The sequence below is a fragment of the Paenibacillus antibioticophila genome, assembly GCF_000455265.1.
Lineage (GTDB): Bacteria > Bacillota > Bacilli > Paenibacillales > Paenibacillaceae > Fontibacillus > Fontibacillus antibioticophila.
Genome location: NZ_HG005141.1, coordinates 1 through 115,343, shown reverse-complemented (window position 1 = coordinate 115,343; position 115,343 = coordinate 1). Strand labels below are relative to the sequence as shown.

The following is a 115,343-nucleotide window of genomic DNA, read 5'->3' as shown; positions in this document are numbered from 1 at the left end:
AGAAGGAATTTTTGCTGAATGGCGCTGCCAAACAAGGAACAGTAACACCGTTAATCACAAATGGAAGGACTTTAGTCCCATTGCGCATGGTTTCCGAGCAGCTTGGTATTACCGTAAATTGGGAACAGAAAACCAAGTCTATCACACTGCAATCATGATATGATAGTTCTTAGTGCACGGACACTTAAGCATGGGAATGGAGAAGGATGAAGTGGCAGAGTACCAAGCTGATGCAATTGACCGCGTCATTAAAAATGCTGTTGGCGTCATGGAAAACAGCAAGCTGCAGATCCTTGAAATTCTGGAGGCAGCCAGAAGCGAGCTGAATACGCTCAATAATGAGCTGCAGCAGGTGATCAAGGAAACCGCTGAGACGGTTGAGAAGGTTGATCAACTTGAGATAAATTTTAGAAGGTCCCGGATCCGGCTGACAGAAGTCAGCCGGGATTTTGTGCGCTATAAGGAAGAGGACATCAAGCAAGCCTATGAGAGAGCAACCCAGCTTCAATTGGATCTGATGATCTATCGGGAGAAGGAAATGTATCTTAAAGCCAGACGGGATGAATTGCAGAAGCGGGCAAAAAATGTCGAGAAGTCCGTTGAACGTGCGGAAACGGTGAGCTCGCAAATGGCAGTAGTTCTGGAGTACTTATCTGGAGAGCTTGGTCAGGTCAGTCGGATTCTTGAGTCGGCTAAAAACCGCCAAATGATTGGATTGAAGATTATTCTGGCGCAAGAGGAAGAACGTAAACGGATCTCGAGAGAGATTCACGATGGTCCTGCCCAACTGCTGGCAAATCTAGTTCTTAGGACGGAAATTGTCGAAAGAATGATCTCCAAGCAGGATTTCAAGCTGGTGCAAGACGAAATAATAGACTTAAAGAGCCAAGTACGCTCAAGTCTGGAAGAAATGCGTAAGGTGATCTTTAATTTGCGTCCGATGGCGCTGGATGACCTCGGATTAATTCCGACACTCCGAAAGTATGTCCATGACTTTGAGGAAAAGACAAAAATTCGTACGACCTTTGAGACCCGAGGCAAAGAGCATCGCATGTCCTCTCCGATGGAGGCGGCAATTTTCAGGCTGGTTCAGGAGGCCCTAAACAATGCCGCAAAGCACGCATTTCCCACGTTTGTCGGTGTGGATATCAACTATCAGGGAGAGATGCTTCGCATTGTCATACAAGACAACGGTCTTGGCTTCAAAGTGGATCAACTGGAGGAGCGGAACAAGGGACACACGCACTTTGGGCTTATCGGAATGAGGGAACGGGTAGAGCTGCTTGAGGGTAGAATGGATATCGAATCAACAGCGAACGAAGGGACCAAGATCATTATTCACATTCCGACAAAGACAGAAAAAAGAAGGGAGTAACCGGAATGGACAACCTTATTACTGAAGGCAAGTACAAAATCAGGGTTCTTCTAGCGGATGACCATCAGCTGTTCAGAGAAGGTCTGAAACGGATTTTGAATATGGAGGAGGATATTGAGGTCGTAGGTGAATGTGGAGATGGAACCCAGGTGCTTGAGTTCTGTCAATTGCAGCCCCCTGAGATTGTATTAATGGATATCAACATGCCATTATTGAACGGGGTGGATGCTACCGCTGAGCTTCGCGAGCTGCATCCCGACATTAAGGTGATCATCTTATCGATTCATGATGACGAGAGCTATGTATTTGAGACCCTTAGAAAAGGTGCAACAGGTTATTTGCTCAAGGATATGGAGGCCGAATCATTAATTAATGCGATTCGCACGGTGGCAGAGGGCAACGCCTTTATTCATCCGAAGGTAACAGGTAAATTGATTCAGCAGCTTCGCCGTATGGAGTATTTAAGCGAAACGGGTGCGATTGCCGAGGATAATAGAATCCGTGAGGCTGGCGTCAAATTCGTACCGAGCGAAGACAATCCGCTTACTCGCCGGGAAGCCGAGGTATTACGATTGATGGCCGAGGGGCGCAGTAACAAAATGATTGGCGAGCATTTGTTTATCAGTGAGAAGACTGTGAAGAACCATGTTAGCAGTATTTTACAGAAGATGGATGTGGACGATCGTACGCAAGCGGTAATCAATGCCATTAAATTTGGCTGGGTAACCCTGTAGGATTGTATGGAATAGATTGAATTTATGTAAAAGTTGAGCTGATTGAATGCTCGATGGTATACATACAGATTCTGAAGCTCTTGACCATGAACCGACCTGCCGACTGCGGCATATATTGTCGCTATAGAGGATTTGTTTAGTGTGCTGCACTGCAGTAATCTCTGAACAGCCCTTTTAAAGGAGGGGTGTCCATGTTCACCTACATGAGCTGGATTGTGGTCGGTTATGGACTTGCCGCATTGTTGGTACATCTTTTGCATAGACGTTTTCTTCGGAGGACACAAAAGGATGTCTTGGAAACGCATTATATCCTGGTGACTCGTAATCACGAGCTTCAATTGGAATGGTATATCCGGGCACTATCCTGGTATGCGAGAATTCGTGGAGAATGTATCCGTGTTACGGTGTTGGATCAGGCCTCGGAGGATGACACACTTGCGATTCTTAGGCGGCTTTATCATGAGTCGGGAATTCGCTTAAATGTCATCGATATGTCTGATACGGCTGACAAAGTACTCAACAAGAGTCCAGAATCTGCGGACAGGGAGAACAGGGTGCACGTTGATCTGCGCGTGCCGCAGGAGGCGGCTAAAATCCCTTATGTCCATTCCCGAATATAACGAAATAATTAAAATAGCCACATGCAGGACGTGAAGCACACTCTTGAGCAGTTCAATGCTGAGAGTGTGCCTTTTTGTGTCTATTCTGAAACTTTCCTGTATAGCCCAATAAATTAAATTAAAAAATCCCATTTTAATATATATGCATGTAATATTGTGGTATATTATGGATTATAATGACTTAAGAACTAGAATATAGTTGAAAGGTGGTAGAAAGGAGAATAAGTGAAAGTAAGTGTTGGGAGGACAGGATTAGGACATAAGCTGGAGAAACATTAACTAGAATGCTTGAGAAACAGGAGTCAGGCAGAATAGAGCTTTCTTATTCTATATAAGTTGAGCTAAATAAGCTACGTAGAAAGGGCATAAGTGTGAAGTGTGCTGAAGAAGCGAAAGCGTTCGCCTTTGTGAGTGGATTTCAACCTTATAATATCTTAGTTCAATTAGAGAAATCTACGAACAACAGCGATCGTAAGCACACTTCACACGTTGCCCCGAAACGTAAAAGTCAATAGTTCAACTTATATAGTAGCTAGACTAGTAAACAAACTGAGGAGGGAATTTATGAGAGTCAGCTTGTATGTGGTCAGAATCAAGGCGGGATGGGAGATGGAAATTAGTCTGGACTTGGGAGTTGACGTCCTGTGGTGGACAGAGAATGGGCACATGCAGCAATACAGCTCAATAGGCAGGAGGAAGGCTTCGGGTAATAACAAAGGGTATAGGGGCGGGCTGACTAACCGGATTATTCTGTTGTCAGAGTCGATGCCCTTAGGATGGGCTGTGCGGCTTCGCGATCGCTTTAAGCCGTCCGTAATGTATGACAGATGGGCATTTAAACAGTGGAAGGAATACATAGTTAAGGAATTGCATGCCGAGCTTGCTATGGAGCAAAGGTTAGGTCATAGAGAAGCAAGTAGCACGTTGTTAGAAAAGGTGATACATATTCAAAAAATAGAGGCTAGCAAAGCGCGGAGGGAGGAAGACAAGAAGGAAAGGGGAGGGGCAGGCAGAAATCATTGGGCAGCACTGGAGGAGCAGGCGTCGCGCCTGGCAGACGCGCTGACCGGTCGGTCGCTGCTGGAAGGCGAGCTCCAGCAGCTTCTTGCGGAGCGCATGCCGGATCTGGCACCGGCATGGCGCTCCGCGCTGCAGCACGCATACCTGCAAGGGCGCGTGCTGCTCGGCCCGGGCGTCGCGCAAGCTGGCGACGCCCACGGCCGGCCCCGCCGCCTGCTCCGGCGGGGCAAGGGCCTCCGCTGCCGGCGTTGCGGCAGCGGGGTGAATCGCCGCACGCCCTGCGGGTCGTGCGGCCTTAGCGGCTGCGCCTACTGCGAGGCCTGCCTCGCAATGGGGCGCAGCCGCTCTTGTGCGCTGCTGCTGCGCGGCAGCAGCGCCTGGTCGCCGCGGGCGCCCGAAGGGCCCGCGGCGGCGGGAAGCCCCACCGAGTCCATGCTGGACCGGTGGGGGCTAAGCCCGGCGCAGCGCGTTGCGGCGTCCGCCGCGCTGCATTCCCTGGCACAGCACCAGCGGCGCTTTCTGCTGTGGGCCGTTACCGGAGCAGGCAAGACGGAGATGATTTTCCCTCTGCTTCAATATACATTGGCTCGCGGAGGAAAGGCTCTAGTAGCAACACCCCGGCGGGATGTAGTATTGGAATTGGCTCCGAGAATGGCCAAGGCTTTCCCGGAGACACAGCCAGTGGTGTTATACGGAGGAAGTCCGCACCGTTGGGAAGAAGGCAAGCTCTATCTGGCCACAACTCATCAGCTTATGCGGTTTCATCAGGCCTTTGATTTGGTTGTTATTGATGAGCTGGACGCTTATCCGTATCATAACGATCCTATGCTGGCTTATGCGGCAGAGGCAAGCTGCAAGCTGGAAGGGAGTTTTATTTATCTCTCGGCAACTCCCCCTGCCGGGCTACAGCGGGAAGCCCGATCCGGACATTTGCCTTACGCCAGAGTGCCTGTTCGTTATCATCGCTACCCGCTCCCGGTTCCAGGGCGCATCTCTATGCGGCCGGTTAATCATTGCCTGACTAAGCAGGCAATCCCTTCTGCTTTGGCAGGAAAAATGCGGAGCTCGCTGGAACGTGGAGCCCAGGTGTTTTGCTTTGTGTCCAGAATCCGGCATATTGCTCCTTTAGTGCTGCTGCTGCAGAGTTGTTTTCCGGACTATCCGATCGGCGGCACCTCCTCGCAAGATGCGGAGAGAGGCAGCAAGGTGGAGGAATTTCGTGCTTCCAGGATTCGTCTATTGGTAACAACTACGATACTGGAAAGAGGAGTCACCATACCTAAAAGTGACGTATACATATTAGATGCGCATAGTGAACTGTTTGATGAAGCCTCACTGGTCCAGATGGCCGGCCGGGCAGGCCGTTCCCAGGGGGATCCCGCGGGAAAGGTGCTCTTCGCTTCTCCGGAGTGGACTCAATCACAGCGCGGGGCGATTCGCCAGATTCGCACCATGAACAAAATTGCCCTTAAGCAAGGATATCTTATTCGGGAGGGGGCATAGTCATATGTCGAATGCTTCAAATAAGAACGTGCACCCATCGAATAACTATAGACAAGTCCTTTTTAAAAACGGCGGCCTCCATAAATTTTCCAATTTGTATACGTATCAGCACCCTTCCAGCTACGAGGCTTCAAAACAGAGCGAACCGCTTATGACTAAATCTGCCCCTGGACAGAAGGAGTCTGAGGAGCATCTGGATCAACAAGTCTCGATCCATGAATATTCACGAGTACCTTATACTTATATAGATTGGGGTTCGGCACTCGAATCTGCTCTAATCCCGTTACATAAATTATTGGCTCCGCCCGCATATCCTTGTCTTGCCTGCGGCAAGATCATTTCTGACAGTGCCAAGGGATACCCGGAGATTTGCTCTGCTTGTTATAGTTCAATTCCCTGGATCCGTCATATTAAATGCAGCATTTGCGGAAGAGCTGCAGGCTGCCCGGATTGCACGCGGGAGACGCTGGAGCCCAGACATTTTGTGCTCAATCGCAGTGTTGTCTCCTATACTCCGCTGATGCGGGACTGGTTAGCTCGTTTTAAATTCAGAGGAGATGAAGCGCTTGGAGGGATCCTTGCTCGAATGGTAGGTGACGGCATGAAACGGCTGGAGTGTGAATTAAGGTTGAGCTGCAGCCGAAAAAAAACGTCATTTTTTGATATAGTGACCTATGTGCCTATAAGCAGTGAACGGATGCTGGAACGGGGGTTTAATCAAGCAAGGCTTCTGGCGGTCGAAGCGGCCAGGGTTGGGCGAGTTCCTCTGCTTGAACTGCTTCAGCGTTCCCGGCATACGGACAAGCAGAGCAGTAAAAGCCGCAGACAGCGGATACAGGATCTGTACGGTATTTTCATTCCAGCAGATGACGCTGAGGAGCAAGTAAAGTCGTTAAGGGTGAATGTCCTTCGCAAAAAAGAGTTAAAGATACTGCTTATTGACGATGTATATACTACAGGGAGCACCGTGGATGCTTGCGCACACGCTTTGCAGGAGTTGTTCATGACAACAGATGTTAAGACTGAAATCTATAGTCTAACATGGGCCCGCTCCTGAGGGAGGTTTAAGTTAACGTATTAACAAATAAAAGGCATGGACGAAAATGTAAAAATCATGTAATCTATCAGCAATAGATGTAATTGAAAGGACGAGCATCGTATGGATATGAATTTGGGAAATTGTCCACGCTGTGGAAAGCTGTTTGCCAAAAACTTCAGAGATATTTGCCCTGCATGTTCAAAGGATATAGAGCGGGAATATGAGCTTTGCCTGGAATATTTGCGCGCGGAGAAGACGGCGACGATTCAGGAGGTTTCAGAAGCGACGGGGGTTTCGATCAAGCAGATTACCAAGTTTATCCGAGAGGGCCGTATTTCAATTGCCAACAATCCGAATATGATGTATCCTTGCGAGGTTTGCGGGGTTCTGATTCGGGAGGGCAATATGTGCGACTCCTGCCGGTCAAGATTAGCGCGTGATTTATCTGCAGTTGCAAAAGAAGAGGAGTCTTCCAGGGGCTCGAATGACAACCGGGGTGGAGGAGCATACGGAGTTGTCGACAAATTCCGTGGGCCGTCACGCTAAAAAACGGGCTATCTTGGCATAATATTCATGAACATCCAATGCTTCGCTATTAAATATGATTCATTACACGCCGATAAACTTAGTAAAGATTATCGGCGTTTTTATTTTGGAAGAAAGGGTGAACCCCATGAAAATTAATGAGACCGGACGGCTGGGAGCCATAAATAGTTATCAACGCCATATTGAGTCGCAGCGCAAAGATACGGAAAACAAGACTCGCCGAAAGGATGAGGTGTCTATTTCGAGCGAAGCGATGGAGCTGTTGAAGGCACAAGAAGGAGTTCAAGGAGCCGAACGAAGTTCGCGGATTGAGGAACTGAAGACATTGGTATCTACGGGTACTTATCAGGTGGAGACCAGCAAGCTCGTTGACAAGCTTCTGCCTTACTTCAAGTCATCTTCAGATAATTAGGAGGCTGCAATGGCGATCTGGCAATTAATTGACTCGCTTAATGAGCTTAACGAAGCTCATCAGAACATGTTGACATTAGGAGAAGCAAAACGTACCGCAATTGTGGCCAACGACATAGATACACTGATCGGAATCATGAATCAGGAATCCCGGTTAGTGAAGAAGATCTCTGCATTGGATGAGCAACGACTTGCAGCGTGCCAGGTTTTTCTTCAGGAAAAAGGCATTAAATCGCTGCTTAATCTGAACCTGACGGAACTGACAAGACTTGTGTTCGATCCAGAAGAGAAGGAAGCGCTGAAACAGGCTCAATCCGGGTTGTCATGGACGCTGGGAGAGTTAAAGCGCGTTAATGATTTGAACCAACAGTTAATAGAGCAATCATTGGCCTTCGTGGATTACTCATTAAATTTGCTAGGGAACAACGGGGAGCAGGAAGCAACATACCAGAATCCCGCATCAAAAAATGCAACGCAACAAAAAACGGGATTTTTCGATGCACGGGCTTAACCCAAAGGAGGGAAATTATGGCATCTACATTTCATTCGATTGAAACGGCAAAACGCAGTATACTTACCCAAACTGCGGCGTTAAATACAACAGGTCATAACGTGGCAAATGCCAATACAGAGGGCTACTCACGACAGGTTGTGAATATGAAGGCTTCTTTGTCGATGGAGGCCTACGGGGTGAATCGCTCGATTTCTCCTGGTCAGCTGGGGACAGGGGTTGAATTTGACTCGATTACACGGATTCGCAATGTTTTTTTGGACGGGCAGTTCCGTGGGGAAAACAGCAGCAACGGCAGATGGACTATTCAGGCGGAGAATCTGTCCAAGCTGGAAGGTATTATGAATGAGCCTTCTGATTCCGGACTCAGGGCCGTGCTGGACAAGTTCTGGCAGGCATGGTCTGATCTAAGCAAGGATCCGGAGAATTCGACGGCCCGCAAGATCGTGCTGGAGACCGGTGTGGCGATGACAGATGCTATTAATTATATGAATCGACAGTTGGATAATCTCTCAGCTGATTTGACAACAAGCATAGGCATGAAGGATCAGGAAGCGATCGGCTATTTAAGCTCTATTGCAGACCTGAACGCTTCCATTGCAAGGCTGGAGGGGCTTGGTGACGACGCTAACGATCTCCGGGATCAACGCGATCTGCTCACAGACAAGCTGTCCAAAATTGTGAATATTACAGTTACTGAAGAAGAGACAGGTTATAATATTATGATGGGCACTACCCCGCTTCTGCAGGGAAATGCGGTGCAGGTGCAACAAGCGCCGGCTGGGGATCCTTCCGCGTCCTTCCTGATGCAAGGCTATGCGGCAGGGACTTTGCAGGGCGGTGAAGCTTATGGCATTATCTATTCCCGTGACAGTTATGTTGTGGACAGCAAGGCTCAACTGAACAATCTGGTAAATACAATTATGAATGGCCGGATTGAGAATATACCTATTCCTGCAGGCTCAATGCTGCCAGAAGGCACTGTCGTAAAACAGGATACAACTGTAACCGTTAATGGTGCAGATCAGCTTGTCACGGCCGGAAGCCCTCTGCCGGCTAATAGCGTTTTGAAGAGCGCGACCACAATTGATGTGAATGGATTTAATGGCCTGCATCAGCTTGGTTTTACTTTGAATGGAACCACGGATCGCGGTTTGCCGTTCTTTGTGGGAACAGATGCAGGCAGTTTGAGGATTAACCCGGCTATTCTTAGCAATTCTAATCTGCTTGCGACCTCACTTCGTACGGAGGGAGCGGGGACTGGCGCGGTGGTTAAGGGAAATAACACCCTGGCATTGCTTATGTCTAGCTTGAATGAAGCCAAGTTCACAGCTGCTGATGGAACACAATCGACAGTAAATTCGCAGTATGCAGCGATGGTGGGAATACTCGGTGTCAAGGCGGAAGAAGCTCAGCGGCAGGCCGAGAACTCAGACATATTAGTGACACAGGTTGAGTCACACCGTCAGTCCATTAGCGGAGTCTCTCTGGATGAAGAACTCTCTAACATGATGAAATTCCAGCATGCCTATACATCTGCTGCGCGTTTCATGACCACCTTCGATCAGTTGCTGGATAAATTAATTAACTCTACTGGTATAGTAGGTAGATAAGGAGAGTGAACTAGATGATTCGTGTAACCTCCAATATGCTGAATAATCAAATGCTGCTTAACTTGAATCGCAATGGCGTGAATTTAAATAAATTACAGACCCAGCTAGCTACAGGCCGCAAAATTAACAAGCCTTCTGATGACCCTGTCGGCATTACGTACTCTATGCGCTATCGGGCGGAGCTGTCCTCGAATGAGCAGTATCAGAAGAACGTGGATAGCGCCCAATCCTGGCTTGAGGCTACGGACACAGCAATTGATCAAGTAGGGAGCATACTGCATCGCGTGAAGGAATTAACCGTTCAGGCATCTAACTCAACGAATCCAGACTCTGCACTGGATAGCATCAATACGGAGATCAAGCAGCTCAAGGAGCAATTGCTGGATATCGGAAACAGTAAAATAAACGGAAAATATATTTTTAATGGTCAGACCTATGACAAGAAGCCATACGACTTTCCTAAAGGAGCAGATAATTTATCCGATACCTCCGCTGCAGGAGATTTGGCAACAGATGCAAGCGAGATTAATTATTTTATTGGAGACAACATTCAATTAAGCGTGAATGTTACTGGTAATGATATCTTCGGTAGTCCCGCTGATGCGGATGGCGATCATATCTTTACGATGCTGGATAGACTCAGCGTGGCGCTTGAAGCAAGTGACTTTGATACTATTTCTGATCAGTTAGATCTCATCAATACGAGACTGGACAAGGTGTTAACTGCCGGATCGCAAGTGGGAGCAAAAACGAATCGAGTCGAGCTGATGCAAAGCAGGCTAACTGATCTTGAAGTTAACCTGAACGATATGCAGGCAAGTGTTGAGGATGTAGACTATGAGAAGGCTATTTTAAATGCAAAGATTCAAGAAAGCATCTATAATGCCTCCTTATCTACCGGAGCCAAAATAATCTCTAACTCATTAGCTGATTTCCTGAGGTAGGCGGTGAAGGTTCTATGATCCCTCAACTTCAAATTCGCCAGCAACCTGCGCTGTTGTCCATTGAATCTACGAACGCTTCGCTATCAATACACCAACAGCGACCTGACTTTAGTATTGAAACCCGAAGAGCCGACCTGCATATAGAACAGCCCAGACCTGCAATGGAGATCGATCAGCACGAAGCGTGGCGCGCCTATACAGGCGGTCATCCGTTGGAGATGAATCAGCAGATTTATTCCAACCTGCCCAGCCTGTTCCTGCAAGGTCTGGCAAAAAGGGTAGAGCAAGGCAATCAACTGGCACAGTTCCATCAGCCCGGCGGTTCTATTGCAGAGGTATATGGAGGAGATTGGAAGCGGGATCCCTTCGTTGAATATCGTGCGCCTGCCTCCTATGATAATGTGGATATACATGTACAGCGCAATAACCCCGTCATACAGGCTCAGGCGAATCCGCCACAGATTAGTGCGCAGGCTTATATACCGGATATTAATTACCATCCAGGGAAGCTTGATGTTCAAGTGAAGCAGTATGCCTCAGTAGAGATCATCCCTCCTGAACTGGATGTAGTGGTATAATAGATTATCACATGTGTGAAAGATAGCTATAGCGGTTTGCAGTCCGGCTATAGCTATTTCTATTTCAATACAAGTTCAAGCGATGGAGTTGATTACGATGGAAATTGAAACAGCGCAATTTGGAAGAATAGGTATAGCGGATTCGCAAATTTATAGTTTTCCAAAAGGAATTCCCGGATTCGAAGAACACGACCGGTTCGCGATTATTGACATAGAAGGCACCCCTTTTTCATACTTGCAGTCTTTAGTCCAGCGTGAGATATCACTTCTGATTACCGATCCTTTTGTGTTCTATAAAGATTATGAATTTGAATTGCCCGTCTCGGTGATTGAAGAACTAGAACTGGGTACAGAGATTCAGATTCGCAATATTGTCACCCTGCAGGGTGAGATGCAGCAATCCACCCTGAATTTGCTTGCGCCGCTGGTCTTCAATACAGCAAGCAACGTAGCCAGACAAGTCATTCTGCATGACAGTCCCTACACCTCGCGTCATTTGTTGTGGGGGAGTTCTGCGCCGGAGAAGGGGGCCGAATAATATGCTTGTACTATCTCGCAGAAAAGGTGAGTCTATCGTTATTCAGGATAACATCGAGATAACCATCCTGGGTATTGAGGGGGACAATGTTCGCATAGGCATTAAAGCCCCTAGACAAGTCGAAGTGTTCCGCAAAGAAATTTATTTGTCGATCCAGGAGTTGAACAGACAATCTATCGCACATGGACAGGCGGATATAGAGAAACTGATGGAGAGATTTAACCAGTCCTCTGAATCTTGAATATTTTTTAGGAAAAATAGTCCATTTGCTCTAAATTTCCGAATTATCCATGTCGATATATGTATAAGACGCTATTTCGGAGGGGCGGCCGACCTTAACGAAAGCAAGCGGACCACAAGGATGTGGAATAAATTTATTTCAGGGAGGAAATTTACAATGATTATCAACCACAACATTGCTGCACTGAATACTCACCGTCAACTGGGCGCTAACACTGGCGCATCTTCCAAGAATCTGGAGAAATTGTCTTCCGGTCTTCGCATCAACCGTGCTGGTGACGATGCTGCCGGCTTGGCTATTTCCGAGAAAATGCGTGGACAAATCCGCGGCTTGGACATGGCTCAAAAGAACGCTCAAGACGGTATTTCCTTGATTCAAACAGCTGAAGGCGCATTGACTGAAACACACAGCATTCTTCAACGTATGCGTGAGCTGGCAGTTCAAGCTTCTTCCGATACCAACGAAGGCGTTGACCGTCAAAAGCTTCAATCCGAGGTTAACGAATTGTCTAAGGAAATTAAACGTATTTCTACTGACACAGAGTTCAATAACCAAAAAGTACTGAATGGCGAATTTAACGATAAAGTGTTTCATATCGGTGCTAACTCTGGTCAAAGCATTAAATTGTCCATCGGTGACATGAGCAATACTGAGTTAGGCGTTAATGGTTATGTAGGTGTAGAATCTGAGGCTCTTAATGACAAAATTATTATTACAAACAAAGATAATGAAGCTTACAAGATTAAAGTAACTGCTGCACAAGATGAGACTGGAGCGGAAGTTAAGAAGACTACAGCTACTATGGATGAAAATGGTTTAATCACTATTACCATCAAGCAAGCTGCACCTGGTGTGGATGGAGCTGGTGATCCTGAGGCAGGAGCTGTTACTGGTACTTATGAAGACGTTGTAAATGCTCTGAAATCTCTTGGTTTTGAAGCTGAGGTTGCTAGTGGAACCGATGCTACTGATGCTGTTCTTGCTGCTGATATTACTGCTGCAGCTGCAGCAGACACTGATGTAGCGGAAGCAACTGTAGCAGATGATACGGTTGGTGTTAACATCTCTACCCAACGTTCTGCTGATAAAGCAATCACAACAATCAACAACGCCCTGAACGCAGTTTCCGAAGAACGCTCTAAGTTGGGTGCGAACCAAAACCGTTTGGAACACACAATTAACAACTTGGGTGCTACTTCCGAGAACTTGACAGCTGCTGAATCCCGTATCCGCGACGTAGATATGGCAAAAGAAATGATGTCCTTCACGAAGAATAACATTCTTACTCAAGCTGCTCAAGCGATGTTGGCACAAGCTAACCAACAGCCACAAGGCGTACTGCAATTGCTTCGTTAAGAATTGGTATCTAATCGTTAACGTGCCGTGACAAGAGTTACAGCAAGTTTGTCACGGCAAAACAACCACAAGGATGTGGAATGAATTTATTTCAAGGAGGAAATTTACAATGATTATCAACCACAACATTGCTGCACTGAATACTCACCGTCAACTGGGCGCTAACACTGGCGCATCTTCCAAGAATCTGGAGAAATTGTCTTCCGGTCTTCGCATCAACCGTGCTGGTGACGATGCTGCCGGCTTGGCTATTTCTGAGAAAATGCGTGGACAAATTCGCGGTTTGGATATGGCTCAGAAGAACGCTCAAGACGGTATTTCCTTGATTCAAACCGCTGAAGGCGCGTTGACTGAAACGCACAGCATTCTTCAACGTATGCGTGAGCTGGCAGTTCAAGCTTCTTCCGATACCAACGAAGGCGTTGACCGCCAAAAGCTTCAATCCGAAGTTGACGAATTGTCCAAAGAAATCAAGCGTATTTCTACAGACACGGAGTTCAATAACCAAAAGGTGCTGAATGGGGACTTTAACGATAAAGTATTCCATATCGGTGCTAACTCTGGTCAAAGCATTAAATTGTCCATTGGGGATATGAGCAATAAGGAATTGGGCGTTAACGGATACAAATCGGAAACTACTGCGGGTGACTTCGTAGTTACAAACAGATCAAGCGCTGGCTTTGCTGTTGTTATTGGGGCAGTTGATACAACTGCAGCTGTTGCAAAAACAACTGCAGCAATTGACGATGATGGAAATGTGACTGTAACTCTTGCAAATAAACCAACAGCAGCAGATCCAGCTGTGTTTGAAAATGCTGCTACTAAAGATGATGTTCTCAAAGCATTACAAGCTGCTGGTATTGACGTGAAATTTGCTGATGGTGTGGATGGTAAAGCTGCTGCAGCGGCTATGGATGCTACAGCGGGTGCTATTGATGCAGGTGTTGAAAGTGATGAGCTAGGGGTTAATATCTCTACTCAAAAATCAGCAGATGCTGCAATCACTACAATCAACAACGCTTTGAACGCAGTTTCCGAAGAACGCTCTAAGTTGGGTGCGAACCAAAACCGTTTGGAACACACCATCAACAACCTGGGTGCTACTTCCGAGAACTTGACAGCTGCTGAATCCCGTATCCGTGATGTGGATATGGCGAAAGAAATGATGTCCTTCACAAAGAACAACATTCTTACTCAAGCTGCTCAAGCAATGTTGGCACAAGCAAACCAACAACCACAAGGCGTACTGCAATTGCTTCGTTAAGATCCATTTGTATTTGCCTTACAGAGATTCCGAGTTTTCGGAATCTCTTTTTTTGTGTTTTGCTAAACCAATTCACCTCATCATCCGATATAACAAATAGTAGGATCATTTGAGAGAAGGTGTAATGATGAATCTGCAAATTTCATTTTCAGGAACTCAAGGTATGAGTTCAGGGAGTTATCCTCAACCACCTAAGACTGCTATACAAGATACAGTACCGCTTAGAAATGGACGGGAGCTGCAAAATGCGGAACTGCAAGGACGTTCTGTTTCTTTGGGAGAAGAGGAACTGATCCGTTCCATTGATAAGGCAGTAAAGGCGCTGCAAGGCCCGGAGACGACAGTAGAAATCAGTGTGCACGAGAAAACAAATGCAATTATGATTAAGGTTTTGAATAAGGACACCGGGGATCTGATCCGTGAAATTCCACCGGAAAAAACCTTGGAAATTGTAGCGAAGATGATGGAATTTGCAGGTCTCATCATTGATGAGCGTTTATAAGGAGGATTAAGGGATGAGAGTATCTGGTTTAGCAACAGGGATGGATATTGATAGTATTGTTAAGCAGTATATGTTAACACAACGTGCGCCTCTGGATAAATTGAGTCAAAATAAGCAAATCTTAGAGTGGCGCCGGGATAACTACAAGCAAGTTAATAGCAGCCTTGTTGATTTCCGTCAGAATAAGCTAGGTAATGAATATCGAAAAGCAGCTTCTATGAGCATGTATTCCTCAGAGGTTACAGGTGATAAAGAAGCAATTAGTGTTAGAGCAACGAGTACATCTAACTTGACACAAATGAATGTAAAGGTGAATCGTCTTGCTTCACCTGCTATGCTCAAATCAGCAAGCTTCGCAGAGGGGACAACTATTTCTTCCACATTAGGCGGGCTTTCGGTGAGTGCAACACAAGAAGATGGCACTACCGCGGATCAAACCACGGCTACTGGCAACTATACGCTTAATATTTCAGGGAAGTCCTATACGTTCTCTGGCTCAGATACGATTAAGAATGTTCTTGATAAGCTTAATGGTGATAAGGAGGCCAATGTCACAGCAACATTTGATGAAGTGTCAAGGCAGATTGTAATTAAATCGAAAACATTCGGTAGTGATGTTACAATGAGCGGCAGTCTGAACTATGGTTTGAAAAGTGTTGCCGAAGAAGAAGCTGATGTTACGATTAATGGTACGAAAGTTAAGTTTTTTGGGAATATGACGGTTATTAACGGCGTTGAAATCACTCTGCTGCAAAAGAGTGCAGAAAACGCTACTTCCAATATTACAACCAAGGCAGATGGTAAGAAAGCCATTGAGACGATTAAATCATTCATTGAGGAATATAATTCACTAATCAAAAGCCTGAATTCCAAAATTAGCGAAAAAAGATATTCAGATTATACTCCACTAACATCAGAGCAAAAGAAGGAAATGAATGAGGACGACATCAAGCTATGGACAGAAAAGGCGCAAAGCGGGCTATTGCGTGGAGATACAATTATTAGTGAAGGACTCATGGATATGCGCAACATCCTCATTAGTTCTTCTGTCAAGCTTGATAACCGATCCATTTCTTTACCCGATATCGGAATTACAACAGGGACTTACACTGAAAACGGCAAGCTTTACTTAGATGAGGAAAAACTCCAGAAAGCTATATCAGAAAATCCTGATAAGATCAGGGAACTCTTCATGGGTTCTGCTGATGGAAGCACTACAGGAATATTTGATAAACTTTATGATTCAACCTTAATTACATTGGGGAAAATCTCGGATAAATCAGGCACATCTAAATACAGCAGTGATATTACCCAAGCACTTAATGAAGAAAGTACAATGGGGAAGGAACTTAGAACTCTTAATACGCGCATCAGTGAATTAACCAAAAAGATGGTAACATTAGAGACAAATTACTACAATAAGTTTACGGCTATGGAAACGGCAATCAACAAGCTGAACTCTCAATCTGCCAGCATCACGAATCTTTTATCACAATGAGAATAGTAACAAGGAGTGAACAATCATGATCACATCCCCTTATGAGAAATACAAGCAGTCTTCTGTACAGACATCTACGCCGGCTCAGTTGCTAATTATGCTCTATGATGGTGCAATTCGGTTTATACGTGGAGCAGTAGAAGCGATTAATGCGGAAGATATTCAGAAGAAAAATGAGCTCATTGGCAAGGCGCAAGCGATTGTGAGTGAGTTGAGAGCAACCTTGAATCATAGCTATGAGATATCTGCACAACTAGATAAGCTATATGAATATATTAATTACTTGCTTATTGAAGCCAACATTCGGAAGGATGCAGCGAAAGCAACAGAAGCGGTAGATTATCTCGTTGATCTGAGAGAAAGCTGGATTCAAGCCTCGAAGGTCGTAATCTCAGGTCAGGAGCAAGTGAATTCAAATGGATGAACTGCTAACCCGGCTAGAGGAACTGGATAAGCAAATGATTCTAAAAAGTGATGAGGCTTCCTCAGAAGAGTGGCTGGATTTTATGGATCATAGGCAACAGCTCGTAGATATGTTGATTCAACGGACAGAAGCAAGTCCATTAGCGCCTGAACATAGAAACCGACTCTCTTCTATTCAGATGAATGAGGACAAACTGCGGTATAGTATGGAAGCTCAAAAGACAGAGGCGGCTAACTGGCTGCAGCAGCGCGGTCAGGCCAAGGCACAGCGTAATGCTTATGATGTGGTTTACGCTTCAGATAGTGTTCTTATGGATCGAAGAAGATAAGCACGAACCTCCCTGTTTCAACTTGAGTTAAGCTGGGTAAATAAATAAAGTATCCTGTAAAATACCTGCGCATAGAATGCTTATGTCATTCCAAACGACATGGTTCTACATTTTTTTCCAGTAAAACCTAATCCTTGGTAATTGACACTGGAGAAGCTTGAATGGTATAGTCAGAAATGTGAGGCTGGTTACAGGATCACACTCTTATTTGATAATGAAGGGAATGTTAGTGCATGCAAGGTAAAGTAAAATGGTTCAATGCTGAGAAGGGTTATGGCTTCATCGAAACTGAAGAAGGCGGCGACGTTTTCGTACACTTCTCCGCGATCCAGTCCGAAGGCTTCAAGACTTTGGAAGAAGGGCAATCCGTTGAGTTCGAAATCGTTGAAGGCGCTCGCGGACCGCAAGCAGCTAACGTAATCAAACTGTAATCATCCGGCACAGCCGACCTACATATAACGGGTTGATGGTTAACAATTGAAGATTCGCTAGCAGATCCCCGGGGAAACCCGGGGTTTTCTCGTTTTATGCTCCTTTTCCAAATGAGGTGATTTTTCTGCGCAATATGTATTCTTGGCTCCGCTGGCTGCCAGCGGTCATACTGATGTCGCTCCTTTTCCTTTCTTCTTCGCAGTCTTATCAAGAACAGACGCTGGTACCGAATATTGAAAAAAGCACCTCAGAGCGATCAATCGCTGACTTTTTCGGCGAGCTTAGCTTTAGTTACGGCGGGCATGAGATCAGTGTGGAGAGCGTGGGCGGAGCGAGCTTTATAGAATTTTTCATCCGCAAGGCTGCTCATTTTTTCTGCTATGCACTATTGGCTGCCCTGTTTATCTTTGCCTTGATGGGAAGCGCGCCTGCTGATAAAAAGAGGAGCTTCTCAGGAAAAAAGCTGCGCGCTCTCCTCTTTTACTCCGTTCTGTTGTCATTTCTATATGCTTGCTCAGATGAGTTGCATCAGAGTCTGACACCGGGGCGAACGGCTCTGGTGCAGGATGTTCTGCTCGATACGTTTGGAGCAATTTGTGGAGGGTTATTCACAATATTGTTGATTCGTTGGCGAAGCAGAAAGCGGCGAGGAAAGCCTGGCTATTATATAAGTTGAACTAAATAAGCTACGTAGAAAGGGCATAAGAGTGAGGTGTGCTGTAGAAGCGTAAGCGTTCGCCTTTGTGAGAGGATTTCCATCTTATGATGGCTTAGTTCAATCTGAGAAATCCGCGAACAACAGCGATCGTAAGAACACTTCACACGTTGCCAAGAACGTAAAATTTATTAGTTCAACTTATATAGGATAGATGGCGCTACTCCAGAGTCATTGCGGCTCGCTTTACATCCTGCTGATGATTTTTACTTTGCGTTAATAGTTGTGATATAATGAAGGTGCAAAGCAAAGGAGGAGTGCCCTATGAATTATAGTATTCGTGGACAGCAAATTGAAGTGACTGAGGCCTTGAGAGATTACGTGGACAAGAAGCTCAGCCGGCTTGACAAGTACTTTGATGCACCCCTTACCTCGGATGGTACAGTTACCTTGAGTGTCGTACGAGGCTTGCACGTGGTAGAGGTAACGATACCTCTGACCGGCGTTATGCTCAGGGCTGAAGACCGCAGTGATGACATGTATGCATCGATGGATGCCGTCGTGGACAAGCTGGAGCGTCAGATCCGCAAGCATAAGACGAAGGTGAACCGCAAATTCCGCCAGGAAGGCAGCTTGAAGTCGTTGTTCGTTGAGAGCACGGCAGGCAATGGTCATGTTGCCACGCTGGACGAGGGCGATGAGGAGCTTGAATTGGTCCGCACCAAACGGTTCAATCTGAAGCCTATGGATGTAGAAGAGGCAATCCTGCAGATGAATATGGTCGGTCACAACTTCTTTGTTTTTACCAACATCGACAACCAGGAAGTTAACGTAGTCTATAAGCGCAATGACGGTAAATACGGCTTGATCGAGAAAGCCTGAGAACCGCAGTGTGATCCGACGCAATCGTTAATCTCATGAATGTTGGATTATGAGTGGTAATTGTTACAATTGAAGCACAAGGAACGAGCCTTTATCCGCATGCGGATGGGGCTCTTTATTCGTATAGATGATGGAATATTTTGGCCGCGGCTGTAAGCGTCTGTGTTGCGGCATTCGTTACAAACTGTTACAATTTAGGCAAATCATCTGTTTCTGCGTGAAAGGGGTAAACCATGCTAGGATTAGTGAAGAAGATCTTTGGCGACGTTAACGAACGTGATGTCAAACGTCTGATGAAGACGGTAGACCATATTAATAAACTGGAACCCGAATTCGAGGCCCTGTCGGACGAGCAATTGCAGGCCAAGACTGTAGAGTTTCGGGAACGCATCGAAAAGGGAGAGACGCTGGAGGAGCTGCTTCCGGAAGCATTTGCAACCGTTAGGGAGGCTTCCAAGAGAACGCTCGGCATGCGTCACTTTGATGTGCAGTTGGTCGGCGGGATGGCATTGCATGAGGGCCGGATCGCAGAGATGAAAACCGGTGAAGGTAAAACCCTGGTTGGGACCCTGCCGGTTTATTTGAATGCGCTCCTTGGAAAAGGCGTGCACGTAGTTACAGTAAACGATTATTTAGCTCAACGGGATAGCGAGCAGATGGGCCAGATTTATAACTTCCTGGGCATGACCGTCGGTGTGAACCTGAACGGCATGGAACATGCTGAGAAACAGGAAGCATATGCTTGTGATATTACCTATGGAACGAATAACGAATTTGGATTCGATTACCTTCGGGACAACATGGTGCTGTACAAAGAACAAATGGTACAACGCCCGCTCTATTTCTGTATTATTGACGAAGTGGACTCCATTCTCATTGATGAAGCGCGGACACCGCTTATTATTTCCGGACAAGCTCAGAAATCGACCGAGCTGTATTATGCAGCGGACCGGTTTGTGAAGCGCCTGGAAGCGGAAGAGGATTATACTGTTGATATTAAGGTTAAGGCAGTTGCACTGACGGAAAATGGCGTAGCCAAAGCAGAGAAGGCTTTCGGTATCGACAACCTCTACGATCCTAAACATATTACACTGAACCATCACGTTGTACAGGCCCTCAAGGCAAACGTGATTATGCGTCGTGACGTCGACTATGTGGTGACTGAAGACGAAGTACTGATTGTTGACGAATTTACTGGTCGGATCATGCAGGGCCGGCGCTACAGCGATGGTCTTCACCAAGCAATTGAAGCGAAGGAAGGCATCGAGGTACAGAATGAGAGCATGACCCTGGCAACGATTACGTTCCAGAACTATTTCCGGATGTACCGCAAGCTCGCGGGAATGACCGGTACGGCCAAGACGGAAGAGGAAGAATTCAAGAAAATCTATGGTTTGGAAGTGCTGCAAGTACCGACGAACCGTCCGAACCAGCGCCAGGATATGCCGGATGTGGTCTACAAGAGTGAAGACGGCAAGTTCAAGGCCGTTGTCAACGAGATTGTGGAGCGTCATAAAAAGAACCAGCCTATACTGGTTGGTACGGTATCCATCGAGAATTCCGAGCGGGTATCTGAAATGCTGAAACGCAAAGGCGTGCAGCATAAAGTCCTGAATGCTAAATATCATGCCGAAGAGGCTGAGATTATTTCCCGTGCAGGTGAGCCTGGCGCCGTGACGATTGCCACGAACATGGCAGGCCGCGGTACGGACATTTTGCTCGGTGAAGGTGTCTCCGAAGTCGGAGGCTTGCATATTATTGGTACTGAGCGCCATGAATCCCGCCGGATCGATAACCAGCTCCGCGGCCGTGCTGGCCGTCAGGGTGACCCTGGATCGACTCAATTCTATCTGTCCCTTGGCGATGAGTTGATGAAGCGCTTTGGTGCGGACAATGTCTTGAATATGATGGATCGTCTTGGCTTTGAAGAGGATCAGCCTATTGAGAGCAAGATGATTACTCGTGCCGTTGAATCTGCCCAAAAGCGGGTGGAAGGGAATAACTTCGATATCCGTAAAGTCGTCCTGCAGTATGATGATGTAATGAATCAGCAACGGGAGATCATTTACAAGCAGCGCCGTGAGCTTCTTGAGTCCGAGAACATTAAGCAGATTGTTGTGGATATGCTCAAGGCTACGATTGAGCGTATTGTGGAAGCCCATACCAGCGAGGAGCTCCCGGAGGAGTGGGGGCTGGAGGATATCGCCGAGTATGTGAACAGCAAGATGCTCGATGCAGGAGCGATTACGAAGGAAGATCTGTGGAACAAAGAAGCGCCTGAAATTACGGAGTTCATCTTCGAAAAGGTGATGGCGAAGTATAATGCGCGTGAAGAGGCTCTTGGCTCCGAAATGGTTCGCGAGTTCGAGAAGGTTATTGCTCTTCGTTCTGTAGATAGCAAGTGGATGGACCACATTGATGCGATGGATCAATTGCGTCAAGGGATTCACCTTCGCTCTTATGGAGGTACGGATCCACTGCGCGAATATCAGTTCGAAGGCTACGAGATGTTCAACGAAATGGTTGCGAATATCCAGGAAGAGATCTCCATGTACATCATGAAGGCTCAAGTGGAGAGCAATCAGGAGCGTCAAGCGGTTGTTGACGAGGATAAAATCTCGACCAGTGGAGAACCAGCTGAGAAACGCCCGGTTCAACGCGGGGAGCAGATTGGCCGTAACGACCTGTGCCCTTGCGGCAGCGGTAAGAAGTACAAACACTGCCACGGTCAGAACGCATAAGCAAGAGCGGCGGGGACTCCTGTTCTCAAGCTCCGGAATAATAGCGGGGGCCGTCCGTTTGGATGGCACCCCGTTTTTCTGTGGAATGCAGCGGTTTGATGGTCGCTTGAAAAGTGCTGAAGCCTCCTGGAGTGCGAGTAAGGTTGCGACTGCAAGAGAATAATTGCAGAAACAGCACTTAACTTATGAAATAGATGGGCGCACATCTATTCTAGTTGCAAAGAGTACACTTATAATCACTAAATTAAGATTAACTGCTTGAATTTGTGTGATTGAAGTGCTGTTTTTACAACTAAACTTATAGTTGGCCCTGTAAGACCTCGTTTAGCTGTAAATAGTCCAACTATCTATAACCTGCAGAACTATATAATGTTGAACTAGAAAGTTACACAGAACAGGCATAAGTGTGGAGTGTGCTGAAGTGAAAGCTTTCTGCAAGAAAGCTGCTTCGGGAGCATATGCTCGGTTAGCATTCGCCTTTGAGAGCAGATTTCTACTCAATGATGGGCTTAGTTCAGTCAAAGAAATCCGCGAACAACAGGGATCGTAAGAACACTTCACACGTTGCCTCTAGTGAATAATCTTTAGTTCAACTTATATATCATAGAGCCGGGACGTAGGTGGTAAACGCACAAATGCTGCACAATAAACACGAATTGATTTCTCAAACTTGTAATGTAAACTGGAAAGGTGGAATACAGCATGCTGGATCCGAATGTTAAGCAAGACATGCGAGAGATTGCCAAGAAATTATCAAACCTTAGGGGGTCTCTTTGACTTAGATTACAAACAGGAACTGATTGCGAACTTTGAAGAGAAAATGGCTGCGCCGGACTTTTGGGATGATAATGACAAGGCGCAAGGGATCATTGCAGAGATGAATGCCGTCAAGTCATCAGTGGACCAATACGGCGCTCTGCAGCAGGAATATGATGATGCGGAAATGATGGCCGAGCTTGCGGAAGAGGAAGGCGACGAGGCTCTGGCTGCGGAAATCGGCGCTTCCGTATCCGCACTTGTAAAAAAGCTGGAGGACTTTGAGTTAACGCTTCTGCTGAATCAGCCCTATGATAAAATGAATGCGATTCTCGAGCTTCACCCTGGTGCAGGCGGCACCGAGTCTCAAGACTGGGGCCAGATGTTGCTTCGGATGTATACCCGCTGGGCAGAGAAGCGCGGGTTCAAGGTAGAGACGCTCGACTACTTGCCAGGGGATGAAGCGGGGATCAAGAGTGTAACCCTGTCGATCAAGGGATTTAATGCTTACGGCTATTTGAAGGCAGAAAAGGGCGTTCATCGTCTGGTCCGTATTTCTCCGTTTGATTCCTCTGGCCGGAGACATACCTCTTTCGTATCCTGTGACGTAGTTCCGGAGATTACCGATGATGTAGATATCGATGTGCGTACCGAGGATCTCAAGATTGATACGTATCGGGCGAGCGGCGCAGGCGGACAGCATATTAATACGACGGACTCTGCGGTGCGGATTACGCATATTCCAACCGGAATTGTCGTGACCTGCCAGAACGAACGCTCCCAGATCAAGAATAGAGAGCGTGCGATGACGATGCTTCGCTCCAAGCTGCATGAACGGAAGCTCGAAGAACAGCAGAAGGAACTGGACGAGATTCGCGGAGAGCAGTCGGACATTGCATGGGGCAGCCAGATCCGCTCCTATGTCTTCCACCCGTACAGCATGGTTAAGGATCATCGGACCTCTGTAGAGACGGGCAATGTCGGTGCTGTGATGGACGGCGATCTGGATGCCTTTATCGACGGCTATCTGCGAAGTCAGATCAAGAGCGATCCCCAATAATATTCCAAGACACAGTGCGCCAGGCGAGTTATCTTTGCCGGGCGCACCTTTCTGATTAGTAAGGAGGAACCGTGGTGTCTTCTACACCTCGCAAACGCAGATGGAGCCAGGCAATCCCCGTCACCGGCCCTGTCCGCCACACGATCGATACATTCATGATAGTCATCGGCTCCCTGATTACGGCGCTGGCATTCAATCTGTTTCTGGTTCCGAACGAAATCGCTTCAGGCGGCGTATCGGGGATTTCAGTTATTACACAGTCGCAGTTCGGGATTGAACCGGCTTATATCCAATGGGGGCTTAATATTCCTTTATTCTTTGCAGGGTTTCTGCTGCTAGGGCGGGATTATGCGATCCGCTCATTGCTGGGAACCATCGTGCTCCCGCTATTTGTCTTTCTGACCCGGAGCTTCCCGGTGCCGACCACAGACGCCTTGCTGGCCTCGCTTTATGGCGGGATCGGTGTAGGGATCGGTCTTGGCATCGTCTTTCGGGGACGCGGGTCAACGGGCGGCTTATCCACGCTTGCACAGATCATTCAGAAGTACAGCGGACTGAGCCTTTCGGTCTGCGTAGTGCTGATGGATGGCCTGGTCATTGGGCTGGCCGGCTTTATTCTATCTCCGGAAAAGGCGCTGTACGCCCTGATCGGCTTATATATCACCGGTAAATTGATCGATCTGATCGAGCTGGGCTTTGGCTATACGAAAGTGGCTTATATTATTGCGGATAATACCGAGGCCATCTCAAAGGCCGTGCTTAGCGAACTGGATCGGGGATTAACCAAGCTGAATGCGCAGGGCGGTTATACTGGCGATGACCGGACCGTCCTGATGGTGGTGGTCGGCCAGAGCGAAGTGACCCGGCTCAAGACGCTCGTACAGACGCTGGAGCCAACAGCCTTCGTGATCATTACGAATGCGCACGAGGTCCTGGGCGAAGGCTTCAAACGGAGTTAGGTTTTCGCTATGCTTTGCGGAAATAAGTACTTATGTGCATCATAATGAGCAAAACGAACTGCCACCACGCGAAATATGTGTGTTGGAGCTTGTGCAGCAAAATAAGTGCCGGAGGGCATTAAAATGGCTGACGGTTGAGCTTGTGGGGTTATTTTAATGGCAAAAGGCATTAAAATTGCTGGCATAAGTGCCCGCGTGACGATTTTAGTGCCAAAAGGCATTAAAATTTCTAGTGTGGGCTCTCTTGCGGTGATTATAGTGCAGTAAGTCATTAAAATTTCTGATGTAGGTGCTCATGCGACGATTTTAGTGACAAAAAGCATTAAAATTACTGGTGCAGGGAGCTCGTGCGGCGAGTGAGCAAAAAAACCAGCTAATGTTTGTCAACCCAGAGTAGTTAGATTATGACAACGATACTGTTGGACGGAAAAAAGGGACCGCCCCCTTTCTCACAATTGGGGGACGGTCCCTTTTCTCGTCCAATTTTTTAGAAGGCAATTGGATAGCCTATCTAGATGTTATAGACTAAAAAATCCGCCGAGCATATAACTGATACTTACAAGAACAATTCTATACAGAATATATCCGAAGAGCACGTTGACAATCAGGGAACTATAGAGCGGATCCAAGGCAGAAGTGCTTTGACTCATTTCTTGATGAATCAGCAAAGTGATGGCTACGAAGAATGAAAGAACCGTAATGAATAGGAACAGCCCGCTAAGTCCAATCCCAAGGCCGATGATTTGAAAAATAACACTGATCAACAGTGCGGCTGTCGAGGGTACCAGCAAGGTGCCGAGCTTGGCCGTGATATTACGAGGATCCGCTGAAACCTTTCCAAGCCGCATTATTCCATAGGTCGCAAAGACGGCAACCGCAAAGGCGAGCACAACCAGAATGAAGGGGCGGAGATAACCGGCACCGAACGCATCGGGAAAAGCAGAGCGCAGGCTTGGTATATATAGGACAAGCGGAAGGAGTATAGCGATGATTACCATAGTGATGATTCCATTCAAAAAATGCGCCCTATCAATTTTTTTGGAAGAAGCTAACGGATGAAGCAGCGCATTCAGGAAAAATCCGCCGTACTGCTTGCTGATTTCAGCGCCTTGTTGAAAGGCCTGACTCTCTTTGACCTGCTTCCATGTGAGATCGCCGGAAGCCTTTCCTCCTGGAGCAGGGGCACCTGAGTGGCCAGACTCGGTTCCGATCTCCGGTGAAGATTCTCCGGTTGCTGCAGATTCGGTTCGGGCGCTAGTATCCCCCGTCTTCTCATTCCAGGACGGAGCCAGAGCCGCACCGCATACCGGGCATTCCGTAATGGAGCCCTGTTCATTTTCAAAAACGTGACCACACTTCGAGCAAATCATTAAGTTTCATTCCTCCTCCATCATTTGTAAATCCAATCAGTCCAAGCATAATTGTAATCGGAAAGTCAGTCAATCCAAATTATGGCATCCATTTCTGAAATACATAACAAATGAAGTAAACATATTTCTGAAACAGCATTGTATATATATTAATATGAATGTATAATAATTCGTAATTACAATTCGGATAAACGATTTCGATTATAGATGTTATACAGCAAAGGAGAGTTAAATCGTGAGCGGAGAAAAAGTGAAGGTTGCCATTGTCGGTTCCACGGGGTACGGCGGCGTGGAACTGATTCGTTTTTTATTAGGCCATCCCCTGGTTGAGATCACCTCGGTCATTTCATCGTCCAGCAGCGGCGTTCCGATTAGTGAAGGCTTTCCGCACCTGACGGAGATTATCGTGCAAAACCTGGATGGCGTGGATCCCGAGCTGATTGCAGAGAAGGCGGATGTGGTATTCACAGCGACGCCGTCCGGAGTTAGCGGCAAGCTTGTTCCTGAGCTGCTGAATGCCGGTCTTAAGGTCATAGACCTTTCCGGAGATTTTCGGATCAAGGACGGGCAAATCTATGAAAATTGGTATAAGCATGAGGCGCCTCAGGCAGACTTGCTTGCACAAGCCGTGTACGGACTTGCCGAGATTACTGGAGAACAGGTGCAGGGAGCAGAGTTGATCTCCAATCCCGGCTGCTATCCTACGGCTACGTTACTAGGGTTAATTCCGGCAGTCGAGGCAGGCTGGATTGACCCGGCGTCTATCATCATCGATGCCAAGTCCGGGGTATCGGGCGCAGGCAGAGGAACAAGCCTGATGACCCATTATGCCGAGATTAATGAAAACCTGAAGGTCTATAAAATGAACCGTCATCAGCATATTCCTGAAATAGAACAGGTGCTGTCGGAAGCGGCAGGTGAGAATGTAACCGTAACTTTTACCACCCACCTGACCCCGATGACACGCGGGATTATGAGTACGATGTATGCGACATTAAAAGGGAACTACACTGAGGCAGATTTGATCGGCTTATACCGCAAGCGTTATGAAGGACGTCCTTTTGTCCGGATTCGTGAGGCGGGGAGCTGGCCGGCAACCAAAGAGGTGTTCGGTTCGAACTATTGCGATATCGGCTTTGCTGTTGATGAGAGGACGGGAAGAGTCACCATCATCTCGGTCATTGATAACATCGTCAAGGGCGCAGCAGGGCAAGCGATTCAGAATTTGAATCTTGCCATGGGCTGGGAGGAAGATTGCGGGCTCAAGCTGAGTCCGGTGTATCCATAAAGGAACGAATTTGCGAAGGGGGCACGGCTAGTCATGGGAGTTGGTGAAGCTGCTGTATTTCATATATTGCAAGAGGGAGGGATTACCGTCCCCAAAGGATTTCGGGCAGGCGGACTGCACTGCGGTCTGAAAAAATCAGGCCGGAATGACCTGGGCGTCATTCTGTGCGAAGTGCCGGCGGTGGCGGCGGGCGTGTACACGACCAATGTGTTCCAGGCTGCCCCGCTGAAAGTGACGCGAGAGAGTATCGCGTCAGACGGGCGGCTGCGGGCCGTGGTCGTGAACAGCGGCAACGCCAACGCCTGCACCGGCCAGCAGGGCGAGGTCGATGCCTACGCCATGCGCGCAGCCACTGCGGCCGCGTTCGGCCTGGCGGAGCAGGACGTGGCCGTTGCTTCTACCGGCGTCATCGGCGAGCTTTTGCCGATGGACCGCGTGCACAGCGGAATTGCCGCCCTGCCGGCGGCAATCTCCGCTGACGGCAACGGTGCGGAGCAGTTCAGCCAGGCGATCCTCACGACAGATCTCGTGAAGAAGGAGATCTGCGTCTCCCTCACGGTGGATGGGCGTGAGGTGGCGATTGCCGGCGCTGCGAAGGGCTCGGGGATGATCCATCCGAATATGGCGACGATGCTCGCCTTTATGACGACGGATGCCGAGGTCGAGCCGCAGGCGCTGCGCCAACTGCTCGGTGAAGTGACCGACGTGACCTTCAACATGATCACGGTCGATGGAGATACGAGCACCAACGATATGCTCGTCGCGATGGCCAGCGGCCTGGCGGGCAACCGCCCGCTTCAGCCCGGCCATCCCGATTGGGCGGCCTTCGCTGCCGCCTTCCGGCACGTGTGCCAGCACCTCGCGCAGGCGATCGCCCGCGACGGTGAAGGCGCCACGCGCCTGGTGGAGGTGACGGTGCAGGGCGCCGTCACCGACCTCTCGGCCCGCGCTATCGCGAAGACCGTGATCGGCTCCAGCCTGGTCAAGTCGGCCATGTTCGGGGCCGACGCCAACTGGGGCCGGATCATCGCGGCGGTGGGCCGCGCGGGCGAGCCCGTGAACCCGGATACGGTCGATATCCGCCTAGGCGATATCGTCGTGCTGGAGGGTTCACGCCCGGTGCCGTTCGACGAGGACGAAGCCCTCGTCTATCTGCAGGGCGACACGGTTCACATCCATGTCGACCTGCATCACGGCAGCGGCACAGCCACTGCGTGGGGCTGCGATCTTACTTATGACTACGTACGAATTAATGCGGCATACCGCACTTAAATGGGTCATTCTAATGCAGTATGCCCCTGATAATATTTGTTGGTGCGTGCTCAGGGACGACGAGCCAGTTTTATACGATGTTTCGTACAAAAAACGGGCATTTCAAGGCAATGACGGGTATTTTATATGAAAAACCGTATAACTATTCGATTGACGGGTGCTGGGGCTTGCTTTTTATATGGTTTTTCGTACAACATGCACAATTCGAATGGGTTCGGAGAATGATTTGTGCGGAAAATCGTACAAATCGCTCCCTACTTCATCTATATAAGTTGAACTAGAAAAATACACAGAAAGGGCATAAGTGTGAAGTGTGCTGAAGTAAAAGCTTTCTGAAAGGAAGCTACTTCGGGAGCATATGCTCGTAAGCGTTCGCCTTTGTGAGTGGATTTCTACCTTATAATAACTTCGTTCAATTAGAGAAATCCGCGAACAACAGCGATCGTAAGCACACTTCACACGTTGCCTCCAGTGTACAATCTTTAGTTCAACGATATAGGTATAGGTATTAGGGCAGCTTATCACCCCGACTTCCAAAGAGAGGAGCGTCAAATCAATGAGAATCGTACTGGAGGGCGGCCAATTATCGGCTGCCGGCCTGAGCCTGTCGGCAGGGCGTACATTTGTAATGAAATGCGGAGGAAGCACGCTTCAGGAGCTGCCGGAGTCTTTTTTCAAGGATTTGGCGGACCTTCAGGAGAGCGGCTCTCAGCCGGTAATCGTGCACGGCGGCGGACCGGCAATCTCGGAGACATTAGGCAAGCTGGGCATTGAGACACATTTTGTGAACGGCCTTCGCTATACGTCAGAGGAAGTGCTGGATGTTGTGGAAATGGTCCTGGCTGGCAGCATCAATAAATCGATTGTGCGCCGGATCACCGGGGCAGGGGGCAAGGCCGTGGGCTTGTCCGGGGCCGATGGACTTCTGATTCAGGCTAAGCCGGTTGCCAATGCGGCTGAGGTGGGTCTGGTCGGCGAAGTCACCGGTGTGAATCAGGAGCTGATCGAGGGCATTGTGAGGCTGGGCTTTTTACCGGTTATTGCACCGGTAGGTGTCAGCAAGGAAGGACAGCGTTACAATATTAATGCAGATACAGCCGCTGGAGCCGTGGCTTCCATGCTGGGCGTGCGGCAAATGATCGTAGTAACGGACGTGCCGGGCATCATGAAGATGGTCCATGGCGAGAAGAGAGTGCTTCCTTCCGTCACCGTACAGGAAATCGAGGATATGATTCAGACCGGAGAAATCTACGGCGGGATGATTCCGAAGGTGCGCGCGGCGATCGCTTGCATCAGCGGCAAGGTAAATGAAGTGATTATTGTGGACGGCAGCGTACCTGGCATTCTCGGCAAGGTGCTGAACGGGGATTCTGTAGGAACCCGTATTGTCCGGATGTAAAGTGAAGTAGCTTTCAAAAGATAATTTTTTGAACTATATAGGTTGAACTATAAAGCTACGTAAAAGGGCATAAGTGTGAAGTGTGCTGAAGAAGCGAAAGCGTTCGCCTTTGTGAGTGGATTTCTACCGTATAATATCTTAGTTCAATTAGAGAAATCCGCGAACAACAGCGATCGTAAGAACACTTCACACGTTGCCCCCAAAACGTAAAATTCAGTAGTTCAACTTATATACCCCTAAAAAAGGAGATGAGCAGGTTGGCACATAGCAGATTACAGGACAGCACAGCAAGCACGGACTCCATTGCAAACGGGACAGCGCCGGCAGGCAAGGTAAAGGATCAGGCGGCCTATGCGGCGGAGGCAGGAGGCAGCGCCCTGCTGCAGACCTATGCCCGCTATCCGGTGAATCTGGTAAGAGGACATGGAAGCTGGCTATGGGATGACCAAGGCAACAGGTATCTGGATTTTATGAGCGGTCTGGCCGTAACCAACCTGGGGCATGCTCCTGAAAAAGTCAAAGAAAAAGTAAAGGCACAGCTCGATACCCTCTGGCATGTATCCAATCTGTTCGGCATTCCTCAGCAGGAGCAGGCCGCTCGTCTGCTGACCCAAGTGACCGGCGCGGACGCGGTGTTCTTTTGCAACAGCGGTGCTGAAGCCAATGAGGCGGCGATCAAGCTGGCTCGCCGTTATCACCAGAAGGTCAAAGGTGAAGAGCGTTATGAAGTGATTACCTTTGAGCAGTCGTTCCATGGACGTACTTTGGCGACCCTGACGGCAACCGGACAACAGAAGGTCAAGGACGGCTTTCTCCCGCTTCCTGCCGGATTCGTTACTGTGCCCCTGCATGATCTGGAGGCGCTCAAAGCGGCCATCGGTCCGCATAGCGCTGCCGTCATGCTGGAAATGGTGCTGGCCGAAGGCGGCGTATATCCGGTGGACAAGGAATTTGTCCAGCAAGTTGCGGCCCTGTGCAAGCAGGAAGGCCTGCTGCTGATCATTGATGAAGTACAGACCGGCATGGGCCGGACTGGCAGCTGGTTTGCGCATCAGCAATACGGCATTGAGCCCGACATCTTCACCTCGGCCAAGGGAATCGCCAGCGGTCTTCCCGCCGGAGCCCTGCTTGCCAAGGGCTATCTCCGCGAAGCCTTCACGGCCGGAACGCATGCCTCTACCTTTGGCGGCAACCCGGTCTCGGCGGCAGCCATTGTGGCAACGATCGAGACGATGCTGGAGGAGCAAATTCCGGAACGGGTCAAGGAAATGGGAGAGTATTTGCAGCAGCGGCTGCGCGAGGCGTTTGCGGATCAACCGTTCGTGAAGGAAATCCGCGGGCTCGGCCTGCTGATCGGCATCGAATGCGCGGCGCCGGTGGTTGAACTGGTGACGGCGGGGCAGAAGAACAAGCTGTTGTTCGTTACCGCCGGTCCGAATGTGATTCGCTTGCTGCCGAACCTGAAGGTATCCAAGGAAGAGATCGATCAGGCGGTGGATACCCTTGCCGCGCTGATTAACACCCATACTGCCGCATCATCGGCGGAAAAGGAGGAGAACCAATGAGCCTGACCGAAAATAAACCATTGAAGAACAGCTTGAGCGGACGCGATCTGCTGGAGCTGGATGATTATACGTCAGAAGAAATTCGTTATTTGCTGGATTTGGCTATCGATATCAAGGCCAAGCACAAAGCCGGGGAAGTCTATCAGCCGCTAAAGGGCAAGACGATCGGATTAATATTTGAAAAATCCTCGACCCGTACCCGGGTGTCCTTCGAGGTCGGCATGTTCCAGCTTGGCGGCCATGCGCTCTTTCTGAGCAAGAATGATATCCAGCTCGGCCGCGGCGAGACGATTGCCGATACGGCTGGCGTGATGTCGCGCTACCTGGACGGAATTATGATCCGGACGTTCGGGCATGACAAGGTGGTGGATTTGGCCCGCTATGCGAGCATCCCCGTGATTAACGGCTTGAGCGATCTGGCGCATCCGTGCCAGGTACTGGCAGACTATCAGACCCTTCTGGAGCATAAAGGCAAACTGGCCGGTCTGAAGCTGGCTTATGTGGGAGACGGCAACAATATGGCGCATTCCCTTATGATCGGAGGAGCCAAGCTCGGCGTGCATGTCAGTATTGCCAGTCCGGAGGGCTATGAGCCGGATGCTCAGGTTGTTGCTGCAGCTCAGGCAATTGCCAGGGAGACGGGCGCGGTAATCGAAGTCGTGCGCGATCCGATGGCCGCAGTCCAGCATGCGGATGCGATCTACTCCGACGTTTGGGCCAGCATGGGCTTTGAAGAGGAGCAGAAGGCGCGGGAATTGGCATTTGCCTCGTATCAGGTGGATGAAGAACTGGCTTCGCATGCCAAGCCGGATTATGTGTTCATGCATTGTCTTCCGGCCCACCGCGGTGAGGAAGTCAGCGAAGGCGTCATTGACGGGCCGCATTCGATTATTTTTGACCAGGCCGAGAACCGGCTGCATGCGCAAAAGGCGCTGATGGTTGCATTGATGTCCTAGCATGATGCATGACACCCTGGCATTCATGTCCTGAAGGGACAAGAAGACGGTGCTTGTAGCAGGTAATCTTTTTACAGGAGGAATATATCGTTATGGCAAAAGAAAAAATTGTACTGGCCTATTCCGGCGGTCTGGATACTTCGGTCATTCTGAAATGGCTCAAGGAGACGTATGATGCCGAGATTATCGCCTTTACGGCGGATATCGGGCAGAAGGAGGAACTGGACGGCCTCGAGGAAAAGGCGCTTGCAACGGGGGCATCGAAGGTCTATATCGATGATCTGCGCGAGGAGTTCGCCAAGGATTTTATTTACCCGATGTTCCAATCCGGGGCTTTGTATGAAGGACAATATTTGCTCGGTACGAGTATTGCCCGTCCGTTGATCGCCAAGCGGATGGTAGAAATCGCACGCGCGGAAGGGGCAACAGCAATTGCCCACGGTGCGACAGGCAAAGGCAATGATCAGGTTCGCTTTGAGCTGAACGCTGCAGCGATTGCGCCGGATATCGAAGTGATTGCGCCATGGCGGCTTAGCGAGTTCCGTGACCGTTTCCCGGGACGTGCTGAGATGATCGCCTACGCCGAAGCGAATGGCATTCCGGTTACAGCATCGGCAGCGAAGCCTTATTCGATGGACCGCAACCTGCTGCATATCAGCTATGAGAGCGGCATGCTGGAGGATCCGTGGTTTGACGCCTCGGCACCGGAGAACAAAGAGATGTACCTGCTCAGCGTATCGCCTGAGGATGCGCCGGACCAGCCGGAGGTGATCGAGCTTGAATTTGAACAAGGCAACTGCGTCGCATTGAACGGTGAATCGCTGGATCCGCTGGGTGTGATGGAGAAGCTGAATGAGCTGGGCGGCAAGCATGGCATCGGACGTGTAGATATGGTGGAAAACCGCTTTGTCGGCATGAAGAGCCGGGGCGTATATGAGACGCCGGGGGGCACGATTCTGTTCACCGCTCACCGGAAAATGGAATCTCTGACCATGGACCGCGAGGTCATGAGTCTGCGTGACAGCCTGATCAGCCGTTACAGCAACCTGGTGTACAATGGCTTCTGGTTTGCTCCGGAGCGCCTTGCGCTGCAAGCACTGGTAACCGAAAGCCAGCGCAATGTATCCGGCACAGTACGTCTGAAGCTGTACAAGGGCAACGTTATTGCCGCAGGCGTGAAAAGCCCGGTCAGCCTATACAATCCGGAGATCGCTACGATGGAGGCTGATCCGACCCAGGCTTATGACCAAGGCGATGCTACAGGCTTTATCCGCCTGAATGCCTTGCGCTTGAAGGTTAGCGCAGGTGTGGAGCAGGAACAAGGCCGCAGGAATTGACAGTAGCTGTGCAGTGCTGTTCAGTCGCATAGCTGGTTTAGCCAATGACAAGGCTGCTGAACAGGGCGTGCGTTACGCTGTATCAACTTGATGCGCCTGCCGCGACGGCGGGCGTTTTAAGTTGATACAATATATGATAGGGGCCTGATTTAGTGAAATTATTTACCTTAGAAATCTCGCCCGAGCCTATATTGTAACTTTAGTGAAAAAAATGACCTTAGATAATCGAAAACCGGTTTAAGAGCCGATCCAGCGAACTTTAAGCGAAAAAAATTCACTATATCCGCATTTCCACCATGTTGCGCGTATTTAAGGTAACTTTTTTCACTGCAGGCCTAGCACCCGAGATTGGAGTAGCGATCGTGAATAGTGCAGCGCTTGTGAATAGTGTAAGGTGTGAATAGTGTAGCGCTTGCGAGCGGTCAAGCGCCCGAGTCGAGAGGGACGGCGTATACCATGGGAAATGAGGACTATTTAGGTTATGCGGATGGACGGCTGTTTGTTGTAGATCAACAGAATATTGACTAAGGAGTGAGTCAGGTGAGCAAGTTGTGGGGCGGACGTTTTACGAAGCAGACGAACCGGTTGGTGGAGCAGTATACGGCCTCGATCGGATTTGATAAAGCCTTGGCCGAGGAGGATGTGCAGGGGAGTATGGCACATGTGACCATGCTGGGCAAATGCGGGATTTTACCGGAAGAAGATGTGGAGAAGATCAAGGAAGGACTGCATGCGGTGCTCGGCAAAATCCGCCGGGGAGAGCTGGAGTATTCGGTTTCCGATGAAGACATTCACATGAATGTCGAGAAGAACCTGATTGATGAGGTAGGCTCGGTTGGCGGCAAGCTGCATACCGGACGCAGCCGCAACGACCAGGTGGCTACGGATATGCACCTGTACCTGCGCAAGCGGGTGGTGGAATTCGTCGGCCTGCTCCATGATTTGCAGGAATCCTTGATCGGACAAGCCAAAGACAATCTGGAGACCATCGTACCCGGATATACTCATTTGCAACGGGCCCAGCCGATCCTGTTCGCCCATCATCTGATGGCTTATGTCTCGATGTTCCAGCGGGATATCGAACGTCTGCAGGACAGCTATAAGCGGATCAATGTGCTGCCGCTCGGAGCAGGGGCGCTGGCAGGCACGACCTTCCCGATCGACCGCCATTTTGTGGCGGAGCAGCTGCATTTTGACGCCGTATATGAAAATAGTCTCGATGCCGTCAGCGACCGCGACTTCATCCTGGAGTTCCTGGCGGACGCTTCGATCCTGATGATGCACCTCTCCCGTCTGAGCGAGGAACTCGTGCTGTGGAGCAGCACGGAATTCCGGTTTGTGGAGCTGGATGATGCCTTCTGCACAGGCAGCTGCATTATGCCGCAGAAGAAGAATCGGGACGTGCCGGAGCTGGTGCGCGGGAAGACGGGGCGCGTATACGGCAACCTGATGGGGCTGTTGACCGTGCTGAAGTCGCTGCCGCTGGCATACAACAAGGATATGCAAGAGGACAAGGAAGGCATGTTCGATACGGTGGAGACGCTGCGCGGCGCGCTGCAGCTGTTTGCTCCGATGATTGCCACCATGAAGGTGAATAGCGGGCAGATGCGCGAGGCGGTCAACAAGGACTTCTCCAATGCGACCGACATCGCCGACTTCCTTGCCGGCAAAGGCCTTCCGTTCCGCCAGGCTCATGAGGTCATCGGCAAGACGGTGCTGTACTGCATTCAGCAGAATAAGTTCCTGCTGGATCTCACGCTGGAGGAATTCAAGCAATTCTCGCCGCTCTTTGACGAGAGCATCTATGAGGTGCTGCAGCCGGAGACCGTGGTGAATGCCCGTAATGTATACGGCGGCACAGCCACGGCGCAAGTAAGCGCCGCGATTGGACGGGCGGAGGAGCGCCTTGCCGCAACCGCCCAATGGGCGAAGGAATATGCCGAGAAGAGCAAGTAGAACAAGAAGAACAAGTAGCGCAAGTAGAACAAGAATCCCCGGTCCCTCTTTCACGAAGGGAGCCGGGGATTTTTGCATGGGGCGTCCAAAAAATCTATGTTGATTAATTCTTTAATTGCTTAGTTGTAGAAACTGCAATTAAAGCTCTAACAAAAGGCTGCAAATGTAGAGCTAGTTGTATGAAAGGCATTTATATTGATATGTTGATGTCATTCTCCACTAAATGAAGGGTAATAGTTGCAGGAAATACAGTTAATCTCCCAATCGGCTCACACTTTATCGTAATAGTTGCATTTTGAGCAATTAAAGCTCGGAAATCCGGCCTTTTTTGCCGGCGATAAAGCCCAGAAGAATCGTGATCACGGACATGGCTGTAATCGTAGCAAGCGGAATACTCCAGCCGCCGCTCTGGTCGTGAATGAATCCAAACAGGGTCGGACCGACAGCGGCCAGCAAGTAGCCCAGAGACTGAGCCATGGCTGATAATTGAGAGGCCTGCTTGGCTGAGTGAGTACGAAGGCTGAAGAAGAGAATAACCAGGCTGAAGGTTGCACCGCAGCCAAGTCCGATCAGAGAAATGAACAAGATCGACCATGCTTCGGAAGCCAGCCAGATTCCGCCGAACCCGAACAGGAAAAAGGCGCCGGACAAGGCGGCAAGAGAGCTTTGGCTTTCTGCTCGCGTTGCGATGAAAGGCATGAAAAACGAACCAACCATGCTCAGGATTTGCATCAGGGAGAGCATCCATCCCGCACTATCCATGCTCATTCCTTTTTCATGCAAGATTTCCGGAAGCCAGGATACGCCTACATAGAACATAATCGACTGAAATCCCATAAATAAAGTAATCGTCCATGCCTTTGGTGAACGCCATATTGCAGGACTAGGCGATGGAGTGAGCCCGGAGCCGTCCGTTTGAGCGGAGATGCTCGCAGTGAGCACGCCTCCAGCGGCTGCAGGCTGCTTCATACCCTTTGTTTGCAAGTCTTGCATAGGCACCCGGCGTGTGAGCGGGATCCAGACAAGCACGGTCGCAACGGCGAACAGCCCCCAGAAGGCCAACGAACCGCGCCATCCCAGTCCGCTTCGGGAGAGGGGGAGACTGATGCCCGAAGCGATTGCTGACCAGAGATTCATGGATGAGGTATACAAAGCAGTCATCAAGCCGATGCGCAGCGGAAAGCTTTGCTTGATCATGGCAGGAATCAGTACATTAGCCACAGCGATCCCCACGCCAATTAAGGCGGTTCCTGCGAACAGGAGCTGAATAGATGGCAGCGAGCGGACGATAAGGCCGGCCCCTAGCAGGACTGTGGAATAGAGCAGCGTTCTTTCAATGCCATAGCGGCTGGACAGGCCTGGCGCCACTAGTGCAAATACGGCGAAGGCAACGAGCGGCAGCGTCGTCAACAGGCCGGCCAGCGTATGGGATAAAGCCGTGTCGGCTTGAATTTCTGTAATCAGCGTCCCCACACCTGTTAATGGAGAACGAAGTACAGCGGCGGTTAATAGCACGGCTACTATCGTCAGTATACCGGCGTTTCTTTGTGATGATGGATCATGAGATGACATTTGGCATGAATTCCTCTCTATATTCCGCAGAGACGCTTGGCGGGGGCCTGTCATGTTCTTGACACGAGCTTGTCGGGATTGTCCTACCCAGTCGTTCTCTGTCGGAGAAATGCGATGAGACTACCTTATCATAAGAAAAGTTGACGTATCAATACAGGATTTAACGAAATAACTGCTGATGTGCGCTCCAAATATATTAAAATAGCAATTCTGGAAAACTACTGGTACTCAACTGGTAACATATTTGTTACAATATAAATCGGACTGGTGAAAGGAATCGTTTGCGGCAGAAAAGACTCGGCACTCGAGGAAAGCGCTCGTTTGCGGCAGAAAAGCCCCGCCTATCGAAGAAATAACTCGTCTTGAAAAGGAATTGACGCGAACATGTCGAATGTTAAAGCAGACAGCCAAGTGTAAGGAATCAAGGTTTAGGACGTGATCTAGTGATAGAAATGCAGGATATCTGGAAGACTTACCCGAACGGGACGCATGCCCTGAAGGGAGTCTCTGTCAAAATCGACCGCAATGAATTCGTATACCTTGTCGGTCCCTCGGGAGCGGGGAAGTCGACCTTTATGAAGCTGATTTACCGTGAAGAGGTGCCCACCAAAGGCCAAATTTCTGTTAACGGATTTAATATAGGGAAGCTGAAGGCCCGAAAAATTCCGTATGTCCGCCGAAATATCGGCGTTGTTTTTCAGGATTTCCGATTGTTGCCCAAGCTTAGCGCCTTTGAAAATGTCGCCTTTGCCCTTGAGGTGATCGAGGCGCCGAAAAAGGTCATCAAGAAGCGGACGATGGAGGTGCTAGAGCTCGTCGGGCTGAAAAACAAGGCGAACCGGGACCCGTCGCAGCTGTCCGGAGGAGAGCAGCAACGTGTTGCGATTGCCAGAGCGATCGTTAACAACCCTTCCGTCATTGTGGCGGATGAGCCTACAGGGAATCTTGACCCCGAGACATCCTGGGGAATTATGCAGCTGCTGGATGAGATCAATTTCCGGGGGACGACCATTGTGATGGCGACGCATAACCGGGATATTGTGAATACGATGCGCAAGCGCGTTATCGCCATTGAGCATGGCAACATCGTGCGAGACCAGCAGAGAGGGGAATACGGATATGAGTTTTAGCACCTTTTTCAGACACATCCGTGAAGGTGCGAAGAGCGTAATCCGTAACGGTTGGATGTCCCTGGCCTCTATTACGTCAATTGTAGTGTCTTTATTCATGCTGGGTGTATTCATTCTCCTGGTGCTGAATGTTAACTCCTTCGCGGATGAGGCGGACAGTCAGGTTCAGATCAAGGCTTTCCTGGCTGGGAATGTGGATGAAGCATTGCTTCAGAAGGTGAATAGCGATATTGCAGCGATGGCGGAAGTCAGCAAGGTGACACTGATTCCCAAGTCACAGGGTCTGAAGGATTTCAGGGAAAAGCTCGGGGAAGAAGGCAAGGATTTGCTGGAAGGGTATGACGAGACAACCAATCCGATTCCCGATACGTTTCAGGTGGAAGTCATTGAACCGACTACCGTGCCCTATGTGGCAGGTAAAATTGAAGCCCTGAATGAGAAATATGCGGACGAGCTGCCGATTTATAAGGTTCGTTACGGACAGGGAACGACAGAGAAGCTGTTCAAGATTACCAATATGGTGCGCAATATCGGATTTGCTTTTGTCGCAGGACTTACGCTGATGGCGATGTTCCTGATTTCCAATACGATTCGTGTAACGATTCTTGCCCGCCGCCGCGAAATTGGCATTATGAAGCTGGTTGGCGCAACGAATATGTTCATAAGGTGGCCGTTCTTCGTGGAAGGCGCGCTTATCGGGGTTGCCGGCTCCGTCGTCACGGTAGCGCTATTGTTTGTTGGATATGGTCAGTTGGTTACGACGATGCAGTCCGATATTACGCTGGCCTTCACGCTGGTTCCATTGCAGGAAGTGGATCTCAAGCTGGCCGGACTGTTGATTGGATTAGGGATTTTGATCGGAATATGGGGAAGCACCATGTCGATTCGAAAGTTCTTGAAGGTATAGCCGCTGGCTGCCGGGCAGGTCAGATTCAGGTCAGATTATAGAAGATGAACAAAAGGACGGGGAAACGAACTTGAAAAAATGGATTACTGTTGTTGCCGTTGTCGCTTTAGTCGCTGCTGTCATCCAGCCTACGGAGGGCTTGGCCAAGTCGAAGACGATCAGTGAGATCGATAAGGAGCTTAAGCAGCTCCAGCAACAGGCAAAGGAAGCCGAGAAGCAGCAGGAAGCTGCTGCTGAGAAAAAGCAAAATGCCGAGCATTATGTGAATAAAAACCAGGAATACTTGAAGCAGGTTTTGGCACAAATGGACGCGGTCAGCAATGAGCTTGCCCAAATTTCTGTAGATATTGAAAATACCGAGCAGAGCCTGAGAGATACTGCGGTTCAACTGGAGGAGACCAAGGCGCGGATTGCGGAGCGCTCCGAATTGCTGGATTCCCGTGTGAGACTGATGTATACCGATGGCACCGTCTCTTATCTGGATGTGCTGCTGTCGTCGACCAGCTTCTCGGATTTCCTGGAGCGTGCGGATTCGCTGCAGGCGATCGCTAACCAGGATCATATTTTGCTGGACGAGCACAAGCATGACAAGGAGCTGCTGGATGAGCAGCAGGTGCAGCTGGAAGCAGACTATGCGAAGGTCAAGGCACTCTATGCGGATGCGGAGAACCGGAAGAGCATTTTGGAAGAGAAGGAACAGGAGAAGCAGGAACTGATTGCGAAGTATCATGCAGAGATCGAGGAATCCGACGATATCAGTGAGGAGCAGGAAGCGCTGCTCATTGAGCTCGCTACCAAGCGCGCTGCATTGGAGAAGGAAAAGAACAAGCTGAAGGCAGCCCAAGTCTATACGTATAAAAAGTCCTCCTCCGGCTTTAAAGGAAATGGCGGTTCCATGGGTCTTCCTGTAGACGGAGCACGCCTGTCTTCCGGTTATGGAACAAGAATACATCCGATCACGGGTGTGAAAAAGAAACATACCGGAGTTGACTTTGCCGCACCGCAGGGAACGGACATTCACGCGGCGGCTGGCGGTGTCGTTATCGTTGCCGAATGGTGGAGCGGCTATGGCAATACAGTCATCATCGATCATGGCGATAATGTATGGACTCTATACGGCCACATCCGCAACGGGGGGATCAAGGTCGAGAAGGGGCAGCAGGTCAAGAAGGGCGAGAAGATCGCCGAGGTCGGAAGCACCGGCAATTCAACAGGACCGCATTGCCACTTTGAGGTTCGGATTAACGGGACGCCAGTAGACCCGATGCCGTATTTGTAATAAAATAGATTAGTCGATGGAAACGGATAAACTCGTCTTGCAGAGACGGCTTGTCCGTTTTTTGCTCGTGATTGCTTTTTTAGGGTCGGGCATATAAGTGCGAGTTCAAAAAGTCAGCTTTTCAGCACCGAGAAGGTTGCGAGAACCTGAAGAAGGAGGAACGGAGTGTAGGCAGTACCTACATGAGTACCGGACTTCAAGGGTGAACGCAAGATTCGATGTCGAATCAACCACTTGAAGTACTTCGTGATCAAAAGATGTTTTTTGAACAACCTCTTATATTGTGGGGAAACTGGACATATACTTAGGAGACTAACATAGGCGGTGAAATAATGTATAAGAAACGAACAGTAGCCATAGTTGTAGTAGGTGCGATGATCGTCAGCAGCCTGCTTACATTAACCCTGACCGGGCAATGGAGCTTTGCCGGGACAAGCCCGCTTCAGAGCGGCTTATTTGCCGACAGCCCCGGGACAAGCACCAATAAGGACGATATTAAAAAAATCGAAACGGCGCTCAAGCTTGTCGAAAATAATTATGTCGAAGGTGTCGACAGGCAGAAGCTGGTTGACGGAGCCATCGACGGAATGATGAGTGCAGTTGGAGATCCGTTCTCCTCCTATATGGGGCCGGAGACGGCTCAGCAGTTTTCGGAACAGATCGAAGGCTCCTTCAGCGGAATTGGCGCAGAGGTGTCGATGGAGAACGGCAATGTCGTTGTCGTCTCGCCGATCAAGGGTTCTCCGGCAGAGAAGGCCGGAATTCAGCCGAAGGATATCTTGTTATCGGTGAACGGAGAGTCGTTTGAAGGGCTCAGCCTGAATGAGGCCGTTGCCAAGATTCGGGGTCCGAAGGGAACCGAAGCAAAGATCAAGGTCAAGCGGGCGGGAGCATCCGCGACGATGGAGTATTCCATTATCCGGGACGATATCGCATTAGAGACCGTCTATGCCGAGATGAAATCAGATGGAGTAGGCGTGATTGAAATTACGGAGTTCTCCATGAATACGGCGGAGCGCTTCAAGACAGAGCTGGACGCCCTGGAAAAGCAAGGGATGAAGGGTCTTGTGATCGATGTCCGGAATAACCCGGGCGGTGTGCTGCAAATCGTGGAGGAGATGACGGAGCTGTTCGTACCTAAGGGCAAGGTCATTGTCCAGGTAGAGGATAAGAACAAGCAACGTCAGAAGACATTTTCCTCGGGTGCAGGCAAAGCCTATCCGATCGCCGTCGTGACGAATAAAGGGAGCGCCAGTGCTTCCGAAATTCTTGCAGGGGCCCTTAAGGAATCGGCTGGTGCAACGCTGGTTGGAGACGCCACTTATGGCAAGGGAACCGTGCAGACGAGCTTCACGAAGGAATTTGGCGACGGCAGCCTGCTCAAGGTGACGATTGCCAAATGGCTGACGCCAAGCGGCGAGTGGATCCATAAGAAGGGGATCGAACCGAATGTTGCGGTATCGCAGCCGGATTATTTCACGGTAGCTCCGATCAATAAGGAGAATACGTATAAGTATGATATGCTCGGTGAGGATATCAAGAGCGCTCAGGTGATGTTGAAGGGACTCGGCTATGAGCCGGGCCGCAGCGACGGTTACTTTAATCGGGCGACCGAAGCAGCGGTGAAGAAATTCCAGGGCGATCAGAAGCTGGAGGCCACGGGGATTATTGATGAAAAGACAGCCGCAGCTCTGGAGCGCCAGTTGATTGAGCACATCCGTGATCCGAAGAACGATCTTCAAATGAACCGGGCAATCGAGGTTATCCGGAAGGAGATCGGTGCAGCGGTGTCGAAGAAATAAGAAGGCCAAAGAGCCTTCTTTTTTTCTGTCTATGACTCAATTCAAGTTGAACTTGTGTTAGAATTTAACTTGCCCGGAGATCGGAGTGTGAATTCTTTTGGATCTGTTACTGGAAGCATTGTGGAAGGTGCTGAATACGGGCTTGCAGCTCTTGCTGCAGCCGTTTTACTATATCTCAATCCTTGTTATTATGTTGATTTACCGCAGACAGGTATTGCTTGAGCGTCGATTGTTCCATGCAAGACTGCACAATTGGGTGAGTCAAACCTGGAGGACCGTGCTGGGAGGATTGGCGGCAGGCGCCTGTATTTCTTTGATTTCAGCCTTTGTGGGAATGACGCTCACACTGGAGGGCGTGCTGTGTCTCTGGATCGTTACGATCCTGCTGCTGATGATTCGTGTCCGCTATTTTTGCCTGGCTTATTCCGTGGGCTTATTGGGAATCGTGCAGTTTATCCTGAATTTGTTCCCGGGCTACGCCAGCGAAGGCTGGATTGGAACGGCAATCCGGGTGGTGCGCGAGTTGAATATCCCGGCGCTGCTCGTACTGGTAGGGCTGCTGCATCTGGCTGAAGGGCTGCTGGTACGAAGTCAGGCTGCTTCTTTTGCAGGCCCTCTCTTTTTTGAGGGCAAGCGGGGCAAGCTTGTCGGCGGATACCAGATGCAGAGCCTGTGGCCGGTGCCGCTGCTGCTGCTTATCCCGGCTCAGACAAGCGGCGGCATCCTTCCCTGGACGCCGCTGTTCGGCGGAGAAGCCTGGCAAGGCGGCTTTGCGCTCATCGCGCTGCCGGCGATCATCGGCTTCTCCGAGGTGACGACCGGCCTGCTGCCGCAGCAGAAAGCCCGGATCACTTCCGGGCGCCTGCTCGCCTACGGTACGGTCGTCATCGCCTTTGCGCTGGCGTCGCACTGGTGGACGCCAGTCCTGCTTGTGGCAGCACTGGCCGCGATTCTGCTGCATGAAGGGCTGATCGTGCTCAGCCGCTTCGAGGAGCAGCAGAGGAGCCCCTTGTTCGTGCACCCGCAGGGCGGGCTCAAGGTGCTGGCGGTGCTGCCCGGCAGTCCGGCGGCCGAGCTCGGCATTGCCGCCGGCGAGACGGTTATGCGTGTGAACGGCGTGCCCGTTCCCACGAAGGAAGAGCTGCATGCGGCACTGCGCATGCAGCCTGCATTCTGCAAGCTGGAGGTACGCAATCTCGCAGGCGAGAGTAAGTTCCTCCAGCGCGCCATATACGCCGGCGATCATCATCAGCTCGGCGTGATCCTGGCGCCGGACGAGCAGGCGCCGGTAGCTGTGAAGCTGCAGCCGCTGTCGTTGCTGCAGCTGCTGTCGCCGCGCCGCGGTGCGCAGGGCGTGCGCCACGGCGGCGCAGCCGCCTCCGCCGCTGCCGGGTCGTCCCCGGCGGAGGCGAGCGACGCAGCGCGTTGACCCGCGCTGCGGCATTATTGCAGCCCCTGAGATCCATGTGGAAATCTCAGGGGCTGCTTCTTTGCTGGCTCACTCTGCGTTCATTCGCCAGCACATATGACGGCATAACTGCTAAAAGCGCTAATTTCCCACTCACTGGCTTCATTTCACCGATAAAATTGCACCTTGTACTCTCATATACTCTCACGACGATTTTAGTGCCAAAAGGCATTAAAATTCCTGGCTTGGGAGCTCATGCGACGAATTTAATGACAAAAGGCATTAAAATTACTTGTGTGGGAGTTCACGCGACGATTTTAGTGCCAAAAGGCATTAAAATTACCGGCCCGGGAGTTCATGCGAGGAGTCTAGACCCAAACGCAACTAAATTACTCCACAAGAGCCTCAAACAGCTAAAGCCAGCTCTCTAAAACCAGCTTCCTACCACCAAACTCCATTATCAGTTCCCCACAACCCACTCCTCGTTACCAACTCCCTGTTACCAACTCCCCAAATCCAGCAACCTATCCAGCTCCCCATCCAGTTCCCTATTCAGCACTCTATCCAACTCTCTATCTGGCCTTCTATCCAGCCAATCCCTCTACTTACTTCCCCGACAACGGCAGGCTCTGGGTTTTAACCAGCGCCTGGGTGCGGGTGGATACGCCCAGCTTCTCGTACAAACGGGACAAGTACACGCGGATGGTGCCTTCGGTCAATCCAAGCGCTGCGGCCATCTGCTTGTTGGTCGCTCCGAGCCGGAGCTGCTCCAGGAGGAGAAGCTCTTTGCTGCTCAAGGGTTCGAGAAGGTCGAGCACCGGGAGGCTCCTCTGATGTGCAGGAATTCCTGGCGTGCCAGGAAAGGCATGGATCAGCTTCTCCACATAATCCAGGAGAGGGCCCAATTGCTCTAGTCCTTGATCGGAGCCGGAAGCAGAAGCGCGCACATTGTACCGATCAGCAAGGTAAGCCTTCAGCAGCAACTGCATATCGGCTCCTTCGTCCACAAAGGTTCTGCGGTAGTCGTTGTCTTTACCCAGAACGAGCGCTTCCTCGATCAGGCTGAAGGCAAGCAAGCGCTGGCCCCGCTGAGCTTCCAGCAATGCCTGGAGACAGGTAATCTCTACCCGGCAGGCGATCTGCTGTTCCCGCTCCGCTTGCAGCTTGAGCAGTTCGAGCATCGGCAGAGCCTCAGCCTCCTTGCGCTGCCTCCCAAGCAGCCGAACCAACGCGAGAAACTCGGTTTCCCGGCTGTATACCGGCTTGCTTCCGGAACCGATATGCAATGGGGCCAGTTCCTTTTTCGCCTCGCCCAATCGACCGTCCCGTAAGTACAGATTGCTCCGTACGGCTCGTACATAGCGACCCCAGCGTCCCCCGTCAGGAATGCAGGCCGCGGCGGCCTCAGCCGCTTCGTCCAGGGTGTGATAAGCCAAGGCGGACTTGCCTTCGGCAGCATGCAGCCGCGCTTCCGTGAGAAGAACCGGAATAAGCAGACCTGGCGTCTCCCGCAGCTTGTCCGAGTTGCGCAGTTGCATCAACAGCTCGCGGCAATCGACCAGGCGGTTCCACTCGTAATAGCCTTCGGCGAGGCACTGCTTTACGTACAGGTGGAGCAGAGAGTTTTTCCAGCCGTGGCCTTCCAATACCTCGATGAACAATTTTCCGACTTTTTCAGTGTCCTTGGACAGCCTTCCTTTCATGCCCAGCGAGGTGCGCCGGACATAAGGCTCTTGGCGGTTATAGTCGAATTGGTAATAGACTGGGTTGTCCGGAGCGAGATGATCTCGTACCTTTTCGCTCGAGGCCAGCCACCCTGCAAAGTCCCCATTTAAAAAGACCAAATTAGAACGGACGAACAATAAGCTGCTTCGAAGCTGGTCCTGCCGGCTGGAAGGGCTCAGTCTGTCTATTTCCTCCTCCAGCTGCTCCAATACCCGTCCGGAGCGCTCCAGATCACCGGCCAGCACAAGCAGGAAGGCGTGAAGCAGGGACAACTCAAGCGTCAGGGAGCAGGCCTCGGGAATTCTGCGAAACCAATTCAACAGTGTAGATAGATCCCCTTGTCTGAGCGCTGCAGGCAGGTGTCGCTCCAGGGCCTGGATGGCGAGCATAATCTCACCGGCTTCAAACAAGTGGTCAATAGCATCCTCCATAGCACCGATTTCAGAAAAATGCAGCCCGGCTGCTCGGTGCATTGCAGCATACGCTTTCTCATCCCTGCGTCGAAGCTGGCCTTGCAGAAACTGTGCGAACAGGTGGTGATAACGGAACCAGGTCCGCGTTCCATCAAGCGGGATCAGGAACAGATTCAATCGCTGAAGCTCCTCCAACTGCTGCCCGCCGTCGGTCCGTCCGGTCAACGCATTGCAGGCCGGAGCGTCCATTCTAGACAGCACGGAGGTCCGAAGAAGGAAATCATGCAAATCGGAAGAAAGCAGATGTAAAACCTCTTGGAACAAATAATCGGAAATAAATGACTCTCCGTCGTAGGCCAGATGCATGAGACTGTCGTTGCCAAAGGGGCGCGATAAGGAGAGAAGCTGCAGTCCGGTAATCCATCCCTCCGTCTTCCGCTGAAGCTCGTCCAGCTGGGCGGACGTCCATTCTGTATGCGGCTCCCCGTTAACCATGCGAAACAGGCTCTCGGTCTCGCTCGCTGTGAATTGGAGCTGGCCCATGCCGACCACCATGGCTTCTCCATTTGCCAGCCGCTTTATACCGGGGATCATGAGCTCCGAGCGGGAGGACAGAAGCACGTGCATCGAATCAGGCATATAGTCGAACAGATAAGACAATCCCTCAAGAATAGAGGGGGTGGTGATTTCGTGAAGATCGTCGAGTAGAAGCGCAAAAGCATGCTTATGATCCGTTTCTTCGGGCAGTCCGCTAATGAGGGCGTCCAAAAAAGTATAGATGGAGACCCCGTCCTGCAACTGGCAATTGGCTTCAAGCTGCTGACGATGCTGCTCGGGCAGGGCAGAGGCTATTGAAGCGGTAAAATATCTCCAGAAGCGTACAGGATCATTGTCCCGTGCATCAACCGATAGCCAGGCGCAAGGCATTCCGGCATGGTTGGCCCATTGGGCGAGCAGGGTGGACTTGCCGTAGCCTGCTGGAGCCACGACAGCGATTAAGCGTTTTCCCAGCCGGAAGCCCTCAGAGATCGAATGGAGCAGGCGCTCCCGCTGAACCAGCCGGTCCTTCGATTCGGGAACGAACAATTTAGTTTTTAACAAAGGACTAGACGTTCGGCGCATAGACTTACCTCGCTCATTTTGATTTCTATCCTAGCAAATCTGATTAATTACATTGCTGACAGTGTCGAAAAAGGCAGATTCGTCAAATAAAGTAGATCATAGAATAGATTATACGAAGAATTTTAAGGAAAGTTAACGAATGTCAATTCTTTCACTCCATTTATTTTGTTAGCCTCTTCCTGATAGATCATTTTCAGGAGGATAATATGAGACAGCGTATCGGAAAAATCGTACTGTGCATAAGCTTGCTTATCGTACATCTGCAATGGATGAGCAACTCGTCTAGGGTGTTTGCGGCCTCGGCAATGCCTCCCAAGCTGGTTGTGGGCTACTATCATACATTAGCTCTGACCAGTGGAGGACAAGTGTATAGCTGGGGAGGGAATGACAAGGGGCAATTGGGCAACGGGATGAGTAGTAATCGAAATACTCCTGTTGTGATCGAAGATCTGGACCAGGTTATCGAGATCGACTCCGGCGTACGCAGTTCCATGGCGCTTCAGGCTGACGGAACGATCTGGACTTGGGGGATGAACGAGAACGGGCAGCTCGGGATCGGATCCTTGGTCAACACGACCGTTCCGACAAGGGTCACAGCCTTGGAAGACGTCCGAATAACAGCTATATCGGGCGGGCTTGGCTACCATAGCATGGCGCTTGCCGAGGACGGCACAGTGTGGACATGGGGGAAGAATGACAGCGGCGAGCTGGGGGATGGAACAAAGGTCCAGAAAAACGCGCCTGTTCAAGTTAACGGTTTAAACGGAATTACGGCGATTGCCGCAGGAGGCTACTCCAGTTTTGCTCTGAAGGAGGACGGGACTGTCTGGGCTTGGGGAACGAACCAGAACGGAGAGCTCGGCGACGGAACGCTCACGGACAAGCTCCTGCCGGTGCAGGTTGCGGGTCTTAGCGATGTTATCAGGATTGCCGCGGGCGGTTCGCACTCCCTGGCAGTCAAGCGGGATGGCACGGTATGGGCCTGGGGCTCCAACAGTCAGGGCCAATTAGGGGATGGAACAATATCTAACCGAAACCTGCCGGTGAGGGTTTTGAATTTGGAAAATATTGTGGATATTGCCGGAGGTGGCTACCATAGCCTTGCTTTGGATGCGGACGGTGCCGTATGGAGTTGGGGCTTGGGGAATTACGGCCAGCTAGGACGTTCGGGCACCTCCAGTGATAGAGTTCCTGCCCGGATTCAGGATTTGACGCCTGTGATCGATATCTCTGCCGGCGGCTTTCACAGCGTGGCGGTGACGGAGGATATGCGCGTCTGGGGCTGGGGATACAACGGTTATGGTCAGCTTGGTGACGGAACCTGGAGTACAAGCATGGTTCCCGTGTTAAGCAAGGCTATTCTGGATACTACAGCCCCGGTGCCGGGAGGCCTGATCGAGGCTGTCGAGGTCACAACGGATTCCATAGAGCTGCAGTGGGCTGCTGCTTCCGACAATCTTGATGATCCGGACGAACTGGAGTACAGGCTGTATTTATCGGGCAGGGATAACTTAAGCACGGTTGAGCAGGTAGAACAAAACGGGATGGCTCTGGGACCCTATGAAAAAAATCAGACGAGTGCGGCGATGCGGCTGTTTGTCCCGGACCAAACCTACTATTTCAGTGTCATTGTCAGGGACAGTGCAGGGAACAAGAGCGCTTATCCGATGCTGAGCGTGAAGACAAGACCGCTGGCTCCGCTGCACGATCCGACCCTGCGGCAACTATCCGTACAGTCGGCGCAAGAGAGCGGTTTGGCATTGAATCCCGGCTTCGGCCGCTACCAATACACTTACAACCTTAGACTTGCTGAAGCTACGGATCGGCTTTCAGTCACGGCGGACGTCTACGACACAGCAGCCAGTGTGACGGCAAGCGTCTACGGGGAGACCGGACAGCTCCTGCAGGGGCCGGTGCCGCTGGTGTTTGGAGTTCCCAGTGAGGAGTTGACTGTGGGAGAAGGAGCAGCCTATTTGTCGGTTGTCGTGAGGATGCCGGATGGCCAGGAACAGGAGTATCGGATCGTCTTGACCCGGGACAGCGTGCCTGGGGGCAACCCGGGAGAAGGAGAAGGACCGGGTGGACCAGGTGAAGGACCAGGCAATCCGGGAGAAGGACCGGGCGAACCAGGTGAAGGACCGGGCAACCCGGGTGAAGGGCCGGGCAACCCGGGTGAAGGGCCGGATAACCCTGGCGAAGGCGGTACGGGCGGAGGAAGCGAGCCGGGGAGGTCAGGACAGTCGCCGGAGGGCAATGTATCACAGCCTCCTTCGAAGCAGCTTGATCTCCAGGTGCTTTTAAACCACCAGCCTCAGGACAGCATAGTTCATGCTGGACTTCGTAACGATGGAGCTAAGCAAGTTGTATCGCTCAGGCTCGATTCCACAAAATTAAAAGCCGCAATGGAAATGCCAGGGAGTGATTCGAGCCTGTTCCTCATTCTCGGGCAGCAGGCTGAGCTTATTGAATTGAGTATGGACGCTCAAGCCATGGAATTGTTTGCTGAAAGGGAAGGCTCCCTGGAGCTGCGTTCCTCCCTTGGCGGCTTCCGTTTCGCAGCAGGGGAGCTAGCCGAAGCTTTTGAACGCTATGGGGCTGAGGCGGATAAAGAATCTGCCAGTCAGGCCATAGTTACCTTTACCTTGGGCGGCAGCGCGAGCAAAGTGCAGGAGCAGCTTGCCCGGGCGGAGGCAGAGCAGCATTTTGTGACGCTGCTATCTCCCGTTCAATTTAAAGCGGCCATACAGGTCGGGGAACACATTCATCCGATAGAGAAGTGGGGACGGTATGTGCAGCGCAGCCTGCCTGTTCCTCCGGAGCAAGCTGATACTGTAACGACCGGCGTCTTTATTGGGGAGGATGGGACCGTCATCTCAGTGCCGACTCGGCACGAGACTCTGGAAGACGGCACTCGCCATGCGGTGCTGAAGAGCATGCATAATGGCTCGTTTGCCTTGATATCGAAGCCGGCAGCATTTGCGGATGCGGTCTCCCATTGGTCCGGCGAAGCGGTGAATGATTTGGCCTCGAGGCTGATTATCACGGGAACAGCGGAGGGGCAGTTTTCTCCGGAGGCGCCTATGGAGCGCGCAGCGTTTGCAGCTTTGATGGCAAGAGCGCTAGGTCTGTACGATTCGTCTGTTCCGGCCGCGGTCTTCAAGGATGTCAGCGTCACGGATTGGTTCCATGATCCGCTTGCACTGGCGGTAGAGCATGGATTAATCCAGGGAGATGCAGCGGGAGACTTCCGCCCCCGTCAAGCAATCAGCCGTCAGGAGGCGATTGTTATTATTGCTCGGTCTATAGCGGAAGAAGAATTCCAGAGCACGGCCCAAACAAGCTCGTCAACGGCTTCGGGCTTGCTGTTCAAGGATCTGGACAGCTTGCCGGACTGGGCACGGACTTCAGCCGAAGAGCTTGTCAGTCTTGGCATTCTGGAAGGCTCGCCGGATGGCATGATGATGCCGAAGCAAGCATTAACCAGAGGGGAAGCTGCCGCACTTATCCAGCGCATGCTGAAGAAGAGCGGGATGATTGACTAAGCAATCGCATAAGAAAAACAATAGGCCCCGCCTGTCCAGTGACAGGCGGGGCCTATTGCAGTGTGCCACGCATGGCGACCAACTATTTGGTGAGAGTCCATTGTGGGGGGAAATACCGCCCGAAGGGTAAAACATTCAGGAAGGATATCAAATTTTTTAATTGAATTAACATAATTCAAGTTATATAATTTGAAAAAACGGCAATAATTTAAAATAAGGAGGGTGGAATTAGATGGGATATGAAAAATTATCGAAGATTTTTTATAAAGTGGGCGAGATCGACTATACGCAGGAAATTAATCATCGAAAAAATAGTTATGGCAGCTATTTGACCCCATTCACCATAAAAGGGTTTCGAAAAGGTCAAACCACTAAAGAAACCTATTCATTGTTTTATGTAAATATCCATGAATTAATGACCTTAAATAATAGAGTACTAATGAATAGTTCCAAAATATCCGCTTTAATCAGCAGACTCCCCAAGTTTGTCGTTGAGCCCTATTTTCGAAAATTGATTATTAATGAAGCGCAAAGCAATAATGAAATTGAAGGAATTCGCAGTACTAAAAGGGAGCTGCAAGAAGTATTGAACGGATTAATGAAGTCTGAAAGTAAACATAAACGGTTTATAGGATTAATGAAAACCTATTTATTCATTGATCAAATAAAGCCCTTCACTAATGTTGAAGATTTTAGAAAGCTTTATGATGATTTGGTATCTAATGAAATTTCCCCTGAAGATGAACCTGATGGTAAATTGTTTAGAAAGGGCTACGTAGAAGTAAATGATGGCAGCCATACCACTCACATAGGTGTTATCTCTGAAAATAAAATTATTGAAATGTTAAATACATTAATAAAGTTTCTGAATGATGAGCAACATCCGGAATTATACCGCTTTATGGCTGCCCACTATTATTATGAGTATATACACCCATTTTATGATGGGAATGGAAGAACAGGGCGTTTACTCGTGTGCAGTTACTTATCGAGATACTTAGATAGATATTCTGCAATCACTTTTTCTTATGCTATTAATAAGAACAGATCAAAGTATTATAAAGCGCTGGAAGAGATTCCTTCGCCCTTGAATAAAGGGGAATTAACATTTTATTTGATGGATATGCTGGCTTTACTTTCATCAGGTCAAGAGGGGATCATTGAGGATTTAGACTTGAATCTATCCAAATATCAACGCATAAATGACTTTTTTGAGACAAATAAATGGGATGGGCGCCGTGAAGAAAGCAGTTTATTGCGTATTATGACAAGCCTTAATGTGTTTGTAAATGAAGCCGATTTTCCTGTGAACATGTTGATGGAAATATCCGGACAGTCAAGATATAAAGTAAATCAGATGATGAGTAACTTGGAGGAAGAGGGATATGTGATCCTGATTAGCCAAAGGCCTAAAAGTTATAGGATTTCAGATGAATTTTTGGAAAGTATACTGATTGTGTAAGAAGGAAGAGATAAACGAAGGAAAAAATTGCGGCCCTTAGGTGTAAAAGTTGCTTGTCTGATGGGGTATTACAAAAAGCACCGTTCACGCCTTAGTGAAAAAAGGCAAACGGTGCTTTTTCTGTCTATTGCTGCAGCTGCCGAAGTACGGTAATTTCTACGCGGCGGTTCTTTTGCCTCCCGGCTGAAGTAGTGTTGTCGGCGGCGGGCCGGGTATCGGCATAACCGGCATACTGAAAGACTTCCGGGTCAAGCTGCTCTTTCTCTAGGAAGAAACGAAGCACGGACAGTGCCCGGGCGCCGGACAGCTCCCAGTTATCCTCAAAGGAGGAGGCCCGGCCGATAGGCTGGTTATCGGTGTGTCCCTCGATGCTGATGACGGTATCGAGCTCTTTAAACAGGCTGGCGAGCTGCGCAAGAGTCACCTCGGATCCGGATTTCAGATCGGCTCTGCCAGTGTCGAACAGAAACCGGTCGCTTAATGTGATCGAAATTCCTTTCGGAAGATCGGTTACCTTGATCTGATCGTCCAGTTGATTATCTTTAATATAGGATTCAATCCGTCCCATTAATGTCGCTAATTCCTGTTCCTGCTCGCGAAACGCCAGCTCCCGCTCGGTTAACGGCTGCTGAGTGGAGGGGGGAGAGGTGTTGCCGCTGCCCTCGCCGCCTGTACTTTCCGGTCCCTGTCCATTCTCGGCGCCTTGTCTGTCCGGCGGATTATTGTAATCGTATTGATCCTCACTGCCCAGAACACCGGTGCCTTTATCCAGCAGAGAATTACCGCTCTTGAAGGTATGTTGAAGAGATTGGGTAACCACTTCATATTTCTCGACATCAAGCCGGCTCATCGCATACATGACCACGAAAAAGATCAACAGCAGCGTGATCAAGTCGGCATAGGTAATCATCCAGCGGTCTTTGGTATCTTTCGGTCCTGCAGAACGACGGCGTCCTGTACCTGACCGGATATCTCTGTCTCTGCCGCGCATCACAGCTCTGACTCCTCGGATGAGGCCGACAGCTGCGGCTTCCGTTCCCGATCTGTCAAAAAGGACTCCAGCTTGCGGCGGACCAGCATCGGGTGATCTCCGTTTTGCAGCGAAATCATACCTTCCAGCATCAGTTCCATCCGTGATGTCTCATCCTCGCCACGGGCGCGAATCTTCGATGCAATCGGCAGGAAAATCAGGTTTGCACTGGCGACGCCGTATAAGGTAGCCGTAAAAGCAAGCGCGATGGAGGGCCCGAGCGAGGTCGGCTCCGTCAGACTGCCCAGGACGTGGATTAATCCCATGACCGTACCGATGATACCCATAGTAGGGGCATAGCCGCCGGCAGAATCGAAAATTTTGGCATAGCCCTCATATTTAAGATGAACCGCCTCAATCTCCAGATCGAGCACCTGCCGCACGATGGCCGGCTCCGTACCATCCACGACAAGCTGAATGCCCTCACGCAGAAAAGGATCGGCATGCTCCTCCGATTTTTTTTCCAACGCAAGAACGCCCTGCCGCCGGGAAATCACGGACATCCCTTCCAGATCTGAAATAAGCTCCTCCATATCCTGCGATCCCTTGGTGAAGGCTAACGAAAGAGCCTTGGGAATCGTCTTCAGCTTCGCTAAGGGGAAACTGATCATGACTGCGGCAAAGGTGCCGCCGAACACGATTAAGGCAGCAGCCCACTGCATCAGTCCGCCGAGCTCTCCGCCCTCCCAGATAAAGCCGCCGATCAGCGCGGCCAAGCCGATAATAATACCAATAATTGTGGATATTTCCATTCGTTCACACACAGCTCCATTCGTTGACTTTGGTTGCATCCCGGATGCAAAGAAGGTATAATCAATGGGAACACTTATTCTTATTTTTATTTTACAAAGATAGACAGTTTGTCTACTATTCCGTTGAAACTAATGAAATAGGGTTAATATAGATAGAGAAACCATAACATAGAAATTCACTTTTCCATTTTAGACGATAAGGGTGATGTTGGACAATGAGTGAAATTGTCTTCAGTAATAATAAATTCGAGCTAATCTCCGATTTTTCGCCACAGGGCGACCAGCCGCGGGCTGTAGACCAATTAGTGGAAGGGGTAAAAATGGGAAAAAAGCACCAGACCCTTCTGGGAGCTACAGGCACCGGCAAGACGTTCACGATTGCTCATACTATAGCGAAGCTTGGAAGACCTACACTGGTCATTGCCCATAATAAGACGTTGGCCGCACAGCTTGCCAGCGAGTTCAAGGAATTCTTCCCCAATAACTCCGTTGATTACTTCGTCAGCTACTATGACTACTACCAGCCGGAAGCCTATATTCCATCCTCAGATACTTACATTGAAAAAGACTCCAGCATCAACGAAGAGATTGATAAACTGAGACACTCCGCGACCAGCTCGCTGTTCGAACGGCGCGACGTGATCATTGTAGCGAGTGTATCCTGTATTTACGGTCTCGGTTCTCCGATGGAGTACCGGAACTTGGTGCTGTCGCTGCGTATCGGAATGGAAAAGCCGCGCAACGAGATCCTGGCTCGGCTGGTGGATATCCAGTATCAGCGGAATGACATCAATTTTGTGCGCGGCACATTCCGCGTGCGCGGCGATGTGCTGGAAATCTTCCCGGCCTCCCGGGGAGAACAGGCGGTGCGAGTGGAATTTTTCGGCGACGAAATTGAACGGATTACCGAGATCGATGTCCTGACTGGCGAGCTGGTTGGCGAACGTGAGCATATTGCCATTTTCCCGGCGTCTCACTTTGTAACGCAGGAGGAGACGATGCGGATCGCTATCGGTAACATCGAACGGGAGCTAGAGGAGCGTCTGGCCTTGTTCCGCGAGCAGGGCAAGCTGCTGGAGGCGCAGCGGCTGGAGCAGCGCACCCGTTATGATATCGAAATGATGAAGGAGGTCGGCTTCTGCTCCGGCATCGAGAACTATTCGGGCCCCCTGACCTTCCGGGAAGCGGGGGCAACCCCTTACACGCTTATGGATTACTTTCCGGATGATATGCTGATCGTAATCGATGAATCCCATGTGACACTGCCGCAGATTCGTGCGATGTATAACGGTGACCGGGCGCGGAAGACCGTGCTTGTGGACCATGGATTCCGCTTGCCGTCGGCGCTGGACAACCGGCCGCTGCAATTCGAGGAATTCGAAGCCAAGGCCAATCAATTGATTTACGTGTCTGCAACACCGGGGCCGTATGAACTGGAGCATTGCAATACGATGGTTCAGCAGATCATTCGTCCGACCGGATTGCTGGATCCGATTATCGAGGTTCGTCCGACCAAGGGGCAGATCGATGATTTGATCGGCGAGATCCGCGAGCGGATCGATCGCGATGAACGGGTGCTTGTTACCACATTGACAAAGAAGATGTCCGAGGACCTGACCGATTATTTAAAAGAGGTCGGTATTAAGGTAAGGTACCTGCACTCCGATATCAAGACCTTGGAGCGGATGAGTATTTTGCGTGATCTGCGGCTCGGAACGTTTCATGTGCTGATCGGCATTAACCTGCTTCGGGAAGGCCTTGATTTGCCGGAGGTTTCGCTCGTTGCGATTCTGGATGCCGACAAGGAGGGCTTCCTTCGTTCGGAGCGGTCGCTGATTCAGACGATCGGCCGGGCTGCGCGGAACTCCGAGGGACGGGTGCTGATGTATGGGGATCAGATTACCGATTCTATGGATCGGGCCATCAAGGAGACAGAGCGGCGCCGCTCGATCCAGGTCGCTTATAATGAGAAGCATGGCATCACTCCGCAGACCATTCGCAAGAAGGTTCGGGATGTGATCGAGGCTACCAAGGTGGCCGAAAGCAAGAGTGATTATCTGGCTGATGCGGCTAAGAGCAAGATGTCCAAGCGTGATCGTGAAGCGATGATCGGACGTCTTGAATCCGAGATGAAGGAAGCCGCCAAGAACCTGCAATTTGAACGGGCCGCTGAACTGCGCGATGCAATTATGGAATTGCGTGCAGCGGATTAAATAGATAGCGGATTAAATAGATAATGGGAGATGAACCACTTGGCCATTGAGAATATCGTCATTAAAGGTGCGAGAGCGCACAACCTGAAAAATATAGATATTACGATTCCGCGTGATAAATTTGTTGTCTTGACCGGCTTGAGTGGATCGGGGAAATCTTCGCTTGCATTTGACACGATTTATGCAGAAGGACAGCGACGTTATGTAGAGTCTTTGTCGGCTTATGCGCGCCAGTTTCTTGGTCAAATGGAGAAGCCGGATGTGGATTCGATTGAAGGATTATCTCCTGCCATCTCCATTGACCAGAAGACAACAAGCCGGAATCCCCGCTCTACAGTGGGTACAGTGACGGAAATTTATGATTATCTTCGTCTATTGTTTGCCCGGATTGGCCATCCGCATTGTCCGGAGCATGGGGTGGAGATTACCTCGCAGACCGTTGAACAGATGGTTGACCGGATTATGCAATATCCGGAGCGTACCCGTCTGCAGATTCTTGCTCCGGTGATCTCTGGCAAGAAGGGAGAGCATAAGAGCCTGTTCAGCGAAATTGCCAAGCAGGGCTTTGTCCGCGTACGGGTGAATGGTGAGCAGCGGGACTTGTCGGAGAATATCGAGCTTGAAAAGAATAAGAAGCATTCCATCGAGGTTATCGTAGACCGGATCGTGGTGAAGGAGGATGTCAGAAGCCGCCTGGCGGACTCTATCGAAACTGCGCTGAAAATGTCAGGAGGTCAACTGCTGGTCGACATTATCGGCCAGGAGGAGCTCCGCTTCAGCTCTAATTACGCCTGCCCGATCTGCGGCTTCAGCATCGAGGAGCTGTCGCCGCGAATGTTCTCATTCAACAGTCCGTTCGGAGCCTGTCCGGAATGCGACGGACTTGGTATGAAAATGATCATCGATCCGGAGCTGCTTGTTCCTGATCCGTCGAAAAGTATTGAACAAGGGGCTTTCGAAGCGTGGGCAGGCAGTACGTCCAATTATTATCCGCAATTCCTTCGCTCGGTGTGCGAGCATTTCCATATTCCTCAGGATGTGCCGGTATCGGAGCTGACCAAGGATCAAATGGACAAGCTCCTGTACGGAACGGGCACAACCAAGGTGCGCTTCCGCTATGAGAACGATTTTGGCATCAGCAAGGATGCTTATGTTACGTTTGAAGGCATCGTGCATAATCTGGAGCGCCGATATCGGGATACGGCTTCCGAAGGAATTCGGGAGTTTATCGAAGGTTTTATGGGCTCCAAACCATGCGGTACCTGCAAAGGACATCGCCTGAAAAAGGAGATTCTCGCAGTTACCGTGAATGGAGAGAACATCGCTCATGTAACATCGCTGTCCATCGGCGAGGCCATGAGGTTCTTTGACGGTCTGGAGTTAAATGAGAAAGAGAAGGCAATTTCTCATATGATCTTGAAGGAGATTAATAGCCGACTGGGCTTTCTCGTTAACGTAGGACTCGAGTATTTGACGATGAGCCGTGCAGCAGGAACACTCTCCGGAGGCGAAGCGCAGCGCATCAGGCTGGCAACGCAGATCGGCTCCAGTCTGATGGGCGTATTGTATATCCTTGATGAGCCTAGCATTGGATTGCACCAGCGGGATAATGACCGTTTGATCACGACATTGGCTCATATGCGCGATTTGGGGAATACCTTAATTGTCGTTGAGCATGATGAGGATACGATGCTGGCTTCCGATTATATTATTGATATTGGGCCGGGAGCGGGGATTCATGGCGGCCAGGTTGTCTCCCAAGGTACTCCGCAGGAGGTTATGGAGGACCCGAACTCTTTGACCGGCCAATACTTAAGCGGACGGAAGTTCATTGAGGTGCCCGAGCAGCGGCGCAAGCCGGACGGACGCTGGATCGAAGTGCGCGGGGCCAAGGAGAACAACCTGAAGAACATTAACGTCAAGTTCCCGATCGGCGTGTTTGCGGCCGTTACCGGAGTGTCCGGTTCGGGCAAATCTACGCTGGTGAATGAGATTCTGTACAAAACGTTGGCGCGAGATCTGAACCGTGCGAAGGTTCGACCGGGGCAGTATCGGGAGATTCGCGGCCTGGAGCATGTGGAGAAGGTAGTCGATATCGACCAGTCGCCAATCGGACGGACTCCCCGCTCCAATCCGGCGACCTATACCGGTGTCTTTGACGATATCCGGGATCTTTTCTCACAGACGAACGAAGCCAAGGTTCGGGGCTATAAGAAGGGCCGCTTCAGCTTCAATATTAAAGGCGGGCGTTGTGAAGCCTGCCGCGGAGACGGCATTCTCAAGATCGAAATGCATTTCCTTCCTGATGTCTATGTGCCATGTGAAGTATGTGCGGGTAAACGGTATAACCGGGAGACACTGGAGGTTAAATATAAAGGAAAAAGCATCGCAGATGTGCTGGAGATGACGGTGGAGGATGCGACCCAATTCTTCGAGAATATTCCGAAGATTCACCGGAAGCTGCAAACCTTGCTCGATGTTGGCCTTGGGTACATCAATCTGGGACAACCGGCGACCACACTGTCCGGCGGGGAAGCCCAACGCGTCAAGCTGGCCTCCGAATTGTATCGCCGCAGTACGGGCAGAACCATCTACATTCTGGATGAGCCGACCACAGGTCTGCATGTCGATGATATCGATCGTCTGCTGAACGTACTTCATCGGCTCGTGGATTCCGGAGAGACCGTGCTTGTCATTGAGCATAATCTCGATGTGATCAAGACCGCGGATTATCTCATTGACCTGGGACCCGAGGGAGGCAGCGGCGGCGGGACCATCATTGCTACAGGTACGCCGGAGGAGGTCACGCAGGTGGAGGAATCCTATACGGGCCGATATCTTTCGCCGGTTCTGCAGCGCGATTCTGAACGGACGCGTGCCATCAAAGTGCATTCGTAGGCAACCCTTTTAACGAACATAACATAGTACAGGCTCTCTTGGAGATCGGTAAGGCCGATTTCAAGAGAGCTTTTTTTGCGCGAAAATACTGGAGTTTTAATGTTAAATGATAGGGAGATGTACATGAGGTGCCTCAAGAGAAGAATTGACTAACAAGAAAAATAAATCCGATGAAAAGGGCAAATAGTCCGCTAAGGCGCGTCATCGCTAAGTAGCTGTCGCTTGGCTCTGAATCCCCATCGACCTTCCAGCCTTCTTTCATATGCCAACCCAAGGAAGGGAAGAAGAGATTAAGACAACCAATCCCAATAATCACTAGTCCTAAGAACACGTACATGACATCAACTCCTTTGTAAATAAGTACGTGAATGAACTGGAAAGGTTCCTTTGCTTTATAATGTATAATATAACTAACAAAACCAAGCAAAGGGAGATTTCAATCATGACCTTGGGCAGGAATGAGCCTTGCCACTGCGGTAGTGGGAAAAAGTACAAAAAATGCTGTCTTGAAAAGGACAGGCTGGCTGAACAGGAACGCGGCGCGTCAATCAGCAATGTGATCCCCTTTCCTGGGGGAAATAAAGCCTCCAAGGAAGCGGATAAATTTGTCAATGAGCTGAGGCGTTTTATTTCGAATGAATTGGAATGGGAAAATCAGGAGTATCAAGAGCTGGCCCTGAGTCTTTTTCCGCAAATTTGGAAGGAATACCGGATGCGCCGCCAGGATGATTTGGACGAGTTGATGAGCATTGTAATGCTATGGAATGATTTTTCCAGCCAGAAGCAACCGAAGTATCGTAAGCCAGGCGGATATGCAGGCGCTTTGGAGTACTTCGTAATGAATGTACGGAGACAATGGGTCACGCAAACAGAGCTCGCGGACAAGCATGGGGTGTCTACGGGAACTTTGTCGCGCTGTTACGGAAATTTGCTGGATTTTGCTGAAGAAAAAATGCTTGCCGAAGACTGGCTCGCTGAACAGAAGGACGGTATGCCTAATTTCGGAGGGACGGCGGGCTTTTCTCAATTGGAGAATGAGCAGTTCATGCATAAGCTTGCCAAGCTGATCGAAGAGAAGCAATTTGAATCTCCAGATGAGGTCAATGCCTTTTTGAGTCAACATATGGACCATATAGACAAGCTGGTAGATGCGGAATTAAGCGATGAGCAGAAAGCGGTAGAACTGCTTGTTAAGGCGGAGCAGGAGCCTCTTCCGGCCAGACGCATTCAGCTTGTCAAAGAGGCGCTCAGGCTGGACAAAGGAAATGGGGATGCTTATGTGATGCTGGTCATGGAAGCAAATACGCTTCCTGAGGCACTGAAAGTGGCTGAGGAAGGTCTGAATGCAGCCGCAGCAAGTCTGGGTCCCGGATATTTTGAAGAAAACAAGGGCCATTTCTGGGGACTGATCGAGACCCGGCCTTATATGAGACTGAAGTTCTGCTATGCGGATCTGCTGAAGGAACAGGGAGACATCGCTGCGGCTATGCAAGAGCTTGAAGAGATGCTGGAGCTCTGTCCGAATGATAATATCGGCGCACGATATGATTTGTTGATGCTCTATCTTGCCGATCAGAAGCTTGACCGTGCAGAGAAGCTTATGCAGCAATTTGACATGGAAGATTCCGCTTCATTCTGCTATGACCGGGTCGTGTTGAGTTATTTAAAGAACGGTTACCTTGGCGATCTGGATACGTTATATAAGCAGGCGAAACGGTCAAATCCTCACGTTCCTGCCTATTTGTTGGGTAAGAAACGGCTTCCTAAGCAACGTCCTCAGTATATCGGGATAGGAGATGAGAATGAAGCTATTGAATATGCTCTGAGCCATCAATTGCTGTGGTCTAATCGCAATCTGTCCGGACTAAAGGATTGGATGAAACGAAGCAGGTAGATGCATCGGAATGAAGTAGGTTGAAGCATTGGAATGAAGTAGGTAGAAGAATCGGAATGAAACGAATAGGCGAATCGGGTAGCGAATAAAATCAATAAGTAATTTCACAATAAATGCGGGTTTGCAGCGAAATTTTTAACAATTTATCGACTTTTCACTTGCAAGCGCTTGAATGAACCGCTAACATAGAAGAAGATGGAATAATCCGTGAACAATGCTGAGGAGGGCTTGCCATGTTACTCGCTGCACCTGGGGAAGTCACAACAACCTTTAACGGGTTTGATATTTTCATGATCCTGTTTACGATTGTTATCCTGATCGGCGTACTACGGCTGTTGAAGGAACCGAAAAAGAATCTGTTTGCGATCGGCTTCGGACTATTTAGCCTGCTCGTCTTTTTGGCTTCCGATGCCGTCATGGTGATGGCCTGGTTCAGCTAGAGGCAGTGAGATGCAGCCGGAGTTCCGGCGGTGCGCTTCACTGAAGAATGGTAGTTGAACTGTGAGTGAGCAATGGCTCCGCGGATAGCTGGATAATGAGATTGAGTGATGGTTCAGCAATGACTGAATGATAACTCAGTAGAACTGGGTGATGATTCAGTGGAACTGGGTGATGATTCCGCGATGACTGAATGACGACTGGATGACGCTCAGAAGCCGTGTTACTTGGACTTTGAGGGAGGCACTTTGTTCCGGAAGGGATAAGGTGTCTTTTGCTTGTTTCGTCGGAGGAGCTCAACACGAGCCTCGCGCAGGCAAAATTAATGCCTTTTGGCATTAAAATTGTCGCACGAGGCCCTGAGTTGGCAAATCTAATGCCTTTTGGCACTAAAATTAACGTACAAGCCCCTAACGCCAGCAAATTTGATGCTTTTCGGCACTAAAATTGTCGGAGTAGCGCTCACGCAGGCAAAATTAATGCCTTTCGGCACTAAAATTGCCCAACTAGCTCCCAACTCTGCAATTTGTTCAACTATTCTTGATGAGGGTAGGAGATGGGTCCAGGGTAGGGAGTAATAAGTGTTTTTAGCAGTTATTACTTGCTAGAGTGTTAGAGGAATGTCTGCTAAAATAGATAGGTTATTGGAGAAATCGATTAGCCGAGTTCATTCGGCATTCAGGAGGAAATAGATGAGCAAGTCGGCAGTAGCCTTGACCAGGCAGGATGTAGAACTGCTCGCCCCCGCAGGGGATTGGGATTGCATGCGGGCAGCGGTAGCGAATGGAGCAGATGCGATATTTTTTGGTGTGGAAAAATTTAATGCAAGGGCGCGGGCGAACAATTTTCGGATGGACGAGCTTCCGGAGATTATGGCCTTTTTGCATAGCTATGGTGTTAAGGGTTTTTTGACCTTCAATATTCTAGTATTCGAAAATGAGCTTGCGGACGCGCAGGAGCTGATTGAAGCGTGTATGGAAGCAGGCGTTGATGCGGTAATTGTACAGGATTTGGGCCTGGTGAAGCTGATTCGCGAGCTGTCGCCGGATTTCCCGATCCATGGCTCAACCCAGATGACGATCACTTCGCCTGAGGCGGTGGAATTTACCAAGCCGTGGGGGATGGAGCGAGTCGTGCTTGGCCGGGAAAACAACCTGAAGCAGATCCGGACGATCGGTGAGCAGGCAAGGCTGCCTATGGAGGTATTCGTGCATGGAGCGCTCTGTGTGTCGTATTCAGGGCAGTGCCTGACTTCGGAAATGTGGGGTGGACGTTCAGCCAACAGGGGAGAATGTGCGCAGGCCTGCCGGCTGCCCTATGACTTGATTGTAGACGGCGTACAGAAGCCGATGGGAGACGTAGCTTACCTGCTGTCCCCGAAGGATCTTGCGGCCATTGATATCATGCCTGAGCTGATCGAAGCCGGCGTCACCTCGTTCAAGATCGAAGGCCGGATGAAAACACCGGAGTACGTAGCGAATGTAGTCAGTAAATACCGTCAGGCGATTGACCGGTATTTTGACGGAGACAGCACGCCGCCTTCGAAAGAAGAAATCCGCGAGCTGCAGCAAAGCTTCTCGCGCGGGTTCACCCATGGCTTCCTGGAAGGAACGAACAACAAGCAGTTGCTGGACGGGACGTTCCCGAAGAGTCGCGGCGTCTACCTGGGGCGGGTAGAGCAGGTGCTGCGCGACGGCGTTGTCTGCAAGCTTGAAGCGCCAGTGAAGCGCGGGGATGGCATCGTGTTTGATGCGGGCGATCCGACGAAAAAGGAAGAAGGCGGACGCGTCTACGATCTGCGGCGCAAAGGCGTGAAGCTGGAGGGCGAGGCCGACGAGACGTGGATCGTTGATATTGTGCCGGGGCGCAATGATATCGATCTGCGCCGGGTGCATGTAGGGGACCGGATCTGGAAGACGAATGATCCGGCACTCGACAAGCGGCTGCGCCAAAGCTATGAGACCGACAAGCCGTACCGGGTATTCCCGGTACATGTGCAGGTGTCCGGCCAGGCTGGCGAGCCGCTGGCAACCTTCTGGACGGATATCCAGAAGGGGGCGACGGTGCGCGTGGACTCGGAGCTGTTGCTCGAGACCGCGCAGAAGCGGCCGATGGACGATGCCCTGCTCGAAGAGCAGTTTGGCCGTCTCGGCGGCACGGTGTTCCAGCTTGAGCGGCTGGACACGGAGCTGCATGGCGACGTGATCCTTCCCATGCGAGAGCTGAATGCTCTTCGCCGGCGCGCAGTGGAGCTGCTAGCCGGCGAGCGGCCGAAGCAGCCCGTGTACACGCGGGCGGCCCGGGTAGCGGCGGCGCCTGCTGCTGTGCAGGGCGCGCCGCTGGCGCGCGGTGAGGCGAAGCTCACCGCGCTGTGCCGCAGCCTGCCGCAGGTGCAGGCTGCACTGGAGGCCGGCGTGGAGTTCATTTACGCCGACTTCGAATTTATCAAGCAGTTCCCGGCAGCAGTGGAAGCCGTTCGGGCTGCCGGCAAACAGATTGCGCTAGTGACACCACGCATCCATATGCCGGGCGAGAACGGCTACCATGACAACATCCTGCGTCTTGCACCTGACGCAGTGCTGGTGCGCAATACCGGCGCGCTCTATTACTACCTGCGCCATCGGCAAGAGAACCCATCCGCTGTTCATCCGCGGCTAATTGGAGATTTCTCGCTGAATATCGCCAATCACAAAGCGGTGGAGTTGTTCCTGGAGGCCGGCTGCGACACGGTTACACCGTCCTATGACCTGAACATTCAGCAGATGGTGGATTTGCTGGGCAAGAGTAGAACCTCTAAGATGGAGATCGTCATTCATCAGCATTTGCCGATGTTCCATACGGAGCACTGCGTATACTGTACTTTCCTGAGTGAGGGCACGAACTATACGAACTGCGGCCGCCCTTGCGAGGAGCAGCGCGCTTCTCTCCAGGACCGGATTGGCATGAGCCATCCGGTGCGCGTCGATGAGGGCTGCCGTAATACGGTGTATAACGCGATTGAGCAATCCGGCGCAGAATATCTGGGTCATTTTCTGGAGCTGGGTGTTCCTAGTTACCGGGTTGAGTTTCTGGAGGAGACACCGGAGCAGGTGCAGCAAGTGATCTCCCTGTATAATCAGGCCCTGCGCGGAGAGATTAGCGGGACACAGGTATGGAAGACGTTGAAGGCGACGAATCAACTCGGCGTAACGCGCGGTCAACTGATAAAATAATTATCAAAGCTTAAAACTGTAACGATACAGGCAAGTCGATCCCTGCGACAAAAAATCCAGCCAAGGATATTTATTCCTGGCTGGACTTTTTTAGTTGCAAGAGGGCCTACCCCTCGTTATTCAGGCTGGAGGCCGGACCAAAGAATTCGAAGTGAATCCGATTGTCAGGTACGCCCCATTTTTTCAAAGCGTGGTTGATCGCCTTCATGAACGGTGTAGGTCCGCAGAAGTAAAAGTCGGCGTTATTATTAGCTACTGTTTGGAGCCATGGCAGGTCAATAAATCCGGTCTTGTGGCAGCTCTCGCCCGCGGCCGGGGCTTCGTAGACGTGATAAGAGCGGAGCTGGTCTGCATGGTCATTGGTGAGCTGTTCGACATGCTCCTTCATCGCGTGATGGCTTCCGCACCGGGCGGCATGGATATACACGACATCCCGTTTGTCACTGCTTGTCAACAGCGTTTCCAGCATGCTGATCATCGGAGTGAGACCGACGCCGCCGCTGAGGAGGACGACCGGACTGCTTTTTGACTGATCAAGCGTAAAATCACCGGCCGGCGCACTAATATCCAGCACATCGCCTTCCTTCACCTTGTCATGCAAGTGTACAGATACGACACCGGCAGGCTGGTTCCCGACGGCATCCTCTCGCTTCACCGAAATCCGATAGTAAGCATGACCTGGTGAAGTAGACAGGCTGTAATGACGGAGATGAGTAAATTCCTGGCCTTCCGGTTTTACCCGCACTGTAATATATTGGCCTGGTTGATACGTGGCAATCTCGCCGCCATCTTCCGGCTTCAGATAGAAGGAGGTGATCACATCGCTCTCCTTCACCTTGCGTTCGACGACAAAGCGCCGGAAACCGCGCCAGCCGCCCTCTTTTTGCTCGGCCTCTTGGTACATTTCAGCTTCCACACTGATGAATACATCGGCGATAACGCCGTAAGCCTGGGACCAAGCATCCATGATCTCATCAGTCGCGGCATCTCCAAGCACAGTCTTGATGGCGGCTAATAGGTTCTGGCCAACGATCGGATAATGCTCAGGCATAATACCGAGTGCGCGATGCTTCTGTGCAATGCCTTTGACGACAGGAAGGATCTCCTCCAGACGGTCGATGTGAGCCGCGGCTGCATATACCGCGTTGGCGAGTGCTGCGGATTGCTTGCCTTGCCGCTGGTTAGCGTGGTTGAAAATGTTTAACAGCTCAGGATGGTTTTTAAACATCATTTGATAAAATTGTGTAGTAATCGTCTGCCCATGGACTTCGAGTACCGGAACAGTGGATTTGATAACTTCAATCGTTCTTGCATCGAGCATAATCGAACCCTTCTTTCTGCGATATTGTCGATTCCTTAAACAGTATAGGAACATGTAAAAGCAAGTTATTGTGATACTGGTCACGTTAAAAAGGAACGAAATGTGAACATAAACGCTTTTGCAATGATGTTTATCACAGACGGCGTTTATATTTTCTGCTGATTAGGAATGGTTTAGCCATCAGACTTAAGTGCATAGAGACACAAATTATATGGATAAATATGACTAGAAAAATATGTATACTTTTAGGGTGGACGAGAGTCTATTCCACGGAGACAAAGGGTTGAATATCCTGTATTTGTCTCTAAAGACAAATCGTTCTCCAAACGAGGACAGCTGTTCATAATCCGGAGACATGCTTAAAAACCGCGTTATTAAGGCGTTTTTTACTGTGAATAAATTGTGAAAAGCACTTAAAATAGGGCGATAAGTCCTATTTATCAGCAAGCAAAAAAATCTTGATGATGATATAATAAAAGCGTACACAGGAAGTAAGGAATGAGTAAAAATTTTTCGGGTCTAGGAGGGTGAATGTGATGTTTGAAGGATTCCTCGAAATGCAATCGGTAGTTACAAAGGTTCATGGACGGTTAGAACTTGAGGGCGATCAAGCTTACCGCAAGCTCGAATTCGGTACAGAACGCCATCTTCATACACCGGAGCCAGGAAGCAGACGCCATGCCGAGGAAGCGCCTCAGTCATTCGTATCCCGCTTTAAGTTCTGGACCATCTAACTAGATTGAGCAGAGCCCCTTCAAAAAAATAGTGTGGTAGCTATAGCGATTGCGGCTCAACATTCTCGCCTGGATGCCTCTTGCAGATCTTGTTCTGCAGGGGGCGTCTTTGTTTTGAGCAAATTACTGATTCAATACGATGTCGGTTCGTGGTTGGTGATATGCTATAATGTCGATATAGATGAGATTTTGATGTAACGAGAGGGGATTAAAAGAATAATGAGAATCCGTAAGGCAATTATCCCTGCTGCAGGACTAGGGACCCGCTTTTTGCCGGCGACCAAAGCGATGCCCAAGGAGATGCTGCCGATCGTGGACAAGCCAACGATTCAGTACATCGTGGAGGAGGCCGTTGCTTCAGGGATTGAGGATATCATCATCGTAACAGGGAAAGGCAAACGGGCCATCGAAGATCACTTCGACAACTCATTTGAACTGGAGTATTTTTTGAGCGATAAATCTAAATGGGATCTGCTGAATGAGGTTCAGAAATCCTCCAATTTGGCAGACATTCATTATATTCGGCAAAAGGAACCTCGCGGCCTGGGCCATGCCATCTGGTGTGCTCGCAAGTTTATAGGAGACGAGCCGTTTGCTGTACTGCTTGGTGACGATGTCGTGGAATCTGACGAGCCTTGTCTCAAGCAAATGATTGATGTTTACAATGAAGAGCGGGCTTCTATCGTGGGCGTTCAACCGGTTCCATGGGAAGAGGTATCCCGATACGGAGTTGTTGATGGCATCAAAGTCAGAGATCGGGTTTACGAATCAAGGCAGCTTGTGGAGAAGCCGCCCGTTGGACAATCGCCATCTAATCTTGCTATTATGGGACGCTATATTCTTACTCCGGCTATCTTTGAAATCCTCAATAATCAGCAGGAGGGTGTCGGCGGTGAGATTCAGCTAACAGATGCGATTGCACGGCTTGGTGAGCGAGAGCGGATTCTTGCCTATCATTTTGATGGCTTGAGACATGATGTGGGCGAAAGGCTTGGTTTTATTAAGACCAGCATTCACTATGCCTTGCAAAGAGAAGAACTGCATGATGATCTGTTAAAATATTTGGCGGAGCTGGTGCTCCGAAATGAAATCGGCCTCTCCTGAACAGGAGAAGCCGATTTTTTGTTAATTTGCTAATTTAAAAAGTTAGTTGTGCGATTTGATCGATGGAAGCTTTCTCCCCGGGATCTGCCTGGATCAATTGATCATAGATTGCCTGATCACTGCCACCGGAGACCTGCAAAGCGGCTAGGTACCAGCGGACAATTTCTCGATTGTTCGGATCACTAAAGTCCTGCGGAAGGCCTTGGCGGAAGATAGCGGCTGCCTCAGCAGGATCGCCCATCATATACTGCATCTTACCGGCATGAAGCGCCATATTCATAGTAACCGCAAATGGATTCCCCTGAAGCTGGCCTTTGGGCAGGGTCTTCAAATGCTCTACACCTTGTACGACATGATCAAAGGCTTGAAGTCCGGAGAAGAAATACTTCTCCTTTTCTTCAACTGCACCACTGCCAAGGCTTTGGTATCCGAGTTCATAGGACTCAACAATCAACTGTTCATACCAGTTTTGATCATAAGCATAGCGGCTCGCGTTATCCTTAAGAACATCATAAGCTTTAGCATACTCGCCCTTGCTCTTGTATAACGTTGCAAGCTGGGCGTATAGATTTTTATCGAAGGGTTCTTGCTTCAAGGCGCTTGTCAACAAACTCAGATTTTGAGTATAAAAGGCCTCTTCCTGTGTTTGCTCATAGGCGGATCGCAGAAGGACATTATAGTTAAGCACAGCCGTTGGGTGATTCTTCCGCTTATTCAGGGCTTGGGCAAAAGGAGTCTGAATCTCCTGGAAGTTCGAGCTTGTTGCCATCAACTCCTGCCCCTTCTGCAGGGCATTGTTCGCCTGGACATAACGGATGGAAGTGAAAATCAACAGCAAGGAACTGATCACAATAACACCGCTATATAGTACGCGGGCAGTCGAACCTTTCAGTGAAAGACGTTTGACCGGCTGAGCATCCATTGCTGCAGACATGCCCCCAAGACCAAGGAAGACTAGTACTCCGATAAAGACATAACTCATGTTAAAGTCCATTAAGCTGTGAATCAGGATCGATAGGACAATGATAAAATACACGAAATACGAATTGCGCTGTGCTTCCCCGGATTTAAAATATCCGCGAATATATTTGTAAAAGATGAATCCGATGCCAGCAAAGAGAACAATAAAGCCTAAGAGACCAACCTCTACCAGGTATTGCATGGCAAAGCTATGTGCTTGACGGCTTGAATAAGGGTTGTTCTGGTATTTCTCATAGATGGAAGCCCAGGCACCACCGCCAGCTCCGAGCACTGGATAATCCTTAATAACCTTAACGGCATCTTTATAGAACGTAAAGCGTTCCAGCACACTGTGCTGTTGGAAGTTGATATTCTCCAAACGGTCGCCGATGTTGCCCGGAAGAACATGCTTCAGATTAGTTCCGAGCAAGAGTGCTACAAGAACAACCGAGGCCAGAACAGAAACCACAGGCAGCCATAGGCCGCCAAGCTTTTTGGAAGCCCAGCGTTCTGTAATTTGGTCTAACCAAGGTGACACGTAGCGTTGAATGACCCAAGCCAACAAGGCTACAATAATGGATGCGGCAAGCACATACCCCCAGCCCTTTGCGGGGTTATTAATCTGCCCCAGATGGAATTGCTGTCCGAGCTCAGTAACAGGCTTGGAAATGACAAGTGTGGCTACTCCGGAGATCAGGACATAGATGATCCACAGAATTTGCTTGGCCGGCTTCAGGAACAGCAACAGCAAGATGAATACGACCGGCAAGAAGACAAGCCCGCCGCGTGACAAGGTCAGCAGTAACGACAGAATAATCGGCACCAGCATGAAGGCATGGATGACCTGGACATACCATTTTGTAGAACGAGTAATAGCAAACACAGCTACGAACAGAAAAGCCATCAAGTAAGCTGCGTATGTATTTGGATACTGGAAGACTGAAGCCAGCCGCGGACCGTTCGCATCAACCCATACTGCTTGATTGTATTGACCTCCGATAACCGTCTTCGTAAACCAACCGACGAGTGCGGAAACGGTTCTTCCTTGTCCCAGCCAGTTGAACAGGCCGAACAGGACAATAAGATAAGAAACACAGATAAGAGAAGTCTCAATAATGGCATTAGCCCGTTTATTTTGCAGGACGTAAAGCCCAATTACAAAAATGATCGCATACAGACACTGAATCAGCACGGCGTTCATGGCAAAATAATGACTGGCCGCCGAAATCAAGGCGAGACAATAAGTGACAGGAATAAGCAGCACCCACACCGCTGTCCAGTCTCGTTGATCCTCCAACCTGAATTTCTTGAAGTACGCCCATACCCATACAAGCGCGAGGATCCCTCCGATGAACACAGACCAATAGATGGGGCCTTCAAAGTTTTGAACTAATCCGTTAAATAGTCCGGCTTGAAACGGCGCCCACACCAGAAACATAATTAACCCGACAATTAATAGCCACAACGCAGCAGGGAAATTCTCCCGCTTTCTCGACGTTGCCGCCTTTTTCCCGTATACTGGATTCGACACGTATTTTTTGCTCCTTTGCTAGTAGATACGTTAGTATTTTAGCATATTTACAACTCGGAGAACTACTTTCCAGTTTTTGTATTTTGAATTTATCAGTGAGGTTGAGTGAATGAGAAGTTATATACAGAATTTTCTGAAATATAGACATTTTCTAAAAGAATTAGTAAAGAAAGATTTCAAGTTTAAATATAGAAGATCCAGGCTTGGAGTTTTATGGAGTTTACTTAATCCACTCTTAATGATAACTGTTTTATCTATCGTTTTTTCGACTTTATTTAATCGGCATATTCCCAATTATATATTGTATTTATTAACGGGAAAATTAATGTTCGACTTTTTTTCTGAATCTACTAGTGCTGCAATGAGATCAATTAACGGAAATGCAGCGTTAATTAGAAAAATTTATGTGCCTAGATATTTGTTCCCCATATCAAAAGTTTTCCTTTCTTTAATAAACCTTTTATTTGCTTTAATCATAATGCTTGCAATTATGTTGTTTTCAAACTCTGAATGGTCATGGAGCATCTTGTTATTCCCATTGCCGATTCTGTACTTATTTATCTTCGCTGTTGGGGTCGGATTAATTCTGTCCGCGTATGCTGTCTATTTTAAGGATCTGAATCATTTATATGGAGTAATGATAACTGCATGGATGTATTTAACTCCGATTATTTACCCTATAGACATTATTCCGGATAAATTTAGGCTGATCATAGATTGTAATCCTATGTACTATTATGTTTCGTTATTTAGAAGTATAGTTCTGGACGGAACAATGGGTAGTTGGGGGACGCACTTTTTGTGTATAGGCATTTCTCTTCTGACTATGATAGTTGGCTTGCTTGTTTTTCGTAAAAAACAAAATAACTTTATACTATACCTTTGAGAAACCAAGAGGAGCATATGAATAAAGAGGATATTGCTATTGATGTATCAGATATAGTCATGACGTATCGCTTATACCAGGAAAAGGTTGATTCAATTAAGGAATACTTTGTTAGGATGCTCAAGCAGAAGCTACAGTACAAGGAATATGAGGCATTGAAGCATATTTCCTTTCAGGTAAAAAAGAGTGAGATTCTTGGAGTAATCGGATTAAATGGTGCGGGTAAGAGTACACTGCTGAAAATTGTAGCAGGGATTCTAAAGCCAACCTCAGGCCAAGTTACAGTGCATGGAAGTATGGCACCACTCATTGAATTGGGAGCTGGTTTTGACGAACAGTTGACGGGCAGAGAAAACATTTATTTGAACGGTTCCTTGCTGGGCCATTCAAATAAATACATGAAAGAAAGAGAAGAATCGATCATTCGTTTTGCTGAACTGAATGAATTTATTGATGTACCTGTTAAGAACTATTCCTCTGGAATGAAAGCTAGATTAGGATTTTCTATCGCTACTTGTGTTAATCCTGATGTTTTAATTGTTGATGAAGTACTTTCAGTAGGAGATTTTAAATTCCAACAAAAATGCCAGGAACGTATGCAGGAGTTGCTTAACGGTGGAACTACGGTTCTTTTTGTCTCGCATTCTCTTGGAGAAGTCGAGAAATTGTGTACTCGTACTGTTTGGTTAGAAAAAGGTGAAGTGAAAATGATAGGCAATACATCAGATGTTTTGGAGAAGTTTAGGAATTAAGATTAAAGCAGGAGGTAAATAATGAATAGGTTTTGGAATGCTATTATTAAGCCCGTGTTTGAGGATAAAAGTGTAAAAAATATAGTTGAAATAGGAACTCAAAGTGGAAAAAATACAGTTAAGATTTTGAATTATTGCAAAGAGAACGAAGGGCATTTGGTTTGTATCGACCCCTTGACTCCTAAAAATATTGATGAATGGAAGCTGGAGTACGAAGGTTACCTTTCCTTTTATTCCGGTTTAAGTCTGTCTGTTCTCCCCCTTATTAAAGAATACGATGCTGTATTAATTGATGGCGATCATAATTGGTATACTGTGTTTAATGAACTTAAAATAATTGAGGATAATATCAAGAATAGAAATAGTAGCCCGATCGTTTTTCTACACGATATCGGCTGGCCTTATGGTAGAAGAGATTTATATTATAATCCCGATAATATTCCTATTGCATATAGACAGGCCTACAAAAAGAGCGGGGTCCTACCATATGATTTAAATTTATCCGACGAGGGGTTTAATAGCCACCTTTTTAATTCTATATATGAAAACAACCCTAAAAACGGTATTTTAACTGCAATTGAGGATTTCATTAGCGAGACCGATCTAGTTGTTAACTTCTATAAAATTCCTGTATTCCACGGGTTGGGAATACTGACATTTGGTACAAGTGAGACATTACCTCTTTTTCAAAATGAAAACTGGGTTTATGAACTGCTGGAAGCTGCGGAGAAAAGCCGGATTGAACAATTGATGGATGTTGAGAATAAAAGAAAAATGATTGATGGTCTAAATTATTCAATTAAAGATATTCAAGATCTCAATAGAAAACTACAAATTCTCAATGAAAATCTCGAGCGTGAAATTGAGGAGCAAAAATATAAATTGAACTTAGAACAATATAATTTGGAAAGGAGTCAATTACAAGAATCTCAAAGGAATTTAGAAAACGAATTAAAGCAGACTAATAAAATTGTTGAAAAATTACAACTTGATATAGTTAGACTGAATGAGAAGAATTCAAATTTATTATCTTCTTTAAAAAGAGCCGAAAATACTGCAGCAATTCACCTGAATTCTATTAGATACAGACTTGGAGACATTATCGTCTCAGGATTAAAGCCATCTAAAAACACCTTTTTGATGCCTGTTAGGATTGCTAAATTGCTTTTGCATGGATTCAGAAAAAGGAAAATGAGAATTGACAAAAATCGTTCGGTGGATTTAAAAAAGAAACTTGATCGGGAGATAGTATCTACTCCTGCAAAAAATGCTGATCCCAGAAGATTATACCAAGAAATCATAGACAAACAAGAAAACATTGATTGGCTACTTCCAGGAACTCCCCCACTTGTCTCAATAATCGTAATAAATCGAAATGGCCAAAAACACTTAGCAAGACTTCTTAGTTCGATTTTAAAATATAATGAATACAAAAATATAGAGTTTATTGTGGTAGACAATAATTCTACAGATAAATCAGTGGAGGTTATAAATGGGTATTCAAATCATTTTAATATAAAAATCATTAAAAATGAATATAATGCGAGCTTTTCTGAAGCCAATAACCAGGCAGCTAAGGCTGCTAATGGTGAATATTTGTTATTAATGAATAACGATGTAGAGCCGACGAAAGGGTGGCTTTCTGAATTAGTTAGATGCATGCAGCAGAATCCTTTGGTAGGCACCTGTGGTTCGAGACTAATTTATTCCATACAGCCTGAAGGGAGCATGAATAAGCCTTTTGAATTAACTATTCAACATACGGGTATTGCCTTTCAAAGAAAAGATGGATTGCTGCAGCCATATAATCTAAATAAGGGAGTGGCCTATGATTCAACCGAAGTAATGGAACAACAAGAATGTGCAGCAGTAACAGCTGCATGCTTGTTGGTTAGAAAAAATCTGTATATGGATTTACAAGGATTAGATGAAGGTTACGTTTATGGTTATGAAGATGTTGATTTTGGTTTAAAGGTTCTTTCGGCAGGATTCAAAAATATTTACTGTCCGACTTCCGTCCTGTTTCATTATGAATTTGGAACACAAAAAGAAAATTCTAGACACGAACTTAGGGACAGAAGAATTGCAAACAGAAATCTTCTATATAAAAAATGGAATAAATGGATAAATAGAGAGCTATTCCTGGATAAGTTAAACCATAATTTTATAATTTCAAAAGAATCGCTAAAAGTCGCAATGATTGTAACTGAATGTGGGGACAACGTCACAGCAGGTGATTATTTTACTGCGCTTGAATTAGGTCAAAGCTTAAATAAGATAGGTTGGGAAGTTGAGTATATCCCTAGAAAAGGGAATGGTAATTGGTATGTAATAAGCGAGGATGTTGATGTGCTTGTTTCTTTACTGGATGCATACGACCCGGCAAAGGTGCGTTCAGGTAATCCTAATTTGATTAAAATTGCTTGGATGAGAAATTGGTTTGAACGGTGGGCAGAGAAACCTAATTTTAATGAATATGATATATTGTTGGCCTCCAGTAAAATAGCATGTGACTTGGTTCAAGAGAAGACCGGGCGGAAGGTTGAATTATTGAGAATAGCGACAAACGCAGATAGGTTCTTACAGGGAACTCGGGAGCAAGAAATGCTATGCGATTATTGTTTCACTGGAAGCTACTGGAATGACGCCCGTGAGATCATGGATTTATTAAAGCCGCAAAATATAAACTATAAACTTCATATTTACGGGAAAAACTGGGATTCTATTAGTGAATTCAAACCATATCATTATGGATTTGTACCTTACGATAAAATGCCCAATATATATAAGTCCACTAAGATAGTTATTGATGACGCTAATCGAGTCACAAAACCGTATGGGGCGGTAAATAGTAGGGTTTTCGACGCCATCGCTGCCGGAGCATTAGTGATTACCAACGGAGGTTTAGGTTCCCAAGATGCTTTTGATGGTGAACTTCCGGTTTTCACAAGTTCCGATGAACTTGAAAGTATCGTGAACTATTACCTTTCGAATGAAGAAGCAAGACAAGAGAAGGTGCAAAGCCTCCAAAATATAGTTCTAAACAATCATACTTACCAGCACAGGGCCATTGAGTTAAAAGGTATTCTATCTTCTTTTGTTGCTAACCACCGGATCGCTATTAAAATAGCTGCACCAAAATGGGAGACGGTACATGAATGGGGAGACTACCATATGGCCTTGGGATTGAAGCGGCAATTTGAAGCTCTAGGCCACAGAGTTATCATCCAGTTGTTGTATGAATGGGATAATGGAGAAGATGAGAACTGTAATATTGTTATTGTGCTTAGAGGATTAAATGCTTACAAACCTAAAAAGCACCATTTTAATATAATGTGGAATATCTCACATCCGGATAAAATCACTACCGACGAGATGAACGCTTACGATTACGTCTTCATTTCATCAGAATATTGGGCCGAACAAATGAAAAGTATGCTCAATGTACCGGTGGAAGCAATGCTTCAATGCACGGATCCGGAAATATTCAGAATCCCTGAGAATCAGCATGTTGAGCAGTATAAAAAGGAAGTTTTGTTTGTTGGTAATTCTCGTAAAATATTCAGGAAAATTATTAAAGACTTGTTGCCCACAGATAGAGATTTGAGTATCTATGGAACTAATTGGGAAGCGTTTGTTGATTCGAAATACATTAAAGGGAAACACATATCCAACACAGAATTGTATAATTACTATGGATCCTCAGATATATTATTAAACGATCATTGGGATGAGATGAGAGATAAAGGTTTCATTTCTAATCGAATATTTGACGCGCTAGCAACTGAGGCTTTTATTATTTCGGATAAGGTCCGGGGGCTTGAAAAGGAATTCGGAGACAGCATCGTAACTTACAATACACCAGAGGAACTGAAAGAACTCGTTGAATATTATTTATCCCATCCTGAACATAGAAAAGACAAGGCTAAAAAAGGAGCACAAATAGTTCTTGAGAAACATACGTATAAACAACGTGTTGCTAGGTTTTTGGAGATTATAAATGCACGGCTCTAAGATTGGACAAATAATTAGTAACCATGATTTTTGGAGGAAGCCATGAATATTACAATGATAGGTACAGGTTACGTTGGACTAACTTCTGGAACTTGTTATTCGGAAATGGGACACAAAGTGATTTGTGCCGATATTGACGAAGAAAAAATAGATGAACTTCAAGCAAATCACTGCCCCATTTATGAACCCGGATTACAGGAGTTAATTGAAAAAAACAGATTAAGAGGCAACTTATCCTTTACTACGGATATTGAAGCGGCAGTTAATTCCTCAGATATAATTATGATTGCTGTTGGAACTCCCTCGCTTTCGGATGGAAGTGTAGATATGTCTTTTGTTGAAGAAGTTGCTGAAAAAATAGGAAGGGTTATTAAAGACTATAAGGTTATTGTTAACAAAAGTACGGTTCCAGTGGGTTCTGCAGAGAAGGTAAGAGGAATTATACAGAAACTGACTCCAATCCCGTTTGACATGGCTTCCGTTCCCGAATTTTTAAGGGAAGGCTCTGCGGTTAAAGATGTTTTAAATGGAGAAAGAATTGTAATTGGAGTAGATTCAGAAAAGGCAAAAGATATGTTATTGCAAGTTCACCAACCATTTGGAATACCTATACAAGTAACGGATATTCCGAGTGCAGAATTAATAAAATACGCAGCCAATTCTTTTCTAGCCATGAAGATTTCGTTTATAAACGAAATAGCAAATTTGGCTGAAAAGGTTGGTGCCGATGTTCTGGAAGTTGCTAAAGGTATTGGAAGTGATAGTAGGATCGGTAATAAATTTTTAAATGCAGGAATAGGGTTCGGCGGTGCATGTTTTCCAAAGGATACTCTTGGACTTATAAACATCGCTGACCAAGTAGGCCACGATTTTACCATTATGAAAGAAGTCGTGAATGTTAACAGGAAACAATATTTAAGAGTTACAGAGAAGTTGCAGGAGATTTATTCTGATCTTTCAGGCAAAACTATAGCTGTACTTGGGTTGTCCTTTAAACCAAATACGAATGATCTTCGGGAAGCTCCTTCTATAAAGATCATTAACGAATTGTATAACCTTGCAAATGGAAATATTGAAGTTAGAACATATGATCCAATTTCAATGAGGGAAGCAAGAGAATTGTTGCCGGATCAAGTTGAATATTGTTCCTCTGTTGAAAATGCAATAATTGAAGCGGATGCCGTTATTATCGTCACTGAGTGGAAAGAAATCGTTGATCAAGACTGGCCCGAACTTATTAAGTTAATGAAGACGAGCGTAGTTATTGACGGAAGAAACTGCCTGGACTTGTGTGAGGATGAAGGGGGAGTTTATATAGGTATTGGTAGAAAGAAAATTCGTAAGTGACCTTAGTGCCTTTGTGGAGGCGATAAGGAGGTTTATTTTGACTTTTAAGTAACAACCGTCTAAGAATTTGTCCTTTATTATATTATTATGACATAAATCGTGTAAGGAATTTTCAAACGTGTTCTTGAACCTTATTTCTGAAGAACACGTATTTTTTTGGGTACTGTGGCTACCCTATGCAGAGTTTTCATAATTACAATTAATGCATCACTTTAATTTGTATAAATTTGACAGTGTTCTGATTTTTAGCAGAACGTGAAAAGTGGAAGTAGAATCTAAGATTAATATTAATTTGATATTTGGAGGTCTTTGATTGAAATTAAGAATAAAACTATCAAATTTATTATCGTTCATTAAGAACACTACGACTACAAAATCACTCGTTTTGAGCATCTTTTCTAGTATTATATGTTCATCATTACTTTCTATTATACTATGGTTTTTCATGAAAAATAAAAGTGAAAGCTATACCGATATTATTGTTGGACATATTACCTGGATTAATTTTTACAAGAGTTCGGACTATTTTCTTATTTACACTTTCTTATCTTTATTTTTATTCTTTCTCTTTCCGTTTCTATTTATGTTTAATAAGATTTTTGGTTCTAAAACAAATAAAATCAGTGTGATTGATGATGAGCCTCCTTTTGGCTGGATATTCAATGTAATCGTAGTTGGTTTCATCTATTCTGTATCGATATGGTTATTTACTGGGGACTATACTAAGTTTGGTTTTATAACCACGTTATCACTTGCCATGCTTTTATTGGCTTTTCTTTATAAATTTGTGGTCAATAAAAGTAAAGATACGAGTATTGGCCCTCTTACCACAGTGTTATCCTTAGCGCTTGTAAACACCATTTTTCTATATTTATCTGGAAATGCAATATTAGTTTTTATTAAGCAATGCTTCCCTTTGAGTTTCATCAATCATCCCAAAAAGGCGCTTTGGATAGTATCTTTTACAATAGTTGTTGGGATTCTATTTTTTGTGTATGCTGTTCTAAAAAAAGTAGATATGAATAAAATATTTAAATTTACGTATTTTATTCAAATTCCAATACCGTTGTTACTATTGATTGTAATAAATGATGTTTATCAACAGGGTAATAAAATAATAGAAATGAACATTCCAATATATACCAAGTTTTTTGTTTGGGGACTTACTTTGTTTTTTATTTGGTATTGCATTATAAAGTTTAAAAAAAATCGTTGCACGGAGTTTAGAGTAGACAAGTTAGTATTATGGCCAACCGCTTTGGCTACTTCATGCTTTTTATCATATAGAACACCAGCTTTTTCTTCTCTTCTTAGAGATGACTTTCATTTTGGAGAAATAATATTACCCTGGCAACAAATCATTCAATTTAACCAACACTCTTATAGTGAATTTGTGTCTGTCCAAGGATTGCTTGGTTTGCTATATGGCGGGGTCAACAACTTGTTTTTTGAAGGTACGTCCTCTTCATTTCCTATGGCAGCCATGTTTATTGTTGTTTTATTTGGAGTTATTACTACAGGAATTGTATGTAATGTTTTTGGAAGTGCCTGGGGAATGCTGTTTAGCCTACTGGCGTACCCAGTTTTGGATAGGAGCACCCTAATCTTTCCGGTATTCCTCATATTATTGAATAGAAAACTTATTAGAAACCCACTAAGCTGGTTTTTAACATGGAGTTGGCTCTCACTAATTCACTGTTTCTATAGTCCTAATTTTGGACCTGCTCTGACGCTAGCTACTTTACCTTTTGCGATATATATGTTAGTGAGACTATTTTCTACAAAGAAAATTGTACAACTATGGAGATCAAGTAAAATAACAATCTTTTCTCTTGTTATATTTCATGTGCTTGCCGTTACTTTACTGTTACCCTACATGCTTCAACTCATAAAGTTTTTATTAGATAATAGTAGCACGAATACATTGGCCTATGGGATTAGTATGTTTGAAGGTAAGATTGTTCCAAAATGGTTTCCAAATTGGTTTGATTCTGAGTTGTTTAATTGGATTTTTTGGCAAATGATTAGATCAGGCCCGACAATTCTATGTTTTGTTTTGTTGACCTATGTAATTCTAAAATTTCACTCCTCAAATAATAGTGAGGAGATTGATTTTAGCCAGCGTTTTCAAATTTACTACTTATCTTTAGGTGGGATTTTACTAATTCTATTTCTGATTCCATACAGTTTTGGAAGGATTGATACTGGGAGTATAAGTAGACCAGGCGTTCTATCTTTGCTTAGTTTTGGAACCCTACTTTTCTTCATGTTGATCGTAAGTCGACGATTATTTAATAAGTGGATGTTTATCGCTATCATAGCAGTTATTATTGGTTATAGATCTGCATTCTCTTTTTATCAATTTGAAAAACTTCCTTCTAGAGCTATTGAGACTATTAAAGTCCCTAATAGTACAATCTTTGTAGATGGTAGTGATATTGGTTTACCTAACTTAGGTACAATCTTTATTGATAAAGAAAAGTTAAACGAAATTGTCAGTTTTAAAGATACTATTAACAGCTTATTGAAAGACGACGAAACCTATTTTGATTTAACTAATCGCTCGGCGTTGTACTATTATGTCAACAAACCTGTACCTAGCTTATATTCCGCTGATTATGTGTCAGCAAATTATTCGATGCAGTCCAAAGTGATCGGTCAAGTTGAAAAAAATAACCCTCCGATTGCTTTTATTGGTCCAGCAACACGTCTAGATGGAGGTCCGGCCTCGATACGATCATATAGACTATATAAGTGGTTGTTGGATAATGAGTATGTCTATTATGAGAAAAATAATTTTCAGTTTATGATACGGCCAGATCGTTATGATGAACTTAGTTTGGGAGACTCGGAGAGAGATTATTCTAATAACTTGGCAAAAGTCTTTCATATTACTGAACTAAGGAAAATACCAATTGCATGGGGGAACAGCTTTAAATATATGCAAGAAAGATTTAATTTAGTCGAAAGTTCCATGAAGCAAGTTTCTTTACATGATCTGTCGGTAACAAGTGAGCAATGGAATGAGGCAACTGGTAAAGACCCCTATATTGAATGGAACTTTAATAAAGGGATAAACGGAGCGGTTCATGAATTTGCGCTTATAGATATTGAAATAAGTGGGTCGACGACAGGGTCTATAAGAGGTCAAGTTTTCTTTGCAGAAGAAGGTAATTTTTCTGAGGAAAGGTCATTCAAGTTTGATTTACACAATGGGGCTGTTTTGCTGCCACTTGGTTCCTCACCGTATTGGCTAAATCAAAATATCACCAAATTTAGATTGGATTTGGATGGACTAGGAAGGGCTAAGTTTAAAGTGAAATCAGTTCAATTTTATAATCTTGTACATTAGCAAAATGAGGATCTTGCTATTACATTAATAGGAAGATCCTCAAAATAAACGGTTTATGGTGAAAGAGAATGTATAAAACGTAATTAAGATTAAACTTGGTCAATCGGTAGTATCCATCGTATGCTTATTGATTTGCTTTGTAAACTGGTCGACATGAAGCATAAAGAATATCTCAAAAAAATCATCATTGCCCTCATCGGGTTTAAGTTACACACAAAGTCAGTCGGTTAGGTTCAGTGTTGGACTATATGACGGTAGAAAGACCAAGTGCAGATTTGGATGTTCTTTAAGAAAAAGCTGTAACCCGGTGGTATGATGAATGCGACTGTTGTCTAAAATCATGGAATTTTTCCCTTCGGATTACGCTGCCAGGAGAAACTTATCGTGGAAGCGATTATAGGCGTCCATACTAGCCTTTACCTCGGGTTCATCTATTTAGATAAATAAACCAAAGTCGTTAAGGGGATATACGTGAAAAAAAATATATCACTAAATACTATATTTAACTTAGTTATGGTTATTTTAATTATATGTCTATGTCTTTTAACAGGAATAAAGAGAATATACCTTGCCGATTTTGTACCAATTAACGGCGACTTTCAAACATATAACGGGCTTAGGCGTCTCTTGGAAGGTCAAATTCCATTTAAAGATTTTTATTTTTACTTAGGATTTGGCCCATTATATATAAATTCATTATTTTTGTTGCTATTTGGTGATAGTTTTACGAATAGCTTATTTATTACTAATTCGATAACTGCAATAATGTTTTCAGTAGCTATATTTGTCGTATTTAAATTAAATCGTATTAAAAGTAGTATTGCTTTACTTCTTACTTTTTTTATAACGGCTTTTGGATTAGGCTTTAAGGATCCGTTGAATCTCCATGTTTTTTTTGAAAAATTTAATTTTCTAAACTATGCTTTGCCTGGTGTTTCATTAAGAATGCAGAGGGCGTTTTTACCTTTTTTAATAGCACTGGTTATGCTTTTGATAAATAAAAGAAAAAGAGGAAATATATTAAGTAAAGAATCGACACATATTATTTTATTGGGATTACTATCAGGTATATGTTTATTATGGACTAATGATTACGGAATAAGTGTATGTCTAACAATAAGTTATATTTTCGTGATAAAAAAAATGCAGTGGAATACAGTCTTTCTGAAACAACTTTTATTATATGTATTATTTATATTTATAGGAGTAGTGTTTTTGGGTTCCTTATTAACATTAGGAAACCTACCTAATTGGATAGATTATAATTTCTTAGGAGTAGCAAAAGACCAATTTTGGTACTATGAAAGAAATGCTTCGAGTAAATTTTTGGTATTGTCTGATTTGCCTATAAATTTTGAAATTATCTGCGGTTTTTTATTTTCGCTCTTTCTTTCATTTAAGATCAGAAAAGGCACGGCTTCAAAAAGGGATACTTTATTATTATTAGTTATGCTAAGCACTCTTATAGCTGGATATGCTTACGCTGTAGGTAGCTTAAAAGGAGGCCAATTTATTCCCTTTTATATGGTCTTTTATATTTCGGTCTTCTCATTAATAGTTAATCATCTAAAAATATCTTCTTTTGTTAACAAGAAATTATCAGCATATATAAAAATAATTATTCCAATTACGATCCTACTAGTGTTAGTCCCAAGGCTTGGAAGTTCAATTAATCAATTAGATACAAGCAGAGGAGTTTACGTTAAGGAGCTTGGAGGGAGTTTGTCACGTTATGGAGAATCACTTCAACTACTTTCGAAGTATTTTGTGAAAGATGGGGAATTATTCTCAACTTACTCTTCTGCACTTGATGTAATGTCAAATAAATTTCAACCCTCAGGAATTGATTATATTATTCATGTTTTAGGTGACCAATATAGAGAAAAGTATCTAAAGAGTTTTCACGAGACTAATCCTGAATATATTACAACGATTCGAGAAGATTTCACGAATTGGGAATACTGGGTTAAACGGGAGAATTGGTATTTTTACAGAGAGTTTTTGGGGAGTTATGAACCCATTGCAGTTACGGAATACAATGTTTTATGGGAAAAAACAAATAAAGATTTAACTTTAGATACAGCAGTAAAAGATGTAAAAGTACAACAAGTAAATAATAGTACTGTGGAGATTCATGTGAAAACGGTCCCCCAAATCACTAATGCCGTAGCCGATATTACGATTAATTATTCGAGTCATTGGAACGAGAAAAGATGGAAGGGATTCGGAATAAGAAAAATTGTTAATATCTCAGATGGTTGGAATGATGAGGGTGAAGGAGGATATAATATTCCGGAACAACATAATAACTATGCATTACCAGTACGAATTATCAATGGAGAAGGTATAGTGAAAATTACTTCTTATCCAGTAGACTTGACTAATTTGGTTGTTGATCAAATAACTGTAAATCAACTGTTTAACGATAGAGTAGACTATAGAATTGTTGAAGAGAAAATGCTGAAAGATGATCGACTTAAAAATGCTTATGATAAGGAAGTGGTTAATCTTTCTGGTTTTACTGATGCGAACTGGGAGAATGGTATTAATCGAGGAAATAAGACAATTTTATTATTTGAAAATACAATGAATACTCAACTAAGTTTGAAAAATACAAAAAATATTAATATCAATGGAATAACTTATTCAATAGAGAAATTAGAGATTAAAGATTCAAATTGGATACACGTCCATATAAATCAACCATTGGAGGGAAATATTGATCTTTTTGAATTATTGTAGCTTTTAAATATGATGCGTAATATTTGGTGTTTGATGACATTGAAAATAATGATAGTATAAATAATATGTCGAATGTAGGAGAATTAAATGTTAATTGTACTGTTACTACTAGCCATGGTTTTTAACATCGCTGCACAAATTGCTTTAAAACATGGAATTAACCTTATTAACCTTGATGGAATTAATCTTCACACAATTACAAAAATGGTATCTTCACCTTATTTATGGTCTGGGGCGTTTATGTATGGTATTAGCTTTGTATTTTACATTTTTGCTTTATCTAAGGGGGAGTTGGGGAGAGTTTCTCCTGTTTCCCAGGCTTTAACTACTATGGGGATTGTGACAGTATCCGTTTTGGTGTTCCATGAACCATTAACTGCTTACAAAATTTTAGGATTATTGTTTTTAATAGCAGGAACCATAATTATCTTCTACTGAGATACTATTAAGAATTGATGAAAGGAAATGACTTTTTTTGAGATATGATTATGTGATTTTTGGAGCAGGCATATATGGTCTTTATGCGGCACACTTGTTAGCGAACAAAGATATGAAGGTTGCAGTCATAGAGTTTGATGATAAACCTTTGCAAAGAGCCAGTTATATCAATCAAGCAAGAGTCCATAATGGATATCACTATCCTCGTAGCGTGTCAACTGCTGTGAAATCAGCTCATTATTACGAAAGATTTGTTCGTGATTTTTCCTTTGCGATCAACGATCGCTTCAAAAAAGTTTATGCAATTTCAGCTAATGATTCCTTAACGAATGCGGAACAATTTTTGAATTTTTGCCAATACGTTGATATTCCTGCTGATGAAATTAATAGCAAGTCTTATTTTAATCCGGGTACAGTTGAAGCAACGTTTGAAACTTTGGAATATAGTTACGATGCCAATCTTATTCGCAATTGGTATACTAAGGAATTGGGTGAATTTAAAAATGTATCATTAAATTATAATAAAAAACTCGTTAGCGTTCAAAAAAATGAATCGGAATTTATTCTTCAATTTGTTGATGGATCAACATGCGTTACTTCAAATATTTTAAATGCAACATATGCGAGCATTAATCAAATCTTAAAGAAATTTGACTATGAAATGTTTACTACAAAATATGAAATTTGTGAAGTTATCATGACTCACGTAACTAATAATATTAGAGACGTGGGTATTACAGTTATGGATGGGCCTTTCTTCTCTCTTATGCCTTTTGGAGAAAGCGGCTATCACTCGTTAACTTCAGTTGGACATACGCCGCATGAATCATCGTTTGGGTCACTGCCGGAATTCACTTGCCAACAGTATACGGATAAGTGCTCCGCAAATCAGTTGTATAACTGTAATGTTTGTGTTGCTAGACCGCAATCGGCTTGGACAAGAATGCACCAACTTTCCAAAAAATATTTAATTCCAGAAATAGAAGTGACTTATAAAGGATCACTTTTTGCCGTAAAAGCTTTGATTAGTGCTTCAGAACTTGATGATTCACGCCCCACGGTAATCAAGGAGTTTTCAGAAACTCCACGATTTTTGTCAGTATTCTCCGGAAAATTTAATACTATTTACGATTTGGAGGAAGTACTATGAAAGAACAAGTGTTTGTTTCGGTTGTTCTTTATGCACAAAACAACGAGCGTGAAATTGCTCAAGCATTAGTTGATGTCGATCGAGCGATGATGAGTCATTTTAAAAATTTTGAAATCATCTTAGTCAATGATTTTAGTGAAGATAATACATTAGAAGAAGCGCATAATGTAATTCAGGACATGCACGGAGATACGACAATTATCAACCTATCGAGGAAGCATGGTGTTGAACACGCCATGATGGCCGGATTAAACAGATCGATGGGAGATTTTGTTTTTGAAGTGGAATCTCTTTCAGTGGACTTCGATATGGAAATGTTATATGAGATGTTTAAAATTTCAACGTCAAAAGGCTTTGATATCGTTGCAGCTTCATCCGGACAGGCTAGTTGGAAATCAAGGTTGTTTTACAAGGTGTTGAATAGAGTTTCTTATTTAAACCTATCTTTATCTACAGAGTCAGTACGCTTGGTAACTCGTAGAGCATTGAATGCAATGCTGAATTTGAAAGAAAAGGTTAGATATCGAAAAGCTCTCTATGAATTGACGGGTTATTCAAAAACTTTACATCAGTACAATGCTATAAGTAAAACTCCAAGTAGAAGAGTTAATCGTGAAAATGTTTCATTAGCTATGGATGCGTTAGTTTCATTCTCTCATTTTGGTTTAAGAACCGCACATCTTTTAACGGGCATATTCTTCGTATTTTCTTTGTTTATGGGGGGGTATGCTCTATATAATTACTTTTTTAATCAATCGGTAGTTCAGGGCTGGACTACATTAATGATATTGATTTCTCTCGGCTTTGCTGGCTTGTTCTTTATAGGTGGTGTTATCGGAGAATATACCTCTCGAATTCTGATTGAAATCCAAAACCGACCATTTTATAGTACAAAATCGGTAGAAATGTATAAAGAGAAGAAGCCGCGTCTCGAATTAATCAAAGATCGGAATCACGTTTCAAATCAATAGGGGGGATCGGAATGAATAAACGGTGTTTGCTTGGCTTCACAGGTTATGTTGGTTCGACACTACTATCACAGACGCATTTTGACGATCTATATAACTCTAAGAATATAGAAGCTATCAAAGGGAAAGAGTATGATCTTATTGTTTGCGCTGCAGCACCTGCTGTGAAATGGAAAGCTAATCAAGCCCCAGTTGAAGACTTGGACAATATCGAAAAATTAATGGGCGCATTAAAAAATGTTAAAGTGAATAACTTTGTATTAATCTCAACCGTAGATGTATACAGGAATCCAGTCGAGGTGGATGAGACCACGATTATTGATCCTGAACTTACAGAGCCTTATGGAAAACATAGATTCTACTTGGAAAGGTTTGTTCAGGAAAACTTCAAGGACAACTTGATTATTCGCCTGCCTGGTTTATTTGGTAAGGGGTTAAAGAAGAATTTTATTTACGATATTATTCATAATAATGCCCTACATCTTACCCATTTTCAGAGCGAATTCCAATTTTATAATATGGATCGACTTTGGAACGATGTTCAAATTGCTTTCAATCATAAACTATCGCTCGTTAATTTTGCAACAGAACCGGTTACCCCTAAAGAAATTGCATACCAGTCAATTGGCACGACATTCACAAACGAGACGGGAAAATCACCGGTTCGTTATAACATGAAGAGTAAATTTGCTCATTTATTTAACCCTGACGCTCCTAATGGGTATATGTCTTCAAAAGAAGAAATATTAGGTGAAATTCGCTCGTTCATTTTAGAAGAGAGGAAACATCTATGAGAATGTCGATTTCCAATATTGCCTGGGATACGGAAGAAAATGAACTGGTTATTCCGTTGTTAAAAAAGATGGGGCTTGAAGAAATAGAAATTGCTCCTACGAAATTTTGGGAACGGCCATTAGAGATATCGGATCTAGAAGTAGAGACTTTGAAAAATGAATGGCTTTCTAAAGGAATTAGTTTTGTCGCAATGCAATCCCTACTATTTGGGCAAAGCCATTTAAATTTGTTTGCTTCGGAGGAATCCCGCCAGATGATGTTACTTTATTTATCGGGAATTATCTCCTTAGCAGGGAAATTAGGTGTTGATTCACTTGTTTTTGGGTCCCCTAAAAATAGAATTGCCGGGTCACTTTCCTATAGAGAGCAAATGGAGATTGCAGTTCCTTTTTTCAATGAATTGGGAACTGTTGCGGAAAGGTCAGGAGTCACTTTCTGTATTGAGGCTAATCCTAAGCAGTATGGGTGTGACTTTATTACCAATACGGAAGAAGCAATATCGCTAGTACATGAGGTAGGCAATCCTGGATTTCGGCTTCACTTGGATGCAGGAGCAATGGCGATAAATGAAGAGGATATTTACTTGAGTATTGAACGTAGCACGCCTTATCTGCAACATTTTCATATTAGTGAGCCATACTTAAATTTGGTTGGATCGGGAGCGACTGATCATAAACAAATATCGCGGGCATTGAAAGCTTTAGGGTATGAAAATTATGTCTCCATTGAAATGAAGAACAACTTACTTCCAAACAATCTTGATAGTGTTGAGAAGGCTCTAACCTATGCATTGGAGACCTATATATAGTAAGGAGCGAACTTGTTATTATGAGATCGAATTGGGAAGTTCCAAATTACAACTTGAAGGAGTTAAGACCAAAAGCACATGATTATTGTGTATGTATTCCAGTAATAAATGAAGGATCAAAAATTCAAAAACAATTAGAGAAATTAAAACAACTATCAAATGAAATTGATATCATTATACTTGACGGTGGAAGCACAGATGGTTCCCTTAATGAACATGTTTTGCTGGAAAACCGGGTTAGAGCATTACTAACAAAACAAGATAAAGGAAAATTAAGCGCTCAATTAAGGATGGGGTTTGCTTATGCTCTTGAAGAGGGTTATAAAGGAATTGTAACTGTTGATGGAAACAATAAAGACAGCGTTGAATCGATCCCCGACTTCATAAAAAAACTGGATGAAGGTTATGATTTTATTCAAGGCTCACGTTACGTTCCAGGGGGTAAAGAAATTAATACCCCATTGTCACGCAAACTGGCGATTAAGCTAATACATGCTCCATTCATCTCTCTGATGGCTAGATTTCGTTATACTGATACAACGAATGGATTTAGAGGCCATTCAATTGATTTTTTACAGGATCATAGACTGCAGCCGTTCCGAGATGTGTTTGATACCTATGAATTATTGGCATATTTATCTGTTAAGGCTCCAAAATTGGGATATAAGGTAATTGAGATTCCTGTTACTCGTTCTTATCCTAAAGGTAAAGTACCTACCAAAATTAGCCCACTTCGTGGGAATTGGTTACTTATCAAAATTTTGTGCAGCTTATTTTTCAAGAAGTATGATGTGAAGTTAATAAATAGTGGCTTTATTAAGGAGGAGCAATGAAAGGAATAATACTAGCAGGCGGGACGGGCTCACGGCTGTACCCATTAACGAAAGTAACAAATAAGCACTTACTGCCAGTAGGTAAATATCCTATGATTTTCCACTCCGTTAGTAAGCTTAAGCGGGCAGGAATTGCCGATATTCTCGTAGTTACCGGAAAAGATCATATGGGGGATGTCGTGAATCTTCTTGGAAGTGGCAGTGAAATGGGGGTTTTCTTTACTTATAAAGTCCAGGATGAAGCTGGAGGGATTGCGCAGGCTTTAGGCTTGGCTGAACATTTTGTGGGTGATGATCAGATGGTTGTTATCCTGGGTGATAATGTATTTGCAGATGATATTTCTTCATACGTCGTTAATTTCAAGAATCAGCGTACAGGAGCGAAAATACTTATTCAAGAGGTTCCTGATCCAAATCGTTTCGGAGTTCCTGCACTTGAAGGAGACCGAATTATATCAATTGAAGAAAAACCACAGAGCCCTAGGTCTAACTATGCCGTAACAGGTATTTACATGTTTGACCACAAAGTCTTTGAGATCATAAAATCTCTAAAACCTTCTAAACGGGGAGAATTGGAAATCACCGACGTCAACAATGCATATATTGAACGTGGAGAGCTTAGTTTTGGTGTTCTCCAAGGCTGGTGGACCGATGCAGGAACACATACTTCTCTAGCGCGTGCTAACGAACTCGCAAAGGATATCGTATTTGGGGAAGAGTTTGGGAAACTTAAGCTTTAGATAGGGAGGATACTTGTCAATGAAACTCACTTCGTTTAAGTTAGAAGGGGCTGCATTGCTTGAACCGGTAGTACATGGGGATCACCGGGGTTTTTTTATGGAGAGTTACAATGAGGAAGTCATGCATTCACTTGGACTGAAGTATAACTTCATTCAGGATAATCACTCTTTATCCGCTGAACCGGGAGTATTGCGCGGCTTGCATTATCAATTGAACCCGAAAGCTCAGACAAAACTGATTCGTGTTTTAACCGGAGCAATTTACGACGTCATCCTCGACCTTCGCAAAAGTTCGCCTACATTCGGCCAATGGGTAGGGGTTATCCTTAGTGAGTACAACAAACGCCAACTTCTGGTTCCAAAGGGGTTTGCACACGCATTTTGCACACTTGCTCCAAACACCCAAGTTCTATACAAAGTGGACGAATATTATTCCCCTGAACACGACCGCGGCATACTATGGAATGATCCGGCTCTGGGAATCGACTGGCCGATAAGTGAGCCGCTACTTTCGGATAAAGACAGGCTCCATCCGACATTCGCTGATGCGGAGATTAATTTTGATTAGGGGGACTTATAAATGAAGCTGCTTGTAACAGGCGGTGCCGGTTTTATCGGCAGTAACTTTATATTATATATGCTCCGCCAACATCCCGACTATCAAATTGTAAACGTGGATGCACTTACTTATGCCGGAAACCTAGAGAATCTGAAGTCAGTGGAAGACAATCCGAATCATACCTTTGTGAAGGCGGATATTACAGACGCCAAGGCTATGGAAGAACTAATGGGCCAAGATGTTGATGTGATCGTCAATTTTGCAGCTGAATCGCATGTAGACCGGAGCATACTTGAGCCAGATGTTTTTGTGAAAACCAATGTGCTAGGCACTCAAGTACTCTTGGAGGCTGCTCGCAAGCATAATGTTGAAAAGTTTGTTCAGGTATCAACAGATGAAGTATATGGGACATTAGGAGAAACTGGATTATTTACGGAAGAGACTCCGCTTCAACCGAATAGCCCTTACTCTGCCAGCAAAGCTGGTGGAGATTTGCTAGTCCGTGCCTATCATGAGACTTTTGGTTTACCAGTAAACATTACGCGTTGCTCAAACAATTATGGACCTTACCAATTTCCGGAGAAGTTAATTCCATTAATGATTTCCAAGGCGCTTGCCGACGAGGCGCTTCCAGTGTATGGTGATGGGTTAAACATTCGCGACTGGCTTTACGTGGAGGATCACTGCAGTGCTATTGACCTCGTAATCCATAATGGGCGCAATGGAGAAGTGTATAATATTGGCGGAAATAACGAAAGAACGAATCTGCATATTGTAAGAACGATTCTGAAGCAACTTGGTAAGCCAGATTCCCTGATTAAGCATGTGCAAGACCGCCCAGGCCATGACCGCCGATATGGAATCGATCCGACGAAGATGATACAGGAGCTTGGCTGGAAGCCGAAGTACTCCTTCGAGACGGGAATTCAGGAAACGATTCGCTGGTATTTGGAAAATAAAGACTGGTGGACACGGACTCAGAGCGGGGCTTATCAGGACTATTATGCGAAGCAATACGGCGAACGCCTTGATGGTGATCTGGCATGAAAGTGCTGGTTACAGGGGCTTCAGGCCAATTGGGGACGGATGTTGTAGCACATTTGAAGCATAGTGGTCATGAAGTCATTGCTTCAGATCGAGATACATTAGACATTACTAATGCGGCTGCCTGTCAATCCTTCATTCAACAATTTCGGCCGGAAGCTGTAATTCACTGTGCAGCCTACACAGCCGTGGACCGGGCGGAAACAGAGGTGGGAGCCGCCTATGCTGTAAATGCTACGGGGACGCGGAATATGGTCGTAGCGAGTGAACGGATTGGGGCCAAGTTTTGCTATATTAGTACGGATTATGTGTTTGATGGGCGTTCTGACTCGCCTTACCGCGAGTATGACGATACGAACCCGCAGACTATATACGGAAAATCCAAACGAGCAGGAGAACAGCTTGTTCAGACCTTATCCTCACGCTATTTTATTGTAAGAACATCCTGGGTATTTGGTCTGCATGGGCATAACTTTGTTAAAACGATGCTTAGACTGGGGCAAGAACGTGATGAAATGAAGGTTGTCCATGATCAGAAAGGATCGCCGACGTACACACCAGACTTGTCTGAGTTTCTGCTACAGTTGATCGCAACGGAGCAATACGGCATCTATCATGCTTCCAACTCAGATACATGCACATGGTATGAGTTCGCTTCGGAGATTTTTGCCGAGGCTGCAGAAATTTTGAATCGCCCCCTAAAGGCAAGACTCATTCCCTGCACGACGGAGGAGTTTCCGCTCCCTGCTCCTAGGCCGGCGAATTCAGTCATGGAGCATTTATCCATTCGAAATAGCGGATTTAAGGATTTGAGATCGTGGCAGGAGGGGCTGCAAGACTTTTTGCAGCAGTATTTGAAGAAATAGTGCAGTTTGATATAATGAACTTTGATATAAAAACATGAGTATCATTAACGTACGGGGCGCTGAATAAGAGGTGCTCCTTTATTTTTTGTGTATGAAGGGAGCCGCCATGACTGCAACTGTCAGCGTACATATCGTGACTTATAATAGCAGCAAAGATATAGAATCCTGTCTGGAGGCTGTAATCCAGCAAACTTATCCAGTGGAGCAAATTATTCTTGTCGATAATGATTCCGGGGATGATACGCTTGAACGCACTGAGGCGATGCGCACTCATTCAGGCAAGGAGATCTTAGTGATTCCCAATAGGAAGAATGTAGGCTTCGCCCCGGCTCATAATCAGGCAGTACGATTGTCCAGAGCGGATTATATGCTAATCCTTAACCCGGATGTGATTCTCACTCCAACTTATGTGGAGTATCTTGTAAGTATCATGAACAAGGATCAAGGAATCGGAAGTGCCACAGGCATGCTGGTATTCCAGAGTCATCCGGAAATCATCGACTCTACAGGACTTGTCATGAACCGGATCTGGAGAGCCTTTGATCGGGGAGCAGGCGAATCAGCGTCTAACTGGAAGCTGTCCGGGGATGTATTCGGTGTGTCGGGTGCTGCGGCCATGTACTCAAGAACGATGATTGAAGCCATCTCCGTTCAGGGTCAATTTTTTGACGATGATTTTTTTGCCTATAAAGAGGACGTGGATGTCGCTTGGCGAGGAAGGTTGTTAGGTTTTAAGTCATATTACTGCGCAGAGGCTGTTGGTTATCATAAACGCGGCTGGAAAAAGGGGAGTCGCAAGCAGCAGCCTTTGTTCATTCGCCGTTGTTCCTTCATCAATCGCTACAAGATGATGTATAAAAATCTGCGTCCTTCAGCATGGAAGAAGCAGCTTCTACCTTTGCTGGCCTACGAAATAGCCGTTCATGGCTATATGCTATTAAGAGAACCGAAGGTTCTCGGCGCTTGGCTTGATTTCCGCAAGCGGCTTCCGGAATTAAAGGAGAAGCGGAAGTGGATTCAAGGAAGAAGACAAAATAACGTGTGATTAAATGAAGTAGTCTAATGATGATGCGCAGTTGGCAGAAAAAGCGAATAATCGATGGTTTGACATAAAAGATTATGGTGCCGTTGGTGACGGGGTAACCGATGATACATTAGCAATTCAAACACCATTGATGCGGCTAATGCATCTGGTGGAGGCACAGTTTCGGGACCCTCCGGCATTTATATGGTCACAACACTGTTAGTGAAAAGTAATGTTTATTCGGAACAAATGGATTTTCTTTTAAACAGGTCGCGAATACATCAGGGGCAGTGATTCAAGTATCTGGTGCATATATTTGCATAGACTCCATAGAGATAGACGGAAATAAAACGAACAAGACAGTAACAAATCACGGAATCGGCTTATCCCTTACGGGAACTAAAAATATAACTATTTCCAACTGTAAAGTTCACGATGTTGGTCTCGATGGGATTTATGCCCTAGGAGACGATATAAAAATTCTGCATAACACTGTATACTCTTGCAGTAGAAATGGCATTGGTGTAGGTCAAGCTACCAACGTACACATTGATAACAACCATGCCTACAGTACCTTAGCATCAGCAATTAACTTAATTGATACATCATCGGGAGTCATTATTTCTAATAATACAACCGAAAACACTGCATCCGACGGTATAACGGGATCTCTTTATGGGTTGCATCGGACGGTGCCGGTTTCGACTCTGTTATATCTGACAACATTATAGTTGTAGCAACCACACACGGGATACTTGTTGTCAACCATACTAATGTTAAGGTCAACAACAATTCTGTCCTATCGACCACTAATGGATCAGGAGTGCTTATTGACAGATGCACCCACTTCATAGCGAACGGCAATAACATCAAAGCAGCGGGAACAGGGATAAGAGTACAGACTTGTATTAAGGGAGTAATATCCAATAATCAGGTAAATGGCTGTGGAAATAGAAGGATTTATGCCACGGATACCGGCACAGGATGTACGAGCATATCTTGTACTGGGAATACTATAGTCGACAACACCGGACGACCGTTAGAGACTGTAAACAACGCTGATTATTGGTGTGTAACGGGTAATGTGTTTAGGAATAATTCAGTGCTTGCTATTGCTATGGTAGGTACAAACAATGTTAATGCTAACAATATAGTTGTATAAGGACATAGAATGTCTTGTGTAAAAGTAAGGCGAATCTTATACTAGGTCGTGGGGGTGTAAAATGAAGAAAGATAGACTTTTTTACTTGGACTTCATTCGCGCGGTCTCGGTAGTTTCAATAGTTGTATTTCACTTTGCAATGCCTATTTTCATTCAGTATTTTTCAAACGTAAATCTTGGTGATATTGGCGTTTCTTTATTTTTCATAATCTCAGGTGCGGCACTAATGTACACCTATACCCAAAACTTTTCAGCTAAAGAGTTCTTCATAAAACGTTTCTTAGGAATTTATCCTATGTTTTGGATAGCCTATGTAGCAGCGTTTTTATATTACTTTTATCTTAATAAAGGCATTGTATTTACAGCCCCTAAGGTAAATTTAATTTTAACTCTCGTTGGGATGGATGGTTATTTGAATTATTGGATACCCGGATTTTATATTTTAGGTGAGTGGTTTTTGGGATGTATAATACTTCTTTATGTTTGTTTTCCTTTGCTGAGAAAATTAGTAATTGAAAAGCCTTTGATTCTATTAATTTGCGTAGTTGTATTGTATTTTGGATTGGTGAACTTTTATCCGTTTAAGATGAATATGGGGCGTAATTTTATAATGAGAGTACCGGACATGCTCGTCGGTATGTACTTTATTCAGTATATAAAGAAAGTGAAAATATATCATTTTATTCCAGCCCTAATTATTAGCGTGATACTGCTCTTTTTTGATGTAAATATTAATCATATGTATGAATTAACGCTAAGCGGAATATCGTTGTTCTTTGTATTGGTATTCATTTCAAACTTTATTAAGTGGGATAACATACAAAGAATAATTTCCGTAATAAGCAAATATTCATTTGCCATATTTTTGACGCATCATGTGATAATATATCATTTTCTAGGTCGATTTAAAGGTAAGGAACTGAGCACAACAGAAACTTACACATTGTTTTTATTGACGTGTATTGTAATACTTATTATTTCGATTTACTTACAAAAGGCTTCTGATAAAGTAACTGGAAGCTTGAAAAGAATTTTAGCAAAAAGTAATATTTCATAGTTGGACGAAACTGCGCACTAGTTTGTATTAGTGTGTATTGATCTTCATACCTACATATTGGACAATGTTACCATAGGTTGGGGGATTGGCTACGTCCAGATACAACATTACTTTAGACCCGGAACTGTACGAAGAGTTTTGTTGCAATTCTAGGTTTTCTTCAACCAGTTGCTACATTGCCTGAAAAGCTACTTCATCTGATCCCTTCAGTCTCTCTAAAATACGGAAAACCTGAAGGAAGTCATGAGTTAAGCTAACGCCTCTCTGGCGATCATAATCCTCCCTCATATCGTTTTAGAATTAATGCGCAGTTGTAGAGATTTATCTTTATTATTGCCCATAAATATTGATATTCAGCATTTATGGATATGTCCGATAAACGGAAGAAAGAGCGCAACAAGCATAAGGGACTGTTGCGCTCTTTCTATTCAACTCTTCCTACAACATGCAATCCCATTTCTTTTTTTAAACTAAGAACATCGATTCTCTTACCACGTTCCTTGACCTCTTCATTTTGCTTTCTATTTTCTGAGCCACTTTATTTACTCCCTTCTTTCGGAACTCTTCGACTATCCTTTCTTCCTCGATGAATCCCTTCATTTTTGATTGACCTAGGTGGAATTTTTGATTCTCTTTTTCCAGCATACCGATGGCGCTTCGAGGAGGCACTATTTCGAATAATCATCCTCCAAGCCTCCCGCCTATGCTATAGAGAAATTACCCAAAAGCTAAACAGTGCAAAATGAATCGCGCCACAGCCCATGATTGAGGTATACCCCATGATATGTTAAGATAACAATAGAAACAAGGAGGCTGCGCCACAGCCTCCCCGGCACAAACACTTGGTGGGGTACCTCCAAGAAAATACCTTGAAAATAACCCGCGCCTTGGCGCTAACCTGGGCGGGTTATTTTCGTTTACTCAGATAAGTAAGCAACGCAAGGATAAACATCCCAAGCATGATCACTTCTGAAAGTGAAAATGTCATATGCATCACCTCCAATCTGGAGGCGATACTTCCCACCCAAGTTCAGTTGTACAAGACATATTATACCATGGGCCCAATTTTGAGGGCTCTTTTTCTTTGCAACAGGCCTATTCCTATGATCAAAATATGATTCACCATCCCACTCTCATTTCTTCTCACCCTCCCATCCTCCCCCAACTCCTTCACCTATGCTATAATGTTGTCGATAGATTACTATATTTGTCAGGAGTCTTTTGTTATGGATTTGAGCATTATCATCGTCAGCTACAATACGCGGGACTTAACCATAGATTGTTTGAAATCTGTGTTCGACTCGGACACGGAATATACTTATGAGGTTATTGTCGTGGACAATGCTTCAAGGGATGACTCTGTTCCGGTTATCAAAGAACAGTTCCCGGAGGTTCGCTTGATCGAGAACCACACCAACACGGGCTTTGCCAAAGCGAACAATCAAGCGATGGAAATAGCGAAGGGTCGCTATGTGTTGCTGCTGAACTCGGACACCATTGTACAGCCGGACACGCTTCAGACTATGCTCGCCTACATGGAAGAACATCCGACGGTAGGGGCGTCAGGCTGCAAGGTGATTCTGCCCGATGGCTCACTGGATAAAGCGTGCAGAAGGGGCTTTCCTACGCCGTCGGCTTCTTTTTACTACGCATTCGGATTTTCGAAGCTTTTTCCGGAGAACCCGCGGTTCAATCAATATCATCTCAGTTATCTCGATCCGAATGAGACTTATCCGGTCGATTGCCTTGTCGGCGCTTTTATGCTGCTGCGTCAGGAGACGATTCGGCAGGTGGGGGTTCTGGATGAGACCTTTTTTATGTACGGGGAAGACATAGATTGGTGCTACCGCATCAAACAGGCGGGATGGGAGATCCATTATCATCCGGCCACCTATATTGTTCATTACAAGGGAGCAAGCAGTCGCCGCAAGCCTATGAAAATCATCTACGAGTTTCATAGAGCGATGTGGGTGTTCCACCGCAAGCACTTCAAACAGCGCTATTCCTGGTTCACGAACATGGCCGTATTTAGCGGTATCGGACTGAAGTTCTCCTTATCCGTGATCAGCAATAAACTTAAACCAGGCACCCCGGCAACACGCACCCTGGATTCGCGCACAGAGACATCAAACCGCCAGACGGAGGTGAAGCAATGATCCGCAAAAATCAACGTTTTTTGACCCAATTGTATATTTTGACGGATTTTGCGTTCATCCAGATTTCTTTCCTGTTATCCTGGTGGTTGAAATTTGAGAGCGGCTGGATCCCATACGAGCGTCCGCTACCGGCTGAAATTTACGCTTTCTGGAGCATTGCCTATGGCGTGATAGCGGCAATCGTCGGAGTACTTCTGTCGCTGTACATTCCGAAACGCAAAAAACGGTTTGCGGATGAAGTGATGAAGCTGATGCAAGTCCATGTGGCAAGCTTGTTCGTTCTGCTCAGCTTGATGTTCTTTGTCCGGCAAATTGATATTTCACGGATGTATTTGGCCATTTACATGGTGATCAACGTGCTGTCCATCCTGCTGTACCGTTATTTTTTGAAAAGCTCGCTGAAGCAGCTGCGCAAGAAAGGCTACAACAAGCAATTCGTGCTGATCATCGGCGCAGGCTCCCTCGGGCGCAAATTCCATGACAACTTGAGGCAGTATCCGGAATTGGGCTATGAGACCATCGGGTTTCTGGACGACCACGCTGCCTGGTCAGACGAGGAGAAGCTGCGATATAAGCCTATCCTGGGCAGGGTGGATCAGTTGGAACAGATCTTGGAAGCAAAGCTGATTGACGAGGTCGTATTGGCACTGCCTCTGACTGCTCACTCCAGATATGCCCGAATTATAGCGATTTGTGAAAAAGAAGGCGTCCGTACCCTCATCATCCCGGATTTCTTTGACTTTCTGCCTGCTCGTCCCTACTTCGACAATTTTGCTGGAATGCCGCTCATCAATGTGCGTGACATTCCGCTGGATCTTACGGGCAACCGATTGCTGAAGCGGGCCTTTGATATCGTGTTCAGCCTCTTTGCCATCATCATCACATCGCCGGTCATGCTGCTGACAGCCATCGGTATCAAGCTGACCTCGAAGGGGCCGATTATTTTCAAGCAAGAACGGGTCGGCCTCAATCGCAGGCACTTTCATATGTATAAGTTCCGCTCTATGAAGGTGTTGCCAGAGGGGGTGCCGGATACCGGATGGACAACAGAAAATGACCCTCGCCGCACCAAGTTTGGCGCGTTTCTGAGGAAGACCAGTCTGGATGAGTTGCCGCAGTTCTTCAATGTTCTTGCCGGTCATATGAGCGTCGTCGGTCCCAGACCGGAGCGTCCTTATTATGTGGAGCAATTCCGTGAGGAAGTTCCGAAGTACATGGTGAAGCACCATGTCCGCCCGGGTATTACAGGATATGCCCAAGCCAACGGGCTGCGCGGCGATACCTCCATCGAAGAGCGGATTGAGCACGACATTTTTTATATCGAGAACTGGTCGATTTTATTGGACATCAAAATTATCGTAAAGACCGTCTTCAATGGATTTATTAACAAAAATGCTTACTAGAGATAGGAATGTACTGGAATGAGGAGAAAAAAAATAATATACAGCCTGCTAATGCTGGCGGGCCTCGGGTTTTTGCTCGTCGCCACGCTGTACAAGCCGCAGGACCGCGATCCGAAGGACGGCTTTACCGCTCACCGGCTGGTTGCCCATGCCATGGGAGGCATTGACGGGCTGACCTATAGCAATACCTATGAGGCCTTTGCTGCCAACTATGAAAAGGGGATACGCGTATTCGAGGCTGACTTGCTGCTCAGCAAGGATAACCAGCTTATTGCCCGCCATGAGTGGGGGGAGAGCTTTACGGTGATGCTTGGGCAGGAGGAAGTGATGGATCCTGGAACCCATGGGGCGGTCTGGACGTACGAGGAATTCAAAAACGCCAAAATTATGGGCCGTTATGAGCCGCTGGGATGGGAAGATATTCTTGATCTCATGGAACAGTATCCGGATATGTACCTGATTACAGATACGAAGCAGATTGAGCCTGAAGAGATTGATCAGATTTTCACCCTGATTACCGAAGCCGCAGAGCAGAAGAACCCGGAGCTATTAAAGCGGATTGTACCGCAAATTTACTATCAATCCATGTGGGATGCGATTGAGGCTATTTATTCTTTTGATTCAGTGATCTTCACCCTCTATCAGACCCATGATAGCGATGAAGCTATAGTAGAGTTTGCCAAGGAAAAGGGGATCGCGGCGATTACGATGTCGGAGACCCGTGCAAATGCCGGCCTGGTTGCCTCGTTGAATGAGCTCGGAATTCCGAGCTATGTGCATACGATTAACGATCGGGATCAAGTGTTGAAATTCAAACGGATGGGCGTCTACGGCTTCTATACCGACTTTTTGGAGGAAAAGGATGTGGAATCCTCCGGCTGGCTTCAATATTTAGGATTATAAGCATCAGCAACTGCGAGGATACGCACACTGTTTGAACGGGCAGCGGCGTATCCTTTTGTGTGTTATTGCGGTCCATTCTGTTCGCATTTTTGTGTAGAAAACACGAACATTGACAGCCTTCCTGTGGTCACTTAGACTAGAATTGCGAGTTTAAAAGCTGACTTTTTGAACAACCTCTATGAGAAGTTGAATTTAGGAAGCTGCGTAGAAAAAGGCATATGTGTGAAGCGTACTGACACCCTTACACGTTGTTGTCCCTAGCGTAAATTCTTTGTTTAACTTATATAGAATTGGTAATGACAAAAAAGGACGGTTAAGAGCCGGAGCTAAGCGGGAGTGGATCAGAAACGTGTTCACTCCCGCTTTTACGGCCGGAAGAAGAGAGCTTCGCGATCTGGAGCTTATAGCTAAGAGGCCTTGTAAGGAAGTGAAGAAGGATGCGTTCTATGCCTTTACCCATGGAGAATTCCTGGCGGCATGTATTCAAGCTGGACCCTGACCGGACCATTGGTGAACAGGAGCTTGAAGCCGTATGCACCTCGGGAAGTGATGCGATCATCATCGGCGGCTCGAGCGGTGTAACCTATGAAAATACAGAAGCACTGCTAGAGCGGATTCGCCGCTTCAAGATCGATTGTGCGCTTGAGGTGTCAGAGCTGGATGCGATCGTACCGGGCTTTGACCTTTACTTGATCCCCATGGTGCTTAATACGAAGCGTCCCGAGTGGCTGATCGGCCATCATGCGCGGGCGATTGAGAAATACGGCCCCTTCATCCCGTGGGATAGGCTGGTTTCGGAAGGATACATCGTGCTGAATCCAGAAGCTACAGTAGCCATGATTACGGAGGCGGATACCTCCCTCGATGCCGCTGCTGCGGCAGGGTATGCGGGGGCTGCGGACAAGCTGATGCAACTGCCTATTATATATGTGGAATATAGCGGACGCTTTGGCGATATGGAGCTTGTTGGAGAAGTAAGGCGACAGCTGACACAGGCGAGACTGTTCTACGGAGGCGGGATCACAAATGCGGAGACGGCCAGACAGGCTGCGGCGGTCAGCGATACGGTCGTCGTGGGCAATGTCATCTATTCCGACCTGGCAGGAGCGCTGGAGACCGTAGAAGCCGTCAAGGGCACTCGCAGTAGTTCTATCGGCGGCTAATGCTAACGGATAGGATTGGCTGATGTCTGGTCACATCTTTGTTCTCATCCCTAATTATAGGAAGATCAACTATAAGTTGAACTAATAAAGCTGCGTGGAATAGGCATAAGTGTGAAGTGTTCTAACTTCGGAAGCATATGCGTGTAAGCGTTAGCCCTTGTAAGTGGATTTATCAAATGAACTAAAGATGCTCTGCAGAAGGGCATAAGTGTGAAGTGTTCTGAAGTAAAAGCTTTCTGTAAGAAAGCTACTTCGGAAGCATATGCTCGAAAGCGTTCGCCTTTGTGAGCGGATTTCTACCAAAATAGTATCCAATCAAGGAAATCCGCGAACAACAGCGATCGTAGGAATACTTCACACGTTGCCAACAGCATGCATCATCATAAGTTCAGTCAGAGGAATCCGCGCACAACAGTGATCATAAGAACATTCACACGTTGCTCCCCAGCATACAATTATTTGTTCAACTTATACACCAATTTTGAATCACGAAAGGAGCAGTTTCCTGATGCAACCTGTTAACATACAAGAAGCAGTGGAACGTCTCAATCCCCAGCAGCGCCAAGCGGTTGTTACGACCGAAGGCCCGCTGCTCATTATGGCGGGGGCGGGCAGCGGCAAGACGCGCGTGCTCACGCACCGCATTGCCTATCTGATTGCCACGCGCAAAGCTCCGCCTTGGGCGATTCTGGCGATCACCTTTACCAATAAAGCTGCCCGTGAGATGCAAGACCGGGTTTCCCGGCTTGTCGGAGGGGCGGAGGGACGCGATATCTGGGTATCCACCTTCCACTCGATGTGCGTGAGGATTTTGCGCCGTGATATTGAACGGGTCGGCTTCACGTCCAACTTTTCGATTCTGGATTCCACGGACCAGCTCTCTGTGATCCGCAATTGTATGAAGGATATGAACCTCGATACCAAGAAATTCGAGCCGAAGGCCGTTCAGTCCATGATCAGCACAGCCAAGAACGAACTGATCACCCCCCAGCAATATGAGCAGAAGGTCGGTGATTATTTTGAAGGCATTGTGGCGAAGGTATATACCAAGTACCAGCAGCGTCTTCGCAGCAACAACTCGCTGGATTTTGACGATCTGATCATGAAAACCATCGAGCTGTTCAAGGAAGCGCCGGACGTGCTCGATTTTTACCAAAAGAAGTTCCAGTATATTCACGTCGATGAATACCAGGATACCAACCGGGCCCAATACATGCTGTGCCGGATGCTGGCAGACAAGCATCACCGGATCTGCGTGGTCGGGGATAGCGATCAGTCGATCTACCGCTGGCGCGGTGCCGATATTACGAATATCCTGAATTTTGAAAAGGATTATCCCGAGGCCAGCACGATCCTGCTGGAGCAGAACTACCGCTCGACCTCGACGATTCTGAACGCGGCGAACGGAGTGATTGGCCTGAATTCCGGCCGCAAAGCAAAGAAGCTGTGGACGGACAAGGGAGACGGAGACAAGATCAAGGTGTACCATGCCGATTCCGAGCATGACGAAGGATACTTTATTACCTCCGAGATTCAAGAGAGCGTCAAGAAGGGCAAGGGCTACCGCGACCATGCGATTCTATACCGGACGAACGCCCAATCCCGGGTTATTGAGGAAATTCTAATTAAGTCAGATATTCCTTATCAAATCGTTGGCGGAATCAAGTTCTATGACCGGAAGGAAATTAAAGACCTGCTTGCATACCTGCGCCTCTTGTCCAATCTGGATGATGATATCAGCTTGATGCGGATTATCAACGTGCCCAAGCGGGGGATCGGGGATACGACCGTCGGGAAGCTGGCGGCGGAAGCAGCGCAGCGCGGAACGTCCATTTACCGGGTGCTGGAGACCGTCGATGATCTCGGCTTTACCGGACGCACACGGAATGCACTGGTCGAGTTCTTCGATATGATTGCGGCGCTTCATCAAATGGTAGAGTTCTTGTCTGTGACCGAACTGACCGAGAAGCTGCTGGAAATGACGCATTACCGGATGGAGCTGCAAAATGAGAACACCCTGGAATCCCGGTCCCGCCTGGAAAATATCGACGAATTCCTGTCCGTAACCATGGAATTCGAGAATAAGAATGAGGATAAGACCCTCGTCTCATTCCTGACCGATCTGGCGCTGATCGCCGATATCGACAGCATGAACGATAACCAGGATGCAGAGAAGCCGAACGACGATGCTGTCGTGCTGATGACGATGCACAGCGCGAAGGGACTGGAGTTCCCGGTGGTCTTCATCGTCGGCATGGAGGAAGGCGTGTTCCCGCATAGCCGGGCCTTCCTGGATAACGAAGAGCTGGAGGAGGAGCGACGGCTTGCCTACGTCGGTATTACCCGGGCCGAGGAGAGGCTGTTCCTCTCCTGCGCCCAGATGCGCACCCTGTTCGGCCGCACCACGGCGAACCCGCCTTCCCGCTTCCTGCAGGAAATTCCGGAGGAATTGAAGGAAGAAGCGGGAGTCGCGCGCGACCGATACCGCCGCGGAGCGGGAATCGGCGGCGCTTACGGCGGCCGCGGCTTTGGCAGCGCCAGCGGCAGCAACTTCGGCCACCGCAGCGGTGGTGCCGCCAGCCCGGCAGCGGGCGCAGCATCGCCGCTGCGGGGCGGCGCCCCGGCACCAGCCGGTGGCCGTACGAGCGGGAGCTCACCCGTCACGGTGAGCATCCCGGGCATGGCCCCGTCGCGCACAGGCTCGCGGGGCGCGCAGCCTGCCGCCGGAGACAGTGCCAGCGGCGGCTTTGCTGCCGGCGACAAGGTGTCGCACGGCAAATGGGGCATCGGCACCGTGGTAGCGGTCAAAGGCACCGGCAATGATACGGAGCTGCAGATTGCTTTTCCGGCGCCGGTAGGTGTGAAGCGGCTTCTCGCCGGCTTCGCTCCCATCACCAAAGTGACCGAATAACGAAGATCATTGAGCTATATAAGTTGAACTAGAAAAATACACAGAAAGGGCAAAAGTGTGAAGTGTTAAAAGCTTTCTGCAAGAAAGCTGCTTCGGAAGCATAAAGCGTTAGCGTTCGCCTTTGTGAACGGATTTCTACTCTATGATACCTTCGTCCAGTCAAAGAAATCCGTGAACAACAGCGATCGTAAGAACACTTCACACGTTGCCTCCAGTGTACAATCTTTAGTTCAACTTATATAAATTGAAGGAGGAGTGGTTCCTGGATGGATCCAATGAACAAAATGGAGCAGCTTATCGAGCAGCTGAATCAGTACAACTATCACTACTATACGCTCGATCAGCCTCTTGTCAGTGACAAGGAGTATGACCGGCTGTACGATGAACTGACCGCCCTGGAGGCACAGACCGGGGTCCAGCTCCCGGATTCTCCCACGCTGCGCGTAGGTGGAGAGCTTCTGGATGGATTCAAGCCGCATCGTCACCTGGCGCCTCTTTGGAGTCTGGATAAGGCGCAGAATGAAGAGCAGCTCCTGCTATGGAACGGCCGTGTCCAGCGGCTGATTCAGGATTATAATACCAAGCATCCGGAGAATCCTTTGCCCGCTCCTTCCTATGCCATAGAACTGAAGTTTGACGGCTTGACCTTGAACCTGACCTATACAGACGGCAAGCTTGTTCAGGCCTCCACACGAGGAAATGGTGTTGTCGGCGAAGGTATTCTGGCCCAAGTCAAGACGATCAAATCCGTACCCTTGTCGATCCCTTATCAGGACGGAACCATTGAAGTACAGGGTGAAGGGATTATGAATCTGTCAGTGCTGGCCAAATATAACGAGACAGCAGCCGAACCGCTCAAGAATGCGCGGAATGCGGCGGCTGGCGCACTGCGGAACCTGAATCCGCGGACGACAGCCGAGCGGAAGCTGAGCGCCTTTTTCTATAATGTGGGGTATTCGGACGGGATTGAATTTGCCAATCATCAAGAGATGATGAGCTTCCTGCGGGATAATCGTTTTAAGGTCAATCCTTATGTGAGCTACCATGATGACTTCAGCAGTGTGATGGACACCCTGCACAGCATTGTGGAGACGCGCTCCGGCCTGGACTATCTGATAGACGGGGCTGTCATCAAGCTGACCGATATGCGTACCCGCGAGGTGCTTGGCTATACCGATAAATTCCCGCGCTGGGCTGTTGCGTTCAAATTTGAGGCGGAAGAGACGACGACCGTGCTTGAATCTGTCACCTGGAACGTCGGCCGCACCGGCAAAATCACCCCGCTCGCCAAGGTCGAAGCCGTAGAGCTGGCAGGAGTAACCGTGCAGAATTGCACCCTTAACAATATCGGCGATATCGAACGGAAAAACTTGAAGTTCGCGCTGGGCACACGCGTCTTTATTCGCCGCTCCAACGACGTGATCCCTGAAATTCTCGGTAAGGTAACAGAGGAGCAGGATGGGCAAGAAATCATTTATCCGGAAAGCTGCCCTGCTTGCGGGTTTCCTTTGGAGCAGCGCGGAGCTCACCTGTTCTGCAATAACAGTCTGGATTGCAAGCCGCAAATCGTCAGCCGGATTACGCATTTCGCATCCCGGGACGCCATGGACATTGAGACCTTCAGCGAGAAGACCGCAGAGCAGCTCCATGACGAGCTTCAGGTTCATGAAGCCGCAGACTTGTACACCCTTACCTTCGAGGACTTAATCAAGCTTGACCGATTTGGGGAAAAGAAAGCCAATAATCTGCTGGCTGCCATCGAGCAGAGCAAGGGGCGCGACTTGTCCTCCTTCCTGTATGCACTTGGTATTCCGAATACCGGCAAGTCGACCACCAAGGTGCTTGCGGATCATTTCCGAAGCCTGGCTGCGGTCATGGCGGCTACGGAAGAGGAGCTGGTAGCCTTGCCGGATATCGGCGGCATTGTGGCTGAGAGCATCGTGTCCTTCTTCGCGGATCCATTCAATCAGGCGGGAATTCAAAAAATGCTGGAGCTGGGGGTGTCCCCTAAGGAGCCTCAGGCGGCGGCCGCGGTTACCGACTCCTTCTTCTCCGGCAAAACCGTTGTCCTTACCGGCACATTGCACCAGCTTGGCCGCGATGAAGCGACGGCTCGGCTTGAAGCGCTGGGCGCCAAGGTGACGGGGAGCGTCTCCAAGAAGACGGACCTTGTGATTGCCGGCGAAAAGGCAGGCAGCAAGCTGACAAAGGCGCAGGAACTAGGCATTCCCGTCATCGAGGATGAGAATGAATTTATCCGGCTGCTGAACGATAACTAAAATTATTTTTTTACAAATCACATCATGGAGAACAGGTGTCGGGTTGGCGAGCGTGCTTGCCGTTCTGACTTAAAAGGGAAGGTCGGTGCAATACCGACGCGGTCCCGCCACTGTAACGGAGGAGCAGGCAGCTTAATCAGCCACTGATCTGCATGGATCGGGAAGGCCGCTGCCGAGTGACGATTCCGGAGCCAGGAGACCTGCCTGTTCTGACAGCACTGCTGTACCTACGGTAGATAGGGAAGTGTTAAGATGAACCGTCATAATGCATTATTATGGAGGCGTCTTTCCCTATGGCTGTTTCAAAGGGAGGACGTCTTTTGTTATTGTTAGAACTATATTTGTTGAACTAAATAACTGCACAAAAAAGGCATAAGTGTAAAGTGTTCTGTAGTAAAAGTTTTCTGAAAGAAAGCTGCTTCGGGAGCATAGGCTCGTCAGCGTTCGCCTTTGCGAGCGGATTTCTACTCTATGATGAGTTAATTCAATCAAGAAATCCGCGAACAACAGCGATCGTAAGAACACTTTACACGTTGCCTCGTGTGTATAATCATTAGTTCAAGTAAGCGGAGGGGGATTCCAATGACCTTGCAGCAGTTGAAATATATTCTGACTATCGTGAATTGCGGTACGATAAGCGAAGCGGCAAAACGGTTGTATATTTCGCAGCCGAGCTTGTCCAACGCGGTGAAAGAAATCGAGGCGGAGGCCGGTATTGAGATTTTTCTTCGATCGTCCAAAGGAATCGTGCTATCGAGCGATGGAGCGGAGTTTCTATCCTACGCTAGGCAAGTCGTGGAGCAAGCCGAGCTTCTTGAGCAGCGGTACATGAATCGTAAACCCTCAAAGAAGCTGTTCTCGATCTCAACTCAGCATTACGCTTTTTCTGTGCAGGCTTTCGTTGGACTGCTGAAGGAGCTTGACGTGGACGAGTACGAGTGCACGCTGCGCGAGACACGTACCCATGAGATTATCGAAGACGTACGGAATATGAAAAGCGAGCTCGGGATTATCTATATGAGCGAATTCAACCGTAAGGTGATTCAGAAGATATTGAAAGACAAGGACCTGCGGTTTCATCCGCTGTTCCAAGCGGAAGCGCATGTATTTATCAGTGAGGGGCATCCGCTTGCCTCCAAGTCGCTGCTGGACATCGAAGAGTTGGATGACTACCCGTGCTTGGCTTTTGAGCAAGGCGAATATAATTCCTTTTACTTCGCGGAGGAAATACTCAGCACAAGATCGTACAAGAAGAAAATACTGGTCAGTGACCGCGCTACCCTATTCAACCTGCTGATCGGACTCAATGGCTATACCATTAGCTCGGGCGTACTGAATAAGGATCTTAACGGAGAGCAAATCAAATCCGTAAGGCTTCGTACGGACGAGAGTATACAGGTAGGATACATCGTGAATCAGAAGGCAAGCTTGAGCCAGCTGGCAGCTGCCTATGTAACGAAGCTCAAAACCGTCATTACAGACTTCGGATATCCGATCATAAACCAAGAGGATGAGCTCGCCTGAGCCCATCCTCTTGCTTGCTATTACAGGGTTGCTCTTACTTCTTTGGCTGCTTGGACAAGGTTCTCCAGGCTGGCCCACGTTTCCGTAACACCGCGAGTTTTAAGTCCGCAGTCCGGGTTCACCCATAGCTTGGAGACTTCGATCTTGTCGAGCATGCGGTTCAGCCCTTGTTTAAGCTCGTCGACGCTAGGAATCCGAGGCGAATGGATGTCGTATACGCCGGGGCCGACTTCAGTACGGAAGCCGCATTCGTTAATCGCATCGATGATGGCTAGATCCGAACGGGACGCTTCGAAAGTAATGACATCGGCATCCATCGCATCGATATCGCGAATGATATCGCTGAACTGGCTGTAGCACATATGAGTATGAATTTGCGTTTCGGGTTTAACGCCGCTGTGCACAAGTCTGAAGGCAGGAATCGCCCAGCTCAAGTATTCGCTCTGCCAGTCTGAATGACGCAATGGAAGCTTTTCTCTTAATGCGGCTTCGTCGATCTGGATCATCTCGATGCCGTTGGCTTCGAGATCGAGTACTTCGTCACGAATCGCAAGACCGATCTGAAGAGCGCTTTCCTTCAGGCTGATATCTTCGCGAGGGAACGACCAGTTCAGGATCGTCACCGGACCCGTCAGCATACCTTTGACCAGCTTGTTAGTACGGCTCTTCGCAAACGCCGAATATTCTACAGTAATCGGCTTGCTGCGGCTAATGTCGCCCCATACAACCGGCGGTTTTACGCAGCGCGTTCCGTAAGACTGCACCCAGGCGTTCTCCGTGAAGATAAAGCCATCCAGGCATTCGCCAAAGTATTCAACCATGTCGTTGCGCTCGTATTCGCCATGGACAATGACGTCAATTCCGATTTTTTCCTGCTGTGCAATACATTCTGCGATTCGGTCAAAGTTAAATTGCTTATACTGTTGCTCGGTGATGTTGCCTTTCTTGAAGGCTGCGCGATTCGCCCGGACATCAGCGGTCTGAGGGAACGAACCAATCGTCGTCGTAGGTAGCGGCGGCAGATTGAATTTCGCTTTCTGAATTGCTTCTCGCTCGGCGAAGTCGGGAAGTCTCGTGAAGTCGGCCTCCGTCAATTCCGCCACTCTCTTCTGTACCGAGTTGTCGTTTGTGAGGCGCGATGCACTGAACAGCTTCTCATTCTCCGTATATAAAGCGGAGGCTTCAGGGCTCGCCTGCTCCAGGATCGACTTGAGCTCTGCAAGCTCGCGCAGCTTTTCCTCCGCGAACGCGAAATATTGCTTATTTTGCTCCGGCAGTTTCTTTTCGTGCTTAATCGTGTATGGGACATGAAGCAGCGAGCATGAAGTGCCGAGCACGACTTGGCTTGCATGCTTGCCGATCTCGCGAACGAGGGCAATTGTCTGCTTGTATTGGTTCTTCCAGATGTTCTTGCCGTTGATTACACCAGCGAACAGTACCTTGTCGCTTGCGAAGCCATGCTTGCGCACGAGGTCCAAAGACTGCTTGCCCTCGACGAAGTCGATGCCGATTCCGTCGAACGGCAGCGCTTGAAGCGCCTGATAGCAGTCGCGAACGTCTCCAAAATACGATTGCAAGGCAACCTTTACGCTGCCTTTGGCGGACAAGATACCCTTATACAGCTCTGTGAACAGCGCGATATCTTCCGCAGTCAAATCCGTTACCAATGCAGGCTCATCCAGTTGAAGCCATGCTGCGCCAAGCGTGTTCAATTGGTTCAGGATAGCCGTATAAGCCTCGATAACCGCAGGCACGAAATCTTTTGCGTTCTTCGAGCCTGTGAATCTCGCAAGCTTGAGCAGAGTGAATGGTCCAATCAGCACAGGCTTGGTTGCGATGCCAAGCTGCTTTGCTTCCGTAAATTCGTCGAACAGCTTCGATCCGGTCAAACGGATGCTTGTCGCATCGTCGATTTCGGGCACCATATAGTGATAGTTCGTGTTGAACCATTTTTTCATCGCCAGCGCTTTAACGTCGCCTTTGTCGCCTTGATAGCCTCTCGCCATTGCGAAGTACGTCTCCAGCGGGCTTAGGCCGAGCGCTTGGTATCTTTGCGGAATGATTCCAAGCAAGCAAGCCGTGTCGAGCAGTCCGTCGTAGAAGGAAAAATCGTTGGATGGAATGAAATCGACGCCGTTCTCCTGCTGAAGCTTCCAGTGCGCCGATCTAAGCTGAGCCGCCGTCTGCTGCAGTTCTTCGACGGGAAGCACGCCTTTGAAGTATTTTTCGGATGCAAATTTAAGCTCTCTGAGCGCGCCGACTCGTGGATAACCGATAATGGATGTTTTCAATGGTAACAGCTCCTTGCTGAATAGTTGGTTTTAGTATAGAGTGCGGAAGCTGCTATCGGGAAACATAAAAAAGCTATGCCCTGGCATAGCTTTTTTCTATGGTCCAGTATTGCAATGATTACGCCCTTACTTAAAAGTGATACAAGTCATTGAAATTTCCGCTGGGTTCCTTTCATGATAGGTAAGGGTTTGGGGAAGGCGCAGTCTTTCCGGCAATCATGAACCACACTGATATGAAAGATGGAATGCATAATGAATCGGCACGCAATACAGTGGAAACCGTCGCGTTTTAATGCGCAGAGCGGAGAAGATGCAGGAGGAGTAGTGCTGTACAACAGCTACACTGGAGCGATCGCTTCCTTTTCTCCTGAAGAACGGACTCAGGTTCTGGAATGGCTGCGGCCTGGAATGCCGGCACCGGACCCGGCTCCCCCACTGTACGCGAGTTTGATAGAGCACGGGTTTCTGGTTGAGACAACCGTGGACGAAGAACGCCGCGCTACATTCCTTCACCAATCGATGCATGCACAGGATACGATGCATTTGGTCCTGCTTGTGACGGAGGCGTGCAATTTTCGCTGCACTTACTGCTATGAGAGCTTTCCGCGAGCTACCATGCGCCCCGAGGTTATCGAAGGTCTTGAGGCTTATATGAAAGAACGGGCAAGAACCCTGAATCGTTTGACCATTAGCTGGCATGGCGGAGAACCTCTGTTGGCTCCCCATGTGATTGAACGCCTATCGCGTTCCTTTATGGACTCCTGTGAGGCCAATGGAGCCGTATATGGGGCAGAAATGTCCACGAACGGCTATTATTTAACCAGAGAACGCTTCGAGCAGATGCTGGATTTGCACGTGGAACGGTTTATGGTCACCCTGGATGGCGAAGCGCAGGTGCACGACAGCCGTCGCGGGCTTCATGGGGGCGGGGGGACATTTGATACGATCCTCCAGAACCTATTAACACTTAAAGAAGTAGATCGTCCGTTTGAAATTAATATTCGCGTTAACTTTGACAATAGTAATCTGGATTCTGTAGAACGCTTCATTCCCATGCTTAAGGAATGGTTTGGAGATGATCCCCGTTTCAAGGTGTATTTCCGTCCAGTCGGCTGTATGGGGGGAGAGAATGACCTGAATTTGCCTGTATGCGACGAACGAACTAAGGACATCAAGATTTGGGAATTCAATGAACGTGCGATTGCAGAGGGGCTTACGGTTAGCAGCTTTATCTCTGATACTTTGCTGCCCACAGGAGCTGTATGCTATGCGGCCAAGCCCAATTCATTGGTGATCGGCTCGGACGGAGTATTGTACAAATGCTCTGTGGCCATGGAGCAGGACGACAATCGACTTGGGCATGTCCATCAGGATGGAACGCTTGAGATCGATTATGACAAGCTTGCCCTCTGGACAACATCGGGTGAGGAGACGGATGAGAAGTGCCAGGCGTGCTTTTTCCGCCCTGCCTGTCAGGGCAACCATTGTCCGTTATATCGAATGCGTACCGGTCAGCGGCCATGCTCTTATGAGAAACGGCAGATCAAAAAAACACTCCGGACCATCTGGCTGCAATCGCAGCAGGAAGAGGAATTTGCCCGAACTTTAGGCTGATGGGCAGCCACATGAATCCAGGCACACGCTTGATCTAGATAAGGAGGTGATCAGCATGAAAGTAATTCGTTCCGCAGCCCAAGCGGCTCTTGTCAAAACCGGACGTCTGACTAAGTCAGTCCCAGGCAATTTGAGCTAATTTTCCATCTTTGAATGCCTGCCTTAATCCGATCTGTACAGTTCTTAAGAGCTGTTTTGGGTCGGATTTTTTCTGGATAAAGAAACTATTACTTCTTTGATTCGTTCTATCCATAGAGAACTCTACTAAAATATCTATATTTTGGAGGTAAAGATGAAGGGATCATGGTTGAATAAAGGGCTCATGGTTGTGTTGGCATCTGCTGTGCTTGCGGGCTGTACCAGCCGTCCTGCACCAGAAGCAGAGCAGACATCCAGCTTAAAGGTTATGTTTTCGGATGAGGGGTACTTCTTCCAGCAATATGGCGATTTATTTGCGATGGAGAAGCCGAACATCGAGATTGAGGTTGTCAGCACAAACCGCATCTATCGCGACAATCCGGATGGCTTAGTGGACTACAATAAAGCTTTGGAGGAATTCATAGAGAAAGAACAGCCTGATGTCGTTATGTTAAATACGGAGACCTATGAGAGGATGGCTTCCGAAGGCAAGCTGGCAGAGATGGATACGCTGATCGAACGGGATAAGTATGATACCCAGTCCATTTATCCTGCTCTTATGGAAATCCTCAAGGACAAGGGGGGCGGCAAGCTGTATGGCTTAGCTCCAACCTTTTATGGCAATGTCATTTTCTACAATGCTGATTTGTTCACCAAATATGGCATCGAAGTGCCGCATGACGGGATGACCTGGCAGGAGATTCTTGACACGGCTCGGCGTTTTCCTACCGATGGAGACACGGACACTCGGGTATATGGCTTCGGTACGAATTACGGTATGACGATGGAGCAACTGGCTTCCAACATAGCCGCTACACAAGGCTTGAAGTTTATCAATACAGACACCATGCAAGTTACACTGAACACGGATTCATGGAAGCAAGCCTATAAGCTGGCTATGGATGCGATAGACTCTCAGGCCATCTATAACCCAGGTGATACTGCGTTCCAGGGGGGATCAATGGAGGATTATTATAAGAGTCAACTGTTCTTGATGGGGCGCATGGCCATGACAGTAGAAGGCCCGTATATGCTTCAAAACCTCAAGGACGTACAGGATCGGGTTAATGATTATAAGCCGTTCCAACTTGGGGCTGTAGCAGGACCTGTGGATCCGGCGGACCCGGAGACATCCCGGAATATTTTCTTCAACGATATCTTTGGCATTCGGGCCAACTCTCCTAACGCGGATGCGGCTTGGGAATTTATCAAATTCGTTAATAGCGAGAAATTTGCCAAGGTCAAGTCCAGAACGATGAACGGCGGTCTGTTATCTCGAATGAATGTCAGCAAGGAATACAATGGGTTAAACCTGGATGTATTTTATAAGCTGAAGCCAAGTCTCAATAGTGATAGTAGTGAGGATTACACCAAAATTCCGGAAGCATTTCATATGGAATACTACGGCATTCTGACCCGAGAGATCCAACTGGCTCAAGACAAGAAGAAGTCTATTGAAGAAGCCCTCCAGACCATTGAGGACGAGTCGCAGGCTTTACTGAATAAGGCAATTAAGGACGAGGCGGCGGAAAAAGGCTCTGATGACGGCAGCACAGCCGGCGAAGCTGACGATGCAGCCACATCTGGCGAGAGCGGCGCTGAATCCGGCACAGCGGATAATACAGCAGATGAGGTTAGTGTGACGGTAGAGTAGCTCTTACCATCTATAGATGGATAACGAATATAACATAGACCCCTACGCGATTCTGCGCCTGGGGCCGACGCTAAAAAAATAGCAACTTCAAAGGAGGTTAGCCAAGGTCATGACTAAGGCTAGCCTCTTTTTTAGGTGCGTCCGGTATGTCCCATACTGCCCGAATCTCATCATGTAGATGTGACAGATGGATAAGGAGAAAGTTATCGTTCTTACCCCGGGAGGTCCACAGATGTGCTGTGGAAAAAAATCCGAAACACAGAGTAAAGCTTGTTGCCGGCAAAGGGATAGCATGGAACGCGAAGGGTATGCATGAGAGCGGAGGGATAAGTTACGTGTTAGAAATCGACCTGTCGAAATACTTCGATACGTTGAATCATGAGCTGCTTCTGGATCTTTTGCGCAAACAAATTGAGGACAAACGAGTTATCGATCTGATCAAGAAGTATCTAAAAATCGGGGGTATGGAAGGCAGGCTACTTAACTAATGAGCCTCCTATCCTACTTTCCAGAGAAATTCTTCTATTGGAAAATAATAGATGATATATTGTAACCAGACCGAGGACTCATACGTATATCCAAAGAGACCGTATAAAAAGAAGGGGGAGCGGAAGGCATATTTTATCTTTGTTATCCTGCTACATATGAGGGAGAACCGAACTACATTTTCTAAATTGATCAGGAGGTATTATGTTAACTATGTTTTCTGAACGAAAGAATAGAAGCCGCATGCGGAAGCTGACCATTGCGGCAATTTGCGCCGTATTAGTGCTGCTGGCCGGGTGCGGTCCAGCCCCTGCGAAACAGTCGGATGTACGACGGAGCATGAAGGTTATGTTTTGGGACGAAGGGTATTTCTTTCAACAATATGGTGATTTGTTCTCGATGAGATATGATGATGTAGATATTGAAGTAGTCAGCACAAATAGTATGTATAGCGGTGGCGCAGTTATCGAAGACCAGTATCAGGCGACGTTAGATTTTATTGAAGAGCAGAAACCGGATGTGCTTATGATTGATTCCAGTAGCTATGAAAAAATGGTCTCTGAAGGAAGATTAATGGAGCTGGATTCATTCATTACGCGCGACAAGTATGACACCGAGACGATTTATCCTGCATTAATTGAAATGTTGAAGGAAAAAGGAGCCGGTAAATTATACGGGTTAAGTCCGACCTTCCATGGACAAGCGTTGTTCTATAATGTGGATCTGTTCAACAAATACGGTATTGATCCGCCGCAAAATAATATTACCTGGCAGGAAATTCTCGATCTGGCCCGCCGATTTCCAACTGATGGAGATGCGGATTCAAGAGTATATGGCTACGGTGCGCAGTACGGCATGAACTTCTCGAACCTGGTGAGCATGATCTCCTCTACAGAGGGACTTAACCAGGTGAACCCGGATACGATGAAGGTGACTCTGAATACGGATGCCTGGAAAAGAGTCTACAAGCTCGCATTTGATGCGCTGGAATCCGGCAGTGTGTACATCCCTGAGGATGGCGGGTTTACCGGCGGTTCGATGGAGGAGTATTACAAGAGTCAATTGTTCCTGATGGGCAGAATGGCCATGACAATTGGCGATCCATATACCTTGCAGAATTTGAAAGAGTCCGGCTCCTACATGAAGGATTACACACCATTCGAGATTGGTATCGTGGCTGGTCCGGTAGATCCTGCAGACCCTGAGATATCCCGTAATATCTTCTTTAGCGATATTTTTGCAATCCGGGCCGATTCGCCGAATGCGGATGCAGCCTGGGACTTCATTAAGTTCATCAATGGAGAAGAATATGCGAAGGTCAAGTCCAGAACGCTCAATAGTGGACTTCTGTCACGCATGGGATATTCAAAGGAGTACGATGGACACAGTCTTGAGGCCTTCTACGCACTTAAGCCTAAGCTGGATCAAAGCTCATCTTATGAGCGAATGAGCAAGATACCGAATGACTTCTACATGCAGTTCTATGCGGTTCAAGAGGAACAATTGAAGCTGGTGCAGGAGAAGAAGAAGTCGGTTGAGGAAGCCTTGCAGGCGATGGAGCAGGAAGGACAGGTTATCTTGGATAAGGCCATTAAAGATCAGGAGGCCAATAAAGGAAAAGAAGATACCGGTACCAACGACACGGAGTCAAGCAGTAGCTCCGGAGGCGGTATAAGCGTTGAAGTCGAGTCCGTAGACTCAACAGACGAAGAATAAACTTAATAGCTGAATGGACCATGATTAGAAGCGCTGTGCTTCTCCTTATGGTCCATTTTTGCGTCCTTTACGTTGGAAGCATTTACTTATTGTAATCCTATTGCATACGTGGTAAATTATTATTTGTCGCTTCGGACGGCGCCCTGCCGGACAAGATGGGAAGAAAAACATAGGAAGAAAAAACATCTTGACATATCGAAGTGAGGTAAATATAATAAGTAACTGTTCGACAAAATCTGATCTGAGTAATGGATGAGTCGAATATTGTAAGCAAGTTCTTTGAAAACTGAACAGATGGAACACGTCAATAAATAAACGATTTTATATCGTCAGTTTTTGAAATGAGCAAGTCAAACACCTAATCGTCCGGAAGGATCGGCTCTAACGAGAACGATGCCTTCCGAACGGGTGACGCGACATTCGTCGCATCTTAATGGAGAGTTTGA

General features: G+C 47.1%; 88 protein-coding genes, 2 pseudogenes and 1 riboswitch (1 of these 91 running past the window's edge). Of the genes and pseudogenes, 80 read left to right on the top strand and 10 right to left on the bottom strand.

Features of this window, described 5'->3' with window-relative positions; genetic code table 11:
• The 26 genes from TX85_RS17735 to TX85_RS17610 form a co-directional block, all read left to right on the top strand.
• Positions 1-158: the 3' portion of a stalk domain-containing protein gene (locus TX85_RS17735; RefSeq protein ID WP_101781198.1), read on the top strand. It extends 2,539 nt beyond the left edge of the window; the window shows 158 of its 2,697 coding nt (coding positions 2,540-2,697); the start codon falls outside the window, past its left edge; it ends in the stop codon at positions 156-158.
• A gap of 53 nt (positions 159-211) precedes the next feature.
• Positions 212-1,375: a sensor histidine kinase gene (locus TX85_RS17730; RefSeq protein WP_262362685.1), complete on the top strand. Its 1,164-nt coding sequence runs from the start codon at positions 212-214 to the stop codon at positions 1,373-1,375.
• Between the two features lie 5 nt (positions 1,376-1,380).
• Complete coding sequence (locus TX85_RS17725; RefSeq protein ID WP_044481022.1) at positions 1,381-2,109, top strand: response regulator transcription factor; 729 nt, start codon at positions 1,381-1,383, stop codon at positions 2,107-2,109.
• A gap of 191 nt (positions 2,110-2,300) precedes the next feature.
• Complete coding sequence (locus TX85_RS17720; RefSeq protein WP_044481021.1) at positions 2,301-2,729, top strand: hypothetical protein; 429 nt, start codon at positions 2,301-2,303, stop codon at positions 2,727-2,729.
• A 564-nt stretch (positions 2,730-3,293) separates the two neighbouring features.
• Positions 3,294-5,252 carry a DEAD/DEAH box helicase gene (locus tag TX85_RS17715; RefSeq protein ID WP_044481020.1) on the top strand — a complete coding sequence of 653 codons (1,959 nt, stop codon included), beginning with the start codon at positions 3,294-3,296 and terminating at the stop codon, positions 5,250-5,252.
• Between the two features lie 4 nt (positions 5,253-5,256).
• Complete coding sequence (locus tag TX85_RS17710) at positions 5,257-6,309, top strand: ComF family protein (RefSeq protein ID WP_049895035.1); 1,053 nt, start codon at positions 5,257-5,259, stop codon at positions 6,307-6,309.
• 108 nt (positions 6,310-6,417) lie between these two features.
• Complete coding sequence (locus TX85_RS17705; protein ID WP_044481609.1) at positions 6,418-6,837, top strand: TIGR03826 family flagellar region protein; 420 nt, start codon at positions 6,418-6,420, stop codon at positions 6,835-6,837.
• A gap of 127 nt (positions 6,838-6,964) precedes the next feature.
• Positions 6,965-7,249, top strand: a complete 285-nt coding sequence (gene flgM / locus TX85_RS17700; RefSeq protein WP_044481019.1) for a flagellar biosynthesis anti-sigma factor FlgM — start codon at positions 6,965-6,967, stop codon at positions 7,247-7,249.
• Between the two features lie 9 nt (positions 7,250-7,258).
• Complete coding sequence (locus TX85_RS17695; protein ID WP_044481018.1) at positions 7,259-7,759, top strand: flagellar protein FlgN; 501 nt, start codon at positions 7,259-7,261, stop codon at positions 7,757-7,759.
• A gap of 17 nt (positions 7,760-7,776) precedes the next feature.
• On the top strand, positions 7,777-9,372 hold the full coding sequence (flgK, locus tag TX85_RS17690) for a flagellar hook-associated protein FlgK (RefSeq protein ID WP_044481016.1): 1,596 nt from the start codon (positions 7,777-7,779) through the stop codon (positions 9,370-9,372).
• Positions 9,373-9,386: 14 nt separating this feature from the next.
• Complete coding sequence (flgL, locus tag TX85_RS17685; RefSeq protein WP_044481015.1) at positions 9,387-10,316, top strand: flagellar hook-associated protein FlgL; 930 nt, start codon at positions 9,387-9,389, stop codon at positions 10,314-10,316.
• Positions 10,317-10,330: 14 nt separating this feature from the next.
• Positions 10,331-10,894 carry a DUF6470 family protein gene (locus TX85_RS17680; protein ID WP_044481013.1) on the top strand — a complete coding sequence of 188 codons (564 nt, stop codon included), beginning with the start codon at positions 10,331-10,333 and terminating at the stop codon, positions 10,892-10,894.
• 97 nt (positions 10,895-10,991) lie between these two features.
• Positions 10,992-11,432, top strand: a complete 441-nt coding sequence (fliW, locus tag TX85_RS17675) for a flagellar assembly protein FliW (protein WP_044481012.1) — start codon at positions 10,992-10,994, stop codon at positions 11,430-11,432.
• 1 nt (position 11,433) lies between these two features.
• On the top strand, positions 11,434-11,673 hold the full coding sequence (csrA, locus tag TX85_RS17670; protein ID WP_044481010.1) for a carbon storage regulator CsrA: 240 nt from the start codon (positions 11,434-11,436) through the stop codon (positions 11,671-11,673).
• Positions 11,674-11,829: 156 nt separating this feature from the next.
• On the top strand, positions 11,830-13,029 hold the full coding sequence (locus TX85_RS17665; RefSeq protein ID WP_044481008.1) for a flagellin N-terminal helical domain-containing protein: 1,200 nt from the start codon (positions 11,830-11,832) through the stop codon (positions 13,027-13,029).
• A gap of 109 nt (positions 13,030-13,138) precedes the next feature.
• Entirely contained in the window at positions 13,139-14,293 is a 1,155-nt protein-coding gene (locus TX85_RS17660; RefSeq protein WP_044481007.1) for a flagellin N-terminal helical domain-containing protein, read from the top strand.
• Between the two features lie 127 nt (positions 14,294-14,420).
• Positions 14,421-14,795 (top strand): flagellar protein FlaG, encoded by a 375-nt coding sequence (locus tag TX85_RS17655; protein ID WP_049895034.1) that lies wholly within the window; start codon positions 14,421-14,423, stop codon positions 14,793-14,795.
• Between the two features lie 13 nt (positions 14,796-14,808).
• Positions 14,809-16,293, top strand: coding sequence for a flagellar filament capping protein FliD (fliD, locus tag TX85_RS17650; RefSeq protein WP_044481005.1), 1,485 nt, complete (start codon positions 14,809-14,811; stop codon positions 16,291-16,293).
• Between the two features lie 25 nt (positions 16,294-16,318).
• Positions 16,319-16,717 carry a flagellar export chaperone FliS gene (gene fliS, locus TX85_RS17645; protein WP_044481004.1) on the top strand — a complete coding sequence of 133 codons (399 nt, stop codon included), beginning with the start codon at positions 16,319-16,321 and terminating at the stop codon, positions 16,715-16,717.
• On the top strand, positions 16,710-17,045 hold the full coding sequence (locus tag TX85_RS17640) for a hypothetical protein (RefSeq protein ID WP_044481003.1): 336 nt from the start codon (positions 16,710-16,712) through the stop codon (positions 17,043-17,045). Before fliS ends, TX85_RS17640 begins: the two co-directional genes overlap by 8 nt.
• Positions 17,046-17,278: 233 nt before the next feature.
• Complete coding sequence (locus TX85_RS17635; protein WP_007132290.1) at positions 17,279-17,476, top strand: cold-shock protein; 198 nt, start codon at positions 17,279-17,281, stop codon at positions 17,474-17,476.
• Positions 17,477-17,610: 134 nt separating this feature from the next.
• A complete protein-coding gene (locus TX85_RS17630) occupies positions 17,611-18,153 on the top strand; it encodes a VanZ family protein (RefSeq protein ID WP_044481001.1) in 543 nt (180 codons plus the stop codon).
• 303 nt (positions 18,154-18,456) lie between these two features.
• Positions 18,457-19,014 carry a ribosome hibernation-promoting factor, HPF/YfiA family gene (gene hpf / locus TX85_RS17625; protein WP_044481000.1) on the top strand — a complete coding sequence of 186 codons (558 nt, stop codon included), beginning with the start codon at positions 18,457-18,459 and terminating at the stop codon, positions 19,012-19,014.
• A 233-nt stretch (positions 19,015-19,247) separates the two neighbouring features.
• Entirely contained in the window at positions 19,248-21,755 is a 2,508-nt protein-coding gene (secA, locus tag TX85_RS17620; RefSeq protein WP_044480998.1) for a preprotein translocase subunit SecA, read from the top strand.
• A 702-nt stretch (positions 21,756-22,457) separates the two neighbouring features.
• A protein-coding gene (gene prfB, locus TX85_RS17615) for a peptide chain release factor 2 (RefSeq protein ID WP_101781189.1) occupies positions 22,458-23,571 on the top strand; the annotation gives its coding sequence in 2 pieces (ribosomal slippage) (positions 22,458-22,529 and positions 22,531-23,571; 1,113 coding nt in all).
• A 74-nt stretch (positions 23,572-23,645) separates the two neighbouring features.
• On the top strand, positions 23,646-24,530 hold the full coding sequence (locus TX85_RS17610; protein WP_044480997.1) for a YitT family protein: 885 nt from the start codon (positions 23,646-23,648) through the stop codon (positions 24,528-24,530).
• Between the two features lie 518 nt (positions 24,531-25,048).
• Here the strand turns inward: TX85_RS17610 and TX85_RS17605 are convergent.
• A complete protein-coding gene (locus TX85_RS17605; RefSeq protein WP_044480996.1) occupies positions 25,049-25,900 on the bottom strand; it encodes an FmdB family zinc ribbon protein in 852 nt (283 codons plus the stop codon).
• A 235-nt stretch (positions 25,901-26,135) separates the two neighbouring features.
• Between TX85_RS17605 and argC the strand changes: the two genes are divergently transcribed.
• The 8 genes from argC (at position 26,136) to argH (ending at position 35,673) form a co-directional block, all read left to right on the top strand.
• A complete protein-coding gene (argC, locus tag TX85_RS17600) occupies positions 26,136-27,188 on the top strand; it encodes an N-acetyl-gamma-glutamyl-phosphate reductase (protein ID WP_044480994.1) in 1,053 nt (350 codons plus the stop codon).
• A gap of 33 nt (positions 27,189-27,221) precedes the next feature.
• Positions 27,222-28,460, top strand: coding sequence for a bifunctional glutamate N-acetyltransferase/amino-acid acetyltransferase ArgJ (gene argJ / locus TX85_RS17595; RefSeq protein WP_044480992.1), 1,239 nt, complete (start codon positions 27,222-27,224; stop codon positions 28,458-28,460).
• Positions 28,461-29,016: 556 nt separating this feature from the next.
• Positions 29,017-29,859: an acetylglutamate kinase gene (argB, locus tag TX85_RS17590; RefSeq protein ID WP_044480991.1), complete on the top strand. Its 843-nt coding sequence runs from the start codon at positions 29,017-29,019 to the stop codon at positions 29,857-29,859.
• A gap of 248 nt (positions 29,860-30,107) precedes the next feature.
• Positions 30,108-31,424, top strand: a complete 1,317-nt coding sequence (locus tag TX85_RS17585; RefSeq protein WP_071784218.1) for an aspartate aminotransferase family protein — start codon at positions 30,108-30,110, stop codon at positions 31,422-31,424.
• A complete protein-coding gene (argF, locus tag TX85_RS17580) occupies positions 31,421-32,380 on the top strand; it encodes an ornithine carbamoyltransferase (protein ID WP_044480990.1) in 960 nt (319 codons plus the stop codon). Before TX85_RS17585 ends, argF begins: the two co-directional genes overlap by 4 nt.
• A gap of 92 nt (positions 32,381-32,472) precedes the next feature.
• The gene (locus TX85_RS17575; RefSeq protein ID WP_044480989.1) at positions 32,473-33,717 is read left to right on the top strand and encodes an argininosuccinate synthase; all 1,245 of its coding nucleotides are present in this window, start codon (positions 32,473-32,475) and stop codon (positions 33,715-33,717) included.
• A gap of 396 nt (positions 33,718-34,113) precedes the next feature.
• The gene (locus TX85_RS27985; protein ID WP_262362682.1) at positions 34,114-34,245 is read left to right on the top strand and encodes a hypothetical protein; all 132 of its coding nucleotides are present in this window, start codon (positions 34,114-34,116) and stop codon (positions 34,243-34,245) included.
• A 12-nt stretch (positions 34,246-34,257) separates the two neighbouring features.
• On the top strand, positions 34,258-35,673 hold the full coding sequence (argH, locus tag TX85_RS17570) for an argininosuccinate lyase (RefSeq protein ID WP_044480987.1): 1,416 nt from the start codon (positions 34,258-34,260) through the stop codon (positions 35,671-35,673).
• 303 nt (positions 35,674-35,976) lie between these two features.
• Here argH and TX85_RS17565 read toward each other — a convergent pair whose 3' ends face one another.
• Positions 35,977-37,245 carry a CynX/NimT family MFS transporter gene (locus tag TX85_RS17565; protein WP_044480985.1) on the bottom strand — a complete coding sequence of 423 codons (1,269 nt, stop codon included), beginning with the start codon at positions 37,243-37,245 and terminating at the stop codon, positions 35,977-35,979.
• Between the two features lie 443 nt (positions 37,246-37,688).
• Between TX85_RS17565 and ftsE the strand changes: the two genes are divergently transcribed.
• From ftsE to TX85_RS17540, 5 genes are all read left to right on the top strand, one after another.
• Positions 37,689-38,375: a cell division ATP-binding protein FtsE gene (gene ftsE, locus TX85_RS17560; protein WP_044480984.1), complete on the top strand. Its 687-nt coding sequence runs from the start codon at positions 37,689-37,691 to the stop codon at positions 38,373-38,375.
• Positions 38,365-39,282: a permease-like cell division protein FtsX gene (ftsX, locus tag TX85_RS17555; RefSeq protein ID WP_044480983.1), complete on the top strand. Its 918-nt coding sequence runs from the start codon at positions 38,365-38,367 to the stop codon at positions 39,280-39,282. Before ftsE ends, ftsX begins: the two co-directional genes overlap by 11 nt.
• 70 nt (positions 39,283-39,352) lie before the next feature.
• Positions 39,353-40,561 carry a murein hydrolase activator EnvC family protein gene (locus TX85_RS17550; RefSeq protein WP_044480981.1) on the top strand — a complete coding sequence of 403 codons (1,209 nt, stop codon included), beginning with the start codon at positions 39,353-39,355 and terminating at the stop codon, positions 40,559-40,561.
• Between the two features lie 332 nt (positions 40,562-40,893).
• Complete coding sequence (locus tag TX85_RS17545) at positions 40,894-42,363, top strand: S41 family peptidase (protein WP_044480980.1); 1,470 nt, start codon at positions 40,894-40,896, stop codon at positions 42,361-42,363.
• A gap of 97 nt (positions 42,364-42,460) precedes the next feature.
• Complete coding sequence (locus TX85_RS17540; protein ID WP_044480979.1) at positions 42,461-43,792, top strand: PDZ domain-containing protein; 1,332 nt, start codon at positions 42,461-42,463, stop codon at positions 43,790-43,792.
• A gap of 584 nt (positions 43,793-44,376) precedes the next feature.
• Here the strand turns inward: TX85_RS17540 and TX85_RS17530 are convergent.
• Positions 44,377-47,010 (bottom strand): LuxR C-terminal-related transcriptional regulator, encoded by a 2,634-nt coding sequence (locus TX85_RS17530; protein ID WP_233500788.1) that lies wholly within the window; start codon positions 47,008-47,010, stop codon positions 44,377-44,379.
• A 227-nt stretch (positions 47,011-47,237) separates the two neighbouring features.
• On the opposite strand from TX85_RS17530, the gene TX85_RS25455 reads away from it, so the two are divergent.
• Positions 47,238-50,573, top strand: coding sequence for an RCC1 domain-containing protein (locus TX85_RS25455; protein ID WP_049895031.1), 3,336 nt, complete (start codon positions 47,238-47,240; stop codon positions 50,571-50,573).
• A gap of 232 nt (positions 50,574-50,805) precedes the next feature.
• Positions 50,806-52,035 (top strand): Fic family protein, encoded by a 1,230-nt coding sequence (locus TX85_RS17520; RefSeq protein ID WP_044480976.1) that lies wholly within the window; start codon positions 50,806-50,808, stop codon positions 52,033-52,035.
• A 124-nt stretch (positions 52,036-52,159) separates the two neighbouring features.
• On the opposite strand, the gene TX85_RS17515 is transcribed toward TX85_RS17520, so the two are convergent.
• Positions 52,160-53,026 (bottom strand): OmpA/MotB family protein, encoded by an 867-nt coding sequence (locus TX85_RS17515; RefSeq protein WP_044480974.1) that lies wholly within the window; start codon positions 53,024-53,026, stop codon positions 52,160-52,162.
• Positions 53,026-53,817, bottom strand: coding sequence for a flagellar motor protein (locus tag TX85_RS17510; RefSeq protein ID WP_044480972.1), 792 nt, complete (start codon positions 53,815-53,817; stop codon positions 53,026-53,028). Before TX85_RS17510 ends, TX85_RS17515 begins: the two co-directional genes overlap by 1 nt.
• A gap of 215 nt (positions 53,818-54,032) precedes the next feature.
• Between TX85_RS17510 and uvrB the strand changes: the two genes are divergently transcribed.
• Positions 54,033-56,030 (top strand): excinuclease ABC subunit UvrB, encoded by a 1,998-nt coding sequence (gene uvrB, locus TX85_RS17505; protein ID WP_044480971.1) that lies wholly within the window; start codon positions 54,033-54,035, stop codon positions 56,028-56,030.
• 39 nt (positions 56,031-56,069) lie between these two features.
• Entirely contained in the window at positions 56,070-58,928 is a 2,859-nt protein-coding gene (gene uvrA / locus TX85_RS17500; RefSeq protein WP_044480969.1) for an excinuclease ABC subunit UvrA, read from the top strand.
• A 133-nt stretch (positions 58,929-59,061) separates the two neighbouring features.
• Here the strand turns inward: uvrA and TX85_RS17495 are convergent, their stop codons facing one another.
• Positions 59,062-59,265 (bottom strand): DUF6199 family natural product biosynthesis protein, encoded by a 204-nt coding sequence (locus TX85_RS17495; protein ID WP_044480968.1) that lies wholly within the window; start codon positions 59,263-59,265, stop codon positions 59,062-59,064.
• A gap of 105 nt (positions 59,266-59,370) precedes the next feature.
• On the opposite strand from TX85_RS17495, the gene TX85_RS25450 reads away from it, so the two are divergent.
• The 3 genes from TX85_RS25450 (at position 59,371) to TX85_RS17480 (ending at position 64,472) form a co-directional block, all read left to right on the top strand.
• Positions 59,371-60,822, top strand: a complete 1,452-nt coding sequence (locus TX85_RS25450) for a tetratricopeptide repeat protein (protein ID WP_049895030.1) — start codon at positions 59,371-59,373, stop codon at positions 60,820-60,822.
• 233 nt (positions 60,823-61,055) lie between these two features.
• On the top strand, positions 61,056-61,262 hold the full coding sequence (locus TX85_RS17485) for a DUF2759 family protein (RefSeq protein ID WP_044480967.1): 207 nt from the start codon (positions 61,056-61,058) through the stop codon (positions 61,260-61,262).
• 690 nt (positions 61,263-61,952) lie between these two features.
• Positions 61,953-64,472, top strand: coding sequence for a U32 family peptidase (locus tag TX85_RS17480; protein WP_044480966.1), 2,520 nt, complete (start codon positions 61,953-61,955; stop codon positions 64,470-64,472).
• A gap of 106 nt (positions 64,473-64,578) precedes the next feature.
• On the opposite strand, the gene hmpA is transcribed toward TX85_RS17480, so the two are convergent.
• Complete coding sequence (hmpA, locus tag TX85_RS17475) at positions 64,579-65,793, bottom strand: NO-inducible flavohemoprotein (protein ID WP_044480965.1); 1,215 nt, start codon at positions 65,791-65,793, stop codon at positions 64,579-64,581.
• A 536-nt stretch (positions 65,794-66,329) separates the two neighbouring features.
• Between hmpA and TX85_RS17470 the strand changes: the two genes are divergently transcribed.
• On the top strand, positions 66,330-66,527 hold the full coding sequence (locus TX85_RS17470; protein ID WP_044480963.1) for a hypothetical protein: 198 nt from the start codon (positions 66,330-66,332) through the stop codon (positions 66,525-66,527).
• Positions 66,528-66,746: 219 nt separating this feature from the next.
• Positions 66,747-67,631 carry a UTP--glucose-1-phosphate uridylyltransferase GalU gene (gene galU, locus TX85_RS17465; protein ID WP_044480961.1) on the top strand — a complete coding sequence of 295 codons (885 nt, stop codon included), beginning with the start codon at positions 66,747-66,749 and terminating at the stop codon, positions 67,629-67,631.
• 34 nt (positions 67,632-67,665) lie between these two features.
• Here the strand turns inward: galU and TX85_RS17460 are convergent, their stop codons facing one another.
• A complete protein-coding gene (locus tag TX85_RS17460) occupies positions 67,666-70,122 on the bottom strand; it encodes an O-antigen ligase family protein (RefSeq protein WP_044480959.1) in 2,457 nt (818 codons plus the stop codon).
• A 109-nt stretch (positions 70,123-70,231) separates the two neighbouring features.
• Here TX85_RS17460 and TX85_RS17455 point away from each other — a divergent pair, with 109 nt between their 5' ends.
• The 5 genes from TX85_RS17455 (at position 70,232) to TX85_RS17430 (ending at position 80,473) form a co-directional block, all read left to right on the top strand.
• Positions 70,232-71,008 carry an ABC transporter permease gene (locus TX85_RS17455; protein WP_044480957.1) on the top strand — a complete coding sequence of 259 codons (777 nt, stop codon included), beginning with the start codon at positions 70,232-70,234 and terminating at the stop codon, positions 71,006-71,008.
• Between the two features lie 17 nt (positions 71,009-71,025).
• Entirely contained in the window at positions 71,026-71,760 is a 735-nt protein-coding gene (locus TX85_RS17450) for an ABC transporter ATP-binding protein (protein ID WP_044480956.1), read from the top strand.
• A 21-nt stretch (positions 71,761-71,781) separates the two neighbouring features.
• Positions 71,782-75,774, top strand: a complete 3,993-nt coding sequence (locus TX85_RS25445; RefSeq protein WP_049895028.1) for a glycosyltransferase family protein — start codon at positions 71,782-71,784, stop codon at positions 75,772-75,774.
• Positions 75,775-75,816: 42 nt separating this feature from the next.
• A complete protein-coding gene (locus TX85_RS17435; RefSeq protein ID WP_044480954.1) occupies positions 75,817-77,121 on the top strand; it encodes a UDP-glucose dehydrogenase family protein in 1,305 nt (434 codons plus the stop codon).
• Positions 77,122-77,434: 313 nt separating this feature from the next.
• A complete protein-coding gene (locus TX85_RS17430; RefSeq protein ID WP_044480953.1) occupies positions 77,435-80,473 on the top strand; it encodes a hypothetical protein in 3,039 nt (1,012 codons plus the stop codon).
• Between the two features lie 222 nt (positions 80,474-80,695).
• Here the strand turns inward: TX85_RS17430 and TX85_RS25990 are convergent.
• Positions 80,696-80,827 (bottom strand): annotated as a pseudogene (locus tag TX85_RS25990) (transposase); the annotation flags it as partial.
• Positions 80,828-80,986: 159 nt separating this feature from the next.
• Between TX85_RS25990 and TX85_RS17425 the strand changes: the two are divergent.
• From TX85_RS17425 to TX85_RS17325, 23 genes and pseudogenes are all read left to right on the top strand, one after another.
• A complete protein-coding gene (locus TX85_RS17425) occupies positions 80,987-83,215 on the top strand; it encodes a hypothetical protein (protein ID WP_148444382.1) in 2,229 nt (742 codons plus the stop codon).
• Between the two features lie 87 nt (positions 83,216-83,302).
• The gene (locus TX85_RS17420) at positions 83,303-83,653 is read left to right on the top strand and encodes a DMT family transporter (protein ID WP_044480950.1); all 351 of its coding nucleotides are present in this window, start codon (positions 83,303-83,305) and stop codon (positions 83,651-83,653) included.
• Between the two features lie 37 nt (positions 83,654-83,690).
• Positions 83,691-84,803, top strand: a complete 1,113-nt coding sequence (locus TX85_RS17415) for an FAD-dependent oxidoreductase (RefSeq protein WP_044480949.1) — start codon at positions 83,691-83,693, stop codon at positions 84,801-84,803.
• Entirely contained in the window at positions 84,800-85,774 is a 975-nt protein-coding gene (locus TX85_RS17410; protein ID WP_044480948.1) for a glycosyltransferase, read from the top strand. The genes TX85_RS17415 and TX85_RS17410 overlap by 4 nt, the downstream gene beginning before the upstream one ends.
• An 11-nt stretch (positions 85,775-85,785) precedes the next feature.
• Positions 85,786-86,565, top strand: a complete 780-nt coding sequence (locus TX85_RS17405) for an NAD-dependent epimerase/dehydratase family protein (RefSeq protein ID WP_044480947.1) — start codon at positions 85,786-85,788, stop codon at positions 86,563-86,565.
• Positions 86,562-87,374 carry a sugar phosphate isomerase/epimerase family protein gene (locus TX85_RS17400; RefSeq protein ID WP_044480946.1) on the top strand — a complete coding sequence of 271 codons (813 nt, stop codon included), beginning with the start codon at positions 86,562-86,564 and terminating at the stop codon, positions 87,372-87,374. Before TX85_RS17405 ends, TX85_RS17400 begins: the two co-directional genes overlap by 4 nt.
• Before the next feature lie 20 nt (positions 87,375-87,394).
• Positions 87,395-88,207 carry a glycosyltransferase family 2 protein gene (locus TX85_RS17395; protein ID WP_044480945.1) on the top strand — a complete coding sequence of 271 codons (813 nt, stop codon included), beginning with the start codon at positions 87,395-87,397 and terminating at the stop codon, positions 88,205-88,207.
• Positions 88,204-88,947 carry a sugar phosphate nucleotidyltransferase gene (locus TX85_RS17390; protein WP_044480944.1) on the top strand — a complete coding sequence of 248 codons (744 nt, stop codon included), beginning with the start codon at positions 88,204-88,206 and terminating at the stop codon, positions 88,945-88,947. Before TX85_RS17395 ends, TX85_RS17390 begins: the two co-directional genes overlap by 4 nt.
• A gap of 19 nt (positions 88,948-88,966) precedes the next feature.
• The gene (gene rfbC / locus TX85_RS17385) at positions 88,967-89,515 is read left to right on the top strand and encodes a dTDP-4-dehydrorhamnose 3,5-epimerase (protein ID WP_044480942.1); all 549 of its coding nucleotides are present in this window, start codon (positions 88,967-88,969) and stop codon (positions 89,513-89,515) included.
• Positions 89,516-89,527: 12 nt separating this feature from the next.
• Entirely contained in the window at positions 89,528-90,553 is a 1,026-nt protein-coding gene (rfbB, locus tag TX85_RS17380) for a dTDP-glucose 4,6-dehydratase (protein WP_044480940.1), read from the top strand.
• Positions 90,550-91,416, top strand: a complete 867-nt coding sequence (rfbD, locus tag TX85_RS17375; RefSeq protein WP_044480939.1) for a dTDP-4-dehydrorhamnose reductase — start codon at positions 90,550-90,552, stop codon at positions 91,414-91,416. The genes rfbB and rfbD overlap by 4 nt, the downstream gene beginning before the upstream one ends.
• A 91-nt stretch (positions 91,417-91,507) precedes the next feature.
• The gene (locus TX85_RS17370) at positions 91,508-92,461 is read left to right on the top strand and encodes a glycosyltransferase family 2 protein (RefSeq protein ID WP_233500787.1); all 954 of its coding nucleotides are present in this window, start codon (positions 91,508-91,510) and stop codon (positions 92,459-92,461) included.
• A 31-nt stretch (positions 92,462-92,492) separates the two neighbouring features.
• Entirely contained in the window at positions 92,493-92,663 is a 171-nt protein-coding gene (locus TX85_RS28230; protein WP_148444381.1) for a glycosyl hydrolase family 28-related protein, read from the top strand.
• Positions 92,664-92,721: 58 nt separating this feature from the next.
• Positions 92,722-93,171, top strand: a pseudogene (locus TX85_RS28225) (right-handed parallel beta-helix repeat-containing protein); the annotation flags it as partial.
• Positions 93,090-93,602, top strand: a complete 513-nt coding sequence (locus tag TX85_RS28220; RefSeq protein WP_081671796.1) for a NosD domain-containing protein — start codon at positions 93,090-93,092, stop codon at positions 93,600-93,602. The pseudogene TX85_RS28225 and the gene TX85_RS28220, both read left to right, overlap by 82 nt.
• 61 nt (positions 93,603-93,663) lie before the next feature.
• Positions 93,664-94,659 carry an acyltransferase family protein gene (locus tag TX85_RS17365; RefSeq protein WP_044480938.1) on the top strand — a complete coding sequence of 332 codons (996 nt, stop codon included), beginning with the start codon at positions 93,664-93,666 and terminating at the stop codon, positions 94,657-94,659.
• Between the two features lie 1,226 nt (positions 94,660-95,885).
• Entirely contained in the window at positions 95,886-96,815 is a 930-nt protein-coding gene (locus TX85_RS17355) for a glycosyltransferase family 2 protein (protein ID WP_044480935.1), read from the top strand.
• Positions 96,812-98,218 carry an undecaprenyl-phosphate glucose phosphotransferase gene (locus tag TX85_RS17350; protein WP_044480933.1) on the top strand — a complete coding sequence of 469 codons (1,407 nt, stop codon included), beginning with the start codon at positions 96,812-96,814 and terminating at the stop codon, positions 98,216-98,218. The genes TX85_RS17355 and TX85_RS17350 overlap by 4 nt, the downstream gene beginning before the upstream one ends.
• Positions 98,219-98,236: 18 nt before the next feature.
• The gene (locus TX85_RS17345; protein ID WP_044480932.1) at positions 98,237-99,121 is read left to right on the top strand and encodes a phosphatidylinositol-specific phospholipase C/glycerophosphodiester phosphodiesterase family protein; all 885 of its coding nucleotides are present in this window, start codon (positions 98,237-98,239) and stop codon (positions 99,119-99,121) included.
• A 458-nt stretch (positions 99,122-99,579) separates the two neighbouring features.
• Positions 99,580-100,284, top strand: a complete 705-nt coding sequence (pcrB, locus tag TX85_RS17340; protein ID WP_044481598.1) for a heptaprenylglyceryl phosphate synthase — start codon at positions 99,580-99,582, stop codon at positions 100,282-100,284.
• Positions 100,285-100,792: 508 nt separating this feature from the next.
• A complete protein-coding gene (gene pcrA / locus TX85_RS17335; protein ID WP_044480931.1) occupies positions 100,793-103,195 on the top strand; it encodes a DNA helicase PcrA in 2,403 nt (800 codons plus the stop codon).
• A gap of 266 nt (positions 103,196-103,461) precedes the next feature.
• Positions 103,462-105,474, top strand: a complete 2,013-nt coding sequence (gene ligA / locus TX85_RS17330; protein WP_044480929.1) for an NAD-dependent DNA ligase LigA — start codon at positions 103,462-103,464, stop codon at positions 105,472-105,474.
• 16 nt (positions 105,475-105,490) lie between these two features.
• A riboswitch (cobalamin riboswitch) is annotated at positions 105,491-105,696 on the top strand.
• A 360-nt stretch (positions 105,697-106,056) separates the two neighbouring features.
• Entirely contained in the window at positions 106,057-106,998 is a 942-nt protein-coding gene (locus TX85_RS17325; RefSeq protein ID WP_044480928.1) for a LysR family transcriptional regulator, read from the top strand.
• Positions 106,999-107,018: 20 nt separating this feature from the next.
• Here TX85_RS17325 and metE read toward each other — a convergent pair whose 3' ends face one another.
• Complete coding sequence (gene metE, locus TX85_RS17320) at positions 107,019-109,289, bottom strand: 5-methyltetrahydropteroyltriglutamate--homocysteine S-methyltransferase (protein ID WP_044480927.1); 2,271 nt, start codon at positions 109,287-109,289, stop codon at positions 107,019-107,021.
• Between the two features lie 252 nt (positions 109,290-109,541).
• On the opposite strand from metE, the gene TX85_RS17315 reads away from it, so the two are divergent.
• The 4 genes from TX85_RS17315 (at position 109,542) to TX85_RS17300 (ending at position 114,897) form a co-directional block, all read left to right on the top strand.
• Positions 109,542-110,903, top strand: coding sequence for a radical SAM/SPASM domain-containing protein (locus TX85_RS17315; protein ID WP_044480926.1), 1,362 nt, complete (start codon positions 109,542-109,544; stop codon positions 110,901-110,903).
• 292 nt (positions 110,904-111,195) lie between these two features.
• The gene (locus tag TX85_RS17310; RefSeq protein ID WP_044480925.1) at positions 111,196-112,695 is read left to right on the top strand and encodes an ABC transporter substrate-binding protein; all 1,500 of its coding nucleotides are present in this window, start codon (positions 111,196-111,198) and stop codon (positions 112,693-112,695) included.
• Between the two features lie 335 nt (positions 112,696-113,030).
• Positions 113,031-113,183 (top strand): hypothetical protein, encoded by a 153-nt coding sequence (locus TX85_RS26575; protein ID WP_199558842.1) that lies wholly within the window; start codon positions 113,031-113,033, stop codon positions 113,181-113,183.
• Between the two features lie 211 nt (positions 113,184-113,394).
• The gene (locus TX85_RS17300; protein WP_233500786.1) at positions 113,395-114,897 is read left to right on the top strand and encodes an ABC transporter substrate-binding protein; all 1,503 of its coding nucleotides are present in this window, start codon (positions 113,395-113,397) and stop codon (positions 114,895-114,897) included.
• Positions 114,898-115,343 lie beyond the last annotated feature (446 nt).

Excerpts from the sequence above, each read along its gene's own strand:
- TX85_RS17725 (WP_044481022.1), top strand. The coding sequence starts at position 1,381 with ATGGACAACCTTATTACTGAAGGCAAGTACAAAATCAGGGTTCTTCTA.
- TX85_RS17720 (WP_044481021.1), top strand. The coding sequence starts at position 2,301 with ATGTTCACCTACATGAGCTGGATTGTGGTCGGTTATGGACTTGCCGCA.
- TX85_RS17715 (WP_044481020.1), top strand. The coding sequence starts at position 3,294 with ATGAGAGTCAGCTTGTATGTGGTCAGAATCAAGGCGGGATGGGAGATG.
- TX85_RS17710 (WP_049895035.1), top strand. The coding sequence starts at position 5,257 with ATGTCGAATGCTTCAAATAAGAACGTGCACCCATCGAATAACTATAGA.
- TX85_RS17705 (WP_044481609.1), top strand. The coding sequence starts at position 6,418 with ATGAATTTGGGAAATTGTCCACGCTGTGGAAAGCTGTTTGCCAAAAAC.
- flgM (WP_044481019.1), top strand. The coding sequence starts at position 6,965 with ATGAAAATTAATGAGACCGGACGGCTGGGAGCCATAAATAGTTATCAA.
- TX85_RS17695 (WP_044481018.1), top strand. The coding sequence starts at position 7,259 with ATGGCGATCTGGCAATTAATTGACTCGCTTAATGAGCTTAACGAAGCT.
- flgK (WP_044481016.1), top strand. The coding sequence starts at position 7,777 with ATGGCATCTACATTTCATTCGATTGAAACGGCAAAACGCAGTATACTT.
- flgL (WP_044481015.1), top strand. The coding sequence starts at position 9,387 with ATGATTCGTGTAACCTCCAATATGCTGAATAATCAAATGCTGCTTAAC.
- TX85_RS17680 (WP_044481013.1), top strand. The coding sequence starts at position 10,331 with ATGATCCCTCAACTTCAAATTCGCCAGCAACCTGCGCTGTTGTCCATT.
- fliW (WP_044481012.1), top strand. The coding sequence starts at position 10,992 with ATGGAAATTGAAACAGCGCAATTTGGAAGAATAGGTATAGCGGATTCG.
- csrA (WP_044481010.1), top strand. The coding sequence starts at position 11,434 with ATGCTTGTACTATCTCGCAGAAAAGGTGAGTCTATCGTTATTCAGGAT.
- TX85_RS17665 (WP_044481008.1), top strand. The coding sequence starts at position 11,830 with ATGATTATCAACCACAACATTGCTGCACTGAATACTCACCGTCAACTG.
- TX85_RS17660 (WP_044481007.1), top strand. The coding sequence starts at position 13,139 with ATGATTATCAACCACAACATTGCTGCACTGAATACTCACCGTCAACTG.
- TX85_RS17655 (WP_049895034.1), top strand. The coding sequence starts at position 14,421 with ATGAATCTGCAAATTTCATTTTCAGGAACTCAAGGTATGAGTTCAGGG.
- fliD (WP_044481005.1), top strand. The coding sequence starts at position 14,809 with ATGAGAGTATCTGGTTTAGCAACAGGGATGGATATTGATAGTATTGTT.
- fliS (WP_044481004.1), top strand. The coding sequence starts at position 16,319 with ATGATCACATCCCCTTATGAGAAATACAAGCAGTCTTCTGTACAGACA.
- TX85_RS17640 (WP_044481003.1), top strand. The coding sequence starts at position 16,710 with ATGGATGAACTGCTAACCCGGCTAGAGGAACTGGATAAGCAAATGATT.
- TX85_RS17635 (WP_007132290.1), top strand. The coding sequence starts at position 17,279 with ATGCAAGGTAAAGTAAAATGGTTCAATGCTGAGAAGGGTTATGGCTTC.
- TX85_RS17630 (WP_044481001.1), top strand. The coding sequence starts at position 17,611 with ATGTATTCTTGGCTCCGCTGGCTGCCAGCGGTCATACTGATGTCGCTC.
- hpf (WP_044481000.1), top strand. The coding sequence starts at position 18,457 with ATGAATTATAGTATTCGTGGACAGCAAATTGAAGTGACTGAGGCCTTG.
- secA (WP_044480998.1), top strand. The coding sequence starts at position 19,248 with ATGCTAGGATTAGTGAAGAAGATCTTTGGCGACGTTAACGAACGTGAT.
- TX85_RS17605 (WP_044480996.1), bottom strand. The coding sequence starts at position 25,900 with ATGATTTGCTCGAAGTGTGGTCACGTTTTTGAAAATGAACAGGGCTCC.
- argJ (WP_044480992.1), top strand. The coding sequence starts at position 27,222 with ATGGGAGTTGGTGAAGCTGCTGTATTTCATATATTGCAAGAGGGAGGG.
- argB (WP_044480991.1), top strand. The coding sequence starts at position 29,017 with ATGAGAATCGTACTGGAGGGCGGCCAATTATCGGCTGCCGGCCTGAGC.
- TX85_RS17585 (WP_071784218.1), top strand. The coding sequence starts at position 30,108 with ATGAGCAGGTTGGCACATAGCAGATTACAGGACAGCACAGCAAGCACG.
- argF (WP_044480990.1), top strand. The coding sequence starts at position 31,421 with ATGAGCCTGACCGAAAATAAACCATTGAAGAACAGCTTGAGCGGACGC.
- TX85_RS17575 (WP_044480989.1), top strand. The coding sequence starts at position 32,473 with ATGGCAAAAGAAAAAATTGTACTGGCCTATTCCGGCGGTCTGGATACT.
- TX85_RS17565 (WP_044480985.1), bottom strand. The coding sequence starts at position 37,245 with ATGTCATCTCATGATCCATCATCACAAAGAAACGCCGGTATACTGACG.
- ftsX (WP_044480983.1), top strand. The coding sequence starts at position 38,365 with ATGAGTTTTAGCACCTTTTTCAGACACATCCGTGAAGGTGCGAAGAGC.
- TX85_RS17545 (WP_044480980.1), top strand. The coding sequence starts at position 40,894 with ATGTATAAGAAACGAACAGTAGCCATAGTTGTAGTAGGTGCGATGATC.
- TX85_RS25455 (WP_049895031.1), top strand. The coding sequence starts at position 47,238 with ATGAGACAGCGTATCGGAAAAATCGTACTGTGCATAAGCTTGCTTATC.
- TX85_RS17520 (WP_044480976.1), top strand. The coding sequence starts at position 50,806 with ATGGGATATGAAAAATTATCGAAGATTTTTTATAAAGTGGGCGAGATC.
- TX85_RS17515 (WP_044480974.1), bottom strand. The coding sequence starts at position 53,026 with ATGCGCGGCAGAGACAGAGATATCCGGTCAGGTACAGGACGCCGTCGT.
- TX85_RS17510 (WP_044480972.1), bottom strand. The coding sequence starts at position 53,817 with ATGGAAATATCCACAATTATTGGTATTATTATCGGCTTGGCCGCGCTG.
- uvrB (WP_044480971.1), top strand. The coding sequence starts at position 54,033 with ATGAGTGAAATTGTCTTCAGTAATAATAAATTCGAGCTAATCTCCGAT.
- TX85_RS17495 (WP_044480968.1), bottom strand. The coding sequence starts at position 59,265 with ATGTACGTGTTCTTAGGACTAGTGATTATTGGGATTGGTTGTCTTAAT.
- TX85_RS25450 (WP_049895030.1), top strand. The coding sequence starts at position 59,371 with ATGACCTTGGGCAGGAATGAGCCTTGCCACTGCGGTAGTGGGAAAAAG.
- TX85_RS17485 (WP_044480967.1), top strand. The coding sequence starts at position 61,056 with ATGTTACTCGCTGCACCTGGGGAAGTCACAACAACCTTTAACGGGTTT.
- TX85_RS17480 (WP_044480966.1), top strand. The coding sequence starts at position 61,953 with ATGAGCAAGTCGGCAGTAGCCTTGACCAGGCAGGATGTAGAACTGCTC.
- hmpA (WP_044480965.1), bottom strand. The coding sequence starts at position 65,793 with ATGCTCGATGCAAGAACGATTGAAGTTATCAAATCCACTGTTCCGGTA.
- TX85_RS17470 (WP_044480963.1), top strand. The coding sequence starts at position 66,330 with ATGTTTGAAGGATTCCTCGAAATGCAATCGGTAGTTACAAAGGTTCAT.
- galU (WP_044480961.1), top strand. The coding sequence starts at position 66,747 with ATGAGAATCCGTAAGGCAATTATCCCTGCTGCAGGACTAGGGACCCGC.
- TX85_RS17455 (WP_044480957.1), top strand. The coding sequence starts at position 70,232 with ATGAGAAGTTATATACAGAATTTTCTGAAATATAGACATTTTCTAAAA.
- TX85_RS17450 (WP_044480956.1), top strand. The coding sequence starts at position 71,026 with ATGAATAAAGAGGATATTGCTATTGATGTATCAGATATAGTCATGACG.
- TX85_RS25445 (WP_049895028.1), top strand. The coding sequence starts at position 71,782 with ATGAATAGGTTTTGGAATGCTATTATTAAGCCCGTGTTTGAGGATAAA.
- TX85_RS17435 (WP_044480954.1), top strand. The coding sequence starts at position 75,817 with ATGAATATTACAATGATAGGTACAGGTTACGTTGGACTAACTTCTGGA.
- TX85_RS17425 (WP_148444382.1), top strand. The coding sequence starts at position 80,987 with ATGGTTATTTTAATTATATGTCTATGTCTTTTAACAGGAATAAAGAGA.
- TX85_RS17420 (WP_044480950.1), top strand. The coding sequence starts at position 83,303 with ATGTTAATTGTACTGTTACTACTAGCCATGGTTTTTAACATCGCTGCA.
- TX85_RS17410 (WP_044480948.1), top strand. The coding sequence starts at position 84,800 with ATGAAAGAACAAGTGTTTGTTTCGGTTGTTCTTTATGCACAAAACAAC.
- TX85_RS17405 (WP_044480947.1), top strand. The coding sequence starts at position 85,786 with ATGAATAAACGGTGTTTGCTTGGCTTCACAGGTTATGTTGGTTCGACA.
- TX85_RS17400 (WP_044480946.1), top strand. The coding sequence starts at position 86,562 with ATGAGAATGTCGATTTCCAATATTGCCTGGGATACGGAAGAAAATGAA.
- TX85_RS17395 (WP_044480945.1), top strand. The coding sequence starts at position 87,395 with ATGAGATCGAATTGGGAAGTTCCAAATTACAACTTGAAGGAGTTAAGA.
- TX85_RS17390 (WP_044480944.1), top strand. The coding sequence starts at position 88,204 with ATGAAAGGAATAATACTAGCAGGCGGGACGGGCTCACGGCTGTACCCA.
- rfbC (WP_044480942.1), top strand. The coding sequence starts at position 88,967 with ATGAAACTCACTTCGTTTAAGTTAGAAGGGGCTGCATTGCTTGAACCG.
- rfbB (WP_044480940.1), top strand. The coding sequence starts at position 89,528 with ATGAAGCTGCTTGTAACAGGCGGTGCCGGTTTTATCGGCAGTAACTTT.
- rfbD (WP_044480939.1), top strand. The coding sequence starts at position 90,550 with ATGAAAGTGCTGGTTACAGGGGCTTCAGGCCAATTGGGGACGGATGTT.
- TX85_RS17370 (WP_233500787.1), top strand. The coding sequence starts at position 91,508 with ATGAAGGGAGCCGCCATGACTGCAACTGTCAGCGTACATATCGTGACT.
- TX85_RS17365 (WP_044480938.1), top strand. The coding sequence starts at position 93,664 with ATGAAGAAAGATAGACTTTTTTACTTGGACTTCATTCGCGCGGTCTCG.
- TX85_RS17355 (WP_044480935.1), top strand. The coding sequence starts at position 95,886 with ATGGATTTGAGCATTATCATCGTCAGCTACAATACGCGGGACTTAACC.
- TX85_RS17350 (WP_044480933.1), top strand. The coding sequence starts at position 96,812 with ATGATCCGCAAAAATCAACGTTTTTTGACCCAATTGTATATTTTGACG.
- TX85_RS17345 (WP_044480932.1), top strand. The coding sequence starts at position 98,237 with ATGAGGAGAAAAAAAATAATATACAGCCTGCTAATGCTGGCGGGCCTC.
- pcrB (WP_044481598.1), top strand. The coding sequence starts at position 99,580 with ATGGAGAATTCCTGGCGGCATGTATTCAAGCTGGACCCTGACCGGACC.
- pcrA (WP_044480931.1), top strand. The coding sequence starts at position 100,793 with ATGCAACCTGTTAACATACAAGAAGCAGTGGAACGTCTCAATCCCCAG.
- ligA (WP_044480929.1), top strand. The coding sequence starts at position 103,462 with ATGGATCCAATGAACAAAATGGAGCAGCTTATCGAGCAGCTGAATCAG.
- TX85_RS17325 (WP_044480928.1), top strand. The coding sequence starts at position 106,057 with ATGACCTTGCAGCAGTTGAAATATATTCTGACTATCGTGAATTGCGGT.
- TX85_RS17315 (WP_044480926.1), top strand. The coding sequence starts at position 109,542 with ATGAATCGGCACGCAATACAGTGGAAACCGTCGCGTTTTAATGCGCAG.
- TX85_RS17310 (WP_044480925.1), top strand. The coding sequence starts at position 111,196 with ATGAAGGGATCATGGTTGAATAAAGGGCTCATGGTTGTGTTGGCATCT.
- TX85_RS17300 (WP_233500786.1), top strand. The coding sequence starts at position 113,395 with ATGTTTTCTGAACGAAAGAATAGAAGCCGCATGCGGAAGCTGACCATT.